Genomic DNA, 115,343 nt, shown 5'->3' on the forward strand with positions numbered 1-115,343 from the left:
GGCTATTTTGTTCGAAAATCCATTGCTGAGCATAAAATCGCAGGGGCAAAGAGTATTGCGGATCAAATCATTGAAGACGCAAAGCGCGAGGCGGAATCGGTGAAAAAAGAATCCCTGCTGGAAGCAAAGGATGAAATTCATAAGCTTCGTACAGAAGCGGAACGAGAAATTCGTGAACGAAGAAACGAATTGCAGAAACAAGAAAATCGTTTATTGCAAAAAGAAGAGAACCTTGACCGCAAAGATGAACTCTTGGATAATCGGGAGTCGATGCTGGAAAAGAAGGAAGATTCTCTAGCTGAAAGACAACAACATATTGAAGAGATGGAAAGCAAAGTGGACGAGATGGTGCGAACGCAGAAAGCCGAACTGGAACGTATCTCGGGTCTCACTCGCGAAGAAGCCCGTTCTATTATTTTGGAACGCGTTGAAAATGAATTGTCCCACGAGACAGCTCTTATGATAAAAGAGCATGAAATTCGCGTGAAAGAAGAGGCTGACAAAAAGGCGAAAGAAATTCTGTCGCTGGCCATTCAACGGTGTGCCGCTGAGCATGTGGCTGAAACAACCGTTTCTGTTGTCAACCTTCCAAACGATGAAATGAAAGGACGCATTATTGGACGGGAAGGACGTAATATTCGGACACTTGAAACACTAACGGGGATAGACCTCATCATTGATGATACACCGGAAGCGGTAATCTTGTCTGGTTTTGACCCCATTCGCCGTGAAACTGCGCGAATCGCTCTTGAAAAGCTGGTGCAGGATGGAAGAATCCATCCGGCAAGAATCGAAGAGATGGTGGAAAAATCAAGACGAGAAGTGGACGAATATATTCGCGAAGTTGGTGAACAAACGACTTTTGAAGTGGGGGTTCACGGACTTCACCCTGATTTAATTAAAATTTTGGGACGTTTAAAATTCCGGACGAGCTACGGTCAAAACGTTCTGAATCATTCCAAAGAGGTGGCCTATCTTGCCGGCCTGTTGGCAGCGGAATTGGGTGAAGATGAAACTTTAGCCCGCCGCGCAGGACTTCTTCATGATATCGGAAAAGCGGTGGACCATGAGGTAGAAGGAAGCCATGTTGAGATTGGAGTAGAACTTGCAACCAAGTACAAAGAACATCCAGTAGTGATCAACAGCATTGCTTCCCACCACGGAGATACGGAACCGACATCTGTAATTTCCGTATTAGTGGCGGCGGCTGATGCGTTATCTGCGGCCAGACCGGGAGCTCGAAGCGAGACGCTCGAAAACTATATCCGCCGTCTCGAAAAATTAGAAGAGATTTCCGAATCTCACGAAGGCGTGGAAAAATCATATGCCATTCAAGCGGGGCGCGAAATACGAATCATGGTGAAACCTGAACAAGTCGATGACTTAGAAGCGCATCGGCTGGCAAGAGACATTCGCAAACAGATTGAGGAAGAGTTAGATTATCCTGGTCATATTAAAATCACAGTCATTCGTGAAACAAGGGCTGTAGAATATGCGAAGTAAAAGCGGTGTGAGATTTCACACCGCTTTATTTAGAGTGACAGCCCTTACAAAAAATGCTTAATTCAATGCATTTACTTGAATAAAATCAATACCAGTGATTTTAAGTTATACCATTATCCTAAGAACTGCTATATCTTTCTTCATTGAGCAAAATTACAAAATAGAAAGGAAATACATATGAAGCTACTTTTTATCGGCGACGTCGTCGGATCACCAGGAAGAGATATGGTTTCAGAATATCTGCCGAAATTAAAAGATAAATACCGTCCTGATGTCATCATTATCAACGGAGAAAACGCAGCAGGCGGCAGGGGGATTACCGAAAAAATATACAGAGGTTTTTTAAACCTCGGGGCCCATGCGATCACCCTTGGAAACCATACTTGGGATAACAAAGAGATTTTTCAATTTATCGATGATGCTAAACAATTGGTCCGTCCCGCCAACTTTCCGAACGGAACACCAGGAAAAGGAATGATATTTGTAAAAGCCAATGGTTTTGAAGTGGCTGTGATCAGTCTTCAAGGCCGAACGTTTATGCCTGCTTTGGATGACCCGTTTCAGGCAGCGAATTCCCTTATTAAGAAAGCTAGAGAACGGACTCCGATCGTCTTTGTTGATTTTCATGCAGAAGCGACGAGTGAAAAGCAAGCGATGGGCTGGTATCTCGATGGGAAAGTTTCAGCAGTCATTGGGACTCATACTCATATTCAAACAGCAGACAACCGTATTTTGCCAAATGGAACCGCTTATTTAACGGATGTTGGCATGACAGGCCCTTACGATGCGATATTAGGAATGGATCGGGATGCTGTTGTCAAAAAATTTCTCACCGGCCTTCCTGTTCGTTTTGACGTCCCTAAGAACGGCCGCAAACTTTTAAGCGCCTGTATTATTGATATTCATGATAAAACAGGGATGGCGAAAAAAATTGACCGTATTCTCGTGAATGAGGACTCTCCTTTTTTATCCGAATAATTCTATGAGCAGGTAGACTATATAAATCGCTAGGTTCGTTCCCCCTTTTTTGCGACCAAGCCGGAATATTCAGTGAAATTTCAGAATATAGTAGCAGTGGAATCATTTATACCAAACATGTTCACTCGAATGGACATTCGGTATTGGGAAATGACAAGGGGGAACAAGAAATGGAAATATTAAAAGTTTCAGCAAAATCTAATCCGAATTCTGTAGCTGGAGCACTTGCCGGTGTTCTTCGTGAGAGGGGCGCGGCAGAAATACAAGCAATTGGGGCCGGTGCTCTGAATCAAGCGGTGAAAGCGGTTGCCATTGCGCGCGGGTTTGTCGCCCCAAGCGGTGTTGATCTAATTTGCATCCCTGCGTTTACGGATATTCAAATTGAGGGAGAAGAAAGAACGGCGATAAAGTTAATAGTCGAACCACGGTAATCTTACAAGCTGTTTTTCGAAGAAATCGAAAAACAGCTATTTCTTTTTTTAAAGGCAAACCCAGACCCAAAAGGTTCTAAAAGATTCATTGGAAACGGAATGTTACAAAAATAAAAATCTTTTTGACATATTATCCCGATCATTTTACAATGAAATAAATCATCCTCATCTACATAGTTCCGTTCGTTGAAGGGGTATTTTATGTTTGCGACATTACGAAAAGGTGGTTTTCAAAATGATTTTTGATGCTCATTGTGATGTATTGTATCAACTTCAGAATGACGGAACAAAAGATTTTCAAAATGGGGACGATCTGCATATAACCTATCAACAGCTTGTAGATACGGGCGCCAAAATTCAATGTTTTGCGATTTTTTTGTCTCCCCGGGTGAAGTCGCATAATCGTTTTGATACAGCACTCGAAATGGTGGATTTATTTTATGAAAAAATTCTGAAGCCTAATCCTCATATAAAGCTGGTACGGTCTAAACATGATATTGACAATTTGAAAGATAACGAGATGGGAGCTGTTTTAACGCTGGAAGGATGCGAATCAATTGAAGAAAATTTGGTGAAGTTGCGCGCGCTTTATCGATTAGGATTACGGTCTGTTGGTCTAACATGGAATTATGCGAATGCGGCAGCCGATGGCGCTTTGGAAAAGCGCGGGGGAGGTTTAACATATTTTGGTCAGTCGATGATCAAAGAATTAAATAAACTAAAAATATGGACAGATGTTTCCCATCTTTCTGAAAAAGCATTTTGGGATACGATCGAGTTGGCTGAGTATCCAATCGCGTCCCATTCCAATTGTTACCGGATTTGCAAGCATCCTCGAAATTTAAAAGATGATCAAATCAAAGATTTAATCCAAAAAAACGGAGTGATTGGCATCACATTTGTCCCGGAATTTGTAAAGGAAAACGGTCAAGCTCAAATTTCCGATGTCATTCGCCACATTGATCATATCTGTTCATTAGGTGGGGAACATCATTTAGGGTTTGGCTCGGATTTTGACGGAACAGAAAAAACGATTCCTCGTTTGTCTCGGTACAAAGACTACGAAATTCTTATAGAGTCTCTGTTAAAATACTATTCTGCACGACAAGTGAAAAATTTTTTGTTTGACAATTTTGTCAGCCGTTTTCCCCAGTGACGAGTGTTGATGAAAGAAGAGAGTAGTTCAGAAAAAGGAGGGTTTCTTTTAATTTTTTTCTATACGAAACAGGATTAATAGGAAATGAACTGAAAAAATGATAAACTAGTAAGAAGTAAATGCAATTTATTGTGAACGTATAAAGGGGTGTAATTTTATGATAGAGCAGCTTTCATGGAAAGTTGGAGGGCAGCAAGGTGAAGGAATTGAGAGTACTGGGGAAATTTTCTCCATCGCTTTAAATCGGCTAGGTTATTATCTCTATGGATATCGTCACTTTTCTTCACGAATTAAAGGTGGACACACGAATAATAAAATACGGGTTAGTTCGACAAAAGTCAATTCTGTCGCCGATGATTTGGATGTTTTAGTGGCTTTTGACCAAGAAACAATCGATGTCAACTATAAAGAACTGAACGATCATGGCGTGATCATCGCCGATTCTAAGTTTGAACCGAAGAAACCGGAAGATACAAAAGCGGTTCTTTATTCTGTTCCGTTTACGGAGTTGGCAACAAATCTTGGAACTTCTCTTATGAAAAACATGGTGGCGGTTGGAGCGACTTGCGCCATTTTAAATATTGACGTTGAAGTATTTCGCGAAGTAGTGAAAGAAATTTTCGGCAAAAAGGGAGAAGCCGTCGTACAGAAAAACATGGAAGCCATACGGCAAGGGTATCAATTTATGCTGTCTGAGACAGAAGGGCAGATCAGCCATCTTGAACTTGCCCCGGCTGATGGAAAAAAACGGATGTTTATGATTGGAAACGATGCAATTGCGCTCGGAGCGCTTGCAGGGGGAGCACGATTTATGGCGGCTTACCCAATCACTCCTGCTTCTGAAATTATGGAGTATTTAATTAAAAAATTGCCGCTTGTTGGCGGAACCGTGATCCAAACGGAGGACGAAATTGCTGCGGCAACAATGGCCATAGGGGCCGGCTACGGCGGAATCCGAGCATTGACTGCTTCGGCAGGGCCCGGTCTTTCATTAATGATGGAATCGATCGGGTTAGCGGGCATGACAGAAACGCCGATCGTGATCATTGATACTCAGCGTGGAGGTCCTTCCACAGGCTTGCCGACGAAACAAGAACAATCGGATCTATTGGCGATGCTGTATGGAAACCACGGTGAAATACCTAAAATCGTCATCGCTCCTAGCACGGTGGAAGAAGCGTTCTATGACACGGCTGAAGCTTTCAACCTTGCGGAAGAATATCAATGTCCTGTTATTGTGCTTTCTGATCTGCAATTGTCGTTAGGAAAACAGACAGTAGAACCGCTCGATTATTCAAAAGTGGAAATTCGCCGCGGAAAATTGATTCCTCTGCAAGAAGAGTTGCCGGAACTTCCTCAAAAAGGGTATTTTAAACGCTATGAAGTAACGGAAGATGGCATTTCACCAAGAGTGATACCAGGAATGAAAAACGGCATCCACCATGTAACGGGAGTGGAACATGACGAAACAGGAAAGCCTTCAGAAAAGCCATTGAATCGCAAACAGCAAATGGATAAACGCATGCGGAAAATCCAGCATGTCCATTTTAATACGCCTGTTTACAAAAATTGCCCTCATGAAGAATCGGATTTATTGCTAATTGGCTTCAACTCGACACGCGGAGCCATTGAAGAAGCAATAGGACGCTTAGAAAAAGAAGGATTGAAAGTGAATCATGCTCATATAAGACTTATTCATCCGTTCCCAAGCGAAGAACTATTGCCGTTGATCAAGTCAGCGAAAAAAGTAGCGGTCGTAGAGCACAACGCTACAGGCCAGTTGGCAAAAATCATTAAAATGAATGTGGGCTACGGGGAAAAGATTGTCAATGTCTTAAAGTACGATGGAAATCCGTTCTTACCAAGCGAAGTTTATACAGAGTGCAAACAATTATTTCAACCACAGGAAATTTAAACAGTACAAGGGAGTTGTGTGAAATGGCCACATTTAAAGATTTTCGGAATGATGTGAAACCTAACTGGTGCCCGGGATGCGGAGACTTCTCAGTTCAAGCCGCTATTCAGCGTGCAGCTGCGAATGTTGGTTTGGAGCCTGATCAGCTGGCAGTCATTTCAGGTATTGGTTGTTCTGGACGGATATCCGGTTATATTCATTCTTACGGACTACACGGTACTCACGGTAGGGCGTTGCCAATTGCACAAGGCGTGAAAATGGCGAATAAAGACCTAACGGTTATTGCTGCAGGTGGTGATGGCGACGGGTTTGCGATTGGATTGGCTCATACGATCCACGCGATTCGCCGCAACATTGACATTACGTATATCGTGATGGACAACCAAATTTACGGTTTGACGAAAGGACAGACATCTCCGCGTTCATCAGCCGGCTTTGTCACAAAATCAACACCGGATGGATCGATTGAACCAGCTTTATCTCCGATGGAACTCGCGTTAACATCAGGCGCGACATTTGTGGCTCAAGGATTTTCTTCCGATATTAAGGAATTGACTGCTTTAATCGAAGCGGGCATAAAGCATAAAGGTTTCGCCTTTATCAACGTCTTTAGCCCATGCGTGACGTACAATAAAATCAATACGTATGATTGGTTTAAGGAAAATTTATTCAAATTAAGCGATGTTGAAAATTATGATCCATCCAATCGCGCCTTGGCTATGAATACGTTAATGGAGCATAACGGGTTAGTGACGGGATTGATTTATCAAAATACTGAACAGCCTTCTTATCAAGAACAAATTCATGGATACGCAGAACAACCTTTAATTCAACAAGATCTGCGTTTATCAGATGAACTTTTCAATGAGTTGGTAGAAGAATTTATGTAAGAGAATGAGACAAAACAGCACTTCTTCCTAAAAGGGAGGAGTGCTGTTTTTGTGTCTTCTGTCTCTTTAGGCGTTTACTATTGTTTAATTGGCTAAAACCCCTTATACTAAGAGAATGTGTAGATTTAGTTGAACTGCATGACAAAGAGCCTATATAATGAAAAAATAGGGAACTTAAAAACTGAATGGAGGATTTTCATGAACGAAGAACAACGTTTGCAAAGTCAACAAGTGAAAACGGTTGATCCTTCGGACAAAAAATCCGAAAAGGATTACAGCAAATATTTTCAGCGGGTCTTTATGCCGCCTTCCATGAAAGATGCCAAACGCCGAGGAAAAGAAGCAGTCAAATACCACGAAGATTTCAGCATACCGGAAGAATTTTTAGGAATGGGAAAAGGCCGGAAATTCTATATTCGTACTTACGGCTGCCAAATGAACGAGCATGATACGGAAGTAATGGCAGGTATTTTAATGCAATTGGGCTATGAACCGACAGATCAACCGGAAGATGCCAATGTGATTCTTTTAAATACTTGCGCCATCCGCGAAAATGCGGAAAACAAAGTATTTGGAGAAATTGGCCATTTAAAACCGTTGAAAATGGAAAAGCCTGACCTGCTATTGGGAGTATGCGGTTGCATGTCCCAGGAAGAATCGGTAGTCAATAAATTGCTTAAGCAATACCAGTATGTGGATATGGTATTTGGAACTCATAATATTCACCGTCTCCCTCATATTTTGAATGAAGCCTATATGGCAAAAGAAATGGTTGTCGAAGTGTGGTCGAAAGAAGGAGATGTCGTTGAAAATCTTCCGAAAGTTCGTCAAGGAAAAATTAAAGCATGGGTAAACATTATGTACGGATGCGATAAATTCTGTACTTATTGTATTGTTCCTTATACGCGCGGAAAAGAACGCAGCCGTCGTCCGGAAGATATCATTCAAGAAGTACGCCAACTGGCGGCACAAGGATACAAAGAAATCACGTTGCTCGGTCAAAATGTAAATGCCTACGGAAAAGATTTTACCGATATGGAATATGGACTTGGCGATTTAATGGATGATTTGCGCAAAATTGATATTCCACGAATTCGCTTTACCACTAGCCATCCGCGCGACTTTGACGACCATTTAATTGAAGTGCTCGCGAAAAAAGGAAACTTAATGGAACATATCCATTTGCCAGTTCAATCCGGATCCAGCGAAATCTTAAAGATAATGGCTAGAAAATATACCCGTGAACAATATTTGGAACTTGTCCGCAAAATCAAAAAAGCGATCCCGGATGTGGCGTTGACAACAGATATTATTGTCGGTTTTCCGAACGAAACAGAAGAGCAGTTTGAAGAAACGTTGTCCCTTGTCCGAGAAGTAGGATTTGAGTCTGCTTACACTTTTATTTACTCACCTCGGGAAGGAACCCCGGCAGCTAAGATGAAAGACAATGTCCCGATGGAAGTAAAGAAAGAACGCTTGCAGCGATTAAATGAACTTGTGAATGAACTTTCCGCCAAAGCGATGAAAAAATATGAAGGAAAAATTGTAGAAGTGCTGGTGGAAGGGGAAAGCAAAAACAACCCTGACGTTTTGGCCGGTTATACTCGGAGAAATAAATTGGTCAATTTCAAAGGACCAAAATCCGCCATTGGCCAAATTGTCAAAGTAAAAATCACGGAAGCCAAAACATGGACATTAAATGGAGAAATGGTGGTAGAACGAGAAGCTGTCGAGGTGAAATAGGGTGGCCAAATACTCAAAAGACGACATTGTCGAACGCGCCAAAGAGTTGGCGAAAATGATTGCGGAATCGGAAGAAGTCGATTTTTTCAAAAAAGCGGAAGCAAAAATTCATGAAAATGAAAAAGTTCGACAATTAATAGCAAACATTAAAAGTTTGCAAAAACAGGCTGTCAATTTTCAACATTATGGAAAAACAGAAGCGCTGAAAAAAACGGAAGAAAAAATCGAACAGCTTGAGAGAGAATTAGACGATATTCCCGTTGTTCAACAGTTTAAAGAATCCCAAGTGGATGTAAACGATTTGTTGCAGATCGTAGCCAACACGATATCCAATACCGTGACAGATGAAGTGATTACTTCTACAGGCGGAAACCTACTGACAGGAGAAACCGGAGCTCAAGTTAGAAACAAGCTATCGGGGAACCATCATTAATCTCCGAAAGGGATTGACCAAGGAGCCCCTTTTAAGCAAGAAAACCCGACGATCAAATCATTTTTCTCGTCGGGTTTCTCTATGTGCGCCCGGCATGTACATGAACTATAGGGTGTAAGTCCCGAACCCCGAAGACAGAAGTAGAGGTTAGCCAAGAGCAAGGGTGTCCGTGGTGACGCGGAATCTGAAGGAAGCTGGAGGCAAAACACCGGTCCGAGGAACACGAACCTCATATAAGGCTAGGTATGATTGAGTGAGTTTGCATAACAAAACAAAGCTCTTTCTGTCGAAGGTCATATCGAGTAAATGAGGCGGATAGATGGTGTGAAAGTGCATGTACTTACCCGGGGAGGTCTGGCGGATATGTGAAGTACTCTTCATAACCTACTTAGTGATAAGTAGCTGAACCGTCAGAAGTCAGCAGAGGTCATAGTATTAGTTGGTCTAGAACAACTAAGAAGGACCGAACAATTAAGAGAGAATAGCCCTTGGTATTCAGTGAGTCATGATGAACACAGAAAACGTAGTACCTCACTTGAGGGAGGAAGCGGTGAATCCCGTGGGAGACCTCTTGGAGGGTGGAGTGACCACTGGCATAAAGAGAACAGCTATTCACGGAAGTTATAAAGACTTGCGTCAATTATCTTAATTGAACCGCCGTATACGGAACCGTACGTACGGTGGTGTGAGAGGACGGGAGTTAATCGCTCCCTCCTACTCGATTTCTGGAGTGAGTGAATTTTCGCGATCATCATCAATGCCCGATATAAAGCTTTATATGAAAAAAAGTGCCCTTGGATCATTATACCGACTATTGGGAAAACCCCTTTTTGTATTTACATTCAATATCATTTGAACGGAATGGAGAAGGAAAAAATGAAAAATAGATTCTTTCTTACTCTATTAGAAGGAGAATAACATTCTATTTCACATGGAATCCGCACTGTTGGAAAAAAACACGAGGCTTTAGCACACCCGTTTATCCCTCCGCATAGGATAAAGTGAAATTACATGAGGAGGGTTCGCTCAAATGCCAGAATTTAGAGAAATTATAACAAAGGCAGTTGTAGCTAAGGGGCGCAAATTTACCCAGTCCCATCATACGATCACTCCGCCGCATCATCCTTCAAGTATTCTAGGCTGCTGGATTATTAATCACGAATATAAAGCAAAGAAGAGCGGCAAGACGGTCGAAATTAGAGGGACTTATGATATAAACCTATGGTACTCTCATCATGACAACACAAAAACTTCCGTTATTACAGAAAAAGTGGAGTATGTGGATGTTGTGAAATTAAAGTATCGCGACCCCGATTGTGATGATAAAGAAGTAGTGGCACGTGTGCTACAACAGCCGAATTGTAATGAAGCTGTCATTTCTTCGAATGGCAATAAGATGGTCGTTCATATCGAACGAGAGTTTTTAGCAGAAGTCATTGGCGAGACAAAAGTCTCCGTCATGATCGATCCAGATGGCGTAGAAGATGATGATTGGGATTCCGAGCTATCCGATGAAGACTTTGAAGAACTCGATCCCGATTTCATCGTCGACGATGAAGAAGAATAAGAAATCTGAATGCCAATTTTCGAAGAATCAGCAGCCTATTCCATGGAAGGAATCAGGCTGTTTTTTATTATATGATTCTTTTATGATATAATTATACTTTGTTAGAAATAGGCTTCGGGAAAGGATTGGAGAAACAAATGCCGCAATATACTCCAATGATTCAACAATATTTAAAAATTAAGGCTGAATATCAAGATGCCTTTTTATTTTTTCGGTTAGGCGATTTTTATGAAATGTTTTTTGATGACGCGATTAAGGCTTCGAAAGAATTGGAAATTACTTTGACCAGCAGGGACGGCGGTGGCGATGAAAGGATTCCGATGTGCGGCGTCCCTTATCACTCTGCCGATAGCTATATACAGCAGCTGATTGAAAAAGGCTATAAAGTTGCGATATGTGAACAAACAGAAGATCCCAAACAAGCAAAAGGGGTAGTTAAACGCGAAGTGATCCAGCTGATTACTCCCGGAACGATGATGGAAGGGAAAGGACTGCTGGAAAAAGAAAATAATTATATTGCATCGGTTTCCGGAATGGAAGATGAGACGTTCGGACTAGCCTATACGGATTTATCCACCGGAGAAAATCGTGTAACACTGCTGACAGCTTTTGAAGATGTGGTAAATGAACTGTCCACGCTTGGAACAAAAGAAATTGTTATCGACCCTTCTTTTGATAACAGCTTGCAAAAAACAATAAAAGAGCGGTTGTCGTTGACGATTTCTTATGAAGAAGATCAGGAAGTCAAATCGGAATATCAACATCTTTTGGAAAGGCTTGAGGATTCACGGCTACGTTCGACTTCTGCCAGACTTTTTAATTATTTGTATCGCACGCAAAAAAGAAGCTTGGACCATTTGCAAACAGTCGAAACCTATCACGTCCATAATTATATGAAAATAGATTACTTTTCCAAAAGAAACCTGGAGTTGACGGAAACGATTCGATCGAAAGGGAAAAAAGGCTCTCTTCTATGGCTCTTGGATGAAACCATGACGGCCATGGGAGCGAGACTATTAAAACAGTGGATTGACCGTCCGCTCATTCAAAAGAGCAAGATTGAAAAGCGGCTTGCTCTTGTCGAGTTGCTGCTGAATCGTTATTTTGAACGCCAAGAGCTAAGAGAGCGATTAAAAGAAGTTTACGATCTTGAAAGGCTCGCCGGCAGAGTGGCGTTTGGAAATGTTAATGCCCGGGATTTAATCCAGCTGAAAAAATCACTACAGCAAATACCTTCTTTGAAAGATCTATTAGGTCAAATGGACAATGACGATATTCAAACAATAGCGTCCAAATTAGACCCGTGTGAAGAATTAACCGATCTGCTCGAACGGGCGATTGTCGAGAATCCGCCATTGTCCGTGAAAGAAGGCGGAATTATCAAGGACGGTTACCACGCCGAATTGGATCGCTACCGAGACGCTAGTCAAAACGGGAAAAAATGGATCGCTCAATTGGAAAAAGAAGAAAGAGAGCGGACTGGAATTAAATCGTTGAAAGTCGGTTATAACCGCGTGTTTGGATATTATATTGAAGTGACAAAAGCCAATCTTCATTTGCTGGAAGAGGGACGTTATGAACGTAAACAAACGTTGGCGAATGCAGAACGTTTTATCACACCGGAATTGAAAGAAAAGGAAGCTTTAATTTTACAGGCGGAAGAAAAAAGCGTGGATTTGGAATACGAAATCTTTTTATCTATTCGGGAATATGTTAAGTCTTTTATTCCTAGACTGCAGGCTTTGGCCAAAACTGTCAGCGAGCTGGATTGCTTGCAATGTTTTGCCACTGTCAGCGAAAAACAACACTACATAAAACCGCGTTTTAACGATGGGCGAACATTACGGATTAAAGGGGGACGCCACCCGGTTGTAGAGAAAGTCATGGATTCACAAATGTATGTGGCCAATGATTGTTTGATGGACAAAGGTCGGGAAATGCTACTCATCACCGGACCGAACATGTCAGGAAAAAGCACGTATATGAGACAAATTGCCTTAACGGCTATTTTAGCCCAAATTGGTTGTTTTGTACCGGCCGAAGAAGCGGTTCTGCCTATTTTCGATCAAGTGTTCACGAGAATTGGCGCGAGTGATGATTTGATTTCAGGACAAAGTACGTTTATGGTGGAAATGCTCGAAGCAAGAAATGCCATCGTCCATGCGACGCAAAATTCTTTAATTCTTTTCGATGAAATCGGCAGAGGAACCTCTACATATGATGGAATGGCCTTGGCACAGGCTATCATTGAATATATCCATGATCATATTGGGGCTAAGACTTTATTCTCGACCCACTATCATGAATTAACGGTTTTGGAGAAAGAACTGGATCAATTGAAAAATGTTCATGTAAGTGCCGTCGAGCAAAACGGAAAATTAGTTTTCCTTCATAAGGTAAAAGAAGGAGCTGCAGATAAAAGTTACGGTATTCACGTGGCGGAATTAGCGAACCTCCCTCAAACGTTGATTAAAAGAGCGAAGGAAATTTTGACGGATCTCGAATCTACAGGTGCTTCTCCTTCTAATAAGGAAAAAACCGATGAAAGTGAAAAGAAAGATTCCAAGCGGTCAGTGAAACAGGAAGTGGAGCAGCTGTCTTTCTTTGATGAGGAGCAAAAGACAGAACCGAAAGCAACCGTCACCCCGCGGGAAAAAGAAGCAGCCCGAGCGTTAAAAGCTCTCAACTTATTAGAAACGACTCCGTTAGAAGCATTAAACAAGTTATATGAATTGCAAAAAATACTAAATCAATAACATGATGAAATGAATCTCCGTTAAGCCGTGCGTTTAGAGGATCGAGGAAAGGAGAGGGCTTTTATGGGAAAAATTATTCAACTCGACGACATGTTGTCCAATAAAATTGCGGCGGGAGAAGTCGTGGAACGCCCTGCATCGGTTGTTAAAGAATTGGTGGAAAATGCCATAGATGCCCATAGCACGGTGATCGAAATCGATGTCGAGGAAGCTGGTCTCCAATCCATTCGGGTAGTGGATAATGGGGACGGAATCGAAGAAGAAGATGTGTTGACAGCGTTTGAACGACATGCCACAAGCAAGATCAAGGATGAAAACGACTTATTTCGCATCCGTACACTCGGTTTTCGCGGCGAGGCGCTCCCAAGCATTGCTTCGGTATCTTATTTAGAAATCACGACAGGAACAGGGGAGGGGGCCGCTACCAGAGCTGTCTTAGAAGGAGGCAAAGTCGTTCGGAAGGAAAAAACATCCGCTCGTAAAGGGACGGAAGTGATCGTTTCCAATCTTTTTTATAATACACCCGCAAGGCTGAAATATATGAAAACGATTCATACGGAACTCGGAAACATTACCGATACGGTCAATCGTCTGGCGCTTGCTCATCCAGACGTTTCCATTCAGCTGCGACATAATGGCCGAGTTTTGCTTGAAACAAACGGAAATGGGGATGCTCGGCAAGTTCTCGCTGCTATCTATGGACTAAACACGGCTAAAAAAATGATCCCGATTTCTGCCAGGAGCATCGATTTTGAAATCGAGGGATGGATCTCCCTTCCGGAGTTAACGCGTGCCTCCCGCAACTATATTTCGACTATTATCAATGGCCGATATGTCAAAAATTATCCTTTAGTGAAAGCCATTCAGGAAGGCTATCACACGTTGCTTCCGATTGGAAGATATCCTATTGCGTTAGTGATGATCCAAATGGACCCTCTACTGGTAGATGTCAATGTGCATCCATCCAAATTGGAGGTTCGTTTAAGCAAGGAACAAGAATTGAATGAGCTGATGATGAAAACCATTCAAGAAGCGTTTCGGTCAAAGCGATTGATTCCGTTGGAAAATGCTGCTCCTAAATGGAAAAAGGAAAAAACTGTCCAGCAAAGTTTTGAACTTGACCACCTGCCGAAACAAACGGAGCCCATTATCCATACAGCCGTTCCAATTCATCGTCCGCCTGAGCTTACCAACACTTATGAGAAACATCAAGAAGAAGAACGTCATTTGCCTGAAGACATGTTGGAACAAGAGCAGTCAGAGTTAAAGAGCTCTCCGAATTTTGTGCGAGAATATGATGTACAAGAATCCGAAACGGTTGTGGAGGCCGTTGACGACTCTTCATTGGAAACAACGGAGAGCAGTCAACGTCAGAGCCGCATTCCGCCATTATATCCCATCGGTCAAATGCATGGAACTTATATACTAGCCCAAAACGAACTAGGACTTTACATTATTGACCAACATGCTGCTCAAGAACGGATCAAATATGAATTTTTCCGTGAAAAAGTGGGGCAAGTGGAAAATGAACTGCAAGAAATGTTAGTGCCGTTGACATTGGAATTTTCGGCTGACGAATATGTGAAAATTTTAGAGTATAAAGATGAATTGGAAAAAGTGGGAGTATTTCTGGAGCCGTTCGGTATTCACTCTTTTATCGTACGCGCTCACCCTCAATGGTTTCCAAAAGGAGAAGAACAAGAGATTATTGAAGACATCCTTCAACAACTGATTACGATGAAAACGGTTGATATTAAAAAACTGAGGGAAGAAGCAGCGATTATGATGAGCTGCAAACGATCCATTAAAGCGAATCACCATTTGCGCCAAGATGAAATTCAGGCGCTTTTGGACGATTTACGGAAAGCTTCCGACCCGTTCACTTGCCCTCATGGCCGACCCGTTATTATTCATTTTTCGGCATATGAACTGGAAAAAATGTTTAAACGGGTAATGTAGCGGGATTATGATTAACACGATTTGGTGGTGTTTATCCGCCATTTTCCCTCATTTTCTAGGCTATCGAATACCTCTTTTATTCAACTTTGATCATATGAGAAGGCGTTTGTGAAGACTCCTGTCTAATGGCGATCTGAACCAACCAATGATGGTAGGAGCACTTCACAAATGCTTTTTTTATGCCTTTAACCCAAGATGTTGTACCGAACGAAAATGTGGTTTAGAGCAAAATTTTTTTGCCTTTTTCAGTTTGCTATGTATACTGCTATATCATAGATGATCACGTCATACTCTTTGTTATCGATTTGAATGGAACAGCAATCAACCACTGGATTCTTATTTACAAGAATATTTGGCGAAGAGGGAGAAATGAACAGAGTCATTTATGAATCACAACCTTCGTTCCAACTGGCAATTTAGAAGATAATTCTAGAACATCATGATTAAACATTCGAATACATCCATGTGAGACATTCTTACCGATGGAAGATGGGTTATTGGTTCCGTGTATGCCGTAATGAGGCTTTGACAACCCCATCCAAAACACTCCGAATGGTCCACCGGGATGGCGTTGTTTATTGATAATCGTAAACGTCCCATAAGGGGTTTGTGTCAATATTTTTCCAACTGCTATGGGGTAAGTTTTTATAAGTCTGTTTCCGTCAAATAGTTTTAATCTATGCTGAGATACGGATACGTCGATCCATTTCACCATAAAGATCCACTCCGTTTTTGAATATAGTATGAAGTGACTTAGGCATTTGTTCCTGGTGCTTAAAAAAATGTTTGGATTTTTTCTGCTTTGTCCACCATGGTAGAGGGGATGGTAAATATTTGGGAAGTGAACAATTGCAACGTATATCGTTAAGGATGTTCTACAATCAAAAATGATTCCGGCACCTACAAGCGGATAGGGGAAATAGACAATGCATTGGCTGATGGAAATACTTCCGTTTTAATTTGAGAGAAAAACAAATAAAGAGGTTTAAATATCTCCGGAATTCCTATAAAATGGAATTATAGTTTAATAATGGTGGTTGATGAGGGAAATGAAATTATTGGGAATTTCTTTTGGTGCCAGTTTTTTAGTCGGAGCTTTAATAACACTTATTTCTTTATTCTTTCATGATTTACTAACGTACTTCCTTTTTTGTTTTTCGCCAAGCTGGTATTTTGTTATGAAGCATCACAACATGGAAGCAAAAATCTTAATAGACATTTTGTTATGTGTCGTCATTTTTGCTTTCCTTCTAATAATGAGGATGATAAAAACGAAACGTTCGATGGAAAAATAACAGGGATTGACGAAACGAAGCAACTCTGTCGTAAAAACCGAGGACACTGAATCACGCAAAAGCGTTGTTTAGTGTCCTATTTATTTGATTTAAAGTCTAAATAGGAAATCATAATTTTGTACATTGTTTCCTTAGGTAATCTAGCCATTCTAAAAAAATCAATTTTTCTCGAAATTTAAAGAGCGATCATTTGAAAAATAGTCATTTTTAACATTCGACATCTCTTTAGTGAAACAACATAATTAGAACAAGTTCTTGTTAAAGAATGAAGAAAGTTTTTTTATAGCATTTTTACTTTCAGGTAAGGTAGGATCTGCGCAAAAAACATGCCAAAGACCATTATAAATGTCTAAACTCACTTCTACTTTTTGATTCATTGCTTTTTGTGCAATGCGAGTTGAATCACTTAATAATATTTCATGACTACCGGCAATGATCATCATTGGTGGAAAATCTTTATAATCTCCATAAACAGAAGAAATGAAGGGGTTTTTTACTTCTTCTTTTTGGACATACATGTTTGCGAATGCGGATAACTGTTCTTGACTTAAGATGGGATCTATTCCAGACAAAGTATTAAAAGTTTCTCCAGAAAAACTCAAGTCAGCCCATGGAGATAACAAGCCAATAGCTGCTGGTAATTTAGCATTCATTTCCTTGAGCTTTAGTAACATTGATAATGCAAGACCTCCACCTGCAGAATCACCTAAAATACCAATATTATTTGCTGAGTATCCATGGTTGCAAAGATAATGAAAAACTTTGACCACATCATTTAATCCGTTAGGAAATGGATTTTCTGGGGCTAAGCTATAATCAATAGATAAAATATTAATCTGACTACTATGAGCTAGTTGAATAGGTATGGTAGTGTATATTTCGATATTTCCAGATACATAACATCCACCATGTAAATAAAGAATCACTTTTTTATCTTCTTTGATCTGTGGAGTTGAGATCCAGACAGCCCGTATGCCACCGATGCTCACTCTTTCTAATTGATAGTCCACTGTTATTTTATTTAGTAATTCTTTTAAGTTTTTATCCATCATTCGTCTAAAAATTTCTAATGAATGAGGGTGGGAAAAGTTTATATTTTCAGACTCTTTAGAGGAGGTAAAAAGCATTTTCGCAATTGTTTGAGCTTCTATGCTCATTTCTTTATTGATGGGAATATGAAATTCATTGTTAATCTGGCTCATCCTGTTCACTCCGTTTCTAAATATTTTTTAAATATTCTATACATCTTTTTATTTCCACAGTCGTTCTAAATGAACTTGTTTATTCGTAAACCTCAATAAAAAAAACATCCGGATTGGTGAGATTTTGACATTGTTAAAATCCAAAATCTTGATTGAAAAATTTAATCAGGAGAGACATTAGATTTCCGTGAGTAGCCATAAGAATATTTTCATGTTCGTTTTTTAATGCTTCTTCCACAACGTTTACAATGCGTTTTGTCGCTTCGTTGCTCGACTCTCCGCCTTCATATGATAACTCCTTTGATTTTCATATTCCCCATCCATTCACTTTGCTTGTTATTCATAGGTTATTATATCAGGTGTCTATTCATAAGTACTATGCATGAATTTTATGCAAATATACAATTTGAAGTGATGGAAAACGTGTCGTATCAAATTTAATGTTTCAAAACAAAGAGGCTAAATGATTTGTGCGGCTTTTTTTGTAACTAAAAAGCTACTTCCAGTTTTTTTAAGAAGATGGTAGAAGTTCCTTCAATTCTTTATTGAAAAATGATTACTCACTTTCCAAAAGAGAAATCGAAAAAAATTTAATGAGTTTTAACGAATGTGTAGTAAAAAGATGTTTTCTCATATTTTTGTAATGTAAGGGATCAACCGCTTTCTAATAACATAATGAAATTTTGTTGGATCAAATGAAAATAAACGAAAACTCCCGTTTGAAAGGATTTCAGTTTGCCGATACCTGGGATTATTTCTCGCTAGATCTGAGATTTCTTTATGTAATATAAAATTGACGGAAATAAAAACCTTAGAAATTCAATGAAATCTTATGAATTACATAAGTGTGGAACTTTCTGTAAGTAGATGAGTTTGTCCGATACAACTCTTTCTAAAGAACATATCTTAAAAGTAGGGATTGCTGATCCCCGAATACTAAAAAGGAGTGTAATCCTTGCAAATCAATGGATTCAACAGTTGTTAAAAGTAAATAAAATATAATTAACTCAACTTTCGCAGTGAAAAATTTATGAATAATCCTTGATTTGATAGGTTTCTTTGGGTATCTCATATTCACTTGACACTGAAAAAATTCGTCTAAAAAACAAAAAGACACCTCTTTCTTTTGGTAAACTATTGGTGACCAAACCAAAAACCAAAGAAAGAAAGGTGTCACCATTATGATAACGAAAAAAGAGTATTTTGCGCAATTACCAAAAGAAATAAAAGACGGATTTTCTGAATTACAAATTGGTAATCATTTAAGAAAAGCAGGAATTATCAAGGCTTGTGGTTATTCTTGTTTATCGATTTTTCAACTATTATTTCTTCTTGTTTTTCAATACAGAAACTGGTACCACGCCTTACAAAGCAAAAAGGCTGCCGATTTACCAGGAAAAGATACCATTTATCGTTTTTTGAACTCGTCTACGTATAACTGGAGAACCTTTTTACTATCTCTGAGCTCCGAAGTGATTCGTCGTGTGAAACAAACGATTTCGAAGCGCCGTGTTACCGTGTTTATTGTAGACGATTCGATTTATTCTCGTAACCGTAGTAAATCGGTTGAGCTTCTAGCTAAAGTATTCGATCATTCCACTCGTCAGTTTGTCAATGGTTTTCAACTATTAACGCTCGGATGGTCCGATGGCTTTACATTTGTACCTATCGATTTCGCTCTTTTGAGTTCAGCGAACCAAAAGAATCGCTTGAACGAAATCCATTCGTCCATTGATAAACGAACCACAGGCTACAAACGACGGCTCGAGGCATTGGAAGCAAAACCAAACATGGTGTTGAAATTAGTAGAACATGCATTGGATAAAGGAATTTTCGCTGATTATGTGCTCATGGATACATGGTTTACTCATGCCCCGTTGGTGGAGAAGATTCACTCCAAAGGCCTTTTTGTCATTGGTATGGTCAAACAGCTGAAACAACGGTATCTTTTCAACGGAGAACGTTTAACCTTGGAACAACTGTATCGAAAAGCGAAACGAGACATTGGCAAAAAAGAAACACTCGGCTCGATTCACGCAACCCTTCATACGGGTTTACCAGTGAAAATCGTGTTTGTGCGGAATCGAAACAACCAAAGTGAATGGCTGGCCATTTTGAGTACAGATACCACGCTGTCTAATGAAGAAATCGTTCGAATCTATGGGATGCGTTGGGACATTGAAACCTTTTTTAAATTCAGTAAATCGTTTTTACATTTAGCCAAAGAGTTTCAAGGTCGTTCCTATGACATGATGATTAGCCATACTACCATTGTCTTCACTCGGTATATCTTGATTGCTTGGCAACTTCGGAAAGAAGAGGATCCGAAGACCATGGGCAACTTATTCTTGTTTCTATGTGACGAAGTAAAGGAGATGGACTTTAAAACGGCTTTACTACAATTGATTTCTCTTTTCCAAACTTTGGCTGAAGCTAAGGTTTATTTGAGTATGGACATTTTTCAGTGTCAACTGTCCAATTGGATTACTTCTTTACCTCGTTATATCAAGGACTGTCTCCATATTTCTGTGTGCGAAAGTTGAGTAATTAATAAAAAAATAAATTATACATGTATTCCAATGTATTCCATAAATTTTTTTGTTTTGAAATTCTATACATTTCTTCAATGAACATAATATTGTTTCCCAGGATTGTTCTTACAGAATTTCTAAACATGGATATTTTAAAGGATATTCTGCTAATACGTTGTATTATTAAATAAAAACGAGAGGGAAACGCAAACGACTGTTAGAAGCGCATATAAAGACGCAGAGAAGTTTTTTGAACATTTCAAAGCAAATGGCTTTCAAGTTATTTTCAAGCAGTCAGACGGCATTATTAAGCCTTATAAAACGAGCAATCCAATATCACATGAGATCCGTTCGTAGTGCAGATGTGGAGAGAAGGCAACGTGCAGATTACATGCGTAGACAAAGACGTGCAAATTATAATGGGCGCAGCAATTGATTAAAATAGTTAACGAATTGGACGATTCAAAAGCGAAGACGTCTTCGGATTTATAATATGAAGGATGAATTATATAAATCAGAACATCTTTGAATGTTCCATCTACGACATTACAAGCGTACTCATACATTTCATCAAATACATTTCCCCTGGTTGTTCCGGCTGTCGTAATCATAATTAAAAGTGGCTGCTGCCTTGCTGATTGCGATTGAAAACTCTTTTTCTTTCCAGTTCACATCAAATGCGTTTAGGCTTATGTATTGGTCTTTCCTTCCTGCTGTTGCAGCAATCTGTCTTTTGGTTTCTTGTAATTCATTGAGAACTCTCATGAGGTTTTGATCACGTTCAATTTGTCGTCTCTCTTGTGCTTCTAATTGGTCTAGTATTTTATGATTTAATTCTTCTTGTTGTTGAATGAAGTTGAGTAGCTTTTTTTCAGGTTCTTGTAGCGACATATCGGGTTGCAATATGGTCAGATTTGAGTGATATAGACTTGCTATGTGTTGTATAGCTTGGTCGAGTGATTTACCTTTCGCTTTCATGCTAGAAATATATTTTAAGTATTGTATATCGTCCTCGTTATATTGCCGCCAATTGTTGTTGTCTTTTTGGAATGAATAACCTTGTTCTTCAAGCATTTGAGAGTATTTCCGAACTGTTACAGGTTTTATATAGGTTTTATGCGTGCAACAGAGGTTACTTTTAATAAGGTTGATAATTCTTATCATCCTCATATACATGCTTTGTTATGTGTTGAAAGTTCATATTTCAAAGATACAAAGAATTATATTACACAGAAACAATGGACAAGCTTTTGGAAAAGAGCAATGAAATTAGATTATGATCCGATTGTTGATGTGCGTTCTGTAAAATCTAAAAACAAAGATAAAATTGATCCAAAGGATGTTACTCCAGCGGTATTAGAAACAGCAAAGTATCCAGTTAAAGATTCGGACTATTTAACTGATAATGAAGAACAGAATATTCAGGTTGTAGCTGATCTGGAAGAGGGATTGAATCGGAAACGATTAATCTCATATGGCGGGTTGTTAAAAGAAGTTCATAAGGAATTAAATTTAGATGATGTTGAAGATGGTGATTTAATTCATACGGATGATGATGAAGAAAAAGCTAGTGAAGATGCTTTTAGTATAGTTGCTGTATGGAATTGGAAAAGGAAAAATTACTTTAACCCGTGGTGCTAGTTGAGTGTCAGCGCTCAACCAGCCCTAGTGTGACCAAGGAATAAGCCAACAAGATGCCATCGAGTGCCACTTCAAACCCGGCCATGGAATTCGCTCGAATGTCGGTGATCCGGTATTGGTCTACGAGAATCGAAAACACCGTCTCGATGACTTTGCGTTTTTTCCTGATCCATTCTTCCCATGCCTTGGATGGGCCGTGCTTTTGATTGTGTCGAGACGGTGTCCAGAACGCGGCTTGGTGTTCTTCGTACAGCTTTTCTCGAAGAGCGTGGCTGATGTACCCTTTGTCCCCAAAGTTGTAGGGATGAGGGATTTGAGTCATCACCGTTTCAGCGGCTTTGACGTCGTGGCAGGACGCTTCCGTCACGACATAGCCCATGGCCAGCCCTTGATTGGTCACTTGAAGATGCAGCTTGAAACCGTAGTACCATTGCTTTTTGGAAGCACAATACCCCATATCCGCGATCCCTCGAAACCGCTTGACGCGCTGCATTCTTGCGGGATGGCACAACGGAAGAGGCAAGCTGTCGACGACCGCATAAGCATGGTGTTGGCCACGTTTCGCCAGCTCATGACGGATCCATTTGATGGCGAAACCAAGCGCTCGGCAGCGGCGGTTGTATCGGGAGCGTTCAAGAAACGAGCCGTTTGTGAACAAATTTCCCGTGACAAAACGATGCCAGGCTCGTTCGGAAGAAAAGCCCAGCAGCTTCCCCAAAAGGTGAACCGCCATGACCACTTCGTCTTCTTGCTTGACCAAGTGACGGTTGCGGCGATGAAGATACATTTGAATCAACGACAGTTGGGCAGAAACAAAACAGAAAATAGCGGCATATTGTTTTTGAAGTTTGGCTGGATCTGTAGTAAAATGAAAGTGCTCTTGCATGGGGGATCTCTCCTTTCGAATGTTGGGTGACACTTTCATTCTACTGGAGATCCGCCAGCAAGGGCTATTTTTATGCTTGTCTGAGTTTTATCTAGCACCACGGGTTACTTTATTAAAAATATAGGTTAATCGAGTAGGAGGGAGCGATTAACTCCCGTCCTCTCACACCACCGTACGTACGGTTCCGTATACGGCGGTTCAATTAAGATCATTGACGCAAGTCTTTATAACTTCCGTGAATAGCTGTTCTCTTTATGCCAGTGGTCACTCCACCCTCCAAGAGGTCTCCCACGGGATTCACCGCTTCCTCCCTCAAGTGAGGTACTACGTTTTCTGTGTTCATCATGACTCACTGAATACCAAGGGCTATTCTCTCTTAATTGTTCGGTCCTTCTTAGTTGTTCTAGACCAACTAATACTATGACCTCTGCTGACTTCTGACGGTTCAGCTACTTATCACTAAGTAGGTTATGAAGAGTACTTCACATATCCGCCAGACCTCCCCGGGTAAGTACATGCACTTTCACACCATCTATCCGCCTCATTTACTCGATATGACCTTCGACAGAAAGAGCTTTGTTTTGTTATGCAAACTCACTCAATCATACCTAGCCTTATATGAGGTTCGTGTTCCTCGGACCGGTGTTTTGCCTCCAGCTTCCTTCAGATTCCGCGTCACCACGGACACCCTTGCTCTTGGCTAACCTCTACTTCTGTCTTCGGGGTTCGGGACTTACACCCTATAGTTCATGTACATGCCGGGCGCACATAAAAATAAAAAACACCAAGCACACTAAAAAAATACTTAGCATATCAATTTGTTATGAGTACTCTTAATGTTGTTATTGACTTTAGTGGAACAATAGAAGATGCTATAGAAAAACGATTGAAAAGTATTGGCGTGTCAAGTTGGTTAGCAGGAATCACAGCTAGAGCAATTGTATTTTTACTATTCTAAGCAAATAACAGGAGATGGAAATAATGAAATCCCTTTTGAAATTTCTGATTGTTGTAACAGGTTCGTATTGTCTCGGTCATATCTTTTTTGATTATTCGGAATTAAAAATAGTAACAAATGTGATTCAAACATTATTCTTCCTTTTTGCATTTATTTATTTTACTGTTTATCGGAAAGAAAATTAAAGTTTATAGAGGGAGATGTTATTTATGACATTTGTATTAATCGTTGTCCTGTTCATTTTACTGATCATTGTCGGAAGTTCTTTTACGGGTCAAGGCGGTTATTAATTCCACGCAAGGTGACATGAAAAAATGCTCATTTGATCGTAACATGATTGGTTTTGCTTTTTGCAAAAGGGCAAATTTTTTACTCATGTGTTGACTTTTTGAAAATTGGTACAAGTAGTTATGGATAGGAAGCCAATCGTCTAGATTACCGATTTAAGTGAATTCACTGCATCCTTAACTCATTACGAGCACCTTGTTTACAAAAAAATGGATGTGACAGGATTTTTTTCTAATATCTCCTTTAAGTTAAAAAGGAGTGATAAATAATGCATCATTTAGTTCGAAGATATCAGGGTGAGCCTGTTGAAGTGATGGACCGCTATGGAAGGGTTCATAGAGGAGTGATAGACGGAGATCCACCTCCAGGAGGAATGGTTATTCGTACCGGCTTCGGTAGAAGATTTATTCCATTTTTCTTAATCGCTGCTATTTTTCTTTCAAGATTCATAAGAATTCGTATTTTCTAAAAAATAATTATATTTTGTCGATAAACTATAACCCTGTCATTTGGCAGGGATTTTTTTTGCCTGTATCGAAAAAATAATAAAGTACTTGGAGAGTGAAAGTTCTGTTTAAATCGCTTTCTCACAATCGAAAAAATGACCAATAAAAACAAAGGGACCATCTAGCAATATCTGTGCGGCCTTGCACGCATATTCATGTAGAATTTCTACCATTTGAAATAAAAAGGAAAGATCTATTTGATGTATTATTTTATCGTCAATAAAATATCAGGAAATGGAAAAGGGCGAAAGGTTTGGAAAAAGATTGAAAAGCTGCTTCAAGAAAAACAGATACATTATCAAGTGCGTTTTACAGAAAGACCGAAACATGCCGTAGAAATCGTGAAGGAAATTTCTTCAGAAACAGGTTTGACAGTGGTTGCGGTAGGCGGAGATGGCACCATTCATGACGTAGCAAACGGGTTAATCGATTCGAATATACCATTAGGGATTATTCCGGCAGGATCGGGAAATGATCTTGCAAGGGCTCTTCAAATACCGATGAACTATCAAAAAGCATTGGAGCGAATTTTAATTGGAGAGCAAAGAAAGATGGATGTTGGAAGAATTGGAAACGAGTACTGCATCACCGTTACCGGGATTGGTTTTGACGGAAAAGTGGCTGAGGAAAATAACTCCTCAAAATATAAAAAGTGGTTGAATACTTTTCGATTAGGGAATCTTTCGTATGGGCTTAGTTTCTTGCATGTTTTATTCCAATATCGTCCCGTCAACGTTCAATTAAAAGTGGATGAGAAAAACTTCTCTTTTTTAAAAGTTTGGTTTATCGCCATTGCCAATACCCCAAGTTATGGTGGAGGTATAAAAATATGTCCTGAAGCTTGTTATGATGATGGACTTTTTGATATTTGCATCGTACATGACTTGCCAAAATGGGAACTGTTGCGCACTTTCCCGAAAGCATTTGTTGGCAAACATGTTTTGCATCCCGGCGTTACGATGATAAGAGGCAAACAAGTAGACGTTGCCTCTGATTGGCCGATTATCGTACAAGGCGATGGCGAGCTTCTCGCAAAAACTCCTGTACAAGTCACGATCGAGAGAGATGCATTACGGATCATTTAACGATTTGTGAGATTCATATTGAAAAAACACTTAGAATCTATTTCACGTTGCTGTATATGGTGTATTCATTGTCCATCGAATAAACGGAGAAAAAAGAAGCAAAAAGAACGATAGAGGAATGTTTGGTGTTTCAATTGGTTAGAATGATCAAAGTGTGTAAATCCTTTCGTTTTATGGTACGATAAGGGAAAAGTAAAGGAAAAGTAAGGGGAAGGCTGGGAAGAACGTGAGAGAGAAAGAAAAGCTGATTGTGCTCGTTGGCCCGACTGCAGTAGGGAAAACTGCACTAAGCATTCGCCTTGCGCATCGTTTTCAAGGAGAAATCATCAGCGGAGATTCAATGCAGATATATAAAGGAATGGACATCGGAACGGCAAAGGTGACTAAAGAGGAAATGGCCGGCATTCCCCATCATTTAATTGATATTAAAGAACCGGATGAATCTTTTTCAGTGGCAGAATTCCAAAAGCTTGTGAGAAAAAAGATAACTGAAATAACGGAAAGAGGACGAATCCCTATTTTAGTGGGTGGCACCGGACTTTATATTCAGTCTGTCATTTATGATTACCAATTTACCGATGTTCCGGGGGATTCGTCTTTAAGAGCTGAATTGGAACAAACAGCAATAGAAAAAGGCGAACTTTATTTGCATCAACAGTTGAAGGAAGTGGATCCTAAAAGCGCAGAATCCATTCATCCTCATAATGTGAGACGCGTTATTCGCGCTCTCGAAATTTACTATACGACTGGGAAACCGATGTCTGAGCATCAATCCGAACAACTTTCGCAGGAACTTTACCATACTGCCATTGTTGGGTTGACGATGGAACGCAGTAAGTTGTATGAGCGTATTAATCAAAGGGTGGATCTGATGATCAGCCAAGGGTTAATCGAAGAAGTCAAGGAGCTGAGAAAGCGAGGCATTCGCAACTGTCAATCCGTTCAGGCCATTGGATATAAAGAGATTTATGATTATTTGGATGGAAAAGTAACGCTTGACGAAGCCATCGAACAATTAAAAAAGAATTCACGACGTTATGCAAAACGGCAGTTTACGTGGTTTCGAAATAAAATGAATGTGCAATGGTTTGATGTCACCAATGAGCATGAACGTGAGAAAAAATTTCAGGAAATTTCACAATTTATAGCAGGAAAGCTACATTTAAAATAGAATACTGTAGTTGAGCAATTTTAATTACAATAATTACCATGTAAAAGAGACAAACAGGGTACCCCTTATGCCACGTGGAGCTGTTTTTTCACGGTATCAATGGGAATATTTTGTTTCGCTGCACGGTAAATGAACTCCACGAGGCTATGTCCTTTTCTCTTGCGCAGAAGATCGAGCCCATCAGAAAAATCGCTGTTCGACTCGAACATGCTGTACACGTAAGCAAGCTGCACCAAGATCCAGTAGCGTTTCACCGCCCGACGTCCGCGAACGCGGTATCCATCGAGTTTCAGCTGGTCTTTCGCTTGACGGAAAAAACATTCGATCGACCAACGCTGGGCATAGTAGCGCAAGATCTCTTCATCGCTTAGATCCCGGTCGGTGCTCAAGACGCAGTGAAGATGTTCCGATGTCATCGGCTGATCGGCTTTCCAAGCGAGCAGCACCACGGCATCATCGAGACCTTTGAGAGAGCCTTCGTAGCGATAAACCCGATAACGCTCTTCTCCCACCGTGACGAGGTGAGTGTCTTTCGGTTCGATGTAGCGGGCAAACTCCCTCACCTGAACCGCAATGCCTTTTGGATAAAGAAGCCGATTGGCCTTGAGCATTGCGATTACGTGGAATCCCTTTTTCAGACAAGCTTCCACGAGCGTTTGCGATGGATACCAAGAGTCCATCAGCACATAAACAGGACGGTGTACATCCAAAGAAGAAAGCATCTCGATCGCGAGTTCCCCCTTGCTTTTCCCAGCCGCCTTGTCGTAGAGGCGGAACGCAAAGGGAAAAGCCTGGGTCATCGTATGAACCATGAGCCAAACGAGAGAATGTCCCCAGATCGACTTTTTCTCTGTGTGAGAATAGTGCCAATCACACCCTTGAATGGCGTGCGTTGCCTGTGACGAAGGCTTGGTTTTTTGGCAAATCGTATCATCGATCGAAACAAAAAGGGGTTGATTCTCCTGTTTGGCGATGCGTTCGACACGACGAAGCATCCACTGTTGAAGTTTGCGAAGCAGCGTCTCTTCATCCCAAGGGCTTTTCGTGAAAAAATGGCTGAGTGTCGTGCGGTGGTTCGGATGAAAGCTCCAATGATGAAGATCGGTCAATGTTCCCGCAAATCCTTTGGTGGTCAGCGCATCCACGATATGAACGAGATGCTTCATGACAGGTTTTGAAAAATAAAGTGCCAACCCCAACATCGTGAAAAACTTGTGGATTCCTTGATGATGTGCTAATCTATTCATGAGACATGAACCTCCTTGTGAATAGTTTTGGTGACACATCTATTCTAATCAAGGAATCGGGTTCATGTCTCTTTTTTTGTTTGGTTGTAAATTTATGTTAGCGAATTTGCTCATCTATAGTAGAATATTTAATTATAGAGATAGAAGAGGAGGACTTTACATGAAACAAGCGATCAATATTCAGGATCAATTTTTAAACCAATTGCGTAAGGACGGAACTTTAGTCACTGTTTTTTTGTTAAATGGTTTTCAACTTCGCGGTTATGTGAAAGGTTTTGATAATTTCACTGTCTTGTTTGAATCCGATGGCAAACAACAGCTTGTTTATAAGCATGCTATTTCCACTTTTGCCCCCCAAAGAAACGTGCATATTCAATTAGAAGAACAAGAATCGTAAAATGAGCGCTGTTGTTTTATAAACTTTTTATAATGGCTCATGTCACATGAAAACCATTTCTCCTGACGTGAGCCATTATTTATGATTTGAATTTTTTCTTATTTTTGTTTTAAGAACAATGAATCCATCGTTCCTAAACTGTTTATTGCATTTCGATTAGAAATACGCTCTTCATATGCTGTTCCTGGAATTTTTTTGTTTGCTATGAAACCCGATCGATTCTTTAAAAGAGGGCGATATGATTAAAAAAGGACGGAGGTTATCCGTCCTTGTGCATTTCTCCCTATTCAATCGTTATTGAAACTTCCGGCTGGAAAATCAACGGTTGGATGTTTCAGCGGGAAATATGAGATCATTGCTTCGAATCGTCATGAGTTCTTTTTTATCATAATGATGTTCGGTCAAAAGCCTCATAGCCTGTGACCGTATCGATTTTTCGATGATATTCCGGACATAGCGGCCGTTTGAAAATTTGGCTGGGTGGATCACACTTTTCAAATGAATTAAATGTTCTCTTAATGTCCGTTCCGCTTCCTGGCTTAACTGATATTCTTTTTCGCGAAGAATTTTTGCGCTGATCTCCATCAGCTGATCGACTGTATAATCAGGAAAATGAAAAACGAGCGGAAATCGGGATTCAAGTCCGGGGTTGAGTGTCAAAAAATAATCCATTTCTCTAGAGTAGCCGGCTAATATTAAAATAAAATCATGCTGTTTGTCTTCCATATGTTTAACCAGTGTATCAATCGCTTCCTTGCCAAAATCTTTTTCCCCGCCTCTGCCTAAAGAATAAGCTTCATCGATAAATAATATTCCACCCATTGCTTTTTTGATGAGATCACGTGTTTTTTGAGCTGTGTGGCCGATATATTCACCGACCAGATCGGCTCGTTCCGCTTCGATCAGATGGCCTTTTGAAAGGACATTCATTTTATGAAAAAGTTTTCCGATCAACCTGGCAGCCGTCGTTTTTCCTGTTCCGGGATTTCCTTTAAACATCATGTGAAGAACCTGTTTGCCTGTTTTTAAGCCATACATTTCTCTTTTTTTATTAATATAGATCCAAGCATAGATTTCTTTGATCATTTTTTTCATTTCCTCAAGACCGACTAGCGAATTCATTTCTTCTTCTATTTCCTTTAAGATCGTATGCTCTTGAGCAAAGGATTCCGGCAATAAATCTTTATGAAGATGCTCCGATTCTTTTTGCTTCAATTTGGAATTAAAAACAATGTTTATTTGACCATTATTTTTTAAACGAATAGGTTGATCCAAAGCTTTCACCTCACAATATCAAACATGGATCATTCGGCAAAACTCCTTTAGAAGGCTCTTATCTCCGGCCTTCGTTCTTTTTGTTTACTTTTGTTGGTGACAAGAAAAAGAGTTTTTAACCAGCATCATTTCGATTGGATGGTCAAAAACACAGTTTTCAAGTTTAAGACATGTTGTTTCCCATTTCGACAGCTTGCGCTCCAATTTCTAGGATTGTCAGGCTTCTTGTCAAAATTTGCGCTTTCCCGAGAAATAATACTCCTCTTATTATCATCTTATTCATGATGATTGCTGTTCATTAATAAAATTATTATTGGATCAACCTTCGATCATAATGGAGAACTTTTTTGCAACCATTTTTATTCTTGATTGGAAGTTTACATGGTATTTGTTATCATTGTAGTTAATGAAAGACCACCAATAATAAGTCGTTGTGCATGGACATGTACACTGAATTTTCTGGGAAATACGGAGGGTGTTCCATAGAAGAGTCTTTTTATTAGAGAGGAAACTTGTTGTGATCAGAGAAAGAGGGTTTTGTATTGACGAATCAGAAAGAAAAAGCGATTTTGGTCGGCTGCCTTTTAGATGGCGATGAAGAGTCCTTTTATTATTCGCTCGAAGAACTTGCATCTTTAACCCATACCGCTGAAGGGGAAGTAGTTTGTACCATCACGCAAAAACGAGATCGGATTGATCCGAGTACATATATTGGCAAAGGTAAGCTGGAAGAGCTCAAACATTTAGTGGAAGAATTGGAGCCTGATGTCGTTATTTTTAATGATGAATTAACACCAAGCCAAATTCGGCATTTAACGGACACTCTCCGAATTCGAATTATTGACCGTACCCAATTAATTTTGGATATTTTTGCAAGGCGAGCCCGTTCAAAAGAAGGAAAGCTTCAAGTTGAACTGGCTCAGCTGGAATATTTATTACCTCGGCTTAGCGGACGAGGAACTGAACTTTCAAGACTTGGCGGCGGAATCGGTACAAGAGGACCGGGGGAAACAAAATTGGAAAGCGACCGTCGGCATATTCGGCGTCGTATTCATGATATTAAAGAACAATTGCAGTCAGTGGTTCACCATCGGGAACGGTATCGGTCGCGGCGTAAAAAGAATCACACCTTTCGAATAGCACTAGTCGGCTATACGAACGCTGGTAAATCCACTTTATTTAATAGGTTAACGACTGGTGGTTCGCTTGAGGAAAATCAATTGTTTGCGACATTGGACCCCTTAACCAAAAAGATGACACTTCCAAGCGGATTTACCGCATTGCTATCAGATACGGTAGGTTTTATACAAGATCTTCCCACCACACTGGTGGCAGCGTTTCGTTCAACGTTGGAAGAAGTCCGGGAAGCAGATCTTCTGCTGCATGTTGTGGATAGCTCCAATCCCGATTACCTCCAACACGAAGAAACAGTCAATCAACTATTGGCGCAACTAGACATGGATGAATTGCCAAGGCTTTTAGTCTATAATAAAATCGATCAAAAATGTTCGGGTTTTGTGCCGGTTTCGAAAGATGACCACATCATGATCAGTGCTTTAAAAGAGGAAGATCGCACACGTTTAAAAATCAAAATTGAACAAGTGATGAAAAACCTCATGATCCCGTTTCGGGCCGAAATTCCCGCTGATGAAGGAAAATTACTGGCAAGAATCAAGACCGAAACGATGCTGCATCATTTGTCGTTTCATGACGAAACCTTTTCCTACTTAGTCAAAGGATACATGATGGAGGATCATCCGTTATCCGGGATTTTAAAAAAATATCAGCAACAATAGAGGGAGAACAGCATGTTTGAATTATTAAAACACGGTAAAAGAATCCAACCAATAGTAGAAGAAATTGAAGAACAAATTAAGCCAATTCATAAAAAGATCGATCAAATCGTGGATTCAAATCAATTTAAAGTATTGAAAAGTTTTCAAAAGCATCAAGTCGGGGACTTTCATTTACAGTCCTCTACAGGTTATGGCTATGATGATTCAGGCCGAGATACGCTGGAGAAAATTTACGCGGATGTTTTCGGCGGAGAAGCAGCACTTGTTCGTCCGCAGATAATATCAGGAACGCATGCCATTACGATCGCTCTGTTCGGCATATTGCGCCCTGGTGATGAACTATTATATATTACCGGGAAACCGTACGACACATTAGAAGAAATTGTCGGAATCAGAGGGAAAGGGAACGGTTCGCTGCGCGAATTTGGCATTGGCTATAACTGCGTCCCTTTGACAAAAGAAGGAAAAGTTGATTTTGAAAAAGTGAAAGCGGCCATCAATGAGCGTACAAAAATGATTGCCATCCAACGGTCGAGAGGATATGATGTAAGACCGTCCTTTACCATAGACGAGATCCGGGAAATGATCGAATTTGTCAAAAAAATCAAGCCGGATGCGGTTGTTTTTGTTGATAATTGTTACGGCGAATTTGTAGAAGAACTGGAACCATGCCATGTCGGAGCGGATTTAATGGCCGGTTCGCTTATCAAAAACCCGGGGGGCGGATTGGCGAAAACCGGCGGCTATCTTTGTGGAAAAAAACCATATGTGGAAGCTTGCTCTTATCGAATGACTTCGCCTGGAATCGGAGCTGAAGCGGGAGCTACTTTAAACGCGCTTCATGAAATGTATCAAGGGTTCTTTTTGGCGCCGCATATTGTCGGACAAGCTTTAAAAGGAGCGGTATTTACAGCAGCTTTGCTGGAACGATTTGGAATGAACACAACCCCTAAATGGGACTCTCATAGAACCGATTTGATCCAAACGGTGCAATTTGAAGACCGAGAAAAAATGATCACTTTTTGCCAAGCCATTCAGTTCGCTTCGCCCGTTAATTCTTTCGCTACTCCGTATCCGAGCTATATGCCGGGATACGAGGACGATGTGATTATGGCAGCGGGAACATTTGTCCAAGGTTCCAGCATTGAATTAACGGCAGACGGTCCTTTAAGACCTCCGTATGTTGCATACGTTCAAGGTGGCTTAACGTATTCTCATGTAAAAGTTGCCATTTGCAGCGCCATCGATCATTTACTGGAATAAGGTTTGTTGCCATCCTAAAAGGATATAGTCGGAGTATGTCAGCCGGTCGTTCATGGATTAAGACGAAAACGGTCGGCTGATCAATCATTCGTTTTGATTAAAAAGAAAATTCTTGATAAAAAATTTATGTGAGAATAAATAACATCTATTGAAAAATAAAATTACATAAATTATAATAAAATCAAGGAAACGAAAAGAAAGGGGGAATATCGATGGGGGGTAGTGAAATTCGCCGTTCGATGCCGTTGTTTCCAATTGGAATTGTGATGAAGCTGACCGATTTAACAGCTCGTCAAATTCGATATTATGAAGAACACCAATTGATTTCTCCCGCAAGAACTGAAGGAAATCATCGCCTTTTTTCTTTGAATGACATCGACAAGCTGCTGGAGATCAAAGATTTACTTGATCAAGGCGTGAATATGGCAGGCATCAAAAAGATATTTGCCGTGAAACAAGAACAAACAGATCAGTCATTCGCAAAAACGGACGTTCACGCGAAGAAAGAACTTTCCGATTCAGAATTGCGAGAACTTTTGCGCAATGAAATTTTGCATGCCGGCCGCTTTAATCGTTCGTCGATCCGCCAAGGAGATATTTCCCGGTTTTTTCATTAAAGAAAGGCGATCACTGAATTCGTTATTAAAGCTAATGCTTTAAATAAATTGAATTTTTAGAGAGAGGAAGTTGGACGAATGGGGAAATACACAAAAGAAGACATTCTGAGAATGGCAAAAGAAGAAAACGTAAAATTTATCCGGCTGCAATTCACGGATATTTTGGGAACCATTAAAAATGTGGAAATTCCGATCAGCCAGCTGCCAAAAGCGTTGGACAATAAAATGATGTTTGATGGTTCCTCTATAGAAGGATTTGTTCGGATCGAGGAATCTGATATGTACCTCTATCCGGATCTTGATACATGGGTTATTTTTCCTTGGACAGCAGAAAAAGGAAAAGTTGCCCGCTTAATCTGCGACATTTATAACCCGGATGGAACTCCTTTTGCAGGTGATCCACGTGCGAACTTAAAACGGGTATTGCAAGAAATGCGTGAACTCGGCTTTACAAGCTTCAACCTTGGACCGGAACCGGAATTCTTCCTGTTTAAACTGGACGAAAAACGTGAACCAACTTTAGAATTAAACGATAACGGCGGTTACTTCGATTTAGCTCCTACAGATCTTGGTGAAAACTGTCGTCGTGATATCGTGTTGGAACTGGAAGAAATGGGATTCGAAATTGAAGCATCTCACCATGAAGTGGCACCAGGACAACACGAAATTGATTTCAAATATGCGGATGCCGTTACGGCTTGCGACAACATTCAAACCTTTAAACTTGTGGTTAAAACTATCGCAAGAAAACATGGCCTTCATGCGACATTCATGCCGAAACCATTATTCGGTGTCAATGGATCCGGAATGCACTCCAACTTGTCTTTGTTCAAAGGCGACGAAAATGCTTTCTATGATCCAAACGGCCGTTTAGAATTGAGCGAAACAGCTTATCAATTTATTGCCGGAGTTATCAAACATGCTACGAATTTCACGGCGATTACGAACCCAACTGTCAACTCTTATAAACGTCTTGTACCGGGTTACGAAGCACCATGCTATGTCGCTTGGTCTGCTAAAAACCGCAGTCCGTTGATCCGGATTCCTGCTTCTCGTGGATTAAGTACACGCATTGAAGTTCGCAGCGTGGATCCGTCTGCCAACCCATATTTGGCAATGGCCGTATTATTAAGTGCCGGATTGGACGGAATCAAAAATAAATTGACTCCGCCTGCTCCTGTAGACCGCAACATCTATATCATGAACAAACAAGAACGCTTGGAAGCTGGCATTATTGATCTCCCAGCTACACTGTTGGAAGCACTTCAAAACTTGAAAAACGATGAAGTGATCAAAGAAGCATTGGGTGACCATATCCTTGAACACTTCTTAGAAGCAAAAGAAATCGAATGGGATATGTTTAGAACACAAGTTCATCCGTGGGAACGCGAACAATATATGCAAATGTATTAATGCCTTTAACCCTTGGCGCTTTGGCGTCAGGGGTATTTTTCATTATCGGGCATTTGATATTTTTTTCCAACTTTTTATAACTGTCCAAAAAATTGCCCGGTTTTATTTTTAAAAAATTATTCGAGTACATTCTTCATATACTCCTCATATTTATTCATTCTATCCTGTTCAATTTTTTTGCTGATATGTGACTAAACATCTGCAGTGATCTGAATACTTCCGTGTCCTAAACGTTCTTGTACATATTTCATGTCGGCTCCAGCTTCTAAAAGAAGTACAACATGGGTTTGACGTAAAGAATGTATAGGTAATGATGGAAGACCAGTTGCCTTCAAAATTCTGCGAAAGGCATTATGCAGACTAGACTTTGGCATGTAATTTCCATCATTCCTGCACAAAACCAAATTCAGATCATACTTGTATTCCTCTTTTAACGCTAATTTGTTTTGATTTTGGTACTTTTTGTGAAAATGTAGATCGTTCTCTAACGACTGGCTAATAGTAATGATTCTTTTATAATGATAAGTCATTGGCAGGGGGAAACCTTGCCATGGTTCTTTGGAGTAGACGTTTAAGATTTAGAATAGATCGTTTTTCATTTTTGATGTTCTATGTAAAATGCCCTACTATAAAAAAGTAAGGCAATTTGTTGATTAATAGCAGCATCTAGTAGGGTAACCAGGGTCAACAACCACATTTCTTGTAACAGGTCTATAAATGTGTCTAGGGACATTGACAATATTGTATCTATTAACATTTACGACTGGATGAATGTAGGGCACTTGACGAGGAACAAAATGATCTCGGACATTATATCTTGGCGGACACACAATAGGTCTAGGACGATGATGCATCTACGAAACACCTCCAAATGTTTGTAATATATTACATGCAAAAGCAAGTCCTTTTGAAACGACAGTTATCATGAGAAAAAAGATACAATTAATTTATTTGAAAGATATGTTATTTTATCTTTAAAAAGGATAATATAGTAAAATTTGGTATATATGATGATTATAGGAAGGCTATTTTGAGGGATTCTTGGTAAATATGAAAAAAATCCACTAGATAAGTTCGTTATTTTTCTTTCAATTTATATGTTTTGTCTACTCAGACTTTTTATTAGAAGCATAACTTATAAGAAGCCGTCAAAACTCCATATACAGCACCTCCGCAAAAGCGTATGTTTATAGCATACGCTTTTACTTGTTTATATGGTATTTGAGGGGTTTTTTGGTAAATATAAAAAATCCACTGGACAAGTTCGTTATTTTTCTTTCAATTAATATGTTTGTCTACTTAGACTTTTTATTAGAAACATATCTTATATTAAAGATTGTTTAACAATCTTAATCATCTTTATGGAGGTGAATACAATGGGTTGGTCACACGGTTGTGGATACGGCGGCTATGGATATGACGGCGGTTATTCAGGAGGGCTTGGTTCTACTTTTGTATTGATTGTCGTGTTGTTTATCCTACTAATTATTGTTGGTACATCCTTTGTTGGATAAGATAAGTCAAAAGGTAAAAACTAGTATAAAAGTGGAATGAGGTGAAATCTGATGGGAACTGCTTTTGCTTTGATCGTTGTGTTATTCATCTTGCTAATCATTGTAGGAACTTCATTTACAACCGGTGGTTATTAATTCCTAGCATGGGAACATAAAAAGCCAAAGAGGGTGTCCCAAAAGTATAGCTTTTAGGGACACCCATTTTTTGTGAATGGTTCTTTGAACCTGGTCTGTTGATTTCCGTTCCAGGCGCTTCGCTTTCCGCGGGCGTGCCGGGGAGCCTCCTCGTCGCTTACGCTCCTGCGGGGTCTCCCCTGTCCCGTACTCCCGCAGGAGTCTTCGCGCCTTCCACTCCAATCAACAGAGTGAAAAATTAATCTTGAAACTCTGTACAAAAAAATAAAGAAAATCGTTCTTTTTTGGTATAATTTAGTCACTACAACCAATCTACCGGAAAGGAACGATTTTCTTATGTACATAAATTATACCACGACAGGACAATTAGTTCTACCAATGGATATAGAAGTTCTAATCCCCGAACATCATCTTTGCCGAATTGTGGATTTGGCAGTAGAAAAGATGAATCCAAACATCCTTCTTTCTCTTCATCCTGGTGGCGGCCGCCCGCCTTACCATCCCAAAATGATGTTAAAAATTATCCTTTATGCCTACGTCAATCGAATTTATTCTTCCCGGCAAATTGCTAAACAACTGGGAGAAAACATTTATTTTATGTGGCTTTCGGGAAACCAAAAACCTGATTTTCGTACAATCAATCGATTTCGCTCCAATCGTATGAAGGATGTCATTTATGAAACCTTCTTCGGAATTGTGGATCTTTTATGCCAGGAGGGGTTAGTAAAGCTTGAAGATTATTATTTTGATGGAACGAAAATTGAAGCTAACGCTAATCGATATACTTTTGTTTGGAGGAAGGCGACAGAAAAGTTCGATACAAAGCTGGATGAGAAATACAAACAGATCGTCTTATCGATTGAGGAAGTAATGAAAGAAGATGAGCAAGCTGAAAAAGAAATGGATTTTCAAGAAAAATTGGAGGCAGCTCCTGTTACCTCCGAGAAAATCCAAGAGACCATCAAAAAGGTAGAGAAAAAATTAGAACAGGAACCTACAAATCGAACCCTGAAAAAAGCAAAACGACAATTGGAAAAGGATCTTTTGCCCAGAAAGCAAAAATATGAAGAACAAAAAGCAACATTTGGCGACCGAAACAGCTATTCAAAAACGGATAAAGATGCCACTTTCATGCGCATGAAAGAAGACCACATGAAGAACGGTCAATTAAAGGCTGGTTACAATGTACAAATCGGAACGGAAGGACAATTTATCACAGGGTTCAGTCTACATCAACGTGCCGGAGATCCCGGCTGCCTAATTCCTCACTTTGAATTAATGAAAAAGTATAATCGGCCAAAACCAAAGACACTCATTGCCGATTCTGGTTATGGTAGCGAAGAAAACTATGATTATTGTGAAAAGGAAGAAATGGAAGCACTGGTTAAATACAACACATTCGATAAGGAACAAACAAAAGCTTGGAAAAATCAAATCGGTAAATTGGAGAACATGACTTATGACGAGGAATTAGACGAATGGATCTGTGCAAATAATAAACGACTTACCTTTAGTTACGAAAGAAAACGGAAATCAGAAAATGGGTATGAATCGGTGAAACGAACTTACATGTGCACAGACTGCTATGGATGCCCTTTTCAATCTTCTTGTGCAAAAGGAAAGAACACAAAAAGCATCAGTGTTTCCATGAAGAATCAGAAGCAGCGCCAAGAAGTCCGTGAAAGATTAACCTCGGAGGAAGCGAAAAAGAAGTATAGACAACGAAAAATAGAAGTGGAGCCAGTATTTGCTCAAATTAAGCACAACAGCCACTTCCAACGATTTACATTAAGAGGCCTTTCCAAAACAACGGTGGAATGGGGTCTTATTTGTGTTGCCCACAATTTGAAAAAGTGGGCAACATACACTGAAAAACAACAAAAAGTGAGGGAATAAAACAGGGGAATGATCTTCTGTGCACGAATTACAACCAATAATATCCAATAAATCATTCTAAAGAAAAAGGCTGAGCCCTAAAAAGTCGATTTTATCGACCTTTTGGGTCAGCCTCTTTCAGACTGTTGACAAACCTCATTTCAAATCTTTGATTTGGAGGGGGGTCTTTTTTATTACTTCTGTTGTATTTTTTAGTATTCTTATTATTCTAGACATGGTTTTTTCCATATCCAGTTTGCCGTTTCTTAAGATTCATGACAGCAAAAATAAGCATCGCCTGCGAATAAAATCCAAAACTACACAAGCTTCTGGATCATATTGATTGTCTTTTATAACTCAATGTCTAGTGTTCTTTAATCGCCAGGACTAGTCTTGCCACTATATTTATGGGAATAATGAGTACGTCTGGTCGACTCTAACGATTGACTAAACGTTGGAGAGTCCCTTTTTCGTTTGCCTTTCGGCATTCTGCCACTAATTCGCCTGCGGTTACAAATAAAGCGGTATATCCTTGAGTAATAGCTTCGATCGCAAAAGAAATGGCTAAATGTGTTTTCCCAACACCCGGTGGACCTAGTAAAAGTCGATTTTCCCCGTTGGCAATAAACCGACAGGTAAGCGTTTCTTTTACTCTCTTTTCACTGATACTCGGTTGAAAAGAAAAGTCAAAATCATGAATCGTTTTGATATAAGGTAGTTTTGCTCGTTTCATTCGCTTTTCTAGTTGCTGAAACTCTTGATATTCCATCTCTTGTAAAACAATAGTGTTTAGGAATTCAGAATATGATACATTATCTCTGGAAGCGTCTTCTAATAAATGATCCAGTTAGTGGGCTGTGTGATGCCAACCAAGTTTTTGTAATCGTTCAATTAACATATCCTTCATCATACAGTTTCACCTTCTTCCAATGCTGCGTAAGCAGCGAGAGGACGTTGTTCTACTTTTGGAGATGGGGCAGAAGATGAAAGGTCGTTGGTCGCCAAACCTTGAACACCTTTTATTTTCTGTCCTTTTTCGTTTGAATAGATCCCTTCACAATGTTCCATTGGGATCTGTGCGGATGCCTGCCCAATCCATATCGGATGTCTCGCGATACATTCCTGTTCATCATAAATCTCAATATGATGGTTAAGCGTTTCTTTTATTTTGACCGTTTGTCCTGCGTGACGATAGGGAACAGAATATTTTTTTCTCTGTATGAAACAAAACAATCTCGACTGACCTCTCGTGTTTCCCAACGATTCGTAGGGAATAACGGTTTGACTCCCCATGATTGAAGGAACTTCTGTTCCTTCTCAAAACCTTGAATCGGCGGTTCTTTCGTTGTTTGATTCGGTTTTCGATTGGCCATTTGATCCAGCCAAGTTTGAATGTCTTCGTTTAAGGCTTGAAGAGTAGATTCATGCTTTCGTTGAAAAAAATTCTCTTTTAAATACTTGACTACTCTTTCTACTTTTCCCTTTGTTTGGGGACGTTTCGGTCGACATGCTTTTGGAATAATACCGTAGTAGGCTAGAAAATCCTCAAACTTTCGGTTAAATCGTATTTCAACTGGAGTATGTTTGAGAACAACGGTTTTCATATTGTCATAGAGAATTTGTTCAGGAATACCGGTGTATCCCATCGCTTGTATTTCCTCTAAGAGAACGACACAATTTGTGGTCCCTTCTTGTATTCGTTGAAGAAGATAGTTTTTATAAGGATCGAGTTTACTTTCTTTTTTTTTCTTATTGACTTTGCGCTCTGGGAGCTTGTCCTCATTGAGATACTTATGAATGGTTTTCTGATTAAACCCTGTTTCTTTAGCAATCGCTGTTTGTGTCCAGCCTTTCTGATACAACTCTCACTCCCCAATCTTCAGCATCGTTTCTCCACTCCATCTAAGACGTTGTTTCGAAACGATTAACTGTTATTATTGGGGAATTTTTAACCGTTATTATTGGGGATTTTATCACCGTTGATTACAAGTATTGAAGAATAAATATGGTTGATGAGAAAAAATGAAAATATTCCCACATGAATTACCCGTTCTAACTTTATGAAAGGGTGCATCTTTCCTGTATTAGGAGAGGGGTTAAATAAATCGGACAAAAATTAAGTTTACATTAGATTCAGTATATAGATTTTCTATGCTTCGATAAATTGTTCAGGAGCTTCGCATATAGGAATAGCAATACGGACATCATTCTTTGAAATCAAAAAAAGAACTGTTCCAAAAAAGGAACAGAACTGTTAAAAGTTATTTCACAACTTTTAAAGGAACAAGAACTTTGTTATAAAATAATCTTTCTAATTTGGCTGCCCAACCGTTGCCATTTTCTCCATTGGCTACTTGAGCAGCGTGGTTTTTATGAAATTCAGCGACACTTTTATTGTGTTCTTTATGCCATTGGTGCAAAGAGTTATGCTTGATGTTCATCTACCCCTTCCATTAGTATCTTAATTATATTGTTTAAGATAGATGAATTAAACACTTTAAATCTAAAAATTAAACGGGTGATGATTACGGTTTCATGAAAAATGAAATGCGGTTGCTAAAAGCGGAAGCAATCTGATGGAGAACTCATTGTACGTCAATAAAGACGTCAAATCACGACAATTAAAGCACCCTCAAATTTGTTAAAATAGAACGGAACAAGAATAATTTCGAATTGATTACTTTGGAAGGGGAGAAATATGGGAAATACGAGTAGAGTTTTAAAATGGGTTGCCGGAGGGCTTGAAGCGTTTTGGGGGATGCCAATAATCGGTGGCATGATTATTGTGAGTATGTTTTGGACACCATTGGTTATCATGTTAGCTTTACACATTGTATCGTTAATTATTGCATACAAAGCTGACAAAAAGATAGTTGGTCACATATTAGGGATCATCACGTCTGCTGTAGGTTGGATTCCGATAGTCGGTATGGTGATGCACATTATAACAGCGGTGTTTTTGATGTTAGAAGCCGCAAAAGACGAATAATTATATATTGTATGAGTTAGGATACTCGTGTAGAAAAAGCGAAGCATTTTGTAAAAGAGTTAAATAGTCAAGGGTATAGAGAAGTACCGCTTTTAGTGGAAGCTACATTATGTGTTAAATAAAAAAAGGCATCAAATGACTAATGAATTAACATCAAAATGACATAAAAGGCTGGGCAACTGTCCTGCCTTTTGATTTGCTCAACTATAACTATTTATTACTTTGAAAATTCTTTCAAAAGTTCCAATGGCGATGCAAACTTTGTTGTTTTGTCACTACGCCAATTAGCAACTATTTCGATTTGATTTCCTGTTTTCTTGACTCTCTAATAAAGCATTTTCACCTTTATCTCTAATGGACACGGAAGGCTTCCATTGCTCTTTTTTTCATTATATATATAAATTGAAATAAAGGTTTTCTCCCGTTCCACGGCGAATAAATACAAAGAGAAAATAGGGGAACGGAGAGAAAATATGATGCCAAATCACAAAGACGAGATCGAAAAGTTGTCCACTGCCATGAAAGAAGCAAAAAGTAAACGAGCATATGAACGCTACCAAGCGATTTATCTTCATTTGCAGGGATATACCAAAGGAGAAATCGCAACGATTATTGGTCGATCCAAGAAAACTATTTATAACTATATTCATGCCTACGCCCAGCGCGGTCTTGATGGACTGGAGATGAAATACTCACCTGGCGCCCCACGTCGATTGACCCCTGAGCAGGAAAAAGAGCTGGCTTTGATCATTGAACATCAGCTCCCCGTAGATGTGGGATTCGAAGCAAAATATAATTGGACGCTTGCGATAATCGCTGAACTCATTCAACAAAAGTGGGGGCCAACATACACGCTTCGCGGAACAATTGACATTCTGCATCGGTTAGGGCTAAGCTATACGAAACCGACCTATACACTAGCCAATGCCGATGAAGAGAAACAAAAAGAATTCGTCGAAATCACCTTCCCTGAAGTAAAAAAAACTGGTAGATGGGAACATCGCCCATGTCCTCTTTCAAGATGAGTCGATGATTCGTGATTACCAAGCGATTCAAAAAACATGGTTTGTCAAAGGAAAACAACGAATCATTCCGACGTTTGGAAAACATCAAGGGCTGAAGCTGATTGGCACGTTGAACTACGAAACAGGGGAAGTGTTTTGCATCGAAGAAGAACGCTATGACGCGGAAACATTTCTTCGATTTCTTCAACTTGTGTTAGAACGCTATCCCACAGGCAAAATAGTGATGATTTTAGATAACGCTCGAATTCACCATGCCAAACTCATTCAGCCATTTTTAAAAGAACACGAAGATCGGTTAGAGCTCGTCTTTTTGCCACCATACAGTCCGCAATTGAACTTGATTGAAGGGCTATGGAAATGGCTGAAATCAGACGTGATTTACAACGTGTTCTATTCGAGTGTGCAAGAAATTAGAAAGAATGTCCAAGCCTTTATTCAGCGAATCAACCAGAAACCAGAACAAACGATCGATCGTTTGTGTGTTCAGTTGTAAATCTTTAATTCAACTTATATAGTAAGTAAATCAAGCTAAAATGACTCATTGAAAATTCCCCTTTCTAATAATCTTAATGTTTATTCTAGATGAAGAAGGGAATGTGGGACGTAAAAATTTGAAAATATTTTCAACGTATAAGTGGAGCATACATAAAATTTACAAGATGACATCATTTCTTAAGTTAGGAGACATTGAGGAGTGATTCCCTCCAAAATGACGGTCTTTTTTCGTTTCTTGAAATGAAGAAAAGCCCTTCTCCTAATAAAAATATAGTTTTTAAATAAAGACCTGTAGTTGAGCAATTTTAATTACAATAATTACCATGTAAAAGAGACAAACAGGGTACCCCTTATGCCACGTGGAGCTGTTTTTTCACGGTATCAATGGGAATATTTTGTTTCGCTGCACGGTAAATGAACTCCACGAGGCTATGTCCTTTTCTCTTGCGCAGAAGATCGAGCCCATCAGAAAAATCGCTGTTCGACTCGAACATGCTGTACACGTAAGCAAGCTGCACCAAGATCCAGTAGCGTTTCACCGCCCGACGTCCGCGAACGCGGTATCCATCGAGTTTCAGCTGGTCTTTCGCTTGACGGAAAAAACATTCGATCGACCAACGCTGGGCATAGTAGCGCAAGATCTCTTCATCGCTTAGATCCCGGTCGGTGCTCAAGACGCAGTGAAGATGTTCCGATGTCATCGGCTGATCGGCTTTCCAAGCGAGCAGCACCACGGCATCATCGAGACCTTTGAGAGAGCCTTCGTAGCGATAAACCCGATAACGCTCTTCTCCCACCGTGACGAGGTGAGTGTCTTTCGGTTCGATGTAGCGGGCAAACTCCCTCACCTGAACCGCAATGCCTTTTGGATAAAGAAGCCGATTGGCCTTGAGCATTGCGATTACGTGGAATCCCTTTTTCAGACAAGCTTCCACGAGCGTTTGCGATGGATACCAAGAGTCCATCAGCACATAAACAGGACGGTGTACATCCAAAGAAGAAAGCATCTCGATCGCGAGTTCCCCCTTGCTTTTCCCAGCCGCCTTGTCGTAGAGGCGGAACGCAAAGGGAAAAGCCTGGGTCATCGTATGAACCATGAGCCAAACGAGAGAATGTCCCCAGATCGACTTTTTCTCTGTGTGAGAATAGTGCCAATCACACCCTTGAATGGCGTGCGTTGCCTGTGACGAAGGCTTGGTTTTTTGGCAAATCGTATCATCGATCGAAACAAAAAGGGGTTGATTCTCCTGTTTGGCGATGCGTTCGACACGACGAAGCATCCACTGTTGAAGTTTGCGAAGCAGCGTCTCTTCATCCCAAGGGCTTTTCGTGAAAAAATGGCTGAGTGTCGTGCGGTGGTTCGGATGAAAGCTCCAATGATGAAGATCGGTCAATGTTCCCGCAAATCCTTTGGTGGTCAGCGCATCCACGATATGAACGAGATGCTTCATGACAGGTTTTGAAAAATAAAGTGCCAACCCCAACATCGTGAAAAACTTGTGGATTCCTTGATGATGTGCTAATCTATTCATGAGACATGAACCTCCTTGTGAATAGTTTTGGTGACACATCTATTCTAATCAAGGAATCGGGTTCATGTCTCTTTTTTTGTTTGGTTGTAAATTTATGTTAGCGAATTTGCTCATCTATAGTAAAGACATGATGTTTATAAAAAGATATAATGTTTCGGAAAAAGTCCACTATCGACTAGGATTGAGAGCGTTACGATGATTGGCATATGGGGGATTAGAACTTTGGGAGTTTTATTTTTGCTTGGAAACTTGGACTTGGTTTACCTGCTGTATGGACTTCCATTGCTTTGGATAACGTCTTCCGTACAGGACTATTCGCATGGTATCAAAAAAAGAAAAGTGATTAGAAATTTGGGATCATATCTTTAAAATCATCTTGTTTCATTAACGAGCACGTAATTAGGAATTTCAGAAAAATCAAATTTTGTTGAAAATCAGGGTTCCAATATGATAAAAGCGTATTTTGATCAATCTTTTTTCGTAACCTCTTTGAGGCAATGTATCAGACCGATTCCCCAATCATTAGCGAACGAACTTGACAAAATTTTTCATTTATGCTATAATTTACAAAAACTATTTTTTTGCACTAAAAAAGGATAATATCGCTGAATAAACCTTCAAAAAGTATACTGGTCAGCATTTTCTTAACATTTGATTTTACGTGTTCAATATGACCCTACTGTTTCGACTTAGAATACGTCAATCATGTTATTTCGGAGGTACATTCATTCCTGTGATAAAAATTTGAACATATAGACAATTCGATAAATTTATGTTACGTTTAAATGGAACACTTTTACAATAAAATAAAAATTCACTAGGGGTGCTTTTGTGTTAAAAGCTGAGAAAAGACTGAAAGTCTTTAACTCTTTGAACCTGATCTGGCTTGTACCAGCGTAGGGAAGTGGGAAGCGTAAAGCATTCATTAACCAATAAAATTTATTAAATGCTTTTGTTCATAAACCACTTCTGAATGAAGTGGTTTCAGAGTGTAGACAAAAGGCATCCGAATGTGCGCTTTCGGATGCCTTTTGTCACTTTTATGCTTTCAAATGTTTGGAATAGACCCCTCCAGGGGTCTATTTTATGTTATTGCTGGACTTTTCCATGTCCAGCAAGCCATCTTTTTCAAATTCATTGCAGCAAAAGTTAGCATCGCCTGCATGGACAATTTTTTTAAACCTCTTAAAGTTGTCCAACGCATACCATGCTTTTCCTTTGCATCAGCAAAAACACGTTCAATGGTTTCTTTCCGTCTTGCATAAATGCTCTTATTCTCTTGTGTATGCCGAAGATGATCAGCTTCCTCTAAATAAAATTCCCATACATGTCGCTGAATCAGTTTTTTATGCTCCTTACTTTGGGTGCACTTCGAAAGGAATGGACAATCTTTACACTGGACTGGATCAGAAAAATATTGACGATAGCCTTCCTTCGTCGTAGTTGCATATTTTAACACTTGTCCTTGCGGACAAAGATAACAATCGTAGTATTCATCGTAAACATACTCATGTTTTTTGAAATAACCATCCTTTGTACGAGGGCGAGTATAAGGTAAAGCAGGGGTCATATCATTTTCAAATATGTATTGGGCAACGGCGGGAGTTTTATATCCAGCGTCAGCAGCAACTACAACCGGTTTTCCATGTTTTTCGATGACTTTTTCAAGAAGTGGCTCCAATACGGAACTGTCATGAATATTCCCTGGCGTTACAATAGCCCCCAAAACAAAGCCATTTCGATCCGCAGCAGCATGGAATGAGTAAGCAAACTGTTTTGTTCGCTCGTCTTTTACGTAGTAACCACTTTCCGGATCAGTGGTACTTTCTTTTATTTCTTTATATTCTTCTTTCCCAAATTTATCTGGAGGAAATGGCTTTTTTCCATGTGCTTCTCGATCAGCATTTATCTCATCTTGTAGACGTGCTTGATAGGCTTTCGTTTCTTTTCGAACCACTTTCTTCTCAAATTTATGCTTATTCGCACTCGCTTTGACATGAGTAGAATCAATAAAGACATGCTCACTGCTTATCAGCTTCTTATCTGCAGCTTCTTTCAAAATGCGATAGAATATCTGTTCAAATAAGTCTGTATCCTTAAAGCGTCGCTCGTAGTTTTTCCCAAACGTTGAAAAGTGAGGTACCTTATCATAAAAACCAAATCCAAGAAACCAACGGTAAGCCAGATTCGTTTCGATTTCCTCTATAGTTTTTCGCATGGAACGAATACCGAAGGTATATTGGATGAAAGCCATTTTAATCAATACAACTGGATCAATACTTGGTCGACCTCTTTCCGATGAATACATGTCTTGAACAAGCGAATAGATAAATGAAAAATCAATAGCAGCGTCGATTTTACGAACCAAATGATCTGCAGGTACAAGTTGGTCTAAAGCTATCATTTCTATTTGATCACGATTCATCTGTGTATTTTTTGTTAGCACTTCATCCACCTCAATTCATTACGGTATCTTAATTATACAAAAAAAGACTGTCGGCAAATCCGGTTTTTTCGGATTTGTCGACAGGCTGAAACCACTTCTGAATGAAGTGGTTTTAATTTTTTTATTAGGAGCATTCCTGTTAGAAGTTTTTTCGGGGACTTGAATAAAAAAAGCCCTCTTGGTATGATTCGGGGGTGTCAATCGCACGAATGACCCCTAATTTGGATACCAAGGAGGACTATACATGAATTCTATCTCAAACAAGAAGATTAATCAAGTCACCGATCAAACGCGAGTCAGTCAAGATTTTGTGGGAACTTTTTTGGTTCGCTAAAAAACAGGTGTAAGTCATAGGTTAGCGAACCATTTTTTTAAATTTCATCCGTAAGCGCTTTCGGACTCTCATCCCTTGCCATGACAGACCGATATGTATACCTTTTTTTACCATCCCTTGAGTTCAGACAGGACATGATAGATCGGTGTCCCGGACGATTGCTGTAAATATGGCACGTTATTCCGCGTGATCTCCGGCCAAAGACGGCGGACGCGTTGTTTCGCCTTGTTCACGATCGTCTGTTTGGTGGATGCCGTCGACACCGTTTCCTCCGCCGGATGCGACGATTCTTCTCCTAAACGACGTCCGAAAAGACGAATCCCATCCATCCGGGCAATCATTGCCTTGAAAAACGCCCTAAGTCCCTTGTCTGTCCAACTGCGGCGGTATTTCACCCGATACGCCAACTGGCTCATCACGCTTTCAGCCCTCCCCATCGGATACATGCCCGTTGTGTCCACTCCTTGCTCCTTCAGCCATTCCCGGTAATCACGGATGCATCCCGGCATCGATTCGATCCGGTGGATCAAGGCAGCCAGCTGTTGTTCTTTCGCTTCGTCCCCCAGCGTGCCGAGGGCGCTGTTCAGTTCCACAAGCAGCTTCTCTTCATCCTGCTTCGCCAGCTTTTGCCGAATCGCCTGCCACCGTGGATGGCCCGAGAGGCATTGGCGCAACTCACGCGCCACGTGGAATCGATCCAATTGGAAGCAGACCCGTCCCTTGAAATACTCCCGGCACGCGGTAATCCATGGAGCGCCGTCCCCGTTGATGACAAGAAGATCCCGACACGGATCATAGGCATATTCGTTCATCAAAAATTCCTCGAAGCCTTCCCACACCTCCCCCTTGCCCTCATGGACGTAATGGCGCTGATTGACAAATTCGATCCGTGAGCCGTTGCGCTTCCACCCTTCGTGAACGGTTAGGATCTTGTCTTCCTTGGCCCGTTTTCCCTTCCCTTGGCGAGAAACAAACAGTCCATCGGCCTCCACAAACAGCACCCGTCCATATCGCTGGTTGACCGGGCAGTGCAGCGGAGCTTCAGCTTCGAGCACCAACTGGCGGATCGCCTCATGGCTCATCACCGGATACCCGACCATCTGGGCAAGCGTACGAGCCGCTTTGCGATAAGAAGAGCACTCCACCGCCAATCCCACCGCTGTTTCTTCTAGACAAGGGCTGATTGACTGCGATCCATCAAACGCTAAAAAGGAATCAAGCAAAAACGTGTAACGGTTTTGTTCCCGGTCTAAATAGTAGTTCCGCTCAAAGGTAACTTCGCCAAACAGGGTTTGAATCGTGATGCGTCGTTTGTCTTTCAAGTGGTACCGGCGCTTGTCCCGGGTTTCCGCCAATTGTCGGTCGATGTCCTCCAACAAAGCCGTAAACAGTTCGGCGAAGGCGTTTTGCAAGGCTCGAAACAAATCAAGTTCGATCTCTTTCCATGACAACGAATTTGTGGTAAGATGTTGTTGAATATTCATGGGACTCTCTCCTCCTGTTTGATGGTTTGGCAATGATCATCTTACCAGGGAGAGAGTCCTTTTTTCATGTTTCCTGCTTGGGATCCTACCGCGCTTCGCTTGGTGGCCCCGATGAGGGGGATTGCGAACCTACGTTCCCAACCCCCTCATCGGGGAATTCTAAGAATTTCTCCCACAAACATTTTACTCACACATCAAACGCTGGTTGTTGGGATGGATATTGCAAAGAAAAAACATTATGCCTGCTTTGTGGATGAGCGAGGGAGGGTGTTAAAAAAGCCGTTTCCCGTTCTGCAATCGAGAGAAGGATTGGAATGGTTGTACCAGTGCATCGTGGAAGCCATGAAGGAATTTGGAAAAACCGAGGTGATCGTTGGCATCGAGCCAACGGGACATTATTGGCTGAATCTCGCCTATTTTCTTGATGAGAAAGGCATCCCTCTCGTCATGACAAACCCGATGCACGTGAAGCGATCCAAAGAGCTGGACGATAACCTTCCAACCAAGCATGATGCGAAAGACGCGCTCGTCATTGCCCGGTTAGTGAAAGACGGCCGATTCAGCTATCCGCGTATTCTGAAAGGGATGGAGGCGGATCTGCGCGTGGGAGCGACATTTCGCTCCAAATTGGTGGAAGAACAGGGAGCGATTCGAAATCAAATGATTCGCTGGCTTGATCGATATTTTCCGGAGTTTTCCCAAGTCTTCCCGTCATTTGGGAAAATGGCGCTCGCGGTGCTGGAATATACGCCATTTCCGAGTGATCTGGCAGGAAAAGAACTAGAAGAGGTGCTGGCCCTTTACCGGCAAAGTGAGGGATTACAATCGCCACAAAAACCGAAAGCGAAGAAGTTGATGGAATTGGCCCAACACTCCATTGGCGTAACGGAAGGACAACAGATGGCCCGTATCGAAATCGCCACGCTTATCCGCCGGTACCGCCAACTGGAAGAAGAAATCGAGTCACTGACCCAGCAACTGACGGAACTTGTGCAAACATCCGTGGAATACGAATGGCTCAAAACGGTTCCGGGCTTAGGCGATGCGACCATCGTGGAACTGTTATCAGAGATCGGGAGTTTCTCCCATTATCAGGATCCGCGGCAGCTTATCAAATTAGCGGGCCTGACGCTGCGGGAACATTCCTCCGGCCAACACAAAGGGCAAAAACGGATCTCGAAGCGTGGAAGAAGGCGGTTGCGCGCCCTTCTGTTCCGGGTGATGATGCCGATGATCCGTCACAACGAAGCGTTTCGGCAGCTGCACGACTATTACACGACACGTCCTGATAATCCGTTGCGGAAGAAGCAATCCATTGTAGTGTTATGCGGAAAATTACTGAAGGTACTGCATGCGGTGTGTACGAAACGACAGGCATTTGACGTGAAGCGAATGATGCAGGACATCTTTGGCCTCGAAACGGCTGCTTGATGCCTATAGTCTCGATTCTCTAGACAACAAGGATGACACGGAGAAGCTGGCGCGATATCATCCATTCGACCTTGAGTCCCTAAAGGAGCTTAGCCGGCCTCTGCCTGATGACTAGACCGAACGAAGGAATGTAGGCACAAGGATGCCGAGAGACATGGGAGGGTTCGTCATCATCAGCGATGCAGAGATCCACGGTGCATCCCATACGCTTCCCCTACTACAACCAAATTTAACCAGTAGTGGCCGCGAAGCGTACCCGGTCAATGTAAGATATACACATATTTAAGAAATAATGTTAGAAACTTTGTCGAAAAATATTTTTTTGACACCCCTGAGACGGCTACAACCGTTGATATATCAACATTTATAGAGGGAGTGATAAGAAATGAGTAAAAGGAAAAAAGTGTTTCTAGCAGGTCCATTTAACTTCCCTCCGAAAGAAGTCTCCTACTTCTAAACGTGAAAGTGCGGAAGCACCAGTGAAAATGGGAGATGAATTTCGGTTAGGCGTAGCCTAAAGTTGTCTCTTTTTTGCGCTATGATATAATCAGTGTTATATAAATAAAAGGCTGTTATATCAATGAAATTAGATAATAATATTCGGTATTCCTTTTGTATTATCATCTTGTTCTGGTCGTAAAATATCGCAGACAAGTGATTGATGATCCCATATCTGACTATGCAAAAGATATGTTTATTCGACTTGGTGAACATTACAATATTTCCTTGGTCGAATGGAATCATGATCTTGACCATGTGCATATTTTGTTCAAAGCACATCCGAATAGTGAACTATCAAAGTTCATCAATGCCTATAAAAGTGCAAGTTCTCGACTTATCAAAAAGCATTATCCACAAGTGAAAAGAAAACTTTGGAAAGAGTATTTTTGGTCAAGAAGCTTTTGCTTACTTACAACAGGTGGTGCGCCCATTGAAGTGATAAAGCAGTATATAGAAAATCAAGGGAGGAAGTGAGGTGATTCGATACGGCAAACAAAGCATATAAATTTCGTCTGTACCCAACACAAGAACAAGAGCAACTTCTTACAAAAACCTTCGGTTGCGTTCGTTTCGTCTACAACAAAATGTTGGCTGAACGAATGGAAACATATGAACCATTCAAGGACGACAAAGAAGCCTTGAAAAAGCAAAAAAAATTCCCGACTCCTGCAAAGTACAAAAAGGAATTTCCATGGCTCAAAGAAGTAGACAGCCTTGCGTTGGCAAACGCTCAACTGAATTTGCAGAAGGCATACCAAAACTTCTTCTCTGGTCGTGCTGAATTTCCGAAGTTCAAAAGCCGAAAGGCGAGACAGTCCTACACAACCAACGTGGTCAACGGAAACATTATGCTTTTGGATGGTTATATCAAATTACCGAAACTGAAACTTGTAAAAATCAAACAACATCGAGAAATTCCGTCACATCATATCATCAAGTCTTGTACGGTTTCTCGAACAAAAACAGGAAAATACTATGTTTCTATTCTCACTGAATACGAACATCAACCTGTACAAAAAGAAGTACAAGCTGTTGTTGGCTTAGATTTTTCCATGAACGGTTTATTTGTCGATAGTGAAGAAGGTAAGACAGCCAATTACCCTCGTTTCTATCGCCAAGCCTTGGGAAAATTAGCGAAAGAACAGCACGTTCTATCACGCAGAAAGAAAGGTTCTAATCGTTGGCACAAGCAACGACTAAAAGTGGCGAAGCTACATGAAAGAATTGCGAACCAACGAAAAGACTTTCTACATAAGGAATCGCACAAATTAGCGAAACTATATGATTGCGTGGTTATCGAAGACCTCAACATGAAGGGAATGTCCCAAGCACTCAATTTCGGCAAAAGCGTTGCTGATCATGCATGGGGCATGTTCACGAAATTTCTCCAATACAAGTTAGAGGAGCAAGGGAAAAAGCTTATCAAAATAGATAAGTGGTTTCCATCATCCAAAACTTGTTCATGTTGCGGTCAAGTAAAGGAGTCTCTATCTCTTTCTGAGCGCATATTCCATTGTGATTGTGGTTTTGTAGCAGATAGAGATTGGAATGCTTCTATCAATATCAAGCGTGAAGGATTGCGACTGTTGGCATTAGCATCATCATAAATAGAGCATGGAACAGGCTCGATAGCTAAGTAAATTTCGTACCGTTAGGTGCGATTACCTTAGAAGCCCCCACCTCTAAGCGAAGAGTAGGTGGCGGGTAGTTCACCCAATGGAAAAATGAGTGGGATTATCCTCCCTTTGTTATTTATCGCTCTATAAAGTGATAAATTATTTTTTGTATGGTCATTTCGCTTTAATGGACTTGATATTGGGTGGTTCGATCAAACCGAGGAGTGAATATTATGATAGCTGATAAATTTGACGTATTTTTATTTGATTTAGATGGAGTAATCTATATAGGATCTGAACCACTACCCGAAGCAGCAGAATCCCTTAAGCGTCTTCGGAAAGAAAAGAAAGGGATTCGATTTTTAACCAATGATCCATGTACAACACGTGAAAAAACAGCACGACGGTTAATGAGTTTGGGCGTGGAAGCAAGAAGCGAAGAAGTCATTACGTCATCTTGGTTGACTGCACAATATTTAAAGAATGAAAAAATAAAAACGGCACTTGTTTTAGGTGATGAACATTTAAAATGGGAATGTCAACAAGTTGGTATTCATATACAAGATCAAAACGACGTAGAAGCCGTTGTTGTTGGATGGGATATTGATGTATCTTTTCGCGATATCCAGAAAGCGGCGAAATTAATTCAAAGAGGAACAAAATTTGTTGCGACCAATGCAGATAGAACGTTTCCAACCCCGGAAGGCCCTTTACCTGCCGTTGGTGCAATAGTAGAAGCCATTCGGGTTTCAACAAATAAAAAGCCTTTCATTGTAGGAAAACCAAACCCTTACATGTTTAAAAAAGCGCTTGAAGATTTTGCTTCGTCCTCCAGAGCAGTAATGATAGGAGATAATCCATATACTGATGTTTTGGGCGCACATCAGGCAGGGATACAAGCCATTTTGGTATCAGATCAAAAAATGAAAAAATTTCCGTCAGCAAGAGATTTTCGTAATCCGGATGCAACGATACCCAATTTAAAAAGTTTATTTGACCATAATATAGACATAAAAAAATGGATTTCTCCTTCCTTTTCTTGGCCTGAGAAAATTGAAGCGGGCGTAGCGGGCATTATATTTGATCATAAACGGCGAGTACTTCTAATGAAACGTGCAGATAACGGCTTATGGGGGATTCCATCGGGACATGTTGAACCGGGAGAAACCGTGGAGGAAGCTATCATAAGAGAAATTTATGAAGAAACCGGTTTAAAAGTGAAAGTAAATCGATTAATCGGTGTTTATTCTGATCCTGTTTCTCAAGTTTTTGAATATCCAAACGGGAAAGTGAGTCATTTTATTACAACTTGTTTTGAGTGTGAAGTTGTAGGAGGAACTTTAAATAGAGAAAGCGAAGAAACATTGGATGTAAATTACTTTGAACTAAATCATTTGCCGGAAGATCTCTTACACATGCATCCAAGATGGCTTAAAGATGCATTAGAAAAAGAAAGTTTTTCATATATCCGCTAATATCTTCTAAAAAATAGTGGGTTAGATAGTGTTGTATGGTGCAGAAGAGGATAAACCGGAATGTTATTAAGAAGTTTTTAATGTAGCAAAAATGATGAACAGCATCTTTTGAGGAGCTTTTTTCAAAGTATCAGTGAGGAGAGTATATTCATGTTTGGTTTACTCGAAAAGAGATGCTTTATATGTAAGCGAAAAACGAAACCATTGTATAAGTATTATGACAAAAAAGGAAAAAGTATTAAAGTTTGTTCTGATTGCGCAATATATGCAGAAAGAAGAGCGTTTAGAAAAAAAGTGTAGGCACCTGTATCGGCTCCCTTTATAGTAGTCAGAAATGCAAGCTCATTCATCTGTCTACTATATAAGGGGATTTTTTATAAGGAAAAACGAAAAACATAGGATGTAAAGTTTTAAAAAGCTGTAGAATGGGGTTCAGATATGACCTATTTGATTTTTTATAGGCAAAAGCTTATTAAAGATCTTTATAATCATGAAATTGTGGCTTATCCTATTCGTTCCAGAATACATCCTGTCCATAAAACCTAAAAAATATAATGAATATGGCCAGTATGCCAGAATAGGAAACGGTTTGGATAATGCCAGTTTGGAAAAATTTTTCAGCCATTTCAAGGCAGAGCGTTTCAAAATGTACTCGTTTTGTAAAACAAAAGAAGTTAAGGACATCAACCCTCTAGGTATGATGCTGGGTCAAAACCTTGCCGAATGGACTCGTGAATTTAGTCAAGGAGGACTCACCAGGATTTAAAACAAAACCCATTCATTTATTCAATTTTTATTGATTTGATATGCGGCAACTCGTTCAAGCGGGTATACAGGAGCAATTCATCTCCTTCCTTTTTTAATTTTCCTGTTATTTTATAATGATAAGTGGTTGGTTCACTATCTTCATGTTCGGTAAATAAATAGGTTGTGATTTCCATATTCGATCTAACTGCATTTAGTACCTCTGCTAACGAGCTTTTTAATTCTGCCTCGATCTCCATTCGCAATGTTTTCTGTGGACTGATTTTAAATACTCTGCTTAATATTTCTAGACCGATTAGAACTAACACCGATGCAAAGAGACCCACAGTATACATTCCTGCTCCAATTGTTAAACCAATGCCGGAAGTTGCCCATATTCCGGCTGCCGTAGTCAATCCACGGACATACTGCTTTTGAATAATAATCGTTCCCGCACCTAAGAAACCAATTCCGATTACTACTTGAGCGGCAATCCGACTAGGATCCAGTGCTATATCTTTATTTAAGATTACATCTTGAAAACCATACTTTGAAATAATCATAATGAGCGCGCTTCCGACGGCCACTAAAAAATGTGTTCGTAATCCAGCCTCTTTTGAACGCAATTCCCGCTCTAATCCAATAATCGCTCCCAAAACACCAGCCAGAGCTAACCTGATAATAAAGTCAAAAATCATAACGTCTCCTTTCTCCTCAACTTTCAAATTATAGAAAATACAAGATTTACTAATTATTTATATTTCACCATAAATTTTGGATGCGAAAATTTTTTAGACTACAGATGTATAAAGGAAGTGTTGGAAATATTCACTACCTTGATCCATTCCTAAATGAACTCAGAATAAGGGAGGGGAGGGATAGTGAATTTTCTTACAAATAAAATTAAGAAGTAATAAGAAAGTGATACCATATGGCTCGAGATAATCATTTAGTGTAACGGCGGCATAATATAAATGCTTTTAAATATTTCAGTATATCGCTCGGTCCAATTTGGCAGGGCATTTTTTGCAAAACAATTGAGAGCTTGAGAATCCATGGCAAATACTCATGATAGAGGTTTGAACCATTAATTTAGAAAATATATTGATTGCCTGTTGACTCTTACCTTAGGTAAGCCCTTAGAATCACATACGAGGTGGTTGAAAATGTTATACACGGTAAAAGAAATTTCAGAATTCGCGAAAGTAAGTGTAAAAACCCTACATCACTATCACAAAATAGGGCTGCTATTACCGTGTAAGGTAAGTGAAGCTGGCTATCGCCTTTATGGAAAAAAAGAGCTAGAACGTTTACAACAAATCTTATTTTATCGTGAATTAGATTTCCCCCTCAAAGAAATTAAAAAAATATTAGATGGTGAACCAGATCGATTATCGATCTTGTCGGATCAAAAAAAGCTCCTTCTTTCTCGTATACAAAGAATGGAGCAATTGGTTGAGACAATTGATGAATCGATTCGTTGCACTATGAAAGGAGAAAGTATGGATAAAAAAGAGATGTTCAAAGGATTTAATAGTGAAGAAGAGTGGGCTGAAGCATTGACCGAGCAAAATCAATACTTAAAAGAGAAATATAACTATGATTTACTTGAAAACAATCCAATTGATGTTCAATCGATGAATGAATCCGCTTTGGAAGCAAAGCGTTTTATTGATGGTATGGCTGATGCACTGAAGAATGGATTAAAGTTTGATGACAAAAAAGTACAGCTTCTAATAAGCCAACATATTCATTTCTTAAATCATCATGGACATGTAACGAAAGCATCGGATTTTGCGGCACAAGCACGATTCTTTTTAAACGATGATTTCCACAGAAACATGCTTGAATCCCAACAGACTGGTCTTTCTTATTATCTTTGCATTGCAGCGGAAGAGTACGCATCTAAAAGTCGTTTAGTAAATAAACTTTAAGTAACGCAGATTGGAGAAGAATAAATGAAATTGCGAAAAGCCGATGAAATGGGAAAAATATCGAATTTTAGACCAAGGCGGCTCGTAGGGCAAATAAAGCTGGTTTTCATGCTCTAAATGTCTGTATAATATAAGGCTATATACGAAATGCTCTAAGTCCTAGTTTTTCAATTAAACTTACAGGCCGAGTAGTGGAAAATGAAATTCTGTTTGTATGATTTTAAAAACCGATAAATTGGATTAAAGTTTCAATGCTGTTTTTAGTAAATTAGTCTTTGGTTTACAAATTTAAAGGAGAAAACTTATGACTTGGTTTGAAATAGTTATTGTAAGTATTTTCATTGGATTGATTGACTGGTTTAAGAGTAGAAAACTTACTACTTTTTTTAAGGACTTTATTTTCGCACTTATAACATTCACCCTTTTAAAACTAATTTTGTCTTATATCAAATTACCAGATATACCTGAAAAGCTACAGCTAGTCATCTTTGCAGGAACTATAGTATTATCAACTATAGTTTTGTCACTTGAGGCACTTAAACAGAATAAACAATAACTTGAACTTGTATACGGAAAAAAGTTTTCTTTAACTAAAGGGTGAGAAAACTCAACAACAATTATGCTTGTTCAGGAAACGGGCAGGAAAGTTTAAAAAATCATGGATATGGTGGTATTTCTCAATTTTTTATGATTACGATAAGCCCTTCTCATTTGAGAGGGGTTTCTTTATGGAATCCTTTGTATGATTGCGGAAAAAATAAATTTTATGATTCCAACAAGAAAATCAGAATATTTTACTCTTTTCAGCAAATTTTAGTCATTTATTAAAGCTCTTTATTTTAAGGATTTTTTTGGGCGAAAAGAGATAAGAGTAAAAGATCGAATTTAACAATGAAACTATAGGATGAGTGTTCGTTGTAATCTACAGATGAAGGACTATGGGATCTTACATAACTATGTTGTCAGATGAAATGTAAAAATAATTTGACAATTCATTCTCTTTTCGTATAATAAATGTAAAACATTTTTTACATTTTAAGAAGTTTAGGTGGGTGAATTGAAAAATAACATTAGAAATGTACGAAAAAGTATGAACCTTTCACAAGAAGAACTTGCCAATAAATGTGGTGTAACAAGACAAACCATAAATGCCATCGAAAATAATAAATATGACCCTTCATTATCATTAGCGTTTAAGTTATCCATACATCTAAATACACAACTTGAAAAATTATTTTTTTACGAGGAGGAGAATAAATGAAAATGCGAAAAGCCGATGAAATGGAAAAATATCAGAGCGATCAGTCTGCGAAATATGGGTTTATTTTTTATACCGTTGCACTGTTGGTTTGGTCATTATACAGTTTTTTTACCAATGGCGACTCTGGATGGCAAATGACTATTTTATTGATAGGTTGTGCTGTTTATTTTTGGTCCCGAGTGATTTTGAATAGAAAAATGAATAAATAACCCGTGGTGCTAGTTGAGCTTTAGCGCTCAACTAGCCCAAGTGTAACCAGGGAATAAGCTAACAATATACCGTCTAGTGCCACTTCAAATCCGATAATCGAATTGGCTCGGATCCCCGTGATGCGATAGTGGTCAACCAGAACCGAGAACACCGTCTCGATCACTTTGCGTTTTTGTTGGATCCACTGCTCCCATGTCTCAGACGCACGATGTTTCTGGTTTTTTCGAGACGGAGTCCAAAGCGCCATTTGGTATTCTTCGTACAGCCTTTTTTGCAAGTCACGGCTAATGAATCCTTTGTCCCCAAAGTTATAGGGATGAGGAATTTGAGTCATCACGCTTTCGGCTGCGATTCGATCGTGGCAAGATGCTTCCGTCACCACATACCCCATTGGCAGCCCTTGATCGGTCACTTGAAGGTGCAGCTTCAACCCGTAGTACCATTGCTTTTTGGAAGCGCAATACCCGATGTCGGCGATCTCTTGAAACCGTTTGACGCGATGCATTCTTGCCGTATGGCACAACGGGAGCGGCAAGCTGTCAACGACGGCATAGGCATGATGTTGACCGCGTTTTGCCAGCTCATGACGGATCCATTTGATGGCGAAACCAAGCGCCCGGCAACGGCGGTTGTATCGGGAGCGTTCAAGAAACGAGCCGTTTGTGAACAAATTTCCCGTGACAAAACGATGCCACGCCCGTTCAGAAGTAAAACCGAGCAGCTTTCCTAAAAGATGAATGGCGATGATGACAGCGTCCTCTTGCTTGACCAAATGGCGATTTCGACGATGAAGATGCACCTGAATGCATGAAAGTTGAGCAGAAACAAAAACGAAAATGGCGGCATATTGCTTTTGAATCTTGGCCCGATCTGTAGTAAAATGAAAGTGCTCTTGCATGGGGATTCTCCTTTCGAATGGTAGGTCGCACTTTCATTCTACAGGAGATTCGCCAGCAAGGGCTATTTTTATGCTTGCTCAAGTTTATCTAGCACCACGGGTATAAATAATAGAAATAGTCTTCTAAATGGAAAAGATCAATTTTTTTAAGATAATTGAAACATTGCCTAAATAGAAAAAAACCTGCCAGCATTGAAGTGACTTCTGTCAAGAAGACAAAAAAGTACACTTAAGTAGCCTGAGTCCTATATTCATCAGGGCACAAGTTATAAATGCGAGATCAATGTTTCCAATTTACTTTGATATATTTAAAATGCTTCAGATATGTTCAGAACACAAGTTCATCCTTCTAATCCCTTGAAATGTAAGGATTTGAAAGGGGAACTATCGGACATTTGATATTTTAAACCGTTTTTCATAACAGCCAGATAAGTGTCCGATTGATTTTAAATAAGCCATTTGAGTACATTTTTCTGTTCACATATTTAAAAGGTTATGAAAACAAATATCAGCGGTAATCTTAATGCTTGTCTGCCCTGGTTACTAAAAGAAGTATCTTATGGATGTGACATTTACATGGTTAAAGTATTTAGGATGACTTCAACCTTCGGTGAAACGTATTTACGGGTCTTCGAACTTTCATAAAAATTACATATTCCCTTCATATAAAACCAAACGTAGAATCATGCTGATAAAATTCTCTTAAAGTGGCTGAAAATAGGGTTGCCCAAAGCAAAATAAACTACACCCTTTAGTAAAAAGTTATCCTTTATTTCTGATCTTCATTGATTTATAAATATATTTAACCTTTTGCATTGTATTTAACCCTAATATTGTAATGATTACAGTGTAGACCGTTGTTAAAATAATTGCAGTATATCCTAAATAAGTAAGACTTCCAGATTTATTTGCTAGTCGCAAAACCAATCACATCCTTCACTCATTTTGGAATCTTTACATTTAGTCTGTTTTTATTTTTAAAATTTATTCCAATTACTTTTATTCGCATTCATTCTAAACTAGGTTGTTTAGAAAAGATCCGGAACCGCGTGAATAAACAATGGCCGATGAAAATAATGAAAATCTTTTAACATGAAATAACCAGTCTCGAGCATCCTTTTACACTCGATTCGCTTTTGAGGTTTAACATCGAACATGACATCGGTTTTGCTAAATCCTTTGAGAAATTACGAGTTTAAAACAACAAAGCTTGGCATTTTGCCAAGCTTTATCCGGTACCAATTTTTGTCAAACTCAATAGCGAAACATTCATGATGTATTTTATTGATACTCCAACGCTAGGAAAGTGCGGCTGCCATCAATCCTCCGATCCAAGCGAAAAGAACCCCTAATAGCACTGACGTCGAAACATAAATGATTGCGTTCCTCGCATCTTTTTTCTGCAACATTTGGATCGTTTCATATCCGAACGTTGAAAAGGTTGTGTAGGCACCAATAAAACCAGTGCCAATTAAAAGCCATGACCATTCAGGTATGATTTTATTTGAGTGTAGAACTGCAAGAATGCCAAGCATGAATGAGCCCGTTAGGTTGATGAACCAAGTGCCAAATGGAAAGACAGAAGATGTTTTGCCGGTAATCCATTTCCCTAGAAGATACCGCGAAATGGCTCCAATTATTCCTCCGATACCTACCCAAAACATTATTCTGCTCCTCCTTTCGATTGCTGAATATTGAAGGTAGCCAATTTAGCCCCAATGATCGCGAATCCAATGCCGCCACCAACACTCAAAAGAAGGTAAATAAGAGCGATTAAAAATTGTTGATGTACTATGAGATTGAGCGTTTCAACAGAGAAAGTTGAAAATGTGGTGAATGCCCCCGTGAAACCAGTTCCTATGGCCAGCTTTAATTGCGGGTTTATCATCCATCGTTTCGCCGTTATGGTGAAAAACCAAGCAAGGAATAAGCATCCTGCAAGATTAATCAGCAAAGTACCGACCGGAAACCCATTGGTTGCAGGAATCCATTTTCCTACTGAATAACGGAGTATTGCACCAACGAATCCTCCTATTCCAATTGCCAATAAGTTCATCCTATCAGCCTCCTCAACTTTATTGTTGTCATAAAAAATAGACTCCTACCAGTAAATGTGCATAACTGGTAGGAGTCATTAGTCGCATGGACGGTTATATGGCGAACTCCATCGCCTATTCAGCTGAAAATTATTATATACTTAATGACTTTTTCATTCAATGTCTTATATAAAATTCTTATCATTTATCCAGATATACCATTGAGAAGGGCTCATACTGTTTTTTAAATGGACTTTCCCGCAAATAGCGACAATAGGCACAAAAAATAATCATAATAAAGTGAATTTGTTATTTCGTTTCCTTTAATATCACCCGTTGAAGTGGCACACCTATATTGAACACACCCATACTGATAGTCTTTTCAGTCAGTGTGTACTTTTTGTTATTTAAAATAATGGTGTAATGATCGATTTTTTCACAGCTGTTTCCTTTGCTAATTAGATGTTGGACGACAGCGTTGCTTAATTCCTCCTGATTAAAATATCTTTCATCCAATTCAATGACCATTTTGTTTTTTGAAAACATACTATTCAAATCCTTTCGGAAATAATGGAATTTTGCGAAAAATGATATCAGCATGAGTGACCTATCTCGATGATTTTTTGTGGGGACGTCCAACAGAAATACTGATTAAAACGTTGATTCCTCATGAACTCGTTCCGGTGTCGCGAAGGGTGCGATTAGTACAGATCGGAGAAAAAGCGGGATCGACTATTCCACTTCCCGCGGATGCCTTGCGAACCTCGGGACTTGAGATTTACGGAGCGGCAGCAGGCATCACTCCCGAGTCAATCAGTGAAGGTACTAATCAGGTGTGGGAGTGGATAAAAGAAGGAAAGCTGAGGATGGATATTGAAAAAGTCCCTCTTAACGAGATCGAAAGTGTGTGGAAACGTACAGATTTTAAAGGAAAAAGAATCGTGGTTGTTCCATAAAATATTTTCATTACTTTTATTCTGAGCAATATCGTAACACTCACTTTAGCGAGTTTTATGCGTTTAAAAGCCCCTGCTGAGAGGGGCTTTTGGCCTTTTAATCCTTAAACAGTCCGTTCATTAAATTTTCTATTTCTTTTCTTCGTTTTTCCGTTTCTTTTTTGTCCAGACGAAAACGGCCATTTTCTAATTTCATCACATCACCAGCTTTACAATTCTTGGGGAGCTTGCTTTTTTCTATAGTTACCCTTTTTCCATCTTTAGTTTCGCAAACTGCTAAACCGCCTTCAAAATGATCGATAATATACTCCACTTTTATGGTCACATCCTCTTTATTGGGTCTGGGAGTGTAAGACGTGCTTCTCTTCTCTAAATGACCAGTAAATTGTGATGTTGTACGACCATGCCTGTTCTGTTAATAAATATTCACACTAGCTATTAAATGACACGATGGGGGAGATGGTGTTTAGTGAGCAATGTTGCTATTACTTGTTATCGGCCTAACGTTAAAAGATAAATGGGTTCCATCCGTTTTGGCTATAATCGTACCTTGCTGATCCGTTCGAAAAATATTGATTTTGTGGATTTTTAAGCGATTTATCACTTCAGCGGTTGGATGCCCATACGTATTTTCTTTTCCAACGCTGATAACGGCATAGGTTGGCTTTACTCCATTCAAGAAAGCTTCACTTGTAGATGTTTTCGCCCCATGATGTCCAATTTTGATCACGTCAGCTCTCAAATTTTGCTTAGAAGCGATCATATCAGATTCAGCTGTTGTTTCGACGTCCCCCGTAAACAGGAAAGATCTTTTTCCATATGTTAGTTTAAGAACAGCGCTCCAGTCGTTTGTATCGTCTGTGCTGTAGGATTTAACCGGGCCTACGAATATGGCGGAAACATCATTTAAACCAAGAGCAGTCCCATTTTGGGCGGTTTGAATGGTTAATCCTTCATTTTTTACGGCGTTCAAAAAATCTAAATACGATTGAGTCGTATGAGAAACTCTTGGAGCGTATACTTGTTCTACTTTAAATGATTTTAAGACAGTGTCTAATCCTCCAATGTGATCAACGTCCGGATGAGTCGCGATCATAATCTCGATATCGTCGACATGTTGTTGTTGGAGATATGCTACGACATCATCGCCTTTGTCATTATTGCCGCCGTCAATTAAAACATCTGCCCCGGCAGGAGTTTTAATATAAATACTGTCACCCTGGCCGACGTCTATATAGTGGACATTCAGAGGCGATGTTACGGCTTTTCCGGAAGCCGGGAAAACAATGGAGGACAAAAAAATTAAAGACAATAAAAATGTACGGATTTTCACACATATCCTCCTTTTTCGATGGTGATGTAACTTTATTATGGGATAAAAAGCAGAGAAATTTGCAAAAAAGAAGGGGCTTTATGATGAATATAAAAATTAAGAAGAAAATGTTTTATCGGCTGCTTATTCCGGGATGATCGTAATGTTCTTTTTGTTCGTAAGAGGTAAGCACAAATCCAAATCAAAGATTCAAGTTGCCTTTGGTGTAAAAAAGTTCACTCGCGTTATTACAGGCATATACGATACGTTAAGGTGTAGTGTTTGCAGAACGGAACCATTGCACATATTTTGGAAAATCGTATCATACATCGATTAGGAGATGCATTCTATAAGGCATGTTTAAGGAAAGGCATAAAAGTTTTTCATTTCCTGCAAGAAACAAATGGGGAAGGTACAGATAATAAACCTGAAAATTTAAAAATTTTTATCTTTTTTGTTTCTTATGATAGTCTTGTATCAGATACTTTGAATTTTGCAAGGACTGTTTTCTTATGGATATAGAACAAGAGATTAAACGTATGAAGAAAAGGGCATTAGCTGGGTGTTTAATATGGTTTTTGATCCTGATGAGTATTCCCGTTTTTATGATCGGCGATTTTGCCTACAACCTATTCTATAAAGAAAAGGCTCTTGAAACCAGCTATTCCCCCAGTAAAATCAATAAAATTGAAATTGTTCAGAAAGGGGAAGCTTTATACTTTGGCCCGTCTTTGGTGAGAATCCACTTTGGAAAACAGTACGAAGACCATTCTGTTTTCAACGATGGAAAAACTCTTGACTCTACAAATGTTTCAGTCATTTGGAAAAATGATCATGAGGCGAGAGTCACTTTACGTGGAGAAGAGCTAGAACCGGAGACAGTTGAGATTCATTTTCCGGTAAAACAGGTAATGGATGATGATTTTCCGCCGTCTGTGATCAATAATGATTGAAATGAATGAAGGTTTTAAAGATTTCAGGAATGAATAGGTGAAAGAGATGAAAAAGAGAGAAAAGGTGATGGAATGCACCGGCTGCGGGTTAAGGCTGCCTGATCAGCAAATAGAAAGGCCTCATCGCTACAATGCCACCGGAGAATGTTACCAAAAATACAACGAACTGAGCTTATATACGATGAGTCAACAAGACCTCTATTTTGTGCATCAGCACGCTATTGATACATACAGCGCACAGCATGCGGGAGCTGGTATGAAAAATATCACCGTTGCATTTTCATTAATTGGCTTATATTATGCGATTGAACTCGGATTTACCGGAAAACAAGTCCAGCGTGTGCATATGCTGCTTAATCAATGTCCATATAACTGGCCGTCATTACCACTCCCAGACCATTCATATTCAATTACGGTTCAAGACGTTTTAAAAGAGAAACCAGGGAAAAATCGAGACGCTATGCTTAGAGAATGGATGTATGATGTGTGGCATTGCTGGGAACATCAACACGACTGGGTAAAGAATATATCAAAAACTTTGTTAAGATAATGGATGATAAAAATATCTTTTCTTAATCTTTAACTTTTATAAAGGGGATTAAGAAAGTACTGGAGGAGTAGAAACTATTTAATAAACAGTTGCTGGAACCGATCTCAAAGCAAAAACCAATATATGATTAAGCGACTTGAAGAAAGAAATAAATGGGTGGTGGAATCATTCAAACAAAACTTGGAACAAAGAAGAATGATGATGGAACAAACAGTTCCAAATTAAGAGACGCAAAAAGGATTTTTTGTACGTTTTTTGAAAAAGCAAATAAGTGGTTTGAATACAAAAATCTTGCATTACTTATTTATGGTAATACGATGATGCCTGATATAAGAAAATGACCCTATCACTACAATCAGTATGACTGTCACATTAGCAGCTATGTTTATAATATTTACTTTTGGAAACATTTTATCGATGTAATCAATCCAATTGACTAAACACGGATCACGGCCTATGGTAATAATGGCATTTTGGGCAATAAAACTTGCAGCAACAATATTGAACCAAAAAAATGTTTTCGTTCTTGCCAGTTTTATAATAAATGTCAAAAAAGGAAGGGAAATGAAAAGGATGCAAAAAATTCCTACTATGACTGGCCCTATATGTTGCGAAATTCTGGAAATGACAATGGAACTATCTAAATAAATTAAAAAATCCGTGATCACAAGAAGCGACAAAACTTTTACCTTTAAATAAATAGATGGGGTTGAATGTCTACGCAGCTCCTTTTCCCATATGGACTTTGTTGTAATTCTAAATGCTATAAAAAGCAAAATGACTCCAGTGGCTAACTGGAACATTGGAAAATTTGAAAGTGCATCAATTAACACTATGTAAAGACTTCGCGTGAATGTAAGAACTATGACTGCAGAAAAGGTTATGTTTAAATAAGTATGTTTTCGCAAAATACTTCCTAAAATCAGCATGTTATCAATGTCACATATCAAGTTTATTAAAAATACTTTTAAAAAATCCTGCATCTTAACTTTTCCTTTTTTATATAACTGTAGATGAGCAAATTCGCTAACATAAATTTACAACCAAACAAAAAAGAAGACATGAACCCGATTCCTTGGTTAGAATAGATGTGCCACAACTACTCACAAGGGGGTTCATGTCTCATGAATAGATTAGCACATCACCTAGGAATCCACAAGTTTTTGACGATGTTGGGGTTGGCACTTTATTTCTCAAAACCTGTCATGAAGCATCTCGTTCATATCGTGGATGCGATGATTACAAAGGGCTTTTCGGGAACACTGACCGATCTACATCACGGGAGTTTTCATCCGAACCATCGCACGACACTCAGCCATTTTTTCACGAAAAGCCCATGGGAAGAAGAGACGTTGCTTCGCAAACTCCAGCAGTGGGTGCTTCATCGTGTCGAACGCAGCTCGAAACGAGAGAATCAACCCATTTTTGTTTCGATCGATGATACGATTTGCCAAAAAACGAAGCCCTCGTCACGGGCAACACACGCCATTCAAGGGTGTGATTGGCACTATTCTCACGCAGAGAAAAAGTCGATCTGGGGACATTCTCTCGTTTGGCTCATGGTTCATACGATGACCCAAGCGTTTCCTTTTGCCTTTCGCCTCTACGACAAGACGGCGGGGAAAAGCAAAGGGGAACTCGCGATCGAGATGCTTTCTTCGTTGGATGTGAGTCGACCCGTTTATGTGCTCATGGACTCTTGGTATCCATCGAAAACCCTCGTGGGAGCCTGCTTGAAAAAAGGGTTCCACGTCATCGCGATGCTCAAGACGAATCGGATTCTCTATCCAAAAGGGACGGCCATTCAAGCAAAGGAATTTGCCAAATCTATGGAGCCACGGGATACCCGCCTCGTCACGGTGGGAAAAGAGCGTTATCGGGTGTATCGCTACGAAGGTGCTCTGAACGGTCTCAAGGATGCCGTGGTGCTGCTCGCATGGAAAGCCGATCAGCCGATGACACCGAAACATCTTCATTGCGTCTTGAGCACCGATCGCGAGCTAAGCGATGAAGACATCTTGTGCTACTATGCCGAGCGTTGGTCGATCGAATGTTTTTTCCGTCAAGCGAAAGACCAGCTGAAACTCGATGGATACCGCGTTCGCGGGCGTCGGGCGGTGAAACGGTATTGGATCTTGGTGCAACTTGCGTATGTGTACAGCATGTTCGAGTCGAACAGTGATGTTTCGGATGGGCTCGATCTCCTGCGCAAGAGAAAAGGACATAGCCTCGTGGAGTTCATTTATCGTGCAGCAAAACAAAATATTCCCATTGATGCCGTGAAAAAACAGCTCCACGTGGCATAAGGGGTACCCCGTTTGTCTCTTTTTCGTATGGTAATCATTGTTAATAAAAATGCTCATCTACAGTTTTTTATATAAAATATAGTGTAAAAAATAACCTTTGGTTGAAAACTCAAATTTTTTAGAGTTGGTAATCTAATGTTTTGGCCTTCGATGAAGGAAATAGAGAGGACAGCTTAGTGTCGTTCTCTTTTGTTCTATCTTTTTATATAAGATATAGACGGTAATAATGGATTGCCCATTAGAAATTCCTTATTTCAATCAGAGATCACTTTATAATAAAAAACGGTAGAGTGTAGTTCTCCGTTTGCAGATTTTGCGTAATAAGGGATTTTGCCAGCCTGAATATAACCAATTGAAGAATAAAGAAGGTTGGAAGGGTTTCCTTCTTTTGTTTCGAGAACTAATAAGGACCTCCCTACCTTTTTGGCTTTCTCTTCAGCTTTATTCATAAGTAAACGACCAATACCATTACGTCGATATTTAGGGTGTGTCATTAATTTTGCGATCTCAGCTCTATCACTACCGTTCTGCTTAGTACATAGATGTAATTGTACAGTTCCAGCGATCTGATGGTTTATTTTAGCGACAAATAGAAGCACCTCTGGATTTAATACATTTTTCCAATATATTTTGTCATCCGAAAATGACAGTGGTGGCAAAAAGCCTATCGATGCACCATCATCAATACCTGCATCAGAAGTTTCGAAAGTTCATTAATGTGTTCTTCAATAGAAATTAATTGTTCAATTTTTAATTCACTAATCAACAAAGGCATCACCCCAATAAATATATGTATCTTCTTCAAGTTAAAATACACCTTATGTGATTGTTTTTGTGAACTAATTCGACAAACTGCCTAACCATTCCTGTTTTACTTAAACAAACCTGCAACGTTAGTTGGAAAAGGATCTTTTGTTTTCAGTGAATGTAAGAAATGGATGAAAATCTATTTATAGTCTGCGGAATCATAGTTGATATAGTAATACTCTTCCTTATAGCGATTGTCAAAGTAACGAATATTTAGAATGAATGACTGATAGAGAATAGGAGGAATTATGATGTTTAAAGTAATATCGAAATGTTCAAAATGTGGAAAAGAAATCCATGGCAATGAAGAGGTTTATGTAAAAATGCGTTATCCTGAAAGAAGAGGGATGGTTGAAATTAAAGCATTTTTACAAAACGAAGGGAAAATATTTTGTGAAAAGTGCTTTCTTGATATAAAGAAATAAACTTTAATAAAGTCGGAGGAAGAGGTGATTGCAAATAAAGTATGTTTCCTCTTCCAAATCGATATTATGAATCGTCCATCATAATGCGAAAGAAAGATTCTTGATCATACATATTGATGATTTCATGTTACGAATCTTTGTCTAATCAATTTCCGAACAAAGGATGACTTACTTGTCCAACGATTGTTGCACTGAATTGTAGCCGAAAGAGGCAATGTGATCAAGATTCTATTACACATGCAAAGATTTTCCATCGATAAGAGCATTTTTATTTTCCAACTCCAGCAATTGTTTTTTCATCTCCAGACCGCCTCGATAACCTGTAAGAGTTCCATTTTTGCCGATCACACGATGACAAGGCACCACTATTAATACAGGATTGGCGCCGATAGCGGTTCCAACGGCACGAATCGAAGTCGGTTTTTGAAGATAATCCGCCATTTCGGAGTAAGATTTTGTCTGTCCGTATGGAATTTCGCACAATGCGTTCCACACGGATAATTGAAACGGGGTGCCGTATAAATCAACGGGTACCGTAAAAGTTTGGCGCTGGCCTTCAAAATACTGGGATAATTCGTCAATATACGGCTGCAATTTCTGATCATCTTGCACCAATACGCTGTTCGGTAAGCGCTTCTTCAGCCAACGGGATAAATCGGCAAGTGATCCATTTGGAGAGCCGATGTAACAAAGTCCGTTTGTTGTCGCTGCTATATGCATTTTCCATTGTTTATTATCAAACAAAGTCCAATAAACGAATAGATCATTATTTGTATTCATTGTCTTTCAGCTCCACAACGATGTAATTGATGATATTCTGCGGGGGGTATATCCTGTTTCCTTCTTAAACAACGTGATAAAGTAGGATACATTCGGAATGCCTACTGCGAAGGAAATTTCTGTCATGCTTTTATCGGTATGAGTCAAATACTGAATAGCTTTAGATATTCTCGTTTGCCGGATATATTCGGCTGATGTTAACCCTTTGATTCTTTTAAAAGTACGGTGCAAATTGTAAGGACTGCCGTGACAAAAATTCGCCAATATTTCAAGCGTTAAAGTTTTACTGAAATTCGTGTCTATAAAATGGGTGATTTGTGCCACCCAATCTTCATCCGGCAGTCGTTGTTCGGTCGGTTTGCATCGTTTGCATGGACGATAGTTTTCCGATAAAGCTTGCTTGGCATTTTGAAAGATGCGGACGTTTTCCTTTTTAGGGGGCCGGGATTTGCAAGAAGGGCGGCAAAAAATGCCGGTTGTTTTTACACCGTACAAAAATTGATCGTCGTAGGACGAATTATTCATTATAATTGCTTGCCAAATTTCGTCCGTCATCTTTTCCATAACCGGATTTCTTTCATGATCGTTTTGCGAGATGAATTGTATCATCTCGTATTCTTTTTGTGTTTGATTCTTCATTTGGATTCCCTCCATTTTCAGTATACACTGGATGAAGATATCAAGTATGTCTCCACGAATAGAAAAGCAAGATTTCAAAATGACTTTGAAGCATTTTGTATTAAAACTAAGATTGTATTGTTATATAGGAGTGGGGGATTTATATGAAAAACAGTTTGTTTAATCATGAGTGGGATGTCGCTTATTTTGTGGGCGACAAAACAACGAAGATTTATTGTTTCCCCTGGTGCGAAGAGAATAAAAAGACAGAAAACATCATTCGATTTGCGTCTAGAATAGAAGCAGAGCAAGTCGGTTATCGTCCTTGTAAAACATGTTGTTCTCATCTTCCGCATGGTTCCTGGGAAGATCACAAGGATGAAATCAGGTTGATGGTGCCGAAAGAATTCAGCTTTGCCGAAAACATGAAATATTTGTCTATCGCTCCAAACGAAAGTATGTATCGTATCAAAGACAATAGAATTTACAAAGCGGTTCCGATCGAGCAGGAAACAGTATTAATTGAAATTAGTACGGACCATGATGATTCTCTTATCATACGTTTTGTTGGTCACACCATTCCTTCTCATAAATGGGTCCGGGCAGCGGTAGCACGATTCGTAAGAGAATGGTTTGATTTGGAGACTGATTTGCGCCCATTTTACCGTTTAGCGGAAAATGATCCGTTACTGCAAAAAGTCACCAGCCAATTTTATGGACTTCGTCTCATCGGAATTCCCGATTTATTTGAGGCTATCTGTTGGGGGATTATCGGACAGCAAATCAATCTAAGTTTTGCGCGTACTTTAAAAAGGCGTTTCGTGGAAACCTTTGGTCGGCACGTAAACTGGAATGGTGAACCATATTGGATCTTTCCATCCCCTCAAGTCGTCGCGGAATTGAAAATCAGCGATTTAACCGAATTACAAATGTCTGCCAGAAAAGGTGAATATCTCATTGGAGTCGCTCGACTCATGGCGGAAGGAAAATTAACAAAAGAGCGATTGATAGGCGCGGGAGACTATAAGGAAGCGGAAAAGGCCTTAGTCAAAATTCGGGGAATAGGACCGTGGACGGCAAACTATACTTTAATGTTTTGTCTGAGGATGCCTACTGCTTTACCCATTGATGATGTCGGTCTGCACAATGCTATGAAACATCTTCTTGGTTTCGAGAATAAACCTTCTAAAGCAGAAATCTTAAAGTTATTTTCAAGATGGAAAAATTGGGAAGCTTATGCCACTTTTTATTTATGGAGATTGCTTTATTAAGTTTTGATGAATACCCATGTTGAACAGTTTCGGATTAATCAGACTGATTCCGTTAGATAAGATTTAATTGATATCCATATGGAGCCTGTTAAGGAAAAAGTAAAGCCCCGTATGTGGGGCTTTGAAAGTTAAAAGCCAAATGGTCTCGGACAACAAGGATCATGCGGTACTCCACACATCACATGTTGTTCGCAGCATTCATTTACTACAGATTCAGTGTGTGGGAAATAATGCTCATGAGTAATCATATGCTTGTTAACATTAGTGGTATGAGATGGGTGAATATGTGGTACTACAGTATTGGTTAAATTGGTTTTTACGTATTGCTGTGGCGGCGAGACTAATGGTAGATCGTACATAGTTGGATACACTTGTGGCGGACAGAATACCGGGGGACATCCAAAAGAAGGGTGGTGGCCCCATTTTTTGTGTGCGTGCATTTTAATACCTCCATTTTTGATTTGTTTGACAGTAGCAGTATATGAAAGAGGGTGTTTGGTTGTACTAGTTGTTTAACCATTTATGAGTCTTTTTGCGTGGGAAGAAATTGAAGAATTAGGAGATTTAGAACGGCTTCGTCTTGTCATAGAGTACATGCCGGATGAACAGCTCATGAGGGTGCTTGAAAAAGAATGTGGGAAGGGTCGTGATGATTATCCGATTCGAGCCATGTGGAATGCCTTATTGGCTGGGATTGTATTCCAACATGATAGTGATGCAAAACTCCTAAGAGAATTAGCCAGAAATGGGCAATTGCGTTCCCTTTGCGGATTTAATGGAAAAGTGCCTACGCCTTGGGCATTCAGCCGATTTTTACATAAAGTGTTGATGCACCAAGCAGAGGTAGAAGAGATGTTTGACGATTTAGTCAGAGAGCTCAAAAAGATAGTACCGGATTTTGGGAAACGCTTGGCTATAGATAGTAAGGCCATTAAATCCTATGCAGCAAAGAAAAATAAAAACGAAAAAGAGGATGGTCGTCGGGACCTAGATGCAGATTATGGAAAAAAAGTATATCGCGGAACAAGGGAAGATGGTACACGATGGGAGAAAATTGTAAAATGGTTTGGGTATAAACTTCATCTCATCGTTGATGCCAGCTATGAGTTACCGATTATGTTCTCGGTAACAAAAGCAAATGTGCCGGATATAAACGAAGCACATCATCTACTCGAAAAAATGGAAGAACGCCAACCTGAAATACTGAAAAAAGCTGAAATACTAACGAGAGATCGAGGATATGATGATTCGAAGCTAATCATCAACTGTTGGGATCAGCATGCCATTAAACCGGTTATTGATATTCGGAACATGTGGAAAGATGGAGAAAGTACCCGTTTGTTAAATAACAAACAAAATGTAACCTATAATTATAAAGGGAATGTATTTTGTCATTGTCCATCAACAGGAATCAAACGAGAAATGGCATGTGGTGGATTTGATAAAGATCGAAATACCATAAGGAAACTTTGTCCCGCCAAACAATATGGCATGAATTATGAGGGGATGGAAAAGTGTCCGGTGGTAAATGGCATTCGAATCCCGCTTTCAGAAGACCGGAGAATATTTACGCCAATTGACCGTGCCAGCTACAAATGGAAAAGAGAATACAACAAAAGAACAGCAGTTGAACGAGTAAATAGCCGCATTGATCAGGTGTTTGGTTTTGAAAATCACACGATACGAGGGATAAAGAAAATGACCGTACGATGCGGATTAGCTCTTTGTGTGATGTTAGCCATGGCGCTAGGCAGAATAAAAGAAAAACAAGCACAAAATATGAGGAGTCTTGTTTGTGCTGTATAAAAAAATATCCACATGTGAATAAGTAAAAGTAAAAAAATATCCACAAGCAAAAAATGTGGATAAGACAACAGGATTCGTATGCCCTTTTTTGTAAAAAAATAGACACACAAACCATTAAAGGCAGGAAAAGCATAGAAAATCATACCTAAAAATGAAAATGTGGTAAAATTTTAGAGTAAATTTTTTTAATCTAATCTAGAAAATCAGTACATCGCAAAAAGCTCTTATTTAATCGTGCAAGACAATTAGTAGGCGATGAATTATTTCCAATTTGTGGCTTAACTGCAACGCCAGGAAGAAGTAATGATGAAACGATGAAGTTGGTCGATGAATTTGATGCTTACTTAATCCATCCTACACTCCCAAATATAGAAAAATATCAAAAAAATCCACTACTTTATTTTCGTGAAGAAGGTTATTTAGCTGAACCAATCTTTCTATTGAGTAAGGATGGAGAAACTGTTGAAGTACCTGATGAGTATATTGATAATGAAACAGATGATATTAATAGCGAGTATTTAAAAGTTTTAGCTGAAGATCGTGAGAGAAACTTTCATATTACGAGGAGAAATCGAATTTTTATTTAACTATGGCGTTTTAACTACTGGGTTTGATGCACCGAAAACTGACCACTTAATCATTTGCAGACCGACATCAAGTCAAATATTGTATGAACAAATGGTTGGGCGAGGATTAAGAGGGCCAAAATTTGGTGGCACAGAACAATGTAAAATCATAGATTTTTCCCAGAATATAACACGACATGGTAAACCGTTAGCATATGCAAGGTTTATTAAAGATTGGGAAGTTCAACAAGTAAAGAGTTTTAAGGAAGATGAGGTTATTGTATGAAACCAGGTGCTGAAAAACTTTTAAATTATTTAAAAAACAAATCAAATTATACGATGTCAGTCAATGAATGTAAAAAGATAAGTCCCCGTTGGACCGTAAATACATTGAAAAGAATTATAGCCGATTATCCAGGTGTTTTTCAACTAGCCAATGATGAGGTGAGGCTAATTATGAAAAAAACAATTGATTTAGAAGATTATAGGAAAACAAGAACTAGAATTGTAAATGACTTAGAAAAATTTTTAGTAGGCCCATTAGAAGAAGATGAAATTCTAGGTGAAAAGAAACGTCCAATGAATTTATATTTAACCGGTAAACTTGTACCATTTGGTTCTTCTTCGGATGTTGTACCTGAAGATGAATTTGATATACAGACGAATCAGCTTGCTGAAGATGAAAAGGTAGATGAATACTTATCAAAACGAGATATATTCAGAGCTTCAACAATGGGCTTTAGCTTCAAACTTAAAGAACTATGCCCCATCTATATACAAGCTAATTGGGCAATGTATGAGGGAAAAAATCATGCGCGCTCTCCACATGAAGAAGTGTGGGAAATCGAATTAAAAGCAAATGAAACGAAAATTCTCGAAAATAATAAAACAGATTCAGACCCTGCTCGCGTAAAATATACTGTTTTGGAGCGAGATGGTTTATATCACGTGAGCATATTTTTATATAATTCATACGAAAGAGAAGATACTTTTCCGAAACAAGATGAAATTATGTTTCAAACAAAGCTTAAGGTTCGTTTTCCAAAATATCATTTAGCTTATTTCACATCAAAAGCCGACCGATTTAATGTACAAAATGAATTATTGTATCGAGACTTTTATGAACTAGCGATTGGTCATGGGGTCGGGGTGGATTGGAATATTGATTCAGGGCAAGTTACGATTGAATCTACATGGCTTCCTTTTTATGAACTCCCAAATGTTGAGCATCGAACTATTGAAGGACATTCGTTTTCAATGTTGGAGTTAAGTAAACAAACTGCAGAGCAATTAAATGAGACATTATCTATAATTCCAATTGAATACCGAAAATGGCTAAAAGAGCAAAAAGAAGCTATTCAAGATTTAGAGTCTCCTCTTAAAAAAGAAGCGGAAAAAAACATAACAAAAGTAGAGAAAATCATTTCCAGGGTTGAAGAAGGTATCGAAATCATTTCCCAATCGGACGATAGTATTGAAAAGAAAGCATTTCAATTTGCTAACCGTTGTATGATGTTACAACGAGCCCAGACAAAGGTTGCTTTAGAATATCGTTCATCAGGAAACCGCATAAAGCCAAATTATGATGGTAAATGGCGTTTATTCCAAATTATTTTCTTACTTATGAGTATTCCAGGAATAACGAATCCACGCCATCCTGACCGAGATTTAGTGGATTTGATTTGGTTCCCAACCGGTGGTGGAAAAACTGAAGCCTACCTTGGAGTTGCTGCTTTTACGATGGCTTACCGTCGCTTATCAGCAAAAGACATTTTAAATGTAGATGAATATGCTGGTGTTACGGTATTTATGCGCTATACGTTACGTCTTTTAACAACGCAACAATTCCAGCGTGCAGCAGCTTTAGTTTGTGCTGCAGAATATATTCGTGCAGAAGAACCGTTTAGTTATGGAGAAATCCCATTTAGTATAGGACTGTGGATCGGGAGTGATTCATCACCGAATACATATGAAGATGCATGTGAAAAAATAGCAGAAATACGCGAAGGGAAAGAAATTCAAAAAGGGAATCCGATGCAATTATTACATTGTCCTTGGTGTGGAACCGAACTAACACCTGATGATTATGAAATCACTAAGGATAGTCAAAAGATCTCCTGTCATAATCCGCAATGTGAATTTTATGGTAATGAAGGTTTGCCAGTCTATACCGTTGATGAAGCAATATACGAACATGTTCCGACAATAATAATTGGAACGGTTGATAAAATCGCACAAATTGCATGGAAAAATAATATGTATGAACTATTTGGTATGAAAAACTATTATCATCCAGATAAAGGATTTACCTGAATCCGTGACAAAACATCTTTACAATGGTCGCAAACCGTTGATACGATAAGGGAAAACGACGTTGACGATTCTTCATCAAGTAGGTGATGTGATGAAAGATTTCCCGATTCGGTTTGTATTGACAGATGAAGCGATTACCCCAAGTGCTGGGCTTGCTCTCGTTGGCTACTTACTCCATCGAACGAAACTGGATAAACGGGTAAACGCACTTCGGCTTCCAACGGTTCGTCGAGAAGTGCACATTTCCCATAGCGATGTCATTCGCTCGATGATTGGCTTGCTTGCCACAGGAAAAACGGATTTCGATCATATCGAAGCGTATCGTCAGGACGATATCTTTTCGGCATCGATGGGGATTCAGCACGTGCCTTCCTCTCCAACCTTGCGACAACGACTCGATCAGCTCGCTTGTCTTCCGATGACCGAAACGATTCTTTGGGAGGAGTCCATACGTCTGTTGATTCAACGACATGCCACTTTGTCCCCTTGTTGGACCAAAGGAAAGACGACATGGCTTCCCCTTGATATAGATGGTTCCCCATTTGACAACTCCGATACGAAAAAAGAAGGAGTCAGTCGAACGTATAAAGGATTTGACGGTTTTACACCGTTGTTTGCGTATGCAGGGAAGGAAGGGTATCTCGTTCATGCCGAGTTGCGTCCAGGGAAACAACATGTGCAAGACAACATGCCCTCGTTTTTAGTCACCGCTATCCGTCGAGCTCGTCAACTGACTTCATCTCGTCTGCTTGTTCGCATGGATGCAGGAAACGATGCAGAAGCGAATGTGCACGTATGCCTAAAGGAAGACGTGGACTTTGTCATCAAGCGAAACTTACGCCGAGAATCGAAAGCGCTTTGGTTCCAGATCGCTTCGCAAAAGGGCAAACGTGTCGATGATGGACAAAGCGAAGGAGTACAAACCTATGAGCTATGCCTTCCACAGAAGGCAGCGATCGATGGAAACACGTATACGTACGTTCAAGTCACCCAAGTGACGGAACGGACGATGGAACGCAATGGACAGCTGATGCTCGTTCCTGATTATGAAGTGGAAAGCTATTGGGTGCGGCTCAAAGGATACGAGCATGTTCGAATGAGCGATGTGCTCGCGTTGTATCATGACCATGCGACATGCGAACAGTTTCATAGCGAACTGAAGAGCGACTTAGATTTAGAGCGGCTTCCATCTGGGAAGATGAAAACGAATGCGCTCGTGTTGGTCATGGGAGCCTTCGTTTACAATCTTCTTCGTCTGATTGGACAAGATCTATTAAGCGATCCGAGACATCCGTTGCACCACAAAGTGAAACGCCGCCGCATCAAGACGATTATTCAGACGGTGATCACGATGGCAGGGCGACTCGTCCGTCGATCACGACAGATCTGGATGAAACTGACGCGAAGGAGTGGCTATAGCGAGCCCCTACTGAACGTCTATCAGAAATGGAGAGAGGCAAGATAACGAACGAATGTTCGGGCACTAATGTCCAACGTCACTCCCTGTGCTTTTTTGTCTATTTTTTTGGTTCGTATACCTAAAAAAGAGATTTGTTCCATTTTCGGAAATAGAGATGACATAGGTCATAAGCATAAAAAGGGTTTTATGGATTATCAATCCATCAAAATTACAACAAAATCAAAGTCGATTTCAATTCATCACGGATTCAGGTCGAAGAATTTCTTGTTAAAAAATGGGAATCATTATTTTCATTAAGTCATCTTCCAGTTCGAAAACTTGTTACGTCCAATTCCTTTTTCTTTCATCATTTGCAAGAAAAATGGACTGAATTAATCAACGATTTAACAGAAAAAACGCCGCTTCAAATTCGTGAAGTTTTAAGTGAACATCCTTTTGAACACCCAATTGTTCGAAGAATGATGGATGATTTGTTTGATGATGGTTATTTGAATAAGGTAAAAGGGGACCCAAGTAAGTTTCCATCCTGGATGCAACCAGGTATTGAAAATGAAGAAACCAAGGTTGATATCAAAGAAAGGATTTCCAATCTCCATGAACAGACAATGCTATCATTATATGAAGTGGAAAATTATAAAGATTGGATTGACTTAATAGATAAACTATCTGAATATAAAAACGAAGTAATTAAAAGTAATAAAAACAATATAGGAAAATTTAATCAAGTACTAACAGATGTTAATTCCAAGTTTGAAAACTGGATGATGAAAAAATATCACGCATTAACAAGTCTTGCACCTTATCCAAAACCGAAAATGGTACATCACATCCCACACTATTTAAGTAAAGTAAGTCAAGGTAATGATAAAATCGCTTTATTAGTGTTGGATGGAATGAGCTATATACAATGGCGATTTATCGCTGAATATATGGAAAATAATGGTTTCATTTTAAATGAAACTGGGATTTTTGCCTGGGTTCCTACATTAACGTCCGTGTCTAGACAAGCCATTTTTTCAGGGAAAATGCCCCTGGCCTTCAGTCAAACAATTGGAACCACAAATGCGGAAGAAAGACTTTGGAAAAAGTTTTGGGAAGAAAATGGGGTTCTTAAACAATATGTCAGTTACCAAAAAGGACTGGGAAATGAAACATATGATAAAAGTAATATTAAGGGGCTAAACCGAAATTCTACACGAATCTATGGTGCAGTTGTTGATATTATTGATCAATTTACACATAATGCCGTTTTAGGTGAGAAAAGTGTTTATTCGAACTTGAAGATATGGTTGGATTCGGGATATTTGATACAATTAATAACAGACTTACTAAACCACCAATATAATGTATATATTACATCGGACCATGGAAACACCAATGCTGAGGGGATTGGTCGTGTTAATGAAGGAGTATTGGTCGACCAAAAAGGTGAACGGGTACGGATTTATAGTGAACAAACACTTTATGAACATTCACTAGCGCAGATTCCGTCGCTGAAATGGTCGAATATTGGGCTACCGAGTAATTATCATGTCCTATTATCGCCCTATGGGAAGGCTTTCGTACCAAATGGCCAGAAAATCGTAACCCATGGTGGAATCAGTATCGAAGAAGTGATTGTTCCTTTTGTGAAAGTAGAAAGATAAAGGAAGTGGATTGTCATGACAAAACCTGTAGGGTTTGATCAAAAACTGTTATTACATCAACTAGATTATACAGCGATACAATCCAAACAGTATCAACGTAGTGAAATGTATGATGTTTTAGATGGTTATATGCGGAACGATATTAAAGGAGCAAAGTCACGGAAAAATGCTATAACCACGCTTATGAAAATATGGTATTTATTAGATGATGAGTTATTACCTATTAAAGATGAAATTTTAAAGGAATTTCATCAATTTACGGAAGATGAGAGATTATTTGTTCATTGGGGGTTAACTTGTGTTGCATATCCATTTTTTCGTGATATAGCAAATGAGTTTGGACGTCACTTTCAATTACAAGAAGAAGTTTCTAGCAAAACGATATTAAAAAGAATTAAAGATTTATATGGCGATAAAAGGCGAGTTGAAGTTGGAACAAGTGCCGTTTTAACCACGATGAAGTCATGGGGAGTAATTGTTCCAACTGAAAAAACATTTTATAAAGAAAATGACAAAATACAGATTACCAATTCCCTTTTGCAAACTTTTTTAATTAAAGTCTTATTAAAATCTCTAGGAAATAAGGCGTTATATATTGATTTAGTTGAAAATCATCCAATATTTTTCCCGTTCCAATACAATTTAAATTTATTTGAGCTAAGAGAAAGAGAAGAGTTTTCTTTTTATTATGAGGGATTGAATAATTTAGTTGTAGAGAAAGCGGAGTAAAACCTTATTCGTTTGGATAAGGTTTTTTCCTTATGGAGGTCGTGGTCGTGTTGATAAATGGTGAAGTCATTACAAGTTCGTATTTTCCAGAGCCTGTTGAAATCAAAAAATGTGAACCTTATGAAAACTATTATTTTCTGGAAGCGGTAGGAAAAGAGACAAATCATTATTATGAACTTATGGTTGAAAAGGATAAATTAGAATATTTTCAAAAGATAAAGAAAGAACATGTTTTAAATGTTGAGGATATACAAAAGTATATTCAATACGTCCTTCTACAAAACGAATTAAAGTATTCGGAATCGAGAGCATTAGGAAACAAGCAAATACTTCCGTTACCACATCAGATTGAAGCTGTGTATAGTCGGATGCTTCAATCACCTCATGTACGCTTTCTACTGGCGGATGACCCTGGTGCTGGAAAAACCATTATGTCTGGTATGTTAATTAAGGAATTATTGCTCCGAATGGATGTTGACCGTGTACTCATTCTTGTTCCACCTCTCGTGCTGAAACAATGGCAAACGGAGCTTTCAGAAAAATTCAGTTTAGATTTTCAACCCGTGGTGCTAGATAAAACTCAGACAAGCATAAAAATAGCCCTTGCTGGCGGATCTCCAGTAGAATGAAAGTGTCACCCAACATTCGAAAGGAGAGATCCCCCATGCAAGAGCACTTTCATTTTACTACAGATCCAGCCAAACTTCAAAAACAATATGCCGCTATTTTCTGTTTTGTTTCTGCCCAACTGTCGTTGATTCAAATGTATCTTCATCGCCGCAACCGTCACTTGGTCAAGCAAGAAGACGAAGTGGTCATGGCGGTTCACCTTTTGGGGAAGCTGCTGGGCTTTTCTTCCGAACGAGCCTGGCATCGTTTTGTCACGGGAAATTTGTTCACAAACGGCTCGTTTCTTGAACGCTCCCGATACAACCGCCGCTGCCGAGCGCTTGGTTTCGCCATCAAATGGATCCGTCATGAGCTGGCGAAACGTGGCCAACACCATGCTTATGCGGTCGTCGACAGCTTGCCTCTTCCGTTGTGCCATCCCGCAAGAATGCAGCGCGTCAAGCGGTTTCGAGGGATCGCGGATATGGGGTATTGTGCTTCCAAAAAGCAATGGTACTACGGTTTCAAGCTGCATCTTCAAGTGACCAATCAAGGGCTGGCCATGGGCTATGTCGTGACGGAAGCGTCCTGCCACGACGTCAAAGCCGCTGAAACGGTGATGACTCAAATCCCTCATCCCTACAACTTTGGGGACAAAGGGTACATCAGCCACGCTCTTCGAGAAAAGCTGTACGAAGAACACCAAGCCGCGTTCTGGACACCGTCTCGACACAATCAAAAGCACGGCCCATCCAAGGCATGGGAAGAATGGATCAGGAAAAAACGCAAAGTCATCGAGACGGTGTTTTCGATTCTCGTAGACCAATACCGGATCACCGACATTCGAGCGAATTCCATTGCCGGGTTTGAAGTGGCACTCGATGGCATCTTGTTGGCTTATTCCTTGGTCACACTAGGGCTGGTTGAGCGCTGACACTCAACTAGCACCACGGGTTAGATTTTCAAATAATCAATCGCCAAACGTTAAATGAATATGGAAATAAAAATCCGTTTGTTGAAAAAAAGCTTATTTTAGCATCAATGTATTGGGTTGCTCGTGAAGATGTACAACCATTAATTAAAGAAGCTCAATTTGATTTAATAATAGTGGATGAAGCACATAAAATGGCTGCATATTCCTATGGTACAAAAAAGAAAAAAGTGCATCGTACCAAATTGTATCAACTTGGGGAAGCGATCTTACATAAGGCAAGACATGCGTTATTGCTTACTGCAACACCCCACAAAGGAGATTCTGAAAATTTTCGTCTATTATTAAAATTATTAGATGAAGATGTATTTGCAAGTAGTTCACTGAATGAAAGTTTAAAAGAAAAAGCAAATCCTTTTATGATTCGACGATTAAAGGAGAATATGATTAATTTTGACGGAACACCCATTTTTCCTAAACGGACGTCTATTACTGTAGGTTTTGATTTAACTGAAGGAGAATTAGAACTATATGAATCCGTCACTCAATATGTAAAGGAATATTTTAATAAAGCGATGGATAAAGGTAGTCAAAGTACAGCGTTTGCGATGATGTTATTGCAAAAACGACTCAGTTCATCCATCGAAGCTATCTATCTATCTTTAAAACGAAGATATGCGCGATTAGTAAAATTATACAAACAGACCGAAAAAGAGAGACAAAAGTTTCTTCGACAAATAAAAAGACTTGAAGTAAATCATATAGAAGAGGAGTCACTGGAGGAACAAGAAAAAATTGAAAAGCAACTTGAACAGTCTGTTGCGGATCTTGATTTAAAAGAATTGAAGCGTGAAATCTTAGTCTTACAAGGTTTAATTAAAAAGGCAGAACATATACGTTTATATACTGTTGAGAAAAAGTACCAAGAACTTGAGGAAACGTTATTCGGTTTGAATGGCATTTTGAAGAAAAATGAAAAGATTATTATCTTCACTGAATTTGTAGATACATTAAATTATTTAGAAGAAAAGTTATTAAATCGTGTGCCGAAAGTCGCCAAAATAATAGGTAGTTTATCGATGGATGAACGAAGAAAACAAGTCGAATTGTTTCGAAACGAATGCCAAATCATGCTGGCTACTGATGCAGGTGGTGAGTCTATCAACCTTCAGTTTTGTAATCAAATGATAAACTTTGATATTCCTTGGAATCCGAATAGATTGGAACAAAGAATGGGACGAATTCACCGGATTGGACAAAAAAATGAAGTATTTGTATTTAATCTCGTTGCGAAAAATACTAGGGAAGGTCATGTTTTAATTCGCCTCCTAAATAAGATGGAACAAATGCAGGAGGATTTAGGTTCGGATGCTGTTTATAACTTTGTTGGTGATGTTCTAGAAGATGAATATGATAGCCTTGCCGATCTGATGCAGCAGGCTATTATGGAAAGAGAAAATCTTGATGATTTAATTGATAAAATGGATCAAACATTGACCGATGAACATCAAAAGTTAATTCAAATAGTTAAAGAAGAAAGTATGCAAGGTGAAGAGATTGATTTATCATCATTACGAAGAAAGAAAAACTCTATCGTATTAGAAAGAATTCCAGTTAGAGCCTATGCCGATTTTACGAATTATATTTTACAAAAGCGAAGGGTGCGAGTGTCAAAATCACAAAATAATCGAGTTATGCGTATTGAGAGTTTACCTAGGTTTATTCGAGAAGAATTACCTGAGCAAGAAGAAAAGAACAGTTTAGGGCGTTATCGGTATACGAATTCTGTGAAAATGGAGAATGAGGAAACTCCACTTTTTACTGAGAATCATCCACTTTTTCCAGTTGCTTTATCTTTAATGAAAAATGAATTCGAAGGTCAAAATTGGGAACATTACGTTGTTTCGGCCCGAATCCCTGAACAACTATACGTAGAGATATATGCCATAACAATTATAGATGGAACTGGAAAAATTCTAGAAAATCGTTATATTCATATGGCCAAAAGAGAAAATGGCGAGGTAATAGAGCTTGATCATAATTGGATTTTCTTAAATGAATTTGGCCACGGTCAATTTGAAGTGAAAAAGAAAAAAGAGAGTCAATTGTTTAATCATGTTGTTGAACAAGCTGTTCAATTGCGGGATGATGTTTCAAGAAAAAGAACTAAACAATTAAACAAATTACAGTCATTTATTGAAAAATCATTTAGCCAACAATACAGGGAAACATTTGAAAAGCTAAAAACATATCAAGAAGAAAATATAGATAATCGAAATAGCGCATTAATTAACCAAATGAATGCAAAACTTAATGACTTGGATATGAAACGCCAAAACCGGATTCTAGGAATTGAACGGGAGAAAAATATTGCGATGATTCCACCTAAAAAAGTCATTTCCCTTGATGTTTTACCTCAAGGAAAAACAAAACGCGTGTTGGCTTCAGATTATTATGAAGCAGTTCTGGAATATGAAAAAGCAAACGGCCGATTAAATGTGAAACAACATCAAAACTTAGGATTGGTCGACTTTTCAAGCGAACGGTTTAATGGAGAAGAGCGGTTTATAATACTTGTCAATGACTTGAATGCTACTTTTTCAGATGAAGAGCTGGAGGATTTAGAGGATATAAAAGATAAGGTTTATGTTTATTTGGTAGAACAGAAGAATATAAAAACTGAAGTAAAGCTAAGTTCAGTAAATTAAAGAGAAGAAAGTCAGTCTCGTGATATCGACTGACTTTTTTGATATGATTTTTTAAAATTTTAAAAATTTTAAAGAAAGTTAATGTGGTTAAATTTTATATTATCATCATATTGAGCGTTATATTCTAAATCAGCGAGGATAAGTTATTAAAGCTTTAATAGAAATTAACTCAACTTTCGCACACAGAAATATTTAAGCATTGCTTGATATAATTAGGTATAGTGGCCAACCATTTATTCATTTGATTTTTAAAGATGTCCATGTTCAAAGAAACCTCGGCTTCCGCCAAAGTTTGGAAAAGGTCAATAAGTGATTGAAGGGCAGTAATAAAATCTATGTCTTTTACATCTTCGCAAAGGATGTAAAAAAGGTTGCCAATCGTCTTAGGATCCTCCTCTTTTCGCATTTGCCAAGCAATGAGAATATATCGTGTAAAAACAATGGTTGTATGGCTAATTAACATGTCGTAGGAACGTCCCTGGAATTCTTTCTCTAAATTTAAAAGGGATTTATTGCATTTGAAGAAGACTTCAATGTCCCAACGCATGCCGTAAATACGAATGATCTCTTCATTTTCTAATGTTGTATCTGTGCTGAGAATGGCAAGCCATTCGCTCCGTTTATTACGGTTTCGTACAAATAGAATTTTTACTGGAATTCCATTGTCTAAAGTAGCATAAACGGATCCGCGAATGTCTTTTTTACCCATGTGAGGTTTTGCCAATTTGTAAAGTTGATTCAGTGTGAAACGTTCACCATTGTAAACGTATCGCTGCTTTAATTGCTTCACCAAGCCAATGACAAATAACCCTTTGTTCGTAATCTTCTCAATTAAAGGCGCTTGTGTAAACCAGGAATCCATGAGAACATAGTCAGCTATAATCCCTTTTTCAAGCGCATGATCAAGTAAAGCTGAAGCCACGTCCGGTTTTGATTTCAGAGCTTCCTGGCGACGCTTATAGCCAGATGTTCGTTTATCAATATTGGTATTGATTTCTTGCAGGCGATTTTCCTTTTTCGGTGAACTTAGAAGAGCAAAATCAACGGGAATAAAAGTAAAACTATCGGTCCAGCCAAGGGTAAGCATTTGAAACCCTTTCAAGTACTGATGGGTAGAGTGATCAAAAACCTTAGCCAACAGTTCAACCGACTTACTACGGTTTCTTGAAAAGACAGAATCATCAATCACAAAAGCTGTGACACGATCTTTTGAAGTTAATGGTTGAAGCAGACGGATCATTTCACTGCTTAATGAAAGCAGAAACTTTCTCCAATGATAGGTTGGTGTATTTAAAAAGCGATAGACTGTATCCTTTCCGGGCAGATCCTGAGATCGTTTACTCATAAAAGCACGAAACCAGTTCTTATATTGGAAGACTAAAAGAAAAATCCGTTTGAAAACAGTAAGACAAGAATACCCGGAAAGTTTCGTAATATTCGCTTTTCTTAAATGATATCCAATATTTAATTCGGAAAATCCTTGTTTAATTTCTTTTGGTAATTGCGCAAAGTAGTCTTTATTCGTTATCATAGTGGTGACACCTTTCTTTTGGATTTGGTTTCGTCACCAATATTTTACCAAAAGAATAGGTGTCTTTCTTTATGTTTTAAAAAATGTCAAATGATAATTTTGTACTTCCCAAAACCATTTACATCAAGCATTTAAACAAGATTTTGGACTGCGAAAGCTGAGTAAATACTTAAAAAAGGATGCCATTTTATTTTTCAGTCAAAAGAAATCCAAAATGGAGTACGAATGATATTTTCATTCGCTTTCCTTTTGTATTAGTCCAATATACATAGCGTTCCATTTCCGTTGATTTTTGTAAGGGGTGTGTGTTCGAAAGTTTTCCGTTAAAAAAGATGATAAGCAGGTGATTTGATATCTCGAAAAATATGGTTATAATAAAACTATGGATACCATGATGATGTTAAAAGCTCTTTCCAATGAAACAAGATATAATATTTTAAAATGGTTAAAACATCCTGAACAACATTTTGGCCCTCATTTGCATGTACCGAATCATGACGATTTTAAAGGGGGAGTTTGTGTAGGAGATATACAAGAAAAGGCTGGCTTGGCTCAATCTGTCGTTTCAAATTATTTGTTGATGATGCAGAAAGCAGGGCTTTTGGAGTCAAAGCGGATTGGAAAATGGACGTATTACCGACGCAATGAAAAAATGATTAGGGAATTTATTGAACAATTGGATAAGGACTTATAGGCAAAAAAATTTTGCCTATATCATTATAATTAGTATATCTAAATATATAGATATATAGAATTTTTATGAGAGGAAAACTGGTATGGATATGAAAACGAACAAAAAAAGATTGCATGACATTGAAATTTCTGTTTTGGACTTAGCTCCGGTACTATCGGGGAAAACACCAGCTGATTCTTTTCGGAATAGTTTAGATCTTGCTCAACATGTGGAACAATGGGGATTTAAGCGTTATTGGCTGGCAGAACATCATAATATGGAAGGGATTGCAAGTTCCGCTACTTCTGTCTTAATCGGGTACATTGCGGGGGGTACATCTACAATTAGAGTAGGATCTGGCGGAGTCATGCTGCCAAATCACGCTCCTCTTGTCGTTGCTGAGCAATTTGGCACATTAGAGTCTTTGTATCCCGGACGAATTGATTTAGGATTAGGACGCGCACCCGGAACAGATCAAATGACGGCGATGGCGTTAAGACGTCATTTAAAAGGATCTGATTCGGAGTTTCCAAAAAATGTACAGGAATTACTCCATTATTTTTCGTCTAAAAGTAATCGCAAATCTTATGTTCGGGCGATTCCTGGCGAAGGCTTAAATGTTCCTATTTGGTTGCTTGGTTCAAGTACTTACAGCGCTCAGCTTGCGGCTTTGCTCGGTTTGCCTTTTGCTTTCGCGAGTCATTTCGCTCCAACGCATATTTTCGACGCTCTCAAGATATATCGAGATCGATTTCAACCATCTGAAAATCTAAAAGAACCGTATGCGTTAGCATGTGTGAACGTGATCGCTGCAGACACGGATGAAGAAGCGAAACGTCTAGCCACCTCTTTATATCAATTCTTCTTAGGTGTGACACGCGGGACTTCCAAGCCTTTGCAACCGCCTGTTGAAAGTATGGATGGAATGTGGAATGAATTTGAAAAAGAAGCCGTCCGCCATCAAGTGTATTATACTTTTGTTGGATCGAAAAAGACGGTAAAAGAAGAACTCCAAGAATTTTTAGATAAAACACAAGTGGATGAATTAATGGTGGTGTCTCACATATATGATCATTCAGCACGACTGCGTTCCTATGAGATTTTATCTGAAATATGGAACGAAAAAACAGAAGATTAAACCATAACCAACTTTTCAGTTTCTAGTAAGTTCCATTATACTCTCGTAGCTTTGAAACCTGCTTACAATAAAGATGGGACCATTTAGTTGTTTTACTTTTTTAATTTGAAGAGACTGTTCTGAAAAAATGATGGTTGAAATGAGGGATAAGACATTAAGAGCCCTTCAAACATAAAGAAGGGCTCTTTCCATACCTTTTTTTGTTAGGAAATTTTAGTTCACTTTAAATTTAAAAACCAAACTTGTTAATTGAACAGACATGTCTGATAAATGATCGGCATCTTCTTGGACGCTCAAAATGTTTTGAGTGTGGTTTTGAGAGAATTTCGCAATTTTACTTATAATGGTACTGACATTTTTTTGTCATGAAAATTATAACAATCAAAGGAAAATATTACTATATATAATCAAATCTTTACATTTTCTTATCAAAATGGGATCCATTTAAGAATGATCCAGTCCAAAAGGCCTATTTTTTAACGCGAAATGGAGCAGGATAAAAGTCTAAATCTTGTTGTATTTTCAATCTCGAATGAAACGAAAAAAATTTCAAATTATTCTTTACAAATTTTATAGTTTCGTATATATTCTTTTTGAAAGTGAATATGGAATTCAAACTAGGGGTGTCCAATGAGTTGGGCTGAGAAAGAAACACGATGAAGTTTCTTAACCCTCAGGACCTGATCTGGTTCATACCAGCGTGGGGAAGTTAGTATTTTAAGATGAAAACCTATTTTTGCGGTTGCTTCATACTAACATTTCCCGGGTCTGCCATAAAGGCCCGGGTTTTTCATGCTGTGGGTGGACTCTAGATTTTGTCCTTTTTAAACTATTAAAAAGGAGCGAATTGTCTAATGGTCAACCATTCAAGCAACGATGCGATTTCTATTATGTCCGGCTTTCCGGGAAGCAAAAAAGTCTATGTGGAAGGGTCTAGGCCCGATATTCGAGTGCCTATGCGCGAAATTGCATTAAGCCCAACGAACGGATCGTTTGGCAAAGAAGAAAATCGCCCAGTGCGTGTTTACGACACCAGCGGGCCCTATACAGATCCAAATGTGTCGATTGATATTCGCAAAGGATTGCCTCCATTACGTCGGAAATGGGTTTTGGAACGTAATGATGTGGAAGAATATGAAGGCCGTCAAGTGAAACCGGAAGATAACGGTTATCAAAAAAAGGACCCGAGAGCCGAACAATTTGTTTTTCCGGGATTAAAACGAAAACCTTTACGTGCCAAAAAAGGAAAAAATGTGACTCAATTGCATTATGCCCGCAATGGAATCATTACTCCGGAAATGGAGTTTATCGCTATAAGAGAAAATGTCAGCCCTGAGTTTGTACGAGAAGAAGTGGCCAAGGGGCGTGCCATTATACCGGCTAACATTAATCATCCAGAAAGCGAACCCATGATCATCGGAAGAAATTTTCATGTGAAAATTAATGCGAATATTGGGAATTCAGCTGTTACGTCTTCCATTGATGAAGAAGTGGAAAAAATGACTTGGGCTACTCGTTGGGGAGCGGATACGTTGATGGATCTTTCCACCGGGAAAAATATTCACTCCACTCGTGAATGGATTATTCGAAACTGTCCGGTTCCTGTCGGGACGGTGCCGATTTATCAAGCTTTGGAAAAAGTAAATGGGGTCGCGGAAGATTTAAGCTGGGAGGTGTTCCGCGATACGTTAATTGAACAGGCGGAACAAGGAGTGGATTATTTTACAATCCATGCCGGCGTTCTGCTGCGCTACATACCGTTAACAACAAAGCGTGTAACAGGTATTGTGTCTCGAGGCGGCTCTATCATGGCTCAATGGTGCCTTGCCCATCATGAAGAAAACTTCTTATATACTCATTTTGAAGAAATTTGTGAGATCATGAAATCGTATGATGTTTCATTTTCGTTAGGAGACGGGCTTCGTCCGGGATCCATTGCCGATGCTAATGATGAAGCACAGTTTGCGGAACTGGAAACATTAGGAGAACTTACAAAAATCGCTTGGAAGCATGATGTTCAAGTGATGATTGAAGGACCGGGGCATATCCCTATGCACAAAATCAAAGAAAATGTGGATAAACAAATGGAAATTTGCCATGAAGCGCCATTCTATACATTAGGACCTTTAACGACGGATATAGCACCGGGCTATGATCATATTACATCAGCGATCGGCGCAGCCATGATTGGTTGGTACGGAACAGCCATGCTCTGTTACGTAACACCAAAGGAGCATTTAGGTTTGCCAAATAAAGACGATGTAAGAGAAGGCGTCATCGCTTACAAGATCGCCGCGCATGCAGCGGATTTAGCAAAAGGACATCCAGGGGCTCAAGAACGGGACGATGCTCTTTCGAAAGCGCGGTTTGAATTTCGTTGGCGGGATCAATTTCATCTTTCTCTCGATCCGGAAAGAGCCATGGAATACCATGATGAAACTTTACCGGCGGAAGGCGCGAAAACAGCCCATTTTTGTTCTATGTGCGGTCCGAAATTCTGCAGCATGAGAATTTCTCATGACATACGTGAAATGGCGCAAGGACAAAACCTTGAGTTAAAAGCTGTGATTGATAAAGGGTTGAAAGAAAAAGCAGATGAATTTAGAAAAACCGGCGGCGAAATTTACCGGTAATTCCTTTACCCGTCCATCATTATACCCCTCCGTTATGGGAGGGGTATATTTTTTAAAAACAGGGATTTAAATAGAAGCTAAGCGTTTTAAATAGCTTTACCAACCTAATGGTTTTCATGTTCTGTTAATTCGGATAAGGGAACTGTTTGTTCATGTTCCGGTTGATCGAGGGGATAGATTCTGGCCTTTTCGTTTTGTTCATCTACCTGTTGGATATAGACAGGCGTTCCTTCGTATGTCACATTTGCCATAACGGGGGATGCAGCAATTTCTTTAGCCCTCTGAATATTCATATATAAAACCTCCTTTTCATTCACGGATAATCTTATTATGGAAACGATGGTGGGTTCATATACAATCAAGAACCTTCCATAAAGAATAAGATTCAATAGGAACATTTTCTCTTTGGATTAGATCCATAACTGTTCTTTTTAAACCGCAAAATATCATATCATGAAGAGGTTCTGATTCTTTTTTGCACAGAAAATGGATGAAAAACGCCAAATGGATAGATTCGTCAGTTCTCGGCTCAAAGGATACCATTTTAACAAGAATAGTGATTCATCCCCTTCCTCTTTAGGTGGGGGATGAATCGCTATTTTATTTTCTCTTCTATCCTACTATAATAACAAAAACATAAAAAAAAGGAGGTGAATCTCACCATGTATCGAGGACAGAAAGTGTATTTTTCCGCTTCGAAAGACACCATCCAGCAACTAATGGAATGTAATCGAATTTCCGCTCAAATTTGGAATGATTGTCTCACCGAAGCTAGAAATTACTACCTTCAACACAAAAAATGGATTGGCAAAACGGAATTGCAAGCTCTTCTCAAAGGAAAATATCGCTTACACAGTCAAAGTATCCAAGCGGTGGCTCATAAATATCTTTTTGCCAGAGACAGCACTCACAAAGCTATCCAAAAGGGTATCAAAACCGCTAAGTATCCCTATAAACAAAAGAAATACTTCAATACGAAGTGGGTAGACAAAGCCTTCACCATTTCTGATAATGGGAAAATAACTTGGTCGTTAGGTACACATGGCGGTAAACGCATTCCACCGCTGGTGGTCTATGCCAAAAACTTGCCGAAAGGAACCATTAAAGAAATCGAATTGTGTTATGACCATGGTTTATACCTTTCGGTATCGTATGACGATGTGCAAGAAACTCTTCCTTATACGCCTCAACACTCCGCAGGAGTCGATATGGGCGAAATTCATACCATCGCTTCGTTTTGCGACAATGGGGAAAGTGTTCTTCTGTCAGATCGGAAACTTCGCAGTATCCACCGTCTTCGCAACAAGAAACTTCGAGAATTGCAAAAACTTCAGAGCCAATGCAAAAAAGGCTCTCGGAGGTGGAAGAAATACCAACGGGCGAAGCGGTATATCCTTTCGAAAAGTGAACGACAGTTGCGAGATGCCTTTCACAAAACCACCAAAGCGTTTGTAGATTGGTGCATCCAACATAGCGTTTCGGATGTGTATGTCGGCAATCCCGAAGGGGTACAGAGACACACGAAAAAGAAAAGACGGAAAAACGTCAATCAGAAACTCTCCAACTGGAGCTTTGGCAAAGTAAAGCAATATCTGGAATACAAATGCCAAAGCAAAGGTATCAAGGTAACGTTTGTGAATGAAGCGTACAGCAGTCAAACATGTCCTGTTTGCCAACGAAAAAAGAAAGTGCGCACCCGAATGTATCATTGCCATTGTGGATACACTTCTCATCGGGATATTCATGGAGCAAAGAATATCTTGAGCCAAGCGTTATACGGTTCCTTTGAACCTTGGGGACAGGAGAAGATTCCAACGTATCTACGACCCGCATAAACGGGGAGTAGTAGATGGTGCGACCCCACCCACCGCAAGGTGTAGCTTCTTTTAGAACGTGGAAGATTCCCATCTTTCGAAGAAGAGAAACGCCGAAAGGTGTTTCGTGGAAGTTTCTATGTTTGGCAGAGAAGAAACCCCCATTTCTATAAGTGGCGGGAGGTTCATTAGTTCATCAGATTCTAAAAGTTTTACGAAGTTCAATTGTTTGACATCCATCACTGTATCCATTAGAATTGCAGTAATCTTCTTAATGAGGATCGATTTAGTAGGTTTCAGGCGACAATCTCTGTCGTTACTTTGACGGTAATAGGACTGTTGGTTGAACACCTACAAGCAAGTGATGGTTTTTGTGAGAATGATTTTACAGAGAAGTTGCTTATGAAAATGGAGTTGTTTTAAAGAAATAAGCATTGGTTATGGTATACTATGAATGAGCCCCTAAGAAGAAAACAGACTTGTTCAGACAAGATAGCGAATGATTCTAAACTTGACAAAAATTAAACAATATCCGTGATATTGATTTAATTTTTTCTTTTTTCATCATACTGTAAATTTTATTGTTACAGATTTTTCGCCTAGAACGATGAAAATAAAAGGCATTTCGTGAACAAAAAGAGGAGGGGATCTGAATGGCCAGCAATTTCAGATTGGAAATAGGAGATTGGGTAAAAGGGAAGACCCGTAATGGAGAATTGCTACAAGGTTATATTGATATGACGGATCCTTTGAGGGGGGTGGTCAAAGTAACCGTTGTAAAGTCCGACAATGAAAAATTGGTCGGAAAAACGATCGGAATGTTGGAAAAAAACGTTGAAAAATTAGCTCTCTCCGATACGATGAGCGAAGAGGAAATTCTCTATTTAATCGATTTGGCTCTTTTGACAAAAGATGAAGAATGGTTCATGGAATTGTCTGCGAAACTGTCAACATTAAAAAGCGACAATCAAAAATCGGATATGAAAAATTCCGTTTGTCCAAAGGATAGAAACGGACTGAAGAGAACGGATTCAAGAGGCTGACAATAGAAGAACAATTCGGGTATGGAACGACTGAATGAAGGACGCTCATATAAGAAATAATACGGTGATATGAAAGACTACAATTGAATGATCATGTAGAAATGTCGATAATCAGATTTTATCGACCTTGAATTGAGATCGTCTTGTGTGAAGCTATCCAAGCAGGTGCTGAATTTCAACCAATTTAGTTCAATTGCTCATGATAAAAAAATCATAATGATTGGAATTTATGATAAAGGAAACAGCTAGCGGTAGTTGAGTTGTTTCCTTTCAATCATTTTACAATCTTAGTTTAGTAGATGATTGGAGGAACAGTATAGATGAATTCTAAATATACACCATTATTCGAACCCTTTACTTTTTCGAACGGAATAAAGTTGGATAATCGAATTGTAATGGCGCCCATGACCAATTTCTCTTCGAATCCGGATGGAACTGTTTCGGATCAGGAAGTGGAATATTATGTTCGCCGTTCAAAAGGTGTGGGTATGGTTATAACGGCTTGTACATACGTGACAGCGAATGGGAAAGGATTTCCTGGCCAATTCGCCGGAAATAGCGACGACATGATTCCAAGCTTGCGAAGATTGGCGACGGCAATTAAAGAAACTGGAGCAAAAGCCGTTTTGCAAATTTTCCATGGCGGTCGCTTATGTCCTCCGGAGCTCATTCCGAATGGGGACGTTGTAAGTGCGAGCGCTGTCCCGGCAGAACGAGGTGCGGCTCCTGCTGGACAGCCCGTACCTAGAGAGTTGTCGGATGCTGAAATCGAATCGATTATCCGAGATTTTGGAGAAACGACTCGACGGGCAATTGAGTCTGGATTTGATGGTGTGGAAATACACGGAGCCAATGGCTACCTTATTCAACAATTTTTCTCACCGCATTCCAATCGTCGCGAGGACCGCTGGGGAGGAAGCTTAGAAAAACGCCTTGCGTTTCCGCTTGCAGTTGTGGATGAAGTAAAAAGAGTCGTCCAAACGTATGCAAAAGATCCTTTCATCGTTGGATATCGCTTTTCGCCAGAAGAACCTGAAACACCTGGAATCACGATGGCAGACACTTTGAAATTAGTGGATGCGTTGGCTGATAAACATTTGGATTATCTTCACGTTTCGCTTACAGATTTCTGGTCTACAACGAGACGCGGGGTGGAGGACAAGCGGCCGAGAATAGAACTGATCAAAGAACAAGCAGGAGATCGGGTGCCTGTCATCGGTGTAGGATCGATTTACACAGCTGATGATGCGTTAAAGGCTCTGCAAACGGGCATTCCGTTGATTGCTTTGGGTAGAGGTCTGATTATAGAACCAGATTGGGTAGAGAAAGTGAAACAAGGCAGAGAAAGCGAGATTGCCACAAAGTTAAACAAAAATGATCAGAAACGCTTGGTGATTCCTGATCCACTTTGGCAAGCAATCATCTCGACACCAGGATGGTTTCCAGGCATTGAATAAATTCGTATTTTGAACTTAAGAAATGACGAAGATCAAAAGAAGCGGGTCTAAAAATATTAGGCCTGCTTCTTTTTTGTGCGCCTGGCATGGGTGCAGTCTATAGGGTGAAAGTCCTGAGTCACGAAGGCAGTAGTAGTGGTTAGCTTAACGCAAGGGTGTCCGTGGTGACACGGAGCGAGCGGCAAATTTCCGGTCTGAGAAACACGAACTTCATACAAGGCCAAGTATCATTGGGTGAGTTTGCAAAATAAAACAAAGCCCTTTCTGCCGAAGGTGATACAGAGTAAATGAAGCAGATGGATGGAAGGAAAGATTGCACCCTTACCCGGGGAGGGCTGACTGATACGCCAACTAAGTTGGCAACCAATTTAGCGATAGATTGCTGAACAGTCAGAATGCAGCAGAAGTCATAGTACAAATAGATACGCAGATGATTGTAATATCTTTGTCAAGAGTAGAAAAGCCGGAAAGAGAGTAATGGAGAACATGACAAACTTCATAGAGAAGGGTCTAGCACTCAAGGTGAACAGGGAAAAGACGGCATTAGACCGCCCATCGAAACGGGATTATCTAGGGTTTAGCTTTACTTATCATAAAGAACCGAAGATAAGAATCGCTCGGAAGAGCATTCAAAAGATGAAACAAAGAATCAGGGAACTCACCAGCCGATCCCATTCGATCTCAATGGAAGAAAGAATCAAAGGACTAAATCAGTACCTAATGGGTTGGTGCGGATACTTTTCACTAGCTGACAATCCTATTGTCTTTAAGAATCTTGATAAATGGATAAGAAGAAGGCTCCGAATGATTAGCTGGAAACAGTGGAAGAAGCCGAAAACGAAAATAAAGAAACTTATACAACTCGGAGTTCAACCATATAAAGCATATGAATGGGGAAATTCGAGGAAATCATATTGGAGAATCTCTAAAAGTCCCATATTACACCAAACCCTTGGCAACTCTTATTGGAGTAGCTAAGGGCTGAAAAGCCTGTATAGGAAATATGGCGAAAAGCGTTATTTATTTGATTGAACCGCCGTATACGGAACCGTACGTACGGTGATGTGAGAGGTCGGAGGTTAATCACCTCCTCCTACTCGATTAGCCAGAAATATATGAGAGATATCTATCTTTAACAACAGCCAAATTTTGTACGAAAGCTAAATGCTTTATTCATGAACTGGGACAGTCCAATGCGATTCGGAGAATAGTCTAGATCAAATCATCCTTCAGAGACAAATCCATTTTTTATCATCTAAGAGAAAGTTCGTTGGAGTTTCCATCAACTTATAAACCTTTTCAACAAGCAAAATTCAATTGCCCACGCCAACGTAATTCTGCATTTTTCGATCTATAAACATGTATTTGATTATTTTGTGCGTAATGACACCTTTTTCAATGAGAGACAGTATATGAATTGGAAAATTCTATCACAGTAGCTTCTCATTTAAATCAGGATGACACCAAGAAAAATGGCAATTGAATTTTAAAGTTGACAATCTAATTTAGAACCCTTAATATATACCCTGCGGGGTATTAAATGAGAAGGGTTTTATTTTTTATGTTTTTATTATACCCCTATGGGTATTATAAAAGTTCAATCCCCCTACGAACTGAAATTTTAAAAGTAAAGGAGCGTCCTGATCGACCTTTGAAGAAACAGCAGTCACTGATTGCCTTGTGTTGTAAATTACTACGTGTCTTATTTGTCATTGGTCAAAAACAGTGTGAATTTGATGGTTCAAAGTTATTGAGAGGTTTGCCTCAAATCGATTCATTACAGGCAGCTTAAGGCTTTATTAAGTTCATGAAATCATTTCAGAATACCGTAATTATCTCAAATGACAAACACCAATAGTGCAGAGTTGGAGCTTATTTATTCCATACGGGCATGTGACCCAGCAAAGGAGCATATCCAACCTCCACCTCATGGATACGCAGGACGAAGGAATGTATGGAATTCAATCCGGAGAGATGTGGGAGGGTTAGCGACCGTGAGTGATGTGGAGATGATGAAGCACGGTTATACCTTATTTTTACCAAATAAATACAATTTGGTTGATAGGATGCCCCCTACCATGTAAATTATTTAAAAAAATTCAACATATATCCATTAAATGAGGTGTGTATTCTATTAAGTGTCTATGAAATTTTGAGAAAAAGCGAGTATTCGGGAGAAAAATAAACTTTATTGAGGGAGGGTCTAAAGTGAAAATTTTGTCAGATAAAATAGTGGACGCGAAAGGACTAACTTGCCCGATGCCCGTTGTCAAAACAAAAAAAGCAATGGATGAACTGGAACCAGGCAAAGTATTAGAAATTCAAGCTACTGATAAGGGATCGGTTGCTGACATCCAAGCATGGGCGAAATCCACCGGGCATCAATACCTGGGTACTGAAGTAGAAGGAGATGTATTGATACATTATCTTAGAAAAGCAAACGTCGATGAAGATGTGAAATCAGATAGCAAATTTCCAAATGTCGTTTCCAATGAGGAATTAGAAAAACGAATAGAACGAAATGAAAAAATCACCATTCTGGATGTGAGAGAACAGGAAGAATATGCTATTGCAAGAATTCCTGAGGCAAAAAATATCCCGTTAGGTGAATTAAATTCGCGAATGGAGGAATTGAATCGAGAGGAAGAAATTTATGTCATATGCCGGACTGGAAATCGAAGTGATAGGGCCAGTCAATTATTAGCCGAAAATGGATTTCAACATGTAAAAAATGTCATCCCCGGTATGTCTGAATGGAAAGGGACTATTGAAACGGATAAGTAAGTCGAAAGGAGAAAGGTAAATGACCAAAAATAAAGTAGCAATTATTGCAAGCAACGGAGGACTTTTTGACGCATATAAAGTGTTTAACATTGCAACTGCGGCAGCGGCCACAGATTCCGAAGTCGCGATTTTCTTTACATTTGAAGGATTGAATATCATTCATAAAGACGCTTATCAAAAACTGCCAATGCCTGAAGGAAAAGAACATTATGCGGAAGGATTTAAGGAATCCAATGCACCTTCTATTCCTGAATTAGTGGAGATGGCTAAAGAAATGGGCGTGAAATTCATTGCCTGCCAAATGACAATGGATATCTTGAAATTAAAAAAAGAAGATTTCATTGACGGAATCGATGTCGGCGGAGCAGTTACATTTTTAGAATTTGCGAAGGATGCGAACGTTACTCTAACTTTCTAAAAAAGGAGTAGAAGAAAATTGATAGAAGAAAGATCAACACAATTAAAAGAAATGACTCCTCATGAATTAACCGAAATCATTTTTCATAAAGAAGAGCTATTTATTTTGGACGTTCGAAATCAAAGCGAATTCCAGGATTGGAGAATTGAAGGGGAAAACATCGATATTATCAATATTCCTTATTTTGACTTGCTGGATGGGATAGAACCGGCATTGCATAAAACTCCTGAAGAGAAAAAAGTGCTGGTTGTATGTGCAAAAGAGGGATCGTCCAAATTTGTAGCAAAGCAAATGGTGGAAGCAGGAAGAAACAACGTGTATTACCTTCAAGGAGGAATGAGGGCGTGGAGTGAACATTTGGAACCTATTAAAGTGGGGGACTTATCCGATGGCGGTTCCGTTTATCAATTTGTTCGTCCAGGAAAAGGTTGCCTTTCCTACATGATCATTTCAAACGGAGAAGCTGCTGTTATAGATGCTGTCCGAATAATTGAAGTATTTGAACAGTTTGCCAAAGAAAACAACGTTCAAATTAAATATACGATTGATACCCACCTTCATGCCGATCATATCTCGGGCGGTAGACGATTAGCTGAAAAGACTGGGGCAAGCTATTGGCTTCCGCCAAAAGATGCAACGGAAGTCACTTTTCGATATCATCCATTAGTAGAAGGAGAAAATCTTACGGTTGGGAACATCCCCATCATTATTCAACCTGTCCATTCTCCAGGACATACTATTGGCAGCACGTCACTAATTGTAGATCAACGTTATCTTTTTACAGGAGATATTTTATTTCTGAAATCAATTGGTCGACCTGACTTGGCGGGTAAAGCAGAAGAATGGGTGAATGATCTTCGGCAAACTTTGTATACATTATTTCCAACGTTCTCTGATGATCTAGTTGTTCTGCCTGCTCATTTTGGTCGAATAAGTGAGTTGGGAGAAGGAGGAAAAGTTTCCGCTAGACTCGGTGAATTATTCAAGACAAATCCAGGGTTGAATATCCGAGACGAAGTCGAATTTCGAAAATTAGTGACAGAAAACTTACCGCCACAACCTAATTCTTATCTGGGAATTCGTCAAACCAATATGGGGAAAATCACCCCTTCAAGAGATGAAGAAAGAGAAATGGAAATCGGTCCAAATCGCTGTGCCGTTCATGATCAATAAAAGGAGTGTACAATATATGAAAAGCGATAAAATTTTAGATGCAAAAGGATTCGCTTGTCCTATGCCGATTGTCAAAACAAAAAAAACTATAGATGAACTTCAATCCGGTCAAATTTTAGAAGTCCATGCAACAGACCAAGGCGCTAAAAATGACTTCGTTGGCTGGACCAATACGACCGGACATAAATTGTTAGAATGCAAAGAAGTGGATGGAGTCATCAAGTTTTGGATTCAAAAACGATAAGTAGGAACACCCCATTTATTGGGGTGTTCCTTCATCCTTATAAACGAAACGAACACCGAGAAGACCATAAATTTCTTCTGAATAATGTCCATAAGGGCAAGCTTTTGTGCAGCAGAGAAGATCATTAGAGCATGTTAACCTTTCATTGCATTTCGGACAATAGTCGATGAATAGTGATCGAATAAATCGAATCATCAAATAACCTCTCTATTTCCTATAAATTTAATTGGTTATATTATACATTGTGAATCGGGATTAGTATACGAATTTATATCGAATTTACATTGATTTTATGTGAATAAATTAAACCAAAATTCGTCTCCAGAAAGAAGGAATCAGTATATTTATGTATCTTATGATGTTCTTCATTGGGTTCATCGGTTCATTTTTTTCCGGAATGCTTGGTATAGGAGGTTCTATTATCAATTATCCTCTTTTATTATATGTACCAGACTGGTTGAACGTCAGTCATTTTACAGCAAAACAAGTATCCTCCATCAGCATGTTTCAAGTGCTGTTTTCTTCTCTCTCTGGCGTAACTGCCTATTGGAAGATGAGTAAAAAAGATGTTTCTTTCGTCCACAAAGGACTTGTACTTTATATGGGAGTCAGTATACTGATCGGAAGTTTGATAGGTGGAGTGTGCTCTAAATTTTTACCAAGTGAAAGTATTAATATTGTCTATGGCGTTCTCGCAGTTCTTGCCGTCCTATTGATGATCATTCCACAACATAAAAGCTGTGATCGAATGCAGGTGAATGAGATCACTTTCAACCGAGTTTTGGCAATGGTAATATCTTTTGTAGTCGGAATTGTATCTGGAATTGTCGGCGCTGGAGGGGCTTTTATATTGATTCCTATCATGTTAACCGTTTTGAAAATCCCAATGCGTATCACGATTGCTTCTTCCTTAGCTATTGTTTTTCTTTCTGCAATCGGAGGGGCTTTCGGAAAATTGACTACGGGAGAAATTCCATTTTGGGCAACTTTTTTTGCTGTTGCGGGGAGTCTTTTAGGTGCTCCATTAGGTTCTTTCATGAGTAGAAGAATGAATGTGAAAATGTTGAGATATGGACTAATGGTGTTAATTTCATTGACAGCAATAAAAATATGGTACAGCATTCTATGATAGAAAAGAATTTGGTATGAGAAATCGTTTTCTTTATATCTAAGCAAAAATTAGCAAAATCGCAAAAGAATATTGTATATATTTTTATTTATTAAATGTAGAAAGAAAAAAGCGTTCATCTTCAGGCGATGAGCGCTTTTTTCCGTAATGCGGTCATAACGTATTGCATCTTTACATATATAAGAAAGTAAGACAAGCTTTTTCCGTTTATGGTATACATCCATTAATGAATTTCTCTGTAAATTCCAATCACTTTTCCAAGAATTTTCACATCACGCAAAATGATTGGTTCCATTGATGAGTTTTCAGGCTGAAGCCTTATGTAATCTTTTTCTTTAAAAAATCTTTTGACAGTGGCTTCATTTTCGTCTGTCATAGCGACAACAATTTCCCCATTTAGTGCAGATTGCTGTTGGCGGACGATGACGTAGTCTCCATCAAGGATTCCAGCTTCAATCATGCTGTCACCCATAACTTCCAGCATAAATATCTGTTCATCGCTGGGTGCCAGCCTCTCTGGAAGAGGAAAATATTCTTCAATATTTTCAATGGCCGTAATGGGAATCCCGGCTGTTACTTTCCCAACAATTGGTACATTGATCACATTTTGGCGCGGAATGATATCATCTTCGGCATCGAGTATTTCAATCGCTCTAGGCTTTGTAGGGTCTCTTCTAATCAACCCTTTTTTCTCAAGACGCGCCAAATGGCCATGGACAGTCGAACTGGAAGCTAGCCCTACTGCTTCGCCAATTTCACGCACAGATGGTGGATATCCTTTCGTTTTCACTTCGTTCTTAATAAAATCAAGGATTTCTTGTTGCCTCTTTGATAACTTAGTCATTTTAAGGCAGCCCCCCGTATCTCTTTCTGTTAAAGGTATTATAGCATGCCAAGAGTTGGAATACAAACATAAGTTCGAAAAAAGAGTTGACTCAAACAAATGTTCGTATTACAATCTTTCGTAAAAGAACAAACATTCGTTCGGAGGTAATTTTTATGATAAAATGGGTGTGGAAAAACTACCGTTTCGCCATCATTTTAGTGATTGTTTCCGTTCTGTCCGGTTTATTTATCATCGGTCAAATGACAAAGGAGCCAAATTATCAGAAAATCGTAGTGCATGAAGGAGATTCGTTATGGTCGATCGCCATGAAATATGGGGACCATCACAACATGGATTATAATGAATTTGTCAAATGGGTGGAACAGAAGAATCATCTTGCCAGCCCTGTCATTAAGCCAGGTGATAAAATTATTATTCCGGTTACAGCCGTGAATAAAAAACATCAAGTTGCTTATAAAGAGGAGTGATGAAACACGAAGGCCATCATCTATTGCCGAGTGAGCACGACAAAAGAAACTCAGGAAACATCATTGGAAAGGCAAGAAGAGGAACTTCGACGGCTCGCTTCAGAGTTTGGATTTGAACTGGCAGCTGTTATTCGTGACCAAGCAAGCGGTTATGATTTGGATCGTCCCGGCGTGCTGGAGATGTTAGATATGTTAAAAGACAAAAAAGCTGGCGCAGTATTGATTCAAGATGAAACTAGAATTGGAAGAGGCAATGCCAAAATTGCTCTTTTGCATTGCATTTATAAAGAAGGGGCTAAAGTTTTTAGCATATCTGACAAAGGAGAACTGCAGCTTTCAGAGTCGGATTCGATGGTTCTTAAAATCGTAAGCATGGTGGAAGAATATCAGCGAAAAATACATAATCTAAAAATCAAAAGAGGAATGATAAGAGCAGTTGAAAAGGGATATCGGCCTGAAAAGAATTTAAAAGGATCCGGAAATCCTTTAGGCAGAGAACGCAAAACACTCCCAATAGAAGAAATCATTCGATTGCGCAACAACGATCTTACATTTGCGGAAATTGCAGCTACATTAAGAGGATTCGGCTACGATGTCTCCAAAGCAACCGTCCATCGCCGCTACCAAGAATATATGGACAGACAGAAGAATGAATCGAAACAGTTGAATGAACAAGACTGAATTCTTGTTTTTTTGTTCTATTTCTAGTATGATTTCCATTAAAATAGGGATATCAAATGAAAAGGAGCAACGTTATGCTTTCAAGTGATAAGATTGCTAGAATCAATGAACTGGCAAAAAAATCTAAAACAGTTGGATTAACTCAAGAAGAAGCGAAAGAGCAATCTCGTTTGCGCGCTGAATATTTAACTGCATTTCGTTCTTCTATGAAAGAAACCATTGAAAAGGTCCGGGTTTTCGATTCAACTGGTCAAGAAGTCACACCAAAGAAATTAAGAAATATCCAAATGAGGAAAAAGCTTCATTGACAACCAATTATTGCTTCCCTTAACATCATGTTGATGGGAAGCTTTTTTCGTTTCGATCGAATGGCAACTTTTAAGTATTCAAATTGGGAAATTCAATCAGGTAGTTTGAAAATCTGAGTAATTTTTCACAAACCATATCATTTTGTTGTATAATTGCTCACAGACATATAATATAAAATATGTAAGAAAATGAATTGGAAAGGGTGCTAGTCATGTTTGACCATACAGACCAGCTTGCAATTACGACAATTCGAACATTGTCGATTGATGCAATTGAAAAAGCAAAATCCGGGCATCCAGGTATGCCAATGGGAACAGCTTCGATGGCCTATACCCTCTGGACCCGTTTTATGAATCATAATCCGAAGAACCCAGATTGGTTTAATCGAGACCGATTTGTTCTTTCCGCCGGACATGGATCGATGCTTCTTTATAGTTTGCTTCATCTTTCCGGTTACGGAGTGACAATGGATGATATTAAAAACTTCCGTCAATGGGGAAGCAAAACTCCAGGACATCCGGAATATGGCCATACTCCAGGTGTTGAAGCTACAACCGGACCACTCGGACAAGGAATCGCCATGGCAGTCGGAATGGCAATGGCTGAGCGTCATTTAGCATCAGTTTATAATAAAGAAAACTATCCAATTGTCGACCATTATACATACGCAATTTGCGGTGACGGTGACTTAATGGAAGGGGTTTCTGCAGAAGCTGCTTCTTTAGCTGGTCATCTAAAACTTGGTCGTTTAATCGTGCTGTATGACTCCAATGACATTTCGTTGGACGGTGAATTGAACAAAGCGTTTTCAGAAAGTGTAGAACAACGCTTTAAAGCATATGGATGGCAATATCTTCGTGTAGAAGACGGCAATAATTTAGAAGAAATTGCCAAAGCCATTGAAGAAGCCCGAAACGATGAAACGCGTCCAACAATCATCGAAGTCAAAACAGTAATCGGTTATGGATCTCCAAATAAAGCAGGTACATCGTCTGTTCATGGCTCACCTCTTGGAGCAGATGAATTAAAGAAAACGAAAGAAGCATACAAATGGACTTTTGAAGAAGACTTCTATGTTCCGGATGAAGTTTATGAACGTTTCCATCAATTAACGGTTGAAAAAGGAAGCGAAAAAGAAAAAGAATGGCTGAACCTTTTTGCACAATATAAAAAGGATTACCCAGAATTAGGAAAACAATTGGAACAAGCTATTAACGGAGACCTGCCTGAAGATTGGGATGCAGAAATACCGGTTTATGAAGAAGGAAAAAGCATCGCTAGCAGATCATCTTCTGGAGAAGTGCTGAATGCGATCGCAAAACGCGTTCCAACTTTTATCGGCGGATCTGCTGATTTAGCTGGTTCTAACAAAACGACCATTAAAGAAGAAAAAGATTTTGGACCAAATTCTTATGATGGCCGTAACATTTGGTTCGGTGTTCGCGAATTTGCAATGGGTGCCGCTATGAATGGAATGGCCCTACATGGTGGAGTAAAAGTATTTGGTGGTACATTCTTCGTATTCTCCGATTATTTGCGTCCGGCTATTCGTTTGGCCGCTCTAATGGGACTGCCTGTTACTTATGTGCTTACCCATGACAGCATCGCTGTTGGTGAAGATGGCCCAACGCATGAACCGGTTGAACAGCTGGCGTCTTTACGGGCAATGCCTAATTTATCGGTTATCCGTCCTGCAGATGCTAATGAAACCGCAGCTGCGTGGAGAATGGCGCTTACTTCAAAAGATAAACCAACTGCATTAGTATTATCGCGTCAAAATTTACCGACGTTAAAAGGAACCGCAGAAACAGCTCAAGAAGGAGTAGAAAAGGGAGGATATGTCGTTTCTCCTTCTACTAAAGAAACTCCAGATGCCCTCTTGTTAGCGTCCGGTTCTGAAGTCCATCTGGCAGTTGAAGCCCAAAAACAGCTTTTGGAAGATGGAATTGACGTTTCCGTTGTCAGCTTGCCTTCTTGGGATCGTTTTGAAAAACAATCAGATGAATACAAAGAATCAGTCATTCCGTCAACCGTTAAAAAACGGCTTGCGATCGAAATGGCTTCCTCTTTCGGCTGGGAACGATATGTTGGAGACGAAGGAGAAATTTTGGCAATTGACCGTTTTGGAGCATCAGCCCCAGGAGAAATTGTCATGAAAGAGTACGGTTTTACGGCAGAAAATGTGGTAAATCGCGTAAAACAGTTATTAAATAAATAAGCTTGTTTAAGCTGCTGGCATTAAGCTGGCAGCTTTTTTATGCTGTTTTTGTAAAAAGTGATGGTGTGGACTGTTTCGTAGATAAAACAACGTTGGTTTTCGTGAGCCGTTTTGGAAATAAACAGGAAGCGACAAAAAAAGAAAATCCTTTTACGAGAATTCTACAGGACATGCCGTTCCATTTTGTTATAATGAGCCATAACCAACTAAAACGGATCAAAATTGGACAAACGGGGGGATGGGTTTGCGCTTCTATCATATTTATTGGATAAAAGATGAATTTGCTTTTTATTTTTATGGACGGGAAAAAGTATTTTACCACTTGTTTTATGATTGGATGCATTCAAATGGAGAATATAAGGGAATATTAGATTTGCAAGTTCAATATATTACGGAAGAACTTCCCGTCATGCAATTGTATCGGTTGATTCGCCAAAATCTTTCACGGCAAAAAGGATTTACCGTCGAAGGCAACACGTATCGGATAGAATCTACAGAAAAGAATGGGAGTACACTTGAAATTCAATCGACCAAAATGCTTTTAAAGGCCTCCGGCAGTTATGATTCAGAAATGTTATTTTTTGAATCTTTGAAAAATTTTAACGGTCGGTTGCTTGCTTTAGATTTTAATAATGGACGCTTTGGATGGGTGAAGCCATTAAAAGAAAGAAAATATGTTTAAAAAAGAAAAAGTGAAAGAAAATATTGTATAATCGGGTATCCTTTAGTACACTCTTATTAGACAACATGAAGGAGGAAGTACTATGTGGTATGTGCTAGTTGGAGTTCTGGCGTTGCTCGCCGGAGTTGCGCTAGGATTTTTTATTGCACGCAAATACATGATGGATTATTTAAAGAAAAACCCACCTATCAATGAACAAATGCTTCGAATGATGATGATGCAAATGGGGATGAAACCATCTCAAAAGAAAATTAATCAAATGATGAACGCGATGAACAAACAGTTTAAACAATAAATGCTTTGAACATCTAAAGGATTTCTGTATTATTGAGTTCACGTTCAAGTGAATTTCAAAATTTAAGAGCATCAATTGGTTAATTTTTCATCGGAATTTTCCATTTTTATCAGATTAATTTTTCCTATTTAACATTATTTCCGAAAGAAGTCTCCCACTTCAAGCGTGTGAAGGGCGATAGCCCAACGATAAGTGGGAGATGAATTTCGGTTGGCGTTAGCCAACTAATAGGATAGAATATAGCTAGAACGGACACCTTCGGAACGAAGGGAAGCGTAAAGGGTTCTTGTGTGTGGCTTACCGTTCAGCGAACACGCACAAGTCGCTTGAAGCCCCCGCCTCTAAGCGAAGCGTAGGTGGTGGGTAGTTCACGTAAAGACTATTCTTTTCTATGGAAACGTGACCAAAGAAAGGAGTAGTCTTTTTTATTTATTTGGTATAAGCAAACCCATAGATTGTAAACTGTTTAGCAAGCTGCAATCGGTCGCATTTCCGGATAAATCATGATTCTTTCAAATGTGAATGGTGTTTAGATTCGTTCGGTCTTTACCGCAGATTTTACGTGTTTTCCTAGACAGGGCGAGACAGCTATGCTACTCTTTTTGTTATCAGATTATTTCGACTTAACTCCCTCGTTTTTCCTTCGACCTTTGGGTTTTGATCGTTCCTATTTAAGTAAAGTCTCTAATCACTCTTTTTTATAAAAAATGGGAGGTCTTATCATGGCGACAATAGAGGATTTTTTGAAGTTAGATATTCGTATTGGTACGATCATTAAGGCAGAATCTTTTCCAGAGGCACGAAAACCCGCTATAAAATTAGAAATTGATTTTGGTGAATTGGGTATTAAACGTTCATCAGCCCAAATTACAAAGAGATATGAACCGGAACAGCTTATTGGACGTCAAGTAGTCGCAGTAGTAAACTTTCCCGCCAGACGAATTGCAGGTTTTAAATCGGAGGTTTTGGTGCTTGGTGGTATTCCGGAAGAAGGGGATGTGGTACTCTTAAAACCGGATGAGCCTGTTAAAAATGGTACACCGATTGCCTAAGACGTTCGAGCGACAGAATGTTCAAACAAGCATCATTTTTGTAGGACACAATCGGAATGAATAGTTGAAAACATACAAAGTAAGCCACTTAGGAACATCTGGTGGCTATTGGTACCGTCAAGAATTTTGTGTAATGTGTGAGTAAAATGTTTGTGGGAGAAATTCTTAGAATTCCCCGATGAGGGGGTTGGGAACGTAGGTTCGCAATCCCCCTCATCGGGGCCACCAAGCGAAGCGCGGTAGGATCCCAAGCAGGAAACATGAAAAAAGGACTCTCTCCCTGGTAAGATGATCATTGCCAAACCATCAAACAGGAGGAGAGAGTCCCATGAATATTCAACAACATCTTACCACAAATTCGTTGTCATGGAAAGAGATCGAACTTGATTTGTTTCGAGCCTTGCAAAACGCCTTCGCCGAACTGTTTACGGCTTTGTTGGAGGACATCGACCGACAATTGGCGGAAACCCGGGACAAGCGCCGGTACCACTTGAAAGACAAACGACGCATCACGATTCAAACCCTGTTTGGCGAAGTTACCTTTGAGCGGAACTACTATTTAGACCGGGAACAAAACCGTTACACGTTTTTGCTTGATTCCTTTTTAGCGTTTGATGGATCGCAGTCAATCAGCCCTTGTCTAGAAGAAACAGCGGTGGGATTGGCGGTGGAGTGCTCTTCTTATCGCAAAGCGGCTCGTACGCTTGCCCAGATGGTCGGGTATCCGGTGATGAGCCATGAGGCGATCCGCCAGTTGGTGCTCGAAGCTGAAGCTCCGCTGCACTGCCCGGTCAACCAGCGATATGGACGGGTGCTGTTTGTGGAGGCCGATGGACTGTTTGTTTCTCGCCAAGGGAAGGGAAAACGGGCCAAGGAAGACAAGATCCTAACCGTTCACGAAGGGTGGAAGCGCAACGGCTCACGGATCGAATTTGTCAATCAGCGCCATTACGTCCATGAGGGCAAGGGGGAGGTGTGGGAAGGCTTCGAGGAATTTTTGATAAATGAATATGCCTATGATCCGTGTCGGGATCTTCTTGTCATCAACGGGGACGGCGCTCCATGGATTACCGCGTGCCGGGAGTATTTCAAAGGACGGGTCTGCTTCCAATTGGATCGATTCCACGTGGCGCGTGAGTTGCGCCAATGCCTCTCGGGCCATCCACGGTGGCAGGCGATTCGGCAAAAGCTGGCGAAGCAGGATGAAGAGAAGCTGCTTGTGGAACTGAACAGCGCCCTCGGCACGCTGGGGGACGAAGCGAAAGAACAACAGCTGGCTGCCTTGATCCACCGGATCGAATCGATGCCGGGATGCATCCGTGATTACCGGGAATGGCTGAAGGAGCAAGGAGTGGACACAACGGGCATGTATCCGATGGGGAGGGCTGAAAGCGTGATGAGCCAGTTGGCGTATCGGGTGAAATACCGCCGCAGTTGGACAGACAAGGGACTTAGGGCGTTTTTCAAGGCAATGATTGCCCGGATGGATGGGATTCGTCTTTTCGGACGTCGTTTAGGAGAAGAATCGTCGCATCCGGCGGAGGAAACGGTGTCGACGGCATCCACCAAACAGACGATCGTGAACAAGGCGAAACAACGCGTCCGCCGTCTTTGGCCGGAGATCACGCGGAATAACGTGCCATATTTACAGCAATCGTCCGGGACACCGATCTATCATGTCCTGTCTGAACTCAAGGGATGGTAAAAAAAGGTATACATATCGGTCTGTCATGGCAAGGGATGAGAGTCCGAAAGCGCTTACGGATGAAATTTAAAAAAATGGTTCGCTAACCTATGACTTACACCTGTTTTTTAGCGAACCAAAAAAGTTCCCACAAAGTCTTGACTGACTCTTGTGTAATGTAAGATAGATAGGGTATCTCTGAAATAGATTTAGAATAGAGGAGAAGACTGGTTTCCTCCATACAGGAGACTGAATATTCAGTCTCCTGTATGGAAAGAGAGAATCCCCCTCATCTCATTGATTTACATTATTTGGTTAATTATAACGTTCTTCAAACATTCGCTCGAGGGCTTCCTGCGCTTCGGCAAATCCTCGCAACTTTCGCCCTGCCCATTTCTCATTAAAATCTTGGATGGTCAAATACACGACTTTTTCAGCGGCTTCTAAACTACTCAAACTGTTCATCGGCTTTAGACGTTTCCGAATCTCTTTGATCGTTCGTTCAATGGCATTGGTCGTGTAAATCACACTTCGAATACTGCTTGGATAGTCCATAAATGTAAGGAGGACATCCAACTCATTGGCCCAAGATTGAACTTCTCTCGGATACTTGCTTGACCATTTCGACTCAAACTGTTGAAACATCTCCAGTGCAATTTTTTTATTCGGAGATCGATAAATGAGTTTCAAATCTTCCGCCACTTCAAATTGATCTTTTTTCCGAACACGATTTAAGGTATTACGTACTTTGTGAACGACACAGCGCTACACATCGGCTTTCGGATACACCGCCTTAAAGGCTTCCTCCAACCCCGGAAGGCCATCGAAGACGCCAAGAAGCACTTCCTTGACGCCTCTTTTGTAGAGCTGTTGGAGAATCTCCTGCCATACATAGGCGCTTTCTTGTCCTCCTACGAAGAAATCAAGAATTTCACGATACCCTTCTTCGTTCACCCCCAATACCACATAAATCACTTCTTTCTCTACCGTATCCCGGCGAAGTTTCACGTACAAGCCGTCCAAATATAAGACCGAATAACGCTGGTGTAGTGGACGAGCGTGCCATTTCTCGATGTCTTCCTTCACGACATCGGTAATCCGGCTGATCGTCGCAGGAGAATAGGTGCTTCCTAGAATTCGTTCGATAAACTTGCCAATTTCCCGTGTACTCATGCCACTTTGATACATCTTGATGATGGCTTCCTCCAGCCAGCCCGTATGGCGTTGGTAAGGAGCAAACAGTTGTGTTTGAAATTCCCCCTTTCGGTCTCTTGGGACAGAAAGATCTTCAATACGACCATACTGTGTGTCTAGTTTTCGAGAGTAATAGCCGTTTCTCCTATTCGACGTTCCCTCTTCCATTTCGAGAAAAGTCTGGATTTCTTCCTCTCTAATTTTTCCTTTACAAATTCACGAATAACGTTTTCCAGTTGATTCATCCAATCTATATTCGATATACTTTTAGACATAGGTAGGGTACTCCTTTCTCTAGATGATTGGTCAAATCAGAGAATACCCTTCCTTTTTCTTTTGGTCTAACTAAATGCTTGACACAAAATTTTATACATCATCTTGAAGAATTTAGAGGACGCAATTGAAACAGTCAGAATGGTGAACCGTGGTGAGATTGGAGAAATAGCAATCGGTTTCATCTCATCCGCATCCTATGATATTCTTCCAGCCATTATTCAGCATTATCGAAAAAATTACCCTAATATTCATATTGATTTACAACAGTTAACGACAGAAGAACAAGTGAAAGCTTTACACGAAGGACGTATTGATGTGGGCATACTATGTCATCCTATTGAAAATGACAACGTACTTTTTGAAGTCATTCGACAAGAGCTAATGGTGATCGCTTTACCAAAGGATCATCCACTAGCACACGAAACATCTTCGATCAATCTTAACGATTTATCCAATGATCCATTCATAGTGACGGGAAGAAAGGCAAATCAGAGACATTATGATACATTGATAAAATTATGTTATCAGGCAGGATTTAGTCCAAAGGTAGTGCAAGAAACAAAAGAATTATCTACGGTTCTATCACTTGTTTCATCGGGAATGGGCGTTGCTCTTGTACCAGCTTCCATACAAAGCATTTTTAAAAATAAAGTCATTTATCGTAACATTCGGAATCATCCGTATACTACGACCGCTCTTGCTTGGAAAAGCGGCAATCTATCCCCGACAGTACGTGCCTTTATTGAACTAGTGAAAAAATCTATCATCCCGCTTATGAATCAGTATGATTGTGAATAATTTCTTTTTGTTTAAGCAAACATCTTGCTGATGATATAATCCGGAAGAAAGAAAAGAATGGATGTTAGGATGCGAAGAGTTTTCTTAATAGTTTCTTGAAACTCGTTCAGCTTGCCACAAAATGTTCAAATTTTCAGGCGGAAATTTCGTCTGCGTCTCTGCTAAAATGGAAGAACGAAAGAAAGGGAGTGGAACGATTGACCGATGTAAATGGGCTGCTGGCTTTTGGAGCGGGGTTTTTAAGTTTTATTTCTCCCTGCTGTCTGCCTTTATATCCTGCTTTTTTATCCTATATAACAGGAATGAGTGTCAATGAGTTAAAAACAGAAAACGCGATGTTGCAAAAGAGAAGTTTGCTCCATACTTTCTTTTTTTTAGTCGGATTTTCTGCTATTTTTATTTCACTTGGATTTGCCACTTCCTTTGTTGGATCCTTTTTTCGCAACTATCAAGATCTCATCCGACAAATTGGCGCTTTATGCATTATTTTTTTTGGTTTGATCGTAGCCGGCCTATTGAAACCCGAATTTTTCATGAAGGAGCGGCGCTTTCAATTTAAAAACCGGCCTTCTGGCTACTTAGGCTCCATCTTGATAGGGATGGCCTTTGCCGCCGGCTGGACGCCATGTACGGGCCCCATTTTAATGTCTGTCATCGCTTTAGCAGCCTCCAATCCGGAATCTGGATTCCTTTATATGTCTGCCTATACGCTTGGTTTCGCTATTCCGTTTTTTATTTTGTCATTCTTTATCGGCAGATTGAAATGGATGCGGACACATAGTGGATGGATCGTCAAAGTGGGTGGATATTTGATGATTTTGATGGGGGTGCTCTTGTTTTTTGACTGGTTGACGAAAATCATCATGGTGTTTAATCAGCTTTTTGGTACGTTTCAAGGATTTTAGCCAAAAAATGGTGCTAATTTTAATAGCTATCATTTGAAAAAACGATTCATCGTTCTTGAAAAGAGCTATTCCTGTAATGAAGAAATTTGAGGTTTGAAACAAAAAGAGCCCTCTTGGTATAGTACAGGGTGTCAATGCATTGACCCCGAATTAATAATTACCAAGGAGGACTCAAGATGAATTATACGCAAAATCGTAAAATCTCGCAAATTACACCATCAACATGAGTCAGTCAAGATTTTGTGGGAACTTTTTTGGTTCGCTAAAAAACAGGTGTAAGTCATAGGTTAGCGAACCATTTTTTTAAATTTCATCCGTAAGCGCTTTCGGACTCTCATCCCTTGCCATGACAGACCGATATGTATACCTTTTTTTACCATCCCTTGAGTTCAGACAGGACATGATAGATCGGTGTCCCGGACGATTGCTGTAAATATGGCACGTTATTCCGCGTGATCTCCGGCCAAAGACGGCGGACGCGTTGTTTCGCCTTGTTCACGATCGTCTGTTTGGTGGATGCCGTCGACACCGTTTCCTCCGCCGGATGCGACGATTCTTCTCCTAAACGACGTCCGAAAAGACGAATCCCATCCATCCGGGCAATCATTGCCTTGAAAAACGCCCTAAGTCCCTTGTCTGTCCAACTGCGGCGGTATTTCACCCGATACGCCAACTGGCTCATCACGCTTTCAGCCCTCCCCATCGGATACATGCCCGTTGTGTCCACTCCTTGCTCCTTCAGCCATTCCCGGTAATCACGGATGCATCCCGGCATCGATTCGATCCGGTGGATCAAGGCAGCCAGCTGTTGTTCTTTCGCTTCGTCCCCCAGCGTGCCGAGGGCGCTGTTCAGTTCCACAAGCAGCTTCTCTTCATCCTGCTTCGCCAGCTTTTGCCGAATCGCCTGCCACCGTGGATGGCCCGAGAGGCATTGGCGCAACTCACGCGCCACGTGGAATCGATCCAATTGGAAGCAGACCCGTCCTTTGAAATACTCCCGGCACGCGGTAATCCATGGAGCGCCGTCCCCGTTGATGACAAGAAGATCCCGACACGGATCATAGGCATATTCATTTATCAAAAATTCCTCGAAGCCTTCCCACACCTCCCCCTTGCCCTCATGGACGTAATGGCGCTGATTGACAAATTCGATCCGTGAGCCGTTGCGCTTCCACCCTTCGTGAACGGTTAGGATCTTGTCTTCCTTGGCCCGTTTTCCCTTCCCTTGGCGAGAAACAAACAGTCCATCGGCCTCCACAAACAGCACCCGTCCATATCGCTGGTTGACCGGGCAGTGCAGCGGAGCTTCAGCTTCGAGCACCAACTGGCGGATCGCCTCATGGCTCATCACCGGATACCCGACCATCTGGGCAAGCGTACGAGCCGCTTTGCGATAAGAAGAGCACTCCACCGCCAATCCCACCGCTGTTTCTTCTAGACAAGGGCTGATTGACTGCGATCCATCAAACGCTAAAAAGGAATCAAGCAAAAACGTGTAACGGTTTTGTTCCCGGTCTAAATAGTAGTTCCGCTCAAAGGTAACTTCGCCAAACAGGGTTTGAATCGTGATGCGTCGTTTGTCTTTCAAGTGGTACCGGCGCTTGTCCCGGGTTTCCGCCAATTGTCGGTCGATGTCCTCCAACAAAGCCGTAAACAGTTCGGCGAAGGCGTTTTGCAAGGCTCGAAACAAATCAAGTTCGATCTCTTTCCATGACAACGAATTTGTGGTAAGATGTTGTTGAATATTCATGGGACTCTCTCCTCCTGTTTGATGGTTTGGCAATGATCATCTTACCAGGGAGAGAGTCCTTTTTTCATGTTTCCTGCTTGGGATCCTACCGCGCTTCGCTTGGTGGCCCCGATGAGGGGGATTGCGAACCTACGTTCCCAACCCCCTCATCGGGGAATTCTAAGAATTTCTCCCACAAACATTTTACTCACACCATCAACATTAATTGTAGGCATTGATATCGCCAAAGACAAACACGTCGCTCGAGCTCAGGATGATCGAGGAATCGAATTTGGAAAAAGACTGATCTTTGAAAATCGCATACATGGCTATCAAAAACTGCTTGATTGGGTTTCGAGGCATCAAAAGGAACACCAAAAAACACATGTCATTTTTGGTGTTGAGCCGACCGGTCATTTCTGGCTGAGTCTGGCCTATTTCTTGACTGCTAAAGGTTATGACTTTGTCTTGGTCAATCCTATGCATGTCAAAAAAACTAAAGAGCTGGATGATAACTCTCCAACTAAAAACGATACGAAAGATGCACGTGTGATTGCACAGCTGATTAAAGATGGGCGATACTCCGTACCAAATCTCTTAGATGGCATCTATGCAGAGCTAAGAGAAGGCGTCAAATTAAGAGATCAGCTCATCCAGCAGCTTATGATCACAGAAGGTCGTATTCAAAATCACATCCAGCGTTACTTTCCGGAGTTTTTCGATGTATTTAAAGACTGGGAAGGAAAGGCAGCTCTTTGTACATTAAGAAACTTTCCATTCCCCTCTCAGATTAAAGAAATGACATCAGAAGAAGTTCTTGCGAAATGGAAACAAGAAGTAAACCGTGGTGTAGGAATCAAACGAGCTACAAAGTTAATAGAAGCAGCGAAAAAGAGCATTGGTATCCAAATTGGTATCAAGTTTGCTAAACGTGAATTGGATTATTTACTCGATCAATATGAGCTATACAAAGAGCAATTAGGACAGTTAGATAAGGATCTGGAAGCACTTGTAGTAACGATACCTGGAGCGAAGGAAATGATCAATATTCAAGGCTTAGGTCCTACAACAGTCGCGCTATTCTTCGCTGAGGTCGGGGATATAACAAAGTATAGTCATCCCCAGCAATTAGTAAATCTGGCAGGGCTGTCATTACGTGAACATAGTTCCGGGAAGTTTAAGGGGCAAACCAAGATCACAAAACGAGGACGAAGTCGATTGCGAAGAGCTTTATACTTGGCCATTCGTCCACTCGTTGCCCATAATCCAACGTTTAAAGCCCTGCATCAATACTACACAAAGCGTCCTGATCGACCTTTGAAGAAACAGCAGTCACTGATTGCCTTGTGTTGTAAATTACTACGTGTCTTATTTGTCATTGGTCAAAAACAGTGTGAATTTGATGGTTCAAAGTTATTGAGAGGTTTGCCTCAAATCGATTCATTACAGGCAGCTTAAGGCTTTATTAAGTTCATGAAATCATTTCAGAATACCGTAATTATCTCAAATGACAAACACCAATAGTGCAGAGTTGGAGCTTATTTATTCCATACGGGCATGTGACCCAGCAAAGGAGCATATCCAACCTCCACCTCATGGATACGCAGGACGAAGGAATGTATGGAATTCAATCCGGAGAGATGTGGGAGGGTTAGCGACCGTGAGTGATGTGGAGATGATGAAGCACGGTTATACCATATTTTTACCAAATAAATACAATTTCCTGAATCCGTGATGAATTGAAATCGACTTTGATTTTGTTGTAATTTTGATGGATTGATAATCCATAAAACCCTTTTTATGCTTATGACCTATGTCATCTCTATTTCCGAAAATGGAACCAATCTCTTTTTTAGGTATACGAACCAAAAAAAGAGACAAAAAAGCACAGGGAGTGACGTTGGACATCAGCGACCGAACATTCGTTCGTTATCTTGCCTCTCTCCATTTCTGATAGACGTTCAGTAGGGGCTCGCTATAACCACTCCTTCGCGTCAGTTTCATCCAGATCTGTCGTGATCGACGGACGAGTCGCCCTGCCATCGTGATCACCGTCTGAATAATCGTCTTGATGCGGCGGCGTTTCACTTTGTGGTGCAACGGATGTCTCGGATCGCTTAATAGATCTTGTCCAATCAGACGAAGAAGATTGTAAACGAAGGCTCCCATGACCAACACGAGCGCATTCGTTTTCATCTTCCCAGATGGAAGCCGCTCTAAATCTAAGTCGCTCTTCAGTTCGCTATGAAACTGTTCGCATGTCGCATGGTCATGATACAACGCGAGCACATCGCTCATTCGAACATGCTCGTATCCTTTGAGCCGCACCCAATAGCTTTCCACTTCATAATCAGGAACGAGCATCAGCTGTCCATTGCGTTCCATCGTCCGTTCCGTCACTTGGGTGACTTGAACGTACGTATACGTGTTTCCATCGATCGCTGCCTTCTGTGGAAGGCATAGCTCATAGGTTTGTACTCCTTCGCTTTGTCCATCATCGACACGTTTGCCCTTTTGCGAAGCGATCTGGAACCAAAGCGCTTTCGATTCTCGGCGTAAGTTTCGCTTGATGACAAAGTCCACGTCTTCCTTTAGGCATACGTGCACATTCGCTTCTGCATCGTTT

At 39.8% G+C, this 115,343-nt stretch carries 101 protein-coding genes, 9 pseudogenes and 3 riboswitches (2 of these 113 only partly in view); of the genes and pseudogenes, 79 read left to right on the forward strand and 31 right to left on the reverse strand.

The window, feature by feature from the left end; all coding sequences use genetic code 11:
- The 11 genes from rny to mutL form a co-directional block, all read left to right on the forward strand.
- Positions 1 to 1,503, forward strand: partial view of a ribonuclease Y gene (gene rny, locus N1I87_RS08335; protein ID WP_048623412.1) — the 3' portion only. 57 nt of this gene lie to the left of the window's left edge; only the last 1,503 of its 1,560 coding nucleotides appear in the window; the start codon falls outside the window, past its left edge; the stop codon is at positions 1,501 to 1,503.
- 177 nt (positions 1,504 to 1,680) lie between these two features.
- Positions 1,681 to 2,481: a TIGR00282 family metallophosphoesterase gene (locus tag N1I87_RS08340; RefSeq protein ID WP_003352408.1), complete on the forward strand. Its 801-nt coding sequence runs from the start codon at positions 1,681 to 1,683 to the stop codon at positions 2,479 to 2,481.
- 170 nt (positions 2,482 to 2,651) lie between these two features.
- Positions 2,652 to 2,912 carry a stage V sporulation protein SpoVS gene (gene spoVS / locus N1I87_RS08345; RefSeq protein WP_003352407.1) on the forward strand — a complete coding sequence of 87 codons (261 nt, stop codon included), beginning with the start codon at positions 2,652 to 2,654 and terminating at the stop codon, positions 2,910 to 2,912.
- A gap of 235 nt (positions 2,913 to 3,147) precedes the next feature.
- Positions 3,148 to 4,068 carry a dipeptidase gene (locus N1I87_RS08350; RefSeq protein WP_341101324.1) on the forward strand — a complete coding sequence of 307 codons (921 nt, stop codon included), beginning with the start codon at positions 3,148 to 3,150 and terminating at the stop codon, positions 4,066 to 4,068.
- A 157-nt stretch (positions 4,069 to 4,225) separates the two neighbouring features.
- Entirely contained in the window at positions 4,226 to 5,983 is a 1,758-nt protein-coding gene (locus N1I87_RS08355; RefSeq protein WP_003352405.1) for a 2-oxoacid:acceptor oxidoreductase subunit alpha, read from the forward strand.
- Between the two features lie 23 nt (positions 5,984 to 6,006).
- Positions 6,007 to 6,873, forward strand: a complete 867-nt coding sequence (locus N1I87_RS08360) for a 2-oxoacid:ferredoxin oxidoreductase subunit beta (protein WP_048623408.1) — start codon at positions 6,007 to 6,009, stop codon at positions 6,871 to 6,873.
- A gap of 198 nt (positions 6,874 to 7,071) precedes the next feature.
- Positions 7,072 to 8,616 (forward strand): tRNA (N6-isopentenyl adenosine(37)-C2)-methylthiotransferase MiaB, encoded by a 1,545-nt coding sequence (gene miaB / locus N1I87_RS08365; RefSeq protein WP_003352402.1) that lies wholly within the window; start codon positions 7,072 to 7,074, stop codon positions 8,614 to 8,616.
- A 1-nt stretch (position 8,617) separates the two neighbouring features.
- Positions 8,618 to 9,049: a RicAFT regulatory complex protein RicA family protein gene (locus N1I87_RS08370; protein ID WP_048623407.1), complete on the forward strand. Its 432-nt coding sequence runs from the start codon at positions 8,618 to 8,620 to the stop codon at positions 9,047 to 9,049.
- Between the two features lie 1,030 nt (positions 9,050 to 10,079).
- A complete protein-coding gene (locus tag N1I87_RS08375; RefSeq protein ID WP_327825084.1) occupies positions 10,080 to 10,616 on the forward strand; it encodes an outer spore coat protein CotE in 537 nt (178 codons plus the stop codon).
- A 137-nt stretch (positions 10,617 to 10,753) separates the two neighbouring features.
- Positions 10,754 to 13,372, forward strand: a complete 2,619-nt coding sequence (gene mutS, locus N1I87_RS08380) for a DNA mismatch repair protein MutS (RefSeq protein WP_341101326.1) — start codon at positions 10,754 to 10,756, stop codon at positions 13,370 to 13,372.
- 63 nt (positions 13,373 to 13,435) lie between these two features.
- Entirely contained in the window at positions 13,436 to 15,331 is a 1,896-nt protein-coding gene (mutL, locus tag N1I87_RS08385) for a DNA mismatch repair endonuclease MutL (RefSeq protein ID WP_341101327.1), read from the forward strand.
- A 379-nt stretch (positions 15,332 to 15,710) separates the two neighbouring features.
- Here the strand turns inward: mutL and N1I87_RS08390 are convergent, their stop codons facing one another.
- The 3 genes and pseudogenes from N1I87_RS08390 to N1I87_RS18045 form a co-directional block, all read right to left on the reverse strand.
- A complete protein-coding gene (locus N1I87_RS08390) occupies positions 15,711 to 16,046 on the reverse strand; it encodes a L,D-transpeptidase (RefSeq protein ID WP_003352397.1) in 336 nt (111 codons plus the stop codon).
- Between the two features lie 822 nt (positions 16,047 to 16,868).
- On the reverse strand, positions 16,869 to 17,828 hold the full coding sequence (locus N1I87_RS08395; protein ID WP_341101328.1) for an alpha/beta hydrolase: 960 nt from the start codon (positions 17,826 to 17,828) through the stop codon (positions 16,869 to 16,871).
- Between the two features lie 133 nt (positions 17,829 to 17,961).
- Positions 17,962 to 18,111 (reverse strand): annotated as a pseudogene (locus N1I87_RS18045) (histidine phosphatase family protein); the annotation flags it as partial.
- Between the two features lie 898 nt (positions 18,112 to 19,009).
- Here N1I87_RS18045 and N1I87_RS08400 point away from each other — a divergent pair.
- Complete coding sequence (locus N1I87_RS08400) at positions 19,010 to 20,371, forward strand: IS4 family transposase (RefSeq protein WP_003353499.1); 1,362 nt, start codon at positions 19,010 to 19,012, stop codon at positions 20,369 to 20,371.
- 558 nt (positions 20,372 to 20,929) lie between these two features.
- Here the strand turns inward: N1I87_RS08400 and N1I87_RS08405 are convergent.
- On the reverse strand, positions 20,930 to 21,433 hold the full coding sequence (locus N1I87_RS08405; RefSeq protein WP_341101329.1) for a DUF3967 domain-containing protein: 504 nt from the start codon (positions 21,431 to 21,433) through the stop codon (positions 20,930 to 20,932).
- A 42-nt stretch (positions 21,434 to 21,475) separates the two neighbouring features.
- Between N1I87_RS08405 and N1I87_RS08410 the strand changes: the two genes are divergently transcribed.
- Positions 21,476 to 22,000 (forward strand): protein rep, encoded by a 525-nt coding sequence (locus N1I87_RS08410; RefSeq protein ID WP_341101330.1) that lies wholly within the window; start codon positions 21,476 to 21,478, stop codon positions 21,998 to 22,000.
- Between the two features lie 7 nt (positions 22,001 to 22,007).
- Here the strand turns inward: N1I87_RS08410 and N1I87_RS08415 are convergent, their stop codons facing one another.
- Positions 22,008 to 22,886, reverse strand: a complete 879-nt coding sequence (locus tag N1I87_RS08415; RefSeq protein WP_004439648.1) for an IS982-like element ISGsp1 family transposase — start codon at positions 22,884 to 22,886, stop codon at positions 22,008 to 22,010.
- A 981-nt stretch (positions 22,887 to 23,867) separates the two neighbouring features.
- Here N1I87_RS08415 and N1I87_RS08420 point away from each other — a divergent pair.
- The 5 genes from N1I87_RS08420 to miaA all read left to right on the forward strand — a co-directional run bounded on the left by N1I87_RS08420 (position 23,868) and on the right by miaA (position 26,894).
- Entirely contained in the window at positions 23,868 to 24,029 is a 162-nt protein-coding gene (locus tag N1I87_RS08420; protein ID WP_341101332.1) for a hypothetical protein, read from the forward strand.
- Between the two features lie 15 nt (positions 24,030 to 24,044).
- Entirely contained in the window at positions 24,045 to 24,134 is a 90-nt protein-coding gene (locus N1I87_RS08425) for a YjcZ family sporulation protein (RefSeq protein ID WP_341101334.1), read from the forward strand.
- A gap of 266 nt (positions 24,135 to 24,400) precedes the next feature.
- On the forward strand, positions 24,401 to 24,601 hold the full coding sequence (locus N1I87_RS08430) for a hypothetical protein (RefSeq protein ID WP_341101336.1): 201 nt from the start codon (positions 24,401 to 24,403) through the stop codon (positions 24,599 to 24,601).
- A gap of 237 nt (positions 24,602 to 24,838) precedes the next feature.
- Entirely contained in the window at positions 24,839 to 25,723 is an 885-nt protein-coding gene (locus N1I87_RS08435) for a diacylglycerol/lipid kinase family protein (RefSeq protein WP_341103315.1), read from the forward strand.
- 226 nt (positions 25,724 to 25,949) lie between these two features.
- Positions 25,950 to 26,894 (forward strand): tRNA (adenosine(37)-N6)-dimethylallyltransferase MiaA, encoded by a 945-nt coding sequence (gene miaA, locus N1I87_RS08440; RefSeq protein ID WP_003352395.1) that lies wholly within the window; start codon positions 25,950 to 25,952, stop codon positions 26,892 to 26,894.
- Between the two features lie 65 nt (positions 26,895 to 26,959).
- Here miaA and N1I87_RS08445 read toward each other — a convergent pair whose 3' ends face one another.
- The gene (locus tag N1I87_RS08445; protein ID WP_040037972.1) at positions 26,960 to 28,141 is read right to left on the reverse strand and encodes an IS701 family transposase; all 1,182 of its coding nucleotides are present in this window, start codon (positions 28,139 to 28,141) and stop codon (positions 26,960 to 26,962) included.
- A gap of 160 nt (positions 28,142 to 28,301) precedes the next feature.
- On the opposite strand from N1I87_RS08445, the gene hfq reads away from it, so the two are divergent.
- Positions 28,302 to 28,538 carry an RNA chaperone Hfq gene (gene hfq, locus N1I87_RS08450; RefSeq protein WP_003352393.1) on the forward strand — a complete coding sequence of 79 codons (237 nt, stop codon included), beginning with the start codon at positions 28,302 to 28,304 and terminating at the stop codon, positions 28,536 to 28,538.
- Between the two features lie 318 nt (positions 28,539 to 28,856).
- Here the strand turns inward: hfq and spoVK are convergent, their stop codons facing one another.
- Entirely contained in the window at positions 28,857 to 29,753 is an 897-nt protein-coding gene (gene spoVK / locus N1I87_RS08455) for a stage V sporulation protein K (RefSeq protein WP_416333764.1), read from the reverse strand.
- 602 nt (positions 29,754 to 30,355) lie between these two features.
- Here spoVK and hflX point away from each other — a divergent pair.
- From hflX to glnA, 4 genes are all read left to right on the forward strand, one after another.
- On the forward strand, positions 30,356 to 31,609 hold the full coding sequence (gene hflX / locus N1I87_RS08460) for a GTPase HflX (RefSeq protein WP_341029623.1): 1,254 nt from the start codon (positions 30,356 to 30,358) through the stop codon (positions 31,607 to 31,609).
- Between the two features lie 12 nt (positions 31,610 to 31,621).
- Positions 31,622 to 32,872, forward strand: coding sequence for a methionine gamma-lyase family protein (locus tag N1I87_RS08465; RefSeq protein WP_341101339.1), 1,251 nt, complete (start codon positions 31,622 to 31,624; stop codon positions 32,870 to 32,872).
- A 212-nt stretch (positions 32,873 to 33,084) separates the two neighbouring features.
- Positions 33,085 to 33,489, forward strand: coding sequence for a MerR family transcriptional regulator (locus tag N1I87_RS08470; RefSeq protein WP_003352389.1), 405 nt, complete (start codon positions 33,085 to 33,087; stop codon positions 33,487 to 33,489).
- Between the two features lie 78 nt (positions 33,490 to 33,567).
- Positions 33,568 to 34,902 (forward strand): type I glutamate--ammonia ligase, encoded by a 1,335-nt coding sequence (gene glnA / locus N1I87_RS08475; RefSeq protein ID WP_341101341.1) that lies wholly within the window; start codon positions 33,568 to 33,570, stop codon positions 34,900 to 34,902.
- A gap of 116 nt (positions 34,903 to 35,018) precedes the next feature.
- On the opposite strand, the pseudogene N1I87_RS08480 reads toward glnA, so the two are convergent.
- Positions 35,019 to 35,435, reverse strand: a pseudogene (locus tag N1I87_RS08480) (tyrosine-type recombinase/integrase); the annotation flags it as partial.
- 843 nt (positions 35,436 to 36,278) lie between these two features.
- On the opposite strand from N1I87_RS08480, the gene N1I87_RS08485 reads away from it, so the two are divergent.
- From N1I87_RS08485 to N1I87_RS08495, 3 genes are all read left to right on the forward strand, one after another.
- On the forward strand, positions 36,279 to 36,416 hold the full coding sequence (locus N1I87_RS08485; protein WP_327803571.1) for a YjcZ family sporulation protein: 138 nt from the start codon (positions 36,279 to 36,281) through the stop codon (positions 36,414 to 36,416).
- Between the two features lie 51 nt (positions 36,417 to 36,467).
- Complete coding sequence (locus N1I87_RS08490; RefSeq protein ID WP_040340806.1) at positions 36,468 to 36,551, forward strand: YjcZ family sporulation protein; 84 nt, start codon at positions 36,468 to 36,470, stop codon at positions 36,549 to 36,551.
- Positions 36,552 to 36,887: 336 nt separating this feature from the next.
- Positions 36,888 to 38,447 carry an IS1182 family transposase gene (locus N1I87_RS08495; RefSeq protein ID WP_270584763.1) on the forward strand — a complete coding sequence of 520 codons (1,560 nt, stop codon included), beginning with the start codon at positions 36,888 to 36,890 and terminating at the stop codon, positions 38,445 to 38,447.
- 415 nt (positions 38,448 to 38,862) lie between these two features.
- On the opposite strand, the gene N1I87_RS08500 is transcribed toward N1I87_RS08495, so the two are convergent.
- The 3 genes and pseudogenes from N1I87_RS08500 to N1I87_RS08510 form a co-directional block, all read right to left on the reverse strand.
- Entirely contained in the window at positions 38,863 to 39,273 is a 411-nt protein-coding gene (locus tag N1I87_RS08500; RefSeq protein WP_341103317.1) for an ATP-binding protein, read from the reverse strand.
- 59 nt (positions 39,274 to 39,332) lie between these two features.
- A pseudogene (locus N1I87_RS08505) lies at positions 39,333 to 40,288 on the reverse strand (Mu transposase domain-containing protein).
- A 399-nt stretch (positions 40,289 to 40,687) separates the two neighbouring features.
- On the reverse strand, positions 40,688 to 40,867 hold the full coding sequence (locus N1I87_RS08510) for a hypothetical protein (protein WP_270584428.1): 180 nt from the start codon (positions 40,865 to 40,867) through the stop codon (positions 40,688 to 40,690).
- A 257-nt stretch (positions 40,868 to 41,124) separates the two neighbouring features.
- Between N1I87_RS08510 and N1I87_RS08515 the strand changes: the two genes are divergently transcribed.
- The gene (locus N1I87_RS08515) at positions 41,125 to 41,415 is read left to right on the forward strand and encodes a hypothetical protein (RefSeq protein ID WP_270584423.1); all 291 of its coding nucleotides are present in this window, start codon (positions 41,125 to 41,127) and stop codon (positions 41,413 to 41,415) included.
- Between the two features lie 473 nt (positions 41,416 to 41,888).
- A protein-coding gene (locus N1I87_RS08520) for an IS630-like element ISBs2 family transposase (RefSeq protein WP_341101344.1) occupies positions 41,889 to 42,933 on the forward strand; the annotation gives its coding sequence in 2 pieces (ribosomal slippage) (positions 41,889 to 42,392 and positions 42,394 to 42,933; 1,044 coding nt in all).
- 352 nt (positions 42,934 to 43,285) lie between these two features.
- Here N1I87_RS08520 and N1I87_RS08525 read toward each other — a convergent pair.
- The 3 genes from N1I87_RS08525 to N1I87_RS08535 form a co-directional block, all read right to left on the reverse strand.
- Positions 43,286 to 44,467, reverse strand: a complete 1,182-nt coding sequence (locus N1I87_RS08525; RefSeq protein WP_040037972.1) for an IS701 family transposase — start codon at positions 44,465 to 44,467, stop codon at positions 43,286 to 43,288.
- A gap of 809 nt (positions 44,468 to 45,276) precedes the next feature.
- A riboswitch (TPP riboswitch) is annotated at positions 45,277 to 45,387 on the forward strand.
- 164 nt (positions 45,388 to 45,551) lie between these two features.
- Entirely contained in the window at positions 45,552 to 46,913 is a 1,362-nt protein-coding gene (locus N1I87_RS08530; RefSeq protein WP_048622333.1) for an IS1182 family transposase, read from the reverse strand.
- A 441-nt stretch (positions 46,914 to 47,354) separates the two neighbouring features.
- On the reverse strand, positions 47,355 to 48,731 hold the full coding sequence (locus N1I87_RS08535; RefSeq protein WP_341101345.1) for an ISLre2 family transposase: 1,377 nt from the start codon (positions 48,729 to 48,731) through the stop codon (positions 47,355 to 47,357).
- A gap of 213 nt (positions 48,732 to 48,944) precedes the next feature.
- On the opposite strand from N1I87_RS08535, the gene N1I87_RS08540 reads away from it, so the two are divergent.
- The 6 genes and pseudogenes from N1I87_RS08540 (at position 48,945) to N1I87_RS08565 (ending at position 54,520) form a co-directional block, all read left to right on the forward strand.
- Positions 48,945 to 50,162: an IS110 family transposase gene (locus N1I87_RS08540; protein ID WP_341103321.1), complete on the forward strand. Its 1,218-nt coding sequence runs from the start codon at positions 48,945 to 48,947 to the stop codon at positions 50,160 to 50,162.
- A 154-nt stretch (positions 50,163 to 50,316) separates the two neighbouring features.
- A complete protein-coding gene (locus tag N1I87_RS08545) occupies positions 50,317 to 50,448 on the forward strand; it encodes a hypothetical protein (protein ID WP_341101346.1) in 132 nt (43 codons plus the stop codon).
- A gap of 326 nt (positions 50,449 to 50,774) precedes the next feature.
- Positions 50,775 to 51,137 (forward strand): IS200/IS605 family transposase, encoded by a 363-nt coding sequence (gene tnpA, locus N1I87_RS08550; RefSeq protein ID WP_445285686.1) that lies wholly within the window; start codon positions 50,775 to 50,777, stop codon positions 51,135 to 51,137.
- 17 nt (positions 51,138 to 51,154) lie between these two features.
- Positions 51,155 to 52,270: pseudogene (locus N1I87_RS08555) on the forward strand (RNA-guided endonuclease TnpB family protein); the annotation flags it as partial.
- A gap of 242 nt (positions 52,271 to 52,512) precedes the next feature.
- Entirely contained in the window at positions 52,513 to 53,754 is a 1,242-nt protein-coding gene (locus N1I87_RS08560) for an HAD-IIA family hydrolase (RefSeq protein WP_341101348.1), read from the forward strand.
- 490 nt (positions 53,755 to 54,244) lie between these two features.
- Positions 54,245 to 54,520, forward strand: a complete 276-nt coding sequence (locus N1I87_RS08565) for a hypothetical protein (RefSeq protein WP_341101350.1) — start codon at positions 54,245 to 54,247, stop codon at positions 54,518 to 54,520.
- A gap of 16 nt (positions 54,521 to 54,536) precedes the next feature.
- Here the strand turns inward: N1I87_RS08565 and N1I87_RS08570 are convergent, their stop codons facing one another.
- Positions 54,537 to 55,196 carry an MgtC/SapB family protein gene (locus tag N1I87_RS08570; protein WP_341101352.1) on the reverse strand — a complete coding sequence of 220 codons (660 nt, stop codon included), beginning with the start codon at positions 55,194 to 55,196 and terminating at the stop codon, positions 54,537 to 54,539.
- 468 nt (positions 55,197 to 55,664) lie between these two features.
- Here N1I87_RS08570 and N1I87_RS08575 point away from each other — a divergent pair, with 468 nt between their 5' ends.
- From N1I87_RS08575 to N1I87_RS08590, 4 genes are all read left to right on the forward strand, one after another.
- The gene (locus N1I87_RS08575) at positions 55,665 to 56,432 is read left to right on the forward strand and encodes a MerR family transcriptional regulator (RefSeq protein ID WP_341101353.1); all 768 of its coding nucleotides are present in this window, start codon (positions 55,665 to 55,667) and stop codon (positions 56,430 to 56,432) included.
- A 304-nt stretch (positions 56,433 to 56,736) separates the two neighbouring features.
- The gene (locus N1I87_RS08580; RefSeq protein ID WP_327825097.1) at positions 56,737 to 56,988 is read left to right on the forward strand and encodes a hypothetical protein; all 252 of its coding nucleotides are present in this window, start codon (positions 56,737 to 56,739) and stop codon (positions 56,986 to 56,988) included.
- Between the two features lie 501 nt (positions 56,989 to 57,489).
- Complete coding sequence (locus N1I87_RS08585) at positions 57,490 to 57,693, forward strand: helix-turn-helix transcriptional regulator (protein WP_048623394.1); 204 nt, start codon at positions 57,490 to 57,492, stop codon at positions 57,691 to 57,693.
- A 2-nt stretch (positions 57,694 to 57,695) separates the two neighbouring features.
- A complete protein-coding gene (locus N1I87_RS08590) occupies positions 57,696 to 57,902 on the forward strand; it encodes a hypothetical protein (RefSeq protein ID WP_341103322.1) in 207 nt (68 codons plus the stop codon).
- Positions 57,903 to 57,922: 20 nt separating this feature from the next.
- Here N1I87_RS08590 and N1I87_RS08595 read toward each other — a convergent pair whose 3' ends face one another.
- The 4 genes from N1I87_RS08595 to N1I87_RS08610 all read right to left on the reverse strand — a co-directional run bounded on the left by N1I87_RS08595 (position 57,923) and on the right by N1I87_RS08610 (position 61,383).
- Complete coding sequence (locus N1I87_RS08595) at positions 57,923 to 58,801, reverse strand: IS982 family transposase (RefSeq protein ID WP_011230510.1); 879 nt, start codon at positions 58,799 to 58,801, stop codon at positions 57,923 to 57,925.
- A 1,298-nt stretch (positions 58,802 to 60,099) separates the two neighbouring features.
- A complete protein-coding gene (gene crcB, locus N1I87_RS08600; protein ID WP_341101354.1) occupies positions 60,100 to 60,465 on the reverse strand; it encodes a fluoride efflux transporter CrcB in 366 nt (121 codons plus the stop codon).
- Positions 60,465 to 60,857: a fluoride efflux transporter CrcB gene (gene crcB / locus N1I87_RS08605; RefSeq protein ID WP_341094330.1), complete on the reverse strand. Its 393-nt coding sequence runs from the start codon at positions 60,855 to 60,857 to the stop codon at positions 60,465 to 60,467. Before crcB (N1I87_RS08605) ends, crcB (N1I87_RS08600) begins: the two co-directional genes overlap by 1 nt.
- A gap of 62 nt (positions 60,858 to 60,919) precedes the next feature.
- Positions 60,920 to 60,982, reverse strand: a riboswitch (Fluoride riboswitch).
- A gap of 164 nt (positions 60,983 to 61,146) precedes the next feature.
- The gene (locus tag N1I87_RS08610; protein WP_341101356.1) at positions 61,147 to 61,383 is read right to left on the reverse strand and encodes a hypothetical protein; all 237 of its coding nucleotides are present in this window, start codon (positions 61,381 to 61,383) and stop codon (positions 61,147 to 61,149) included.
- Positions 61,384 to 61,439: 56 nt separating this feature from the next.
- Between N1I87_RS08610 and N1I87_RS08615 the strand changes: the two genes are divergently transcribed.
- Positions 61,440 to 61,793, forward strand: coding sequence for a hypothetical protein (locus tag N1I87_RS08615; RefSeq protein ID WP_341101357.1), 354 nt, complete (start codon positions 61,440 to 61,442; stop codon positions 61,791 to 61,793).
- Between the two features lie 97 nt (positions 61,794 to 61,890).
- Here N1I87_RS08615 and N1I87_RS08620 read toward each other — a convergent pair whose 3' ends face one another.
- A complete protein-coding gene (locus N1I87_RS08620) occupies positions 61,891 to 62,106 on the reverse strand; it encodes a DUF3006 domain-containing protein (RefSeq protein ID WP_341101358.1) in 216 nt (71 codons plus the stop codon).
- A 153-nt stretch (positions 62,107 to 62,259) separates the two neighbouring features.
- Positions 62,260 to 63,126, reverse strand: a complete 867-nt coding sequence (locus tag N1I87_RS08625; protein WP_341101360.1) for a ComEC/Rec2 family competence protein — start codon at positions 63,124 to 63,126, stop codon at positions 62,260 to 62,262.
- A gap of 491 nt (positions 63,127 to 63,617) precedes the next feature.
- Here N1I87_RS08625 and N1I87_RS08630 point away from each other — a divergent pair, with 491 nt between their 5' ends.
- The 4 genes from N1I87_RS08630 (at position 63,618) to N1I87_RS08645 (ending at position 66,914) form a co-directional block, all read left to right on the forward strand.
- A complete protein-coding gene (locus N1I87_RS08630; protein WP_327804863.1) occupies positions 63,618 to 64,058 on the forward strand; it encodes a hypothetical protein in 441 nt (146 codons plus the stop codon).
- Positions 64,059 to 64,104: 46 nt separating this feature from the next.
- Positions 64,105 to 64,608: a DUF5946 family protein gene (locus N1I87_RS08635; RefSeq protein WP_341103324.1), complete on the forward strand. Its 504-nt coding sequence runs from the start codon at positions 64,105 to 64,107 to the stop codon at positions 64,606 to 64,608.
- A gap of 152 nt (positions 64,609 to 64,760) precedes the next feature.
- A complete protein-coding gene (locus N1I87_RS08640) occupies positions 64,761 to 64,949 on the forward strand; it encodes a hypothetical protein (RefSeq protein ID WP_341101362.1) in 189 nt (62 codons plus the stop codon).
- A gap of 783 nt (positions 64,950 to 65,732) precedes the next feature.
- A complete protein-coding gene (locus N1I87_RS08645) occupies positions 65,733 to 66,914 on the forward strand; it encodes an IS701 family transposase (RefSeq protein ID WP_003353085.1) in 1,182 nt (393 codons plus the stop codon).
- Between the two features lie 254 nt (positions 66,915 to 67,168).
- Here N1I87_RS08645 and N1I87_RS08650 read toward each other — a convergent pair.
- Positions 67,169 to 67,689 (reverse strand): annotated as a pseudogene (locus N1I87_RS08650) (GNAT family N-acetyltransferase).
- Between the two features lie 283 nt (positions 67,690 to 67,972).
- Here N1I87_RS08650 and N1I87_RS08655 point away from each other — a divergent pair.
- On the forward strand, positions 67,973 to 68,146 hold the full coding sequence (locus tag N1I87_RS08655; protein WP_048623391.1) for a hypothetical protein: 174 nt from the start codon (positions 67,973 to 67,975) through the stop codon (positions 68,144 to 68,146).
- A 231-nt stretch (positions 68,147 to 68,377) separates the two neighbouring features.
- Here the strand turns inward: N1I87_RS08655 and N1I87_RS08660 are convergent, their stop codons facing one another.
- Both N1I87_RS08660 and N1I87_RS08665 read right to left on the reverse strand, forming a co-directional pair.
- Positions 68,378 to 68,926 (reverse strand): methylated-DNA--[protein]-cysteine S-methyltransferase, encoded by a 549-nt coding sequence (locus tag N1I87_RS08660; RefSeq protein WP_341101363.1) that lies wholly within the window; start codon positions 68,924 to 68,926, stop codon positions 68,378 to 68,380.
- Between the two features lie 6 nt (positions 68,927 to 68,932).
- Complete coding sequence (locus N1I87_RS08665) at positions 68,933 to 69,565, reverse strand: bifunctional transcriptional activator/DNA repair enzyme AdaA (RefSeq protein WP_341101365.1); 633 nt, start codon at positions 69,563 to 69,565, stop codon at positions 68,933 to 68,935.
- Positions 69,566 to 69,708: 143 nt separating this feature from the next.
- Here N1I87_RS08665 and N1I87_RS08670 point away from each other — a divergent pair, with 143 nt between their 5' ends.
- Positions 69,709 to 70,815, forward strand: coding sequence for an Ada metal-binding domain-containing protein (locus tag N1I87_RS08670; RefSeq protein WP_341101366.1), 1,107 nt, complete (start codon positions 69,709 to 69,711; stop codon positions 70,813 to 70,815).
- A gap of 128 nt (positions 70,816 to 70,943) precedes the next feature.
- Here the strand turns inward: N1I87_RS08670 and N1I87_RS08675 are convergent, their stop codons facing one another.
- Entirely contained in the window at positions 70,944 to 71,255 is a 312-nt protein-coding gene (locus tag N1I87_RS08675; RefSeq protein WP_003352974.1) for a CotD family spore coat protein, read from the reverse strand.
- A 172-nt stretch (positions 71,256 to 71,427) separates the two neighbouring features.
- On the opposite strand from N1I87_RS08675, the gene N1I87_RS08680 reads away from it, so the two are divergent.
- The 10 genes and pseudogenes from N1I87_RS08680 to N1I87_RS08725 all read left to right on the forward strand — a co-directional run.
- Complete coding sequence (locus N1I87_RS08680; protein ID WP_341103326.1) at positions 71,428 to 72,621, forward strand: transposase; 1,194 nt, start codon at positions 71,428 to 71,430, stop codon at positions 72,619 to 72,621.
- Positions 72,622 to 72,935: 314 nt separating this feature from the next.
- Positions 72,936 to 73,208 (forward strand): hypothetical protein, encoded by a 273-nt coding sequence (locus N1I87_RS08685; RefSeq protein WP_341101367.1) that lies wholly within the window; start codon positions 72,936 to 72,938, stop codon positions 73,206 to 73,208.
- Positions 73,162 to 73,473, forward strand: a complete 312-nt coding sequence (locus N1I87_RS08690; protein ID WP_341101369.1) for a DEAD/DEAH box helicase — start codon at positions 73,162 to 73,164, stop codon at positions 73,471 to 73,473. The genes N1I87_RS08685 and N1I87_RS08690 overlap by 47 nt, the downstream gene beginning before the upstream one ends.
- On the forward strand, positions 73,470 to 75,500 hold the full coding sequence (locus tag N1I87_RS08695) for a hypothetical protein (protein WP_341101370.1): 2,031 nt from the start codon (positions 73,470 to 73,472) through the stop codon (positions 75,498 to 75,500). The genes N1I87_RS08690 and N1I87_RS08695 overlap by 4 nt, the downstream gene beginning before the upstream one ends.
- 91 nt (positions 75,501 to 75,591) lie before the next feature.
- Positions 75,592 to 76,965, forward strand: coding sequence for an IS1380-like element ISGsp2 family transposase (locus N1I87_RS08700; protein WP_044899598.1), 1,374 nt, complete (start codon positions 75,592 to 75,594; stop codon positions 76,963 to 76,965).
- 200 nt (positions 76,966 to 77,165) lie between these two features.
- Positions 77,166 to 78,566 carry a BREX-3 system phosphatase PglZ gene (gene pglZ, locus N1I87_RS08705; RefSeq protein WP_341103328.1) on the forward strand — a complete coding sequence of 467 codons (1,401 nt, stop codon included), beginning with the start codon at positions 77,166 to 77,168 and terminating at the stop codon, positions 78,564 to 78,566.
- 15 nt (positions 78,567 to 78,581) lie between these two features.
- Positions 78,582 to 79,295, forward strand: a complete 714-nt coding sequence (locus N1I87_RS08710) for a hypothetical protein (RefSeq protein WP_341101373.1) — start codon at positions 78,582 to 78,584, stop codon at positions 79,293 to 79,295.
- A gap of 47 nt (positions 79,296 to 79,342) precedes the next feature.
- Positions 79,343 to 79,924 (forward strand): SNF2-related protein, encoded by a 582-nt coding sequence (locus N1I87_RS08715; RefSeq protein WP_341101375.1) that lies wholly within the window; start codon positions 79,343 to 79,345, stop codon positions 79,922 to 79,924.
- Positions 79,925 to 79,959: 35 nt separating this feature from the next.
- The gene (locus N1I87_RS08720) at positions 79,960 to 80,838 is read left to right on the forward strand and encodes an IS982-like element ISGsp1 family transposase (protein ID WP_011231214.1); all 879 of its coding nucleotides are present in this window, start codon (positions 79,960 to 79,962) and stop codon (positions 80,836 to 80,838) included.
- A gap of 20 nt (positions 80,839 to 80,858) precedes the next feature.
- Positions 80,859 to 83,543 (forward strand): annotated as a pseudogene (locus N1I87_RS08725) (helicase-related protein); the annotation flags it as partial.
- Between the two features lie 169 nt (positions 83,544 to 83,712).
- Here the strand turns inward: N1I87_RS08725 and N1I87_RS08730 are convergent.
- Positions 83,713 to 85,074 carry an IS4 family transposase gene (locus N1I87_RS08730; RefSeq protein ID WP_341100516.1) on the reverse strand — a complete coding sequence of 454 codons (1,362 nt, stop codon included), beginning with the start codon at positions 85,072 to 85,074 and terminating at the stop codon, positions 83,713 to 83,715.
- A gap of 382 nt (positions 85,075 to 85,456) precedes the next feature.
- Between N1I87_RS08730 and N1I87_RS08735 the strand changes: the two genes are divergently transcribed.
- The 3 genes from N1I87_RS08735 to thiC all read left to right on the forward strand — a co-directional run bounded on the left by N1I87_RS08735 (position 85,457) and on the right by thiC (position 89,518).
- A complete protein-coding gene (locus tag N1I87_RS08735; RefSeq protein WP_270584671.1) occupies positions 85,457 to 85,768 on the forward strand; it encodes an ArsR/SmtB family transcription factor in 312 nt (103 codons plus the stop codon).
- A gap of 82 nt (positions 85,769 to 85,850) precedes the next feature.
- Positions 85,851 to 86,885, forward strand: coding sequence for an LLM class flavin-dependent oxidoreductase (locus N1I87_RS08740; RefSeq protein ID WP_327798288.1), 1,035 nt, complete (start codon positions 85,851 to 85,853; stop codon positions 86,883 to 86,885).
- Between the two features lie 609 nt (positions 86,886 to 87,494).
- Positions 87,495 to 87,609, forward strand: a riboswitch (TPP riboswitch).
- Between the two features lie 130 nt (positions 87,610 to 87,739).
- Complete coding sequence (gene thiC, locus N1I87_RS08745) at positions 87,740 to 89,518, forward strand: phosphomethylpyrimidine synthase ThiC (RefSeq protein ID WP_327798289.1); 1,779 nt, start codon at positions 87,740 to 87,742, stop codon at positions 89,516 to 89,518.
- A gap of 104 nt (positions 89,519 to 89,622) precedes the next feature.
- Here the strand turns inward: thiC and N1I87_RS08750 are convergent, their stop codons facing one another.
- Positions 89,623 to 89,811 carry a small acid-soluble spore protein H gene (locus N1I87_RS08750; protein WP_270584668.1) on the reverse strand — a complete coding sequence of 63 codons (189 nt, stop codon included), beginning with the start codon at positions 89,809 to 89,811 and terminating at the stop codon, positions 89,623 to 89,625.
- A 369-nt stretch (positions 89,812 to 90,180) separates the two neighbouring features.
- Here N1I87_RS08750 and N1I87_RS08755 point away from each other — a divergent pair, with 369 nt between their 5' ends.
- The 10 genes and pseudogenes from N1I87_RS08755 to N1I87_RS08800 all read left to right on the forward strand — a co-directional run bounded on the left by N1I87_RS08755 (position 90,181) and on the right by N1I87_RS08800 (position 99,580).
- Positions 90,181 to 91,353: an RNA-guided endonuclease InsQ/TnpB family protein gene (locus N1I87_RS08755; RefSeq protein WP_341101376.1), complete on the forward strand. Its 1,173-nt coding sequence runs from the start codon at positions 90,181 to 90,183 to the stop codon at positions 91,351 to 91,353.
- Between the two features lie 632 nt (positions 91,354 to 91,985).
- Positions 91,986 to 92,375 (forward strand): IDEAL domain-containing protein, encoded by a 390-nt coding sequence (locus N1I87_RS08760; protein ID WP_270584703.1) that lies wholly within the window; start codon positions 91,986 to 91,988, stop codon positions 92,373 to 92,375.
- A gap of 320 nt (positions 92,376 to 92,695) precedes the next feature.
- Complete coding sequence (locus N1I87_RS08765; protein WP_341101378.1) at positions 92,696 to 93,832, forward strand: NADH-dependent flavin oxidoreductase; 1,137 nt, start codon at positions 92,696 to 92,698, stop codon at positions 93,830 to 93,832.
- A gap of 402 nt (positions 93,833 to 94,234) precedes the next feature.
- Positions 94,235 to 94,810 (forward strand): annotated as a pseudogene (locus N1I87_RS08770) (group II intron maturase-specific domain-containing protein); the annotation flags it as partial.
- A 655-nt stretch (positions 94,811 to 95,465) separates the two neighbouring features.
- Positions 95,466 to 95,624: pseudogene (locus N1I87_RS08775) on the forward strand (IS110 family transposase); the annotation flags it as partial.
- A 416-nt stretch (positions 95,625 to 96,040) separates the two neighbouring features.
- A complete protein-coding gene (locus N1I87_RS08780; RefSeq protein ID WP_341101380.1) occupies positions 96,041 to 96,616 on the forward strand; it encodes a sulfurtransferase TusA family protein in 576 nt (191 codons plus the stop codon).
- Positions 96,617 to 96,635: 19 nt separating this feature from the next.
- Positions 96,636 to 97,034 (forward strand): DsrE/DsrF/DrsH-like family protein, encoded by a 399-nt coding sequence (locus N1I87_RS08785; RefSeq protein ID WP_341101381.1) that lies wholly within the window; start codon positions 96,636 to 96,638, stop codon positions 97,032 to 97,034.
- A 21-nt stretch (positions 97,035 to 97,055) separates the two neighbouring features.
- Entirely contained in the window at positions 97,056 to 98,207 is a 1,152-nt protein-coding gene (locus N1I87_RS08790; protein WP_445285713.1) for an MBL fold metallo-hydrolase, read from the forward strand.
- A gap of 16 nt (positions 98,208 to 98,223) precedes the next feature.
- Positions 98,224 to 98,451: a sulfurtransferase TusA family protein gene (locus tag N1I87_RS08795; RefSeq protein WP_341101383.1), complete on the forward strand. Its 228-nt coding sequence runs from the start codon at positions 98,224 to 98,226 to the stop codon at positions 98,449 to 98,451.
- 334 nt (positions 98,452 to 98,785) lie between these two features.
- Positions 98,786 to 99,580 (forward strand): sulfite exporter TauE/SafE family protein, encoded by a 795-nt coding sequence (locus tag N1I87_RS08800; RefSeq protein WP_445285714.1) that lies wholly within the window; start codon positions 98,786 to 98,788, stop codon positions 99,578 to 99,580.
- Positions 99,581 to 99,803: 223 nt separating this feature from the next.
- Here N1I87_RS08800 and lexA read toward each other — a convergent pair whose 3' ends face one another.
- The gene (gene lexA / locus N1I87_RS08805; RefSeq protein ID WP_003352960.1) at positions 99,804 to 100,424 is read right to left on the reverse strand and encodes a transcriptional repressor LexA; all 621 of its coding nucleotides are present in this window, start codon (positions 100,422 to 100,424) and stop codon (positions 99,804 to 99,806) included.
- 155 nt (positions 100,425 to 100,579) lie between these two features.
- On the opposite strand from lexA, the gene yneA reads away from it, so the two are divergent.
- The 8 genes from yneA to N1I87_RS08845 all read left to right on the forward strand — a co-directional run bounded on the left by yneA (position 100,580) and on the right by N1I87_RS08845 (position 107,836).
- Positions 100,580 to 100,894: a cell division suppressor protein YneA gene (gene yneA / locus N1I87_RS08810; RefSeq protein WP_003352959.1), complete on the forward strand. Its 315-nt coding sequence runs from the start codon at positions 100,580 to 100,582 to the stop codon at positions 100,892 to 100,894.
- A gap of 15 nt (positions 100,895 to 100,909) precedes the next feature.
- A complete protein-coding gene (locus tag N1I87_RS08815; protein WP_040340893.1) occupies positions 100,910 to 101,575 on the forward strand; it encodes a YneB family resolvase-like protein in 666 nt (221 codons plus the stop codon).
- 74 nt (positions 101,576 to 101,649) lie between these two features.
- The gene (locus N1I87_RS08820) at positions 101,650 to 101,883 is read left to right on the forward strand and encodes a DUF896 domain-containing protein (RefSeq protein WP_003352957.1); all 234 of its coding nucleotides are present in this window, start codon (positions 101,650 to 101,652) and stop codon (positions 101,881 to 101,883) included.
- Positions 101,884 to 102,095: 212 nt separating this feature from the next.
- A complete protein-coding gene (gene tkt, locus N1I87_RS08825) occupies positions 102,096 to 104,102 on the forward strand; it encodes a transketolase (protein WP_341101385.1) in 2,007 nt (668 codons plus the stop codon).
- A gap of 244 nt (positions 104,103 to 104,346) precedes the next feature.
- Positions 104,347 to 104,784 carry a sporulation inhibitor of replication protein SirA gene (gene sirA / locus N1I87_RS08830; RefSeq protein ID WP_341094396.1) on the forward strand — a complete coding sequence of 146 codons (438 nt, stop codon included), beginning with the start codon at positions 104,347 to 104,349 and terminating at the stop codon, positions 104,782 to 104,784.
- An 82-nt stretch (positions 104,785 to 104,866) separates the two neighbouring features.
- On the forward strand, positions 104,867 to 105,079 hold the full coding sequence (locus N1I87_RS08835; RefSeq protein WP_003352953.1) for a YneF family protein: 213 nt from the start codon (positions 104,867 to 104,869) through the stop codon (positions 105,077 to 105,079).
- A gap of 722 nt (positions 105,080 to 105,801) precedes the next feature.
- Positions 105,802 to 106,131 (forward strand): chaperone CsaA, encoded by a 330-nt coding sequence (gene csaA / locus N1I87_RS08840; protein ID WP_341101386.1) that lies wholly within the window; start codon positions 105,802 to 105,804, stop codon positions 106,129 to 106,131.
- Positions 106,132 to 106,459: 328 nt separating this feature from the next.
- Positions 106,460 to 107,836, forward strand: a complete 1,377-nt coding sequence (locus tag N1I87_RS08845; protein WP_341100688.1) for an ISLre2 family transposase — start codon at positions 106,460 to 106,462, stop codon at positions 107,834 to 107,836.
- Positions 107,837 to 108,130: 294 nt separating this feature from the next.
- On the opposite strand, the pseudogene N1I87_RS08850 reads toward N1I87_RS08845, so the two are convergent.
- Positions 108,131 to 109,284: pseudogene (locus N1I87_RS08850) on the reverse strand (IS256 family transposase).
- A 139-nt stretch (positions 109,285 to 109,423) separates the two neighbouring features.
- Between N1I87_RS08850 and N1I87_RS08855 the strand changes: the two are divergent.
- Both N1I87_RS08855 and N1I87_RS08860 read left to right on the forward strand, forming a co-directional pair.
- A complete protein-coding gene (locus N1I87_RS08855) occupies positions 109,424 to 110,083 on the forward strand; it encodes a LysR family substrate-binding domain-containing protein (protein ID WP_341101387.1) in 660 nt (219 codons plus the stop codon).
- 197 nt (positions 110,084 to 110,280) lie between these two features.
- On the forward strand, positions 110,281 to 110,988 hold the full coding sequence (locus tag N1I87_RS08860) for a cytochrome c biogenesis protein CcdA (protein WP_048624450.1): 708 nt from the start codon (positions 110,281 to 110,283) through the stop codon (positions 110,986 to 110,988).
- 373 nt (positions 110,989 to 111,361) lie between these two features.
- Here N1I87_RS08860 and N1I87_RS08865 read toward each other — a convergent pair whose 3' ends face one another.
- Positions 111,362 to 112,738, reverse strand: a complete 1,377-nt coding sequence (locus N1I87_RS08865) for an ISLre2 family transposase (RefSeq protein ID WP_341100688.1) — start codon at positions 112,736 to 112,738, stop codon at positions 111,362 to 111,364.
- A 66-nt stretch (positions 112,739 to 112,804) separates the two neighbouring features.
- Between N1I87_RS08865 and N1I87_RS08870 the strand changes: the two genes are divergently transcribed.
- Entirely contained in the window at positions 112,805 to 114,175 is a 1,371-nt protein-coding gene (locus N1I87_RS08870; protein WP_341100685.1) for an IS110 family transposase, read from the forward strand.
- Between the two features lie 471 nt (positions 114,176 to 114,646).
- On the opposite strand, the gene N1I87_RS08875 is transcribed toward N1I87_RS08870, so the two are convergent.
- Positions 114,647 to 115,343, reverse strand: partial view of an IS1380-like element ISGsp2 family transposase gene (locus N1I87_RS08875; protein WP_044899598.1) — the 3' portion only. Its footprint extends 677 nt past the window's final position; the window shows 697 of its 1,374 coding nt (coding positions 678–1,374); its start codon lies off the right edge, out of view — the gene reads right to left on this strand; the stop codon is at positions 114,647 to 114,649.

The organism is Bacillus sp. FSL W8-0102 (genome assembly GCF_038007225.1).
GTDB classification, from domain to species: domain Bacteria; phylum Bacillota; class Bacilli; order Bacillales; family DSM-4216; genus Bacillus_O; species Bacillus_O smithii.

Coding starts and splice junctions, on each gene's coding strand:
- N1I87_RS08855 (WP_341101387.1), top strand. CDS start 109,424: ATGGTGAACCGTGGTGAGATTGGAGAAATAGCAATCGGTTTCATCTCA.
- N1I87_RS08655 (WP_048623391.1), top strand. CDS start 67,973: ATGTTTAAAGTAATATCGAAATGTTCAAAATGTGGAAAAGAAATCCAT.
- N1I87_RS08735 (WP_270584671.1), top strand. CDS start 85,457: ATGGATACCATGATGATGTTAAAAGCTCTTTCCAATGAAACAAGATAT.
- N1I87_RS08495 (WP_270584763.1), top strand. CDS start 36,888: ATGTACATAAATTATACCACGACAGGACAATTAGTTCTACCAATGGAT.
- N1I87_RS08660 (WP_341101363.1), bottom strand. CDS start 68,926: ATGAATACAAATAATGATCTATTCGTTTATTGGACTTTGTTTGATAAT.
- N1I87_RS08720 (WP_011231214.1), top strand. CDS start 79,960: ATGCAAGAGCACTTTCATTTTACTACAGATCCAGCCAAACTTCAAAAA.
- lexA (WP_003352960.1), bottom strand. CDS start 100,424: ATGACTAAGTTATCAAAGAGGCAACAAGAAATCCTTGATTTTATTAAG.
- miaB (WP_003352402.1), top strand. CDS start 7,072: ATGAACGAAGAACAACGTTTGCAAAGTCAACAAGTGAAAACGGTTGAT.
- N1I87_RS08635 (WP_341103324.1), top strand. CDS start 64,105: ATGAAAAAGAGAGAAAAGGTGATGGAATGCACCGGCTGCGGGTTAAGG.
- N1I87_RS08820 (WP_003352957.1), top strand. CDS start 101,650: ATGCTTTCAAGTGATAAGATTGCTAGAATCAATGAACTGGCAAAAAAA.
- mutS (WP_341101326.1), top strand. CDS start 10,754: ATGCCGCAATATACTCCAATGATTCAACAATATTTAAAAATTAAGGCT.
- N1I87_RS08710 (WP_341101373.1), top strand. CDS start 78,582: ATGACAAAACCTGTAGGGTTTGATCAAAAACTGTTATTACATCAACTA.
- N1I87_RS08740 (WP_327798288.1), top strand. CDS start 85,851: ATGGATATGAAAACGAACAAAAAAAGATTGCATGACATTGAAATTTCT.
- N1I87_RS08540 (WP_341103321.1), top strand. CDS start 48,945: ATGGATATTGCAAAGAAAAAACATTATGCCTGCTTTGTGGATGAGCGA.
- N1I87_RS08410 (WP_341101330.1), top strand. CDS start 21,476: ATGCGTGCAACAGAGGTTACTTTTAATAAGGTTGATAATTCTTATCAT.
- N1I87_RS08645 (WP_003353085.1), top strand. CDS start 65,733: ATGAATAGATTAGCACATCACCTAGGAATCCACAAGTTTTTGACGATG.
- csaA (WP_341101386.1), top strand. CDS start 105,802: ATGGCGACAATAGAGGATTTTTTGAAGTTAGATATTCGTATTGGTACG.
- N1I87_RS08865 (WP_341100688.1), bottom strand. CDS start 112,738: ATGAATATTCAACAACATCTTACCACAAATTCGTTGTCATGGAAAGAG.
- N1I87_RS08535 (WP_341101345.1), bottom strand. CDS start 48,731: ATGAATATTCAACAACATCTTACCACAAATTCGTTGTCATGGAAAGAG.
- N1I87_RS08570 (WP_341101352.1), bottom strand. CDS start 55,196: ATGATTTTTGACTTTATTATCAGGTTAGCTCTGGCTGGTGTTTTGGGA.
- thiC (WP_327798289.1), top strand. CDS start 87,740: ATGGTCAACCATTCAAGCAACGATGCGATTTCTATTATGTCCGGCTTT.
- N1I87_RS08580 (WP_327825097.1), top strand. CDS start 56,737: ATGACTTGGTTTGAAATAGTTATTGTAAGTATTTTCATTGGATTGATT.
- N1I87_RS08515 (WP_270584423.1), top strand. CDS start 41,125: ATGGGAAATACGAGTAGAGTTTTAAAATGGGTTGCCGGAGGGCTTGAA.
- yneA (WP_003352959.1), top strand. CDS start 100,580: ATGATAAAATGGGTGTGGAAAAACTACCGTTTCGCCATCATTTTAGTG.
- N1I87_RS08610 (WP_341101356.1), bottom strand. CDS start 61,383: ATGTTTTCAAAAAACAAAATGGTCATTGAATTGGATGAAAGATATTTT.
- N1I87_RS08430 (WP_341101336.1), top strand. CDS start 24,401: ATGCATCATTTAGTTCGAAGATATCAGGGTGAGCCTGTTGAAGTGATG.
- N1I87_RS08700 (WP_044899598.1), top strand. CDS start 75,592: ATGAAAGATTTCCCGATTCGGTTTGTATTGACAGATGAAGCGATTACC.
- N1I87_RS08870 (WP_341100685.1), top strand. CDS start 112,805: ATGTTTCCTGCTTGGGATCCTACCGCGCTTCGCTTGGTGGCCCCGATG.
- N1I87_RS08435 (WP_341103315.1), top strand. CDS start 24,839: ATGTATTATTTTATCGTCAATAAAATATCAGGAAATGGAAAAGGGCGA.
- N1I87_RS08420 (WP_341101332.1), top strand. CDS start 23,868: ATGAAATCCCTTTTGAAATTTCTGATTGTTGTAACAGGTTCGTATTGT.
- N1I87_RS08795 (WP_341101383.1), top strand. CDS start 98,224: ATGAAAAGCGATAAAATTTTAGATGCAAAAGGATTCGCTTGTCCTATG.
- N1I87_RS08560 (WP_341101348.1), top strand. CDS start 52,513: ATGATAGCTGATAAATTTGACGTATTTTTATTTGATTTAGATGGAGTA.
- N1I87_RS08835 (WP_003352953.1), top strand. CDS start 104,867: ATGTGGTATGTGCTAGTTGGAGTTCTGGCGTTGCTCGCCGGAGTTGCG.
- N1I87_RS08675 (WP_003352974.1), bottom strand. CDS start 71,255: ATGCACGCACACAAAAAATGGGGCCACCACCCTTCTTTTGGATGTCCC.
- N1I87_RS08670 (WP_341101366.1), top strand. CDS start 69,709: ATGAAAAACAGTTTGTTTAATCATGAGTGGGATGTCGCTTATTTTGTG.
- N1I87_RS08685 (WP_341101367.1), top strand. CDS start 72,936: ATGAAGTTGGTCGATGAATTTGATGCTTACTTAATCCATCCTACACTC.
- N1I87_RS08630 (WP_327804863.1), top strand. CDS start 63,618: ATGGATATAGAACAAGAGATTAAACGTATGAAGAAAAGGGCATTAGCT.
- N1I87_RS08755 (WP_341101376.1), top strand. CDS start 90,181: ATGTATCGAGGACAGAAAGTGTATTTTTCCGCTTCGAAAGACACCATC.
- N1I87_RS08485 (WP_327803571.1), top strand. CDS start 36,279: ATGGGTTGGTCACACGGTTGTGGATACGGCGGCTATGGATATGACGGC.
- N1I87_RS08375 (WP_327825084.1), top strand. CDS start 10,080: ATGCCAGAATTTAGAGAAATTATAACAAAGGCAGTTGTAGCTAAGGGG.
- N1I87_RS08575 (WP_341101353.1), top strand. CDS start 55,665: ATGTTATACACGGTAAAAGAAATTTCAGAATTCGCGAAAGTAAGTGTA.
- N1I87_RS08525 (WP_040037972.1), bottom strand. CDS start 44,467: ATGAATAGATTAGCACATCATCAAGGAATCCACAAGTTTTTCACGATG.
- tkt (WP_341101385.1), top strand. CDS start 102,096: ATGTTTGACCATACAGACCAGCTTGCAATTACGACAATTCGAACATTG.
- N1I87_RS08340 (WP_003352408.1), top strand. CDS start 1,681: ATGAAGCTACTTTTTATCGGCGACGTCGTCGGATCACCAGGAAGAGAT.
- N1I87_RS08395 (WP_341101328.1), bottom strand. CDS start 17,828: ATGAGCCAGATTAACAATGAATTTCATATTCCCATCAATAAAGAAATG.
- N1I87_RS08470 (WP_003352389.1), top strand. CDS start 33,085: ATGGGGGGTAGTGAAATTCGCCGTTCGATGCCGTTGTTTCCAATTGGA.
- N1I87_RS08390 (WP_003352397.1), bottom strand. CDS start 16,046: ATGGTGAAATGGATCGACGTATCCGTATCTCAGCATAGATTAAAACTA.
- N1I87_RS08400 (WP_003353499.1), top strand. CDS start 19,010: ATGATAACGAAAAAAGAGTATTTTGCGCAATTACCAAAAGAAATAAAA.
- spoVS (WP_003352407.1), top strand. CDS start 2,652: ATGGAAATATTAAAAGTTTCAGCAAAATCTAATCCGAATTCTGTAGCT.
- crcB (WP_341094330.1), bottom strand. CDS start 60,857: ATGAACTTATTGGCAATTGGAATAGGAGGATTCGTTGGTGCAATACTC.
- N1I87_RS08465 (WP_341101339.1), top strand. CDS start 31,622: ATGTTTGAATTATTAAAACACGGTAAAAGAATCCAACCAATAGTAGAA.
- N1I87_RS08545 (WP_341101346.1), top strand. CDS start 50,317: ATGGGAGGGTTCGTCATCATCAGCGATGCAGAGATCCACGGTGCATCC.
- N1I87_RS08510 (WP_270584428.1), bottom strand. CDS start 40,867: ATGAACATCAAGCATAACTCTTTGCACCAATGGCATAAAGAACACAAT.
- N1I87_RS08595 (WP_011230510.1), bottom strand. CDS start 58,801: ATGCAAGAGCACTTTCATTTTACTACAGATCGGGCCAAGATTCAAAAG.
- N1I87_RS08490 (WP_040340806.1), top strand. CDS start 36,468: ATGGGAACTGCTTTTGCTTTGATCGTTGTGTTATTCATCTTGCTAATC.
- N1I87_RS08750 (WP_270584668.1), bottom strand. CDS start 89,811: ATGAATATTCAGAGGGCTAAAGAAATTGCTGCATCCCCCGTTATGGCA.
- glnA (WP_341101341.1), top strand. CDS start 33,568: ATGGGGAAATACACAAAAGAAGACATTCTGAGAATGGCAAAAGAAGAA.
- N1I87_RS08405 (WP_341101329.1), bottom strand. CDS start 21,433: ATGCTTGAAGAACAAGGTTATTCATTCCAAAAAGACAACAACAATTGG.
- mutL (WP_341101327.1), top strand. CDS start 13,436: ATGGGAAAAATTATTCAACTCGACGACATGTTGTCCAATAAAATTGCG.
- N1I87_RS08695 (WP_341101370.1), top strand. CDS start 73,470: ATGAAACCAGGTGCTGAAAAACTTTTAAATTATTTAAAAAACAAATCA.
- N1I87_RS08785 (WP_341101381.1), top strand. CDS start 96,636: ATGACCAAAAATAAAGTAGCAATTATTGCAAGCAACGGAGGACTTTTT.
- N1I87_RS08760 (WP_270584703.1), top strand. CDS start 91,986: ATGGCCAGCAATTTCAGATTGGAAATAGGAGATTGGGTAAAAGGGAAG.
- N1I87_RS08730 (WP_341100516.1), bottom strand. CDS start 85,074: ATGATAACGAATAAAGACTACTTTGCGCAATTACCAAAAGAAATTAAA.
- crcB (WP_341101354.1), bottom strand. CDS start 60,465: ATGTTTTGGGTAGGTATCGGAGGAATAATTGGAGCCATTTCGCGGTAT.
- N1I87_RS08590 (WP_341103322.1), top strand. CDS start 57,696: ATGCGAAAAGCCGATGAAATGGAAAAATATCAGAGCGATCAGTCTGCG.
- N1I87_RS08565 (WP_341101350.1), top strand. CDS start 54,245: ATGAAATTGTGGCTTATCCTATTCGTTCCAGAATACATCCTGTCCATA.
- N1I87_RS08360 (WP_048623408.1), top strand. CDS start 6,007: ATGGCCACATTTAAAGATTTTCGGAATGATGTGAAACCTAACTGGTGC.
- N1I87_RS08665 (WP_341101365.1), bottom strand. CDS start 69,565: ATGAAGAATCAAACACAAAAAGAATACGAGATGATACAATTCATCTCG.
- N1I87_RS08680 (WP_341103326.1), top strand. CDS start 71,428: ATGAGGGTGCTTGAAAAAGAATGTGGGAAGGGTCGTGATGATTATCCG.
- hfq (WP_003352393.1), top strand. CDS start 28,302: ATGAAACAAGCGATCAATATTCAGGATCAATTTTTAAACCAATTGCGT.
- N1I87_RS08845 (WP_341100688.1), top strand. CDS start 106,460: ATGAATATTCAACAACATCTTACCACAAATTCGTTGTCATGGAAAGAG.
- N1I87_RS08445 (WP_040037972.1), bottom strand. CDS start 28,141: ATGAATAGATTAGCACATCATCAAGGAATCCACAAGTTTTTCACGATG.
- N1I87_RS08640 (WP_341101362.1), top strand. CDS start 64,761: ATGGGTGGTGGAATCATTCAAACAAAACTTGGAACAAAGAAGAATGAT.
- N1I87_RS08425 (WP_341101334.1), top strand. CDS start 24,045: ATGTTATTTATGACATTTGTATTAATCGTTGTCCTGTTCATTTTACTG.
- N1I87_RS08355 (WP_003352405.1), top strand. CDS start 4,226: ATGATAGAGCAGCTTTCATGGAAAGTTGGAGGGCAGCAAGGTGAAGGA.
- N1I87_RS08765 (WP_341101378.1), top strand. CDS start 92,696: ATGAATTCTAAATATACACCATTATTCGAACCCTTTACTTTTTCGAAC.
- N1I87_RS08415 (WP_004439648.1), bottom strand. CDS start 22,886: ATGCAAGAGCACTTTCATTTTACTACAGATCCAGCCAAACTTCAAAAA.
- N1I87_RS08350 (WP_341101324.1), top strand. CDS start 3,148: ATGATTTTTGATGCTCATTGTGATGTATTGTATCAACTTCAGAATGAC.